Annotated in this window: 100 protein-coding genes, 5 tRNA genes and 1 riboswitch; of the genes, 71 read left to right on the top strand and 34 right to left on the bottom strand. The window is 63.4% G+C overall.

The features are described 5' to 3' along the window. Positions 1 to 142: 142 nt before the first annotated feature. From ACR30Z_RS00525 to ACR30Z_RS00500, 6 genes are all read left to right on the top strand, one after another. On the top strand, positions 143 to 616 hold the full coding sequence (locus ACR30Z_RS00525) for an Lrp/AsnC family transcriptional regulator (RefSeq protein WP_141282652.1): 474 nt from the start codon (positions 143 to 145) through the stop codon (positions 614 to 616). Positions 617 to 720: 104 nt separating this feature from the next. Then, positions 721 to 1440 (top strand): NUDIX hydrolase, encoded by a 720-nt coding sequence (locus tag ACR30Z_RS00520; protein ID WP_144649683.1) that lies wholly within the window; start codon positions 721 to 723, stop codon positions 1438 to 1440. After that, positions 1437 to 2744 carry a quinolinate synthase NadA gene (gene nadA / locus ACR30Z_RS00515; RefSeq protein WP_144649681.1) on the top strand — a complete coding sequence of 436 codons (1308 nt, stop codon included), beginning with the start codon at positions 1437 to 1439 and terminating at the stop codon, positions 2742 to 2744. Before ACR30Z_RS00520 ends, nadA begins: the two co-directional genes overlap by 4 nt. 56 nt (positions 2745 to 2800) lie before the next feature. Continuing rightward, a complete protein-coding gene (locus ACR30Z_RS00510) occupies positions 2801 to 4639 on the top strand; it encodes an L-aspartate oxidase (RefSeq protein ID WP_144649679.1) in 1839 nt (612 codons plus the stop codon). Further along, a complete protein-coding gene (gene nadC / locus ACR30Z_RS00505; RefSeq protein WP_144649677.1) occupies positions 4632 to 5510 on the top strand; it encodes a carboxylating nicotinate-nucleotide diphosphorylase in 879 nt (292 codons plus the stop codon). Before ACR30Z_RS00510 ends, nadC begins: the two co-directional genes overlap by 8 nt. A gap of 13 nt (positions 5511 to 5523) precedes the next feature. Continuing rightward, positions 5524 to 6690: a cysteine desulfurase family protein gene (locus ACR30Z_RS00500; protein ID WP_144649675.1), complete on the top strand. Its 1167-nt coding sequence runs from the start codon at positions 5524 to 5526 to the stop codon at positions 6688 to 6690. Here the strand turns inward: ACR30Z_RS00500 and ACR30Z_RS00495 are convergent, their stop codons facing one another. Genes ACR30Z_RS00495 through ACR30Z_RS00485 form a run of 3 tightly spaced genes read right to left on the bottom strand, consistent with a single transcriptional unit; the run spans position 6691 to position 8650 of the window. After that, entirely contained in the window at positions 6691 to 7176 is a 486-nt protein-coding gene (locus ACR30Z_RS00495) for a GtrA family protein (protein ID WP_144649673.1), read from the bottom strand. Positions 7177 to 7194: 18 nt separating this feature from the next. Next, positions 7195 to 8055, bottom strand: a complete 861-nt coding sequence (locus tag ACR30Z_RS00490) for a fumarylacetoacetate hydrolase family protein (RefSeq protein WP_434370927.1) — start codon at positions 8053 to 8055, stop codon at positions 7195 to 7197. 37 nt (positions 8056 to 8092) lie between these two features. Then, a complete protein-coding gene (locus ACR30Z_RS00485; protein ID WP_434370925.1) occupies positions 8093 to 8650 on the bottom strand; it encodes a DM13 domain-containing protein in 558 nt (185 codons plus the stop codon). 115 nt (positions 8651 to 8765) lie between these two features. Here ACR30Z_RS00485 and ACR30Z_RS00480 point away from each other — a divergent pair, with 115 nt between their 5' ends. Then, positions 8766 to 9962 (top strand): SLC13 family permease, encoded by a 1197-nt coding sequence (locus ACR30Z_RS00480; RefSeq protein WP_434370924.1) that lies wholly within the window; start codon positions 8766 to 8768, stop codon positions 9960 to 9962. Here ACR30Z_RS00480 and ACR30Z_RS00475 read toward each other — a convergent pair. Further along, positions 9959 to 10627, bottom strand: a complete 669-nt coding sequence (locus ACR30Z_RS00475; protein ID WP_434370922.1) for a DUF1684 domain-containing protein — start codon at positions 10625 to 10627, stop codon at positions 9959 to 9961. The two genes, ACR30Z_RS00480 and ACR30Z_RS00475, sit on opposite strands and share 4 nt — an antisense overlap. A 54-nt stretch (positions 10628 to 10681) precedes the next feature. Between ACR30Z_RS00475 and ACR30Z_RS00470 the strand changes: the two genes are divergently transcribed. Beyond that, positions 10682 to 11530 (top strand): hypothetical protein, encoded by an 849-nt coding sequence (locus ACR30Z_RS00470; RefSeq protein WP_434370920.1) that lies wholly within the window; start codon positions 10682 to 10684, stop codon positions 11528 to 11530. 68 nt (positions 11531 to 11598) lie between these two features. Next, complete coding sequence (locus ACR30Z_RS00465; RefSeq protein ID WP_434370918.1) at positions 11599 to 12405, top strand: transglutaminase-like domain-containing protein; 807 nt, start codon at positions 11599 to 11601, stop codon at positions 12403 to 12405. Here the strand turns inward: ACR30Z_RS00465 and ACR30Z_RS00460 are convergent. From ACR30Z_RS00460 to bcp, 7 genes are all read right to left on the bottom strand, one after another. Further along, positions 12402 to 12863 (bottom strand): MarR family winged helix-turn-helix transcriptional regulator, encoded by a 462-nt coding sequence (locus ACR30Z_RS00460; protein WP_144649659.1) that lies wholly within the window; start codon positions 12861 to 12863, stop codon positions 12402 to 12404. The two genes, ACR30Z_RS00465 and ACR30Z_RS00460, sit on opposite strands and share 4 nt — an antisense overlap. Beyond that, positions 12863 to 13987: an LLM class flavin-dependent oxidoreductase gene (locus ACR30Z_RS00455; RefSeq protein WP_144649657.1), complete on the bottom strand. Its 1125-nt coding sequence runs from the start codon at positions 13985 to 13987 to the stop codon at positions 12863 to 12865. Before ACR30Z_RS00455 ends, ACR30Z_RS00460 begins: the two co-directional genes overlap by 1 nt. Positions 13988 to 14135: 148 nt before the next feature. Then, a complete protein-coding gene (locus ACR30Z_RS00450) occupies positions 14136 to 17354 on the bottom strand; it encodes an efflux RND transporter permease subunit (protein ID WP_434370917.1) in 3219 nt (1072 codons plus the stop codon). A gap of 67 nt (positions 17355 to 17421) precedes the next feature. Then, complete coding sequence (locus ACR30Z_RS00445; protein WP_144649653.1) at positions 17422 to 18927, bottom strand: malate:quinone oxidoreductase; 1506 nt, start codon at positions 18925 to 18927, stop codon at positions 17422 to 17424. Between the two features lie 79 nt (positions 18928 to 19006). Then, entirely contained in the window at positions 19007 to 20659 is a 1653-nt protein-coding gene (locus ACR30Z_RS00440; RefSeq protein ID WP_208759984.1) for an ABC transporter substrate-binding protein, read from the bottom strand. 215 nt (positions 20660 to 20874) lie between these two features. Beyond that, positions 20875 to 20956, bottom strand: a tRNA-Leu gene (locus ACR30Z_RS00435). A gap of 61 nt (positions 20957 to 21017) precedes the next feature. Beyond that, positions 21018 to 21491: a thioredoxin-dependent thiol peroxidase gene (gene bcp, locus ACR30Z_RS00430; protein ID WP_434370915.1), complete on the bottom strand. Its 474-nt coding sequence runs from the start codon at positions 21489 to 21491 to the stop codon at positions 21018 to 21020. 85 nt (positions 21492 to 21576) lie between these two features. Between bcp and ACR30Z_RS00425 the strand changes: the two genes are divergently transcribed. Continuing rightward, positions 21577 to 22044 (top strand): MarR family winged helix-turn-helix transcriptional regulator, encoded by a 468-nt coding sequence (locus ACR30Z_RS00425; RefSeq protein WP_434370913.1) that lies wholly within the window; start codon positions 21577 to 21579, stop codon positions 22042 to 22044. 111 nt (positions 22045 to 22155) lie between these two features. Here ACR30Z_RS00425 and ACR30Z_RS00420 read toward each other — a convergent pair. From ACR30Z_RS00420 to ACR30Z_RS00405, 4 genes are all read right to left on the bottom strand, one after another. Further along, a tRNA-Lys gene (locus ACR30Z_RS00420) sits at positions 22156 to 22231 on the bottom strand. A 194-nt stretch (positions 22232 to 22425) separates the two neighbouring features. Further along, positions 22426 to 22501, bottom strand: a tRNA-Lys gene (locus tag ACR30Z_RS00415). 117 nt (positions 22502 to 22618) lie between these two features. Beyond that, positions 22619 to 23803, bottom strand: coding sequence for a PQQ-dependent sugar dehydrogenase (locus tag ACR30Z_RS00410; protein WP_434371370.1), 1185 nt, complete (start codon positions 23801 to 23803; stop codon positions 22619 to 22621). Between the two features lie 22 nt (positions 23804 to 23825). Beyond that, positions 23826 to 24671: a sunset domain-containing protein gene (locus tag ACR30Z_RS00405; protein ID WP_434370911.1), complete on the bottom strand. Its 846-nt coding sequence runs from the start codon at positions 24669 to 24671 to the stop codon at positions 23826 to 23828. Between ACR30Z_RS00405 and ACR30Z_RS00400 the strand changes: the two genes are divergently transcribed. The 10 genes from ACR30Z_RS00400 to metG all read left to right on the top strand — a co-directional run bounded on the left by ACR30Z_RS00400 (position 24652) and on the right by metG (position 38849). After that, on the top strand, positions 24652 to 24930 hold the full coding sequence (locus tag ACR30Z_RS00400) for a hypothetical protein (RefSeq protein WP_144649643.1): 279 nt from the start codon (positions 24652 to 24654) through the stop codon (positions 24928 to 24930). The genes ACR30Z_RS00405 and ACR30Z_RS00400 overlap by 20 nt on opposite strands. A 60-nt stretch (positions 24931 to 24990) precedes the next feature. Then, positions 24991 to 25923: a LysR family transcriptional regulator gene (locus ACR30Z_RS00395; RefSeq protein ID WP_144649641.1), complete on the top strand. Its 933-nt coding sequence runs from the start codon at positions 24991 to 24993 to the stop codon at positions 25921 to 25923. A gap of 109 nt (positions 25924 to 26032) precedes the next feature. Next, complete coding sequence (gene ilvD / locus ACR30Z_RS00390; protein WP_144649639.1) at positions 26033 to 27754, top strand: dihydroxy-acid dehydratase; 1722 nt, start codon at positions 26033 to 26035, stop codon at positions 27752 to 27754. 286 nt (positions 27755 to 28040) lie between these two features. Beyond that, positions 28041 to 29942, top strand: coding sequence for an acetolactate synthase large subunit (locus ACR30Z_RS00385; protein WP_144649637.1), 1902 nt, complete (start codon positions 28041 to 28043; stop codon positions 29940 to 29942). Positions 29943 to 29944: 2 nt separating this feature from the next. Continuing rightward, complete coding sequence (gene ilvN, locus ACR30Z_RS00380; protein ID WP_011775174.1) at positions 29945 to 30457, top strand: acetolactate synthase small subunit; 513 nt, start codon at positions 29945 to 29947, stop codon at positions 30455 to 30457. 112 nt (positions 30458 to 30569) lie between these two features. Then, a complete protein-coding gene (gene ilvC / locus ACR30Z_RS00375; RefSeq protein ID WP_144649635.1) occupies positions 30570 to 31595 on the top strand; it encodes a ketol-acid reductoisomerase in 1026 nt (341 codons plus the stop codon). A gap of 291 nt (positions 31596 to 31886) precedes the next feature. Next, entirely contained in the window at positions 31887 to 33482 is a 1596-nt protein-coding gene (gene serA / locus ACR30Z_RS00370) for a phosphoglycerate dehydrogenase (RefSeq protein ID WP_144649633.1), read from the top strand. 210 nt (positions 33483 to 33692) lie between these two features. Beyond that, positions 33693 to 36503, top strand: a complete 2811-nt coding sequence (locus ACR30Z_RS00365; RefSeq protein WP_434370909.1) for an ABC transporter permease — start codon at positions 33693 to 33695, stop codon at positions 36501 to 36503. Next, a complete protein-coding gene (locus ACR30Z_RS00360; protein WP_144649628.1) occupies positions 36500 to 37255 on the top strand; it encodes an ABC transporter ATP-binding protein in 756 nt (251 codons plus the stop codon). The genes ACR30Z_RS00365 and ACR30Z_RS00360 overlap by 4 nt, the downstream gene beginning before the upstream one ends. Before the next feature lie 34 nt (positions 37256 to 37289). Then, positions 37290 to 38849: a methionine--tRNA ligase gene (gene metG, locus ACR30Z_RS00355; RefSeq protein ID WP_434370908.1), complete on the top strand. Its 1560-nt coding sequence runs from the start codon at positions 37290 to 37292 to the stop codon at positions 38847 to 38849. A gap of 120 nt (positions 38850 to 38969) precedes the next feature. On the opposite strand, the gene ACR30Z_RS00350 is transcribed toward metG, so the two are convergent. The 4 genes from ACR30Z_RS00350 to ACR30Z_RS00335 all read right to left on the bottom strand — a co-directional run bounded on the left by ACR30Z_RS00350 (position 38970) and on the right by ACR30Z_RS00335 (position 44299). After that, a complete protein-coding gene (locus tag ACR30Z_RS00350; protein WP_434370907.1) occupies positions 38970 to 41420 on the bottom strand; it encodes an ABC transporter permease in 2451 nt (816 codons plus the stop codon). A gap of 27 nt (positions 41421 to 41447) precedes the next feature. Beyond that, on the bottom strand, positions 41448 to 42242 hold the full coding sequence (locus tag ACR30Z_RS00345; protein ID WP_434370906.1) for an ABC transporter ATP-binding protein: 795 nt from the start codon (positions 42240 to 42242) through the stop codon (positions 41448 to 41450). A 155-nt stretch (positions 42243 to 42397) separates the two neighbouring features. Continuing rightward, positions 42398 to 43111 carry a response regulator gene (locus tag ACR30Z_RS00340; protein WP_144649620.1) on the bottom strand — a complete coding sequence of 238 codons (714 nt, stop codon included), beginning with the start codon at positions 43109 to 43111 and terminating at the stop codon, positions 42398 to 42400. A gap of 3 nt (positions 43112 to 43114) precedes the next feature. Continuing rightward, positions 43115 to 44299: a sensor histidine kinase gene (locus ACR30Z_RS00335; protein ID WP_434370904.1), complete on the bottom strand. Its 1185-nt coding sequence runs from the start codon at positions 44297 to 44299 to the stop codon at positions 43115 to 43117. Between the two features lie 124 nt (positions 44300 to 44423). Between ACR30Z_RS00335 and ACR30Z_RS00330 the strand changes: the two genes are divergently transcribed. The 10 genes from ACR30Z_RS00330 (at position 44424) to ACR30Z_RS00285 (ending at position 54917) form a co-directional block, all read left to right on the top strand. Then, complete coding sequence (locus ACR30Z_RS00330; protein ID WP_434370902.1) at positions 44424 to 45476, top strand: 3-isopropylmalate dehydrogenase; 1053 nt, start codon at positions 44424 to 44426, stop codon at positions 45474 to 45476. A gap of 119 nt (positions 45477 to 45595) precedes the next feature. Next, positions 45596 to 46708: a branched-chain amino acid aminotransferase gene (locus ACR30Z_RS00325; protein ID WP_144649615.1), complete on the top strand. Its 1113-nt coding sequence runs from the start codon at positions 45596 to 45598 to the stop codon at positions 46706 to 46708. Between the two features lie 295 nt (positions 46709 to 47003). After that, positions 47004 to 47819, top strand: coding sequence for an MBL fold metallo-hydrolase (locus ACR30Z_RS00320; protein WP_244296640.1), 816 nt, complete (start codon positions 47004 to 47006; stop codon positions 47817 to 47819). 23 nt (positions 47820 to 47842) lie between these two features. After that, positions 47843 to 48619, top strand: a complete 777-nt coding sequence (locus tag ACR30Z_RS00315) for a fumarylacetoacetate hydrolase family protein (protein WP_434370900.1) — start codon at positions 47843 to 47845, stop codon at positions 48617 to 48619. Positions 48620 to 48744: 125 nt separating this feature from the next. Further along, positions 48745 to 50265: a glutamate--tRNA ligase gene (gene gltX, locus ACR30Z_RS00310; protein WP_144649611.1), complete on the top strand. Its 1521-nt coding sequence runs from the start codon at positions 48745 to 48747 to the stop codon at positions 50263 to 50265. 14 nt (positions 50266 to 50279) lie between these two features. After that, the gene (locus tag ACR30Z_RS00305) at positions 50280 to 51017 is read left to right on the top strand and encodes an HAD family hydrolase (RefSeq protein WP_144649609.1); all 738 of its coding nucleotides are present in this window, start codon (positions 50280 to 50282) and stop codon (positions 51015 to 51017) included. Positions 51018 to 51143: 126 nt separating this feature from the next. Then, a tRNA-Gln gene (locus tag ACR30Z_RS00300) sits at positions 51144 to 51215 on the top strand. 128 nt (positions 51216 to 51343) lie between these two features. Beyond that, a tRNA-Glu gene (locus tag ACR30Z_RS00295) sits at positions 51344 to 51416 on the top strand. 97 nt (positions 51417 to 51513) lie between these two features. Continuing rightward, entirely contained in the window at positions 51514 to 53307 is a 1794-nt protein-coding gene (locus tag ACR30Z_RS00290; protein WP_434370898.1) for a dynamin family protein, read from the top strand. Further along, a complete protein-coding gene (locus ACR30Z_RS00285) occupies positions 53304 to 54917 on the top strand; it encodes a GTPase (RefSeq protein ID WP_434370896.1) in 1614 nt (537 codons plus the stop codon). The genes ACR30Z_RS00290 and ACR30Z_RS00285 overlap by 4 nt, the downstream gene beginning before the upstream one ends. Here the strand turns inward: ACR30Z_RS00285 and ACR30Z_RS00280 are convergent. Both ACR30Z_RS00280 and ACR30Z_RS00275 read right to left on the bottom strand, forming a co-directional pair. Then, a complete protein-coding gene (locus ACR30Z_RS00280; RefSeq protein ID WP_434370894.1) occupies positions 54914 to 55456 on the bottom strand; it encodes a DUF1697 domain-containing protein in 543 nt (180 codons plus the stop codon). The genes ACR30Z_RS00285 and ACR30Z_RS00280 overlap by 4 nt on opposite strands. Before the next feature lie 2 nt (positions 55457 to 55458). After that, entirely contained in the window at positions 55459 to 56178 is a 720-nt protein-coding gene (locus ACR30Z_RS00275; RefSeq protein WP_014922101.1) for an IclR family transcriptional regulator, read from the bottom strand. A 133-nt stretch (positions 56179 to 56311) separates the two neighbouring features. Between ACR30Z_RS00275 and leuC the strand changes: the two genes are divergently transcribed. The 6 genes from leuC to ACR30Z_RS00245 all read left to right on the top strand — a co-directional run bounded on the left by leuC (position 56312) and on the right by ACR30Z_RS00245 (position 62877). Beyond that, positions 56312 to 57763, top strand: a complete 1452-nt coding sequence (leuC, locus tag ACR30Z_RS00270; protein WP_144649603.1) for a 3-isopropylmalate dehydratase large subunit — start codon at positions 56312 to 56314, stop codon at positions 57761 to 57763. 9 nt (positions 57764 to 57772) lie between these two features. Then, positions 57773 to 58381, top strand: a complete 609-nt coding sequence (gene leuD / locus ACR30Z_RS00265) for a 3-isopropylmalate dehydratase small subunit (protein ID WP_434370893.1) — start codon at positions 57773 to 57775, stop codon at positions 58379 to 58381. Positions 58382 to 58578: 197 nt separating this feature from the next. After that, a complete protein-coding gene (gene murA, locus ACR30Z_RS00260; RefSeq protein WP_144649599.1) occupies positions 58579 to 59904 on the top strand; it encodes a UDP-N-acetylglucosamine 1-carboxyvinyltransferase in 1326 nt (441 codons plus the stop codon). 11 nt (positions 59905 to 59915) lie between these two features. After that, positions 59916 to 60689 carry a lysophospholipid acyltransferase family protein gene (locus ACR30Z_RS00255; protein WP_144649597.1) on the top strand — a complete coding sequence of 258 codons (774 nt, stop codon included), beginning with the start codon at positions 59916 to 59918 and terminating at the stop codon, positions 60687 to 60689. Continuing rightward, positions 60686 to 61738 carry an NAD(P)H-dependent glycerol-3-phosphate dehydrogenase gene (locus ACR30Z_RS00250; RefSeq protein WP_434370891.1) on the top strand — a complete coding sequence of 351 codons (1053 nt, stop codon included), beginning with the start codon at positions 60686 to 60688 and terminating at the stop codon, positions 61736 to 61738. Before ACR30Z_RS00255 ends, ACR30Z_RS00250 begins: the two co-directional genes overlap by 4 nt. Beyond that, complete coding sequence (locus ACR30Z_RS00245) at positions 61738 to 62877, top strand: D-alanine--D-alanine ligase family protein (RefSeq protein ID WP_144649593.1); 1140 nt, start codon at positions 61738 to 61740, stop codon at positions 62875 to 62877. The genes ACR30Z_RS00250 and ACR30Z_RS00245 overlap by 1 nt, the downstream gene beginning before the upstream one ends. Positions 62878 to 62881: 4 nt before the next feature. Here ACR30Z_RS00245 and ACR30Z_RS00240 read toward each other — a convergent pair whose 3' ends face one another. Continuing rightward, positions 62882 to 63391, bottom strand: coding sequence for a DUF3515 family protein (locus tag ACR30Z_RS00240; protein ID WP_144649591.1), 510 nt, complete (start codon positions 63389 to 63391; stop codon positions 62882 to 62884). A gap of 122 nt (positions 63392 to 63513) precedes the next feature. Between ACR30Z_RS00240 and ACR30Z_RS00235 the strand changes: the two genes are divergently transcribed. From ACR30Z_RS00235 to rsmD, 4 genes are read left to right on the top strand one after another with little or no spacing between them, the layout of a single operon-like run. Further along, the gene (locus ACR30Z_RS00235) at positions 63514 to 64527 is read left to right on the top strand and encodes a thiamine-phosphate kinase (protein WP_434370889.1); all 1014 of its coding nucleotides are present in this window, start codon (positions 63514 to 63516) and stop codon (positions 64525 to 64527) included. A gap of 22 nt (positions 64528 to 64549) precedes the next feature. Further along, positions 64550 to 65596, top strand: a complete 1047-nt coding sequence (locus ACR30Z_RS00230) for a DAK2 domain-containing protein (protein WP_144650026.1) — start codon at positions 64550 to 64552, stop codon at positions 65594 to 65596. Beyond that, positions 65586 to 67841 carry an ATP-dependent DNA helicase RecG gene (locus ACR30Z_RS00225; protein ID WP_144649587.1) on the top strand — a complete coding sequence of 752 codons (2256 nt, stop codon included), beginning with the start codon at positions 65586 to 65588 and terminating at the stop codon, positions 67839 to 67841. Before ACR30Z_RS00230 ends, ACR30Z_RS00225 begins: the two co-directional genes overlap by 11 nt. Before the next feature lie 33 nt (positions 67842 to 67874). Continuing rightward, complete coding sequence (gene rsmD / locus ACR30Z_RS00220; protein ID WP_434370888.1) at positions 67875 to 68441, top strand: 16S rRNA (guanine(966)-N(2))-methyltransferase RsmD; 567 nt, start codon at positions 67875 to 67877, stop codon at positions 68439 to 68441. 13 nt (positions 68442 to 68454) lie between these two features. On the opposite strand, the gene ACR30Z_RS00215 is transcribed toward rsmD, so the two are convergent. Together ACR30Z_RS00215 and ACR30Z_RS00210 are read right to left on the bottom strand one after the other, a co-directional pair. Then, positions 68455 to 69114: a spermidine synthase gene (locus ACR30Z_RS00215; protein WP_434370886.1), complete on the bottom strand. Its 660-nt coding sequence runs from the start codon at positions 69112 to 69114 to the stop codon at positions 68455 to 68457. 128 nt (positions 69115 to 69242) lie between these two features. Beyond that, entirely contained in the window at positions 69243 to 70487 is a 1245-nt protein-coding gene (locus ACR30Z_RS00210; protein ID WP_144649582.1) for an aminotransferase class I/II-fold pyridoxal phosphate-dependent enzyme, read from the bottom strand. Positions 70488 to 70522: 35 nt separating this feature from the next. Here ACR30Z_RS00210 and coaD point away from each other — a divergent pair, with 35 nt between their 5' ends. The 8 genes from coaD to ACR30Z_RS00170 all read left to right on the top strand — a co-directional run bounded on the left by coaD (position 70523) and on the right by ACR30Z_RS00170 (position 76883). After that, a complete protein-coding gene (gene coaD / locus ACR30Z_RS00205; protein WP_144649580.1) occupies positions 70523 to 71023 on the top strand; it encodes a pantetheine-phosphate adenylyltransferase in 501 nt (166 codons plus the stop codon). A gap of 166 nt (positions 71024 to 71189) precedes the next feature. Then, positions 71190 to 71717: a YceD family protein gene (locus tag ACR30Z_RS00200; protein WP_144649578.1), complete on the top strand. Its 528-nt coding sequence runs from the start codon at positions 71190 to 71192 to the stop codon at positions 71715 to 71717. Positions 71718 to 71750: 33 nt separating this feature from the next. Continuing rightward, the gene (gene rpmF / locus ACR30Z_RS00195) at positions 71751 to 71954 is read left to right on the top strand and encodes a 50S ribosomal protein L32 (RefSeq protein WP_011775139.1); all 204 of its coding nucleotides are present in this window, start codon (positions 71751 to 71753) and stop codon (positions 71952 to 71954) included. Positions 71955 to 71977: 23 nt separating this feature from the next. Then, positions 71978 to 72688, top strand: a complete 711-nt coding sequence (rnc, locus tag ACR30Z_RS00190; RefSeq protein ID WP_144649576.1) for a ribonuclease III — start codon at positions 71978 to 71980, stop codon at positions 72686 to 72688. A 3-nt stretch (positions 72689 to 72691) separates the two neighbouring features. Next, on the top strand, positions 72692 to 73657 hold the full coding sequence (gene mutM / locus ACR30Z_RS00185) for a bifunctional DNA-formamidopyrimidine glycosylase/DNA-(apurinic or apyrimidinic site) lyase (RefSeq protein ID WP_434370882.1): 966 nt from the start codon (positions 72692 to 72694) through the stop codon (positions 73655 to 73657). Positions 73658 to 73831: 174 nt separating this feature from the next. Then, on the top strand, positions 73832 to 74548 hold the full coding sequence (locus ACR30Z_RS00180; protein ID WP_434370880.1) for a hypothetical protein: 717 nt from the start codon (positions 73832 to 73834) through the stop codon (positions 74546 to 74548). A gap of 8 nt (positions 74549 to 74556) precedes the next feature. Continuing rightward, positions 74557 to 75858: an MFS transporter gene (locus ACR30Z_RS00175; RefSeq protein ID WP_434370878.1), complete on the top strand. Its 1302-nt coding sequence runs from the start codon at positions 74557 to 74559 to the stop codon at positions 75856 to 75858. Then, on the top strand, positions 75855 to 76883 hold the full coding sequence (locus ACR30Z_RS00170) for a TolB family protein (protein ID WP_434370876.1): 1029 nt from the start codon (positions 75855 to 75857) through the stop codon (positions 76881 to 76883). The genes ACR30Z_RS00175 and ACR30Z_RS00170 overlap by 4 nt, the downstream gene beginning before the upstream one ends. 11 nt (positions 76884 to 76894) lie before the next feature. On the opposite strand, the gene ACR30Z_RS00165 is transcribed toward ACR30Z_RS00170, so the two are convergent. Next, positions 76895 to 81805: a DUF4082 domain-containing protein gene (locus tag ACR30Z_RS00165; protein WP_434370874.1), complete on the bottom strand. Its 4911-nt coding sequence runs from the start codon at positions 81803 to 81805 to the stop codon at positions 76895 to 76897. A gap of 353 nt (positions 81806 to 82158) precedes the next feature. Here ACR30Z_RS00165 and smc point away from each other — a divergent pair, with 353 nt between their 5' ends. Both smc and ftsY read left to right on the top strand, forming a co-directional pair. Continuing rightward, positions 82159 to 85737, top strand: a complete 3579-nt coding sequence (smc, locus tag ACR30Z_RS00160) for a chromosome segregation protein SMC (RefSeq protein WP_434370872.1) — start codon at positions 82159 to 82161, stop codon at positions 85735 to 85737. Positions 85738 to 85757: 20 nt separating this feature from the next. Next, positions 85758 to 86963 carry a signal recognition particle-docking protein FtsY gene (ftsY, locus tag ACR30Z_RS00155; RefSeq protein ID WP_434370870.1) on the top strand — a complete coding sequence of 402 codons (1206 nt, stop codon included), beginning with the start codon at positions 85758 to 85760 and terminating at the stop codon, positions 86961 to 86963. A 66-nt stretch (positions 86964 to 87029) separates the two neighbouring features. On the opposite strand, the gene ACR30Z_RS00150 is transcribed toward ftsY, so the two are convergent. Beyond that, positions 87030 to 88250: an MFS transporter gene (locus ACR30Z_RS00150; RefSeq protein ID WP_144649564.1), complete on the bottom strand. Its 1221-nt coding sequence runs from the start codon at positions 88248 to 88250 to the stop codon at positions 87030 to 87032. A gap of 261 nt (positions 88251 to 88511) precedes the next feature. On the opposite strand from ACR30Z_RS00150, the gene ACR30Z_RS00145 reads away from it, so the two are divergent. Beyond that, complete coding sequence (locus ACR30Z_RS00145; protein ID WP_144649562.1) at positions 88512 to 89831, top strand: ammonium transporter; 1320 nt, start codon at positions 88512 to 88514, stop codon at positions 89829 to 89831. Then, on the top strand, positions 89828 to 90166 hold the full coding sequence (locus ACR30Z_RS00140) for a P-II family nitrogen regulator (protein WP_011775128.1): 339 nt from the start codon (positions 89828 to 89830) through the stop codon (positions 90164 to 90166). The genes ACR30Z_RS00145 and ACR30Z_RS00140 overlap by 4 nt, the downstream gene beginning before the upstream one ends. 104 nt (positions 90167 to 90270) lie before the next feature. On the opposite strand, the gene ACR30Z_RS00135 is transcribed toward ACR30Z_RS00140, so the two are convergent. Further along, entirely contained in the window at positions 90271 to 91671 is a 1401-nt protein-coding gene (locus ACR30Z_RS00135; protein ID WP_434370869.1) for a glucose-6-phosphate dehydrogenase, read from the bottom strand. Positions 91672 to 91841: 170 nt separating this feature from the next. Between ACR30Z_RS00135 and ffh the strand changes: the two genes are divergently transcribed. Beyond that, the gene (gene ffh, locus ACR30Z_RS00130) at positions 91842 to 93422 is read left to right on the top strand and encodes a signal recognition particle protein (RefSeq protein WP_434370867.1); all 1581 of its coding nucleotides are present in this window, start codon (positions 91842 to 91844) and stop codon (positions 93420 to 93422) included. 67 nt (positions 93423 to 93489) lie between these two features. Continuing rightward, positions 93490 to 94212, top strand: a complete 723-nt coding sequence (locus ACR30Z_RS00125; protein ID WP_144649556.1) for an alpha/beta fold hydrolase — start codon at positions 93490 to 93492, stop codon at positions 94210 to 94212. On the opposite strand, the gene thiC is transcribed toward ACR30Z_RS00125, so the two are convergent. After that, positions 94195 to 96033 (bottom strand): phosphomethylpyrimidine synthase ThiC, encoded by a 1839-nt coding sequence (gene thiC, locus ACR30Z_RS00120; protein ID WP_434370865.1) that lies wholly within the window; start codon positions 96031 to 96033, stop codon positions 94195 to 94197. The two genes, ACR30Z_RS00125 and thiC, sit on opposite strands and share 18 nt — an antisense overlap. Continuing rightward, a riboswitch (TPP riboswitch) is annotated at positions 96028 to 96135 on the bottom strand. Its footprint overlaps the gene before it by 6 nt. 85 nt (positions 96136 to 96220) lie before the next feature. On the opposite strand from thiC, the gene ACR30Z_RS00115 reads away from it, so the two are divergent. From ACR30Z_RS00115 to ACR30Z_RS00035, 17 genes are all read left to right on the top strand, one after another. Beyond that, the gene (locus ACR30Z_RS00115; RefSeq protein ID WP_434370863.1) at positions 96221 to 97303 is read left to right on the top strand and encodes an amidohydrolase family protein; all 1083 of its coding nucleotides are present in this window, start codon (positions 96221 to 96223) and stop codon (positions 97301 to 97303) included. A 78-nt stretch (positions 97304 to 97381) separates the two neighbouring features. Then, entirely contained in the window at positions 97382 to 98254 is an 873-nt protein-coding gene (locus ACR30Z_RS00110; protein WP_144649550.1) for a VOC family protein, read from the top strand. A 120-nt stretch (positions 98255 to 98374) separates the two neighbouring features. Continuing rightward, positions 98375 to 98812, top strand: a complete 438-nt coding sequence (locus ACR30Z_RS00105) for a hypothetical protein (protein ID WP_434370862.1) — start codon at positions 98375 to 98377, stop codon at positions 98810 to 98812. Between the two features lie 236 nt (positions 98813 to 99048). Next, positions 99049 to 99471, top strand: a complete 423-nt coding sequence (rpsP, locus tag ACR30Z_RS00100) for a 30S ribosomal protein S16 (protein WP_018776208.1) — start codon at positions 99049 to 99051, stop codon at positions 99469 to 99471. A 1-nt stretch (position 99472) separates the two neighbouring features. Next, complete coding sequence (locus ACR30Z_RS00095; RefSeq protein WP_011775119.1) at positions 99473 to 99715, top strand: RNA-binding protein; 243 nt, start codon at positions 99473 to 99475, stop codon at positions 99713 to 99715. A gap of 129 nt (positions 99716 to 99844) precedes the next feature. Then, the gene (gene rimM, locus ACR30Z_RS00090; RefSeq protein WP_434370861.1) at positions 99845 to 100399 is read left to right on the top strand and encodes a ribosome maturation factor RimM; all 555 of its coding nucleotides are present in this window, start codon (positions 99845 to 99847) and stop codon (positions 100397 to 100399) included. Beyond that, a complete protein-coding gene (gene trmD / locus ACR30Z_RS00085; protein WP_434370859.1) occupies positions 100400 to 101200 on the top strand; it encodes a tRNA (guanosine(37)-N1)-methyltransferase TrmD in 801 nt (266 codons plus the stop codon). 264 nt (positions 101201 to 101464) lie between these two features. Then, on the top strand, positions 101465 to 101818 hold the full coding sequence (rplS, locus tag ACR30Z_RS00080) for a 50S ribosomal protein L19 (RefSeq protein ID WP_144649543.1): 354 nt from the start codon (positions 101465 to 101467) through the stop codon (positions 101816 to 101818). Positions 101819 to 101898: 80 nt separating this feature from the next. Next, the gene (lepB, locus tag ACR30Z_RS00075; protein WP_434370858.1) at positions 101899 to 102576 is read left to right on the top strand and encodes a signal peptidase I; all 678 of its coding nucleotides are present in this window, start codon (positions 101899 to 101901) and stop codon (positions 102574 to 102576) included. Next, positions 102577 to 103434: a signal peptidase I gene (lepB, locus tag ACR30Z_RS00070; RefSeq protein WP_434370856.1), complete on the top strand. Its 858-nt coding sequence runs from the start codon at positions 102577 to 102579 to the stop codon at positions 103432 to 103434. It begins immediately after the preceding gene. Further along, complete coding sequence (locus ACR30Z_RS00065; RefSeq protein ID WP_434370854.1) at positions 103434 to 104171, top strand: ribonuclease HII; 738 nt, start codon at positions 103434 to 103436, stop codon at positions 104169 to 104171. The genes lepB (ACR30Z_RS00070) and ACR30Z_RS00065 overlap by 1 nt, the downstream gene beginning before the upstream one ends. Before the next feature lie 102 nt (positions 104172 to 104273). Continuing rightward, positions 104274 to 104618 (top strand): DUF2469 domain-containing protein, encoded by a 345-nt coding sequence (locus tag ACR30Z_RS00060; protein WP_018776202.1) that lies wholly within the window; start codon positions 104274 to 104276, stop codon positions 104616 to 104618. Between the two features lie 110 nt (positions 104619 to 104728). Continuing rightward, the gene (locus tag ACR30Z_RS00055; protein WP_208759978.1) at positions 104729 to 105094 is read left to right on the top strand and encodes a YraN family protein; all 366 of its coding nucleotides are present in this window, start codon (positions 104729 to 104731) and stop codon (positions 105092 to 105094) included. Beyond that, on the top strand, positions 105095 to 106633 hold the full coding sequence (locus tag ACR30Z_RS00050; RefSeq protein WP_434370852.1) for a YifB family Mg chelatase-like AAA ATPase: 1539 nt from the start codon (positions 105095 to 105097) through the stop codon (positions 106631 to 106633). Positions 106634 to 106777: 144 nt separating this feature from the next. Then, positions 106778 to 107917: a DNA-processing protein DprA gene (dprA, locus tag ACR30Z_RS00045; protein ID WP_244296673.1), complete on the top strand. Its 1140-nt coding sequence runs from the start codon at positions 106778 to 106780 to the stop codon at positions 107915 to 107917. 65 nt (positions 107918 to 107982) lie between these two features. After that, positions 107983 to 108909, top strand: coding sequence for a tyrosine recombinase XerC (locus tag ACR30Z_RS00040; protein ID WP_144649527.1), 927 nt, complete (start codon positions 107983 to 107985; stop codon positions 108907 to 108909). 239 nt (positions 108910 to 109148) lie between these two features. Beyond that, positions 109149 to 109652 (top strand): DUF3145 domain-containing protein, encoded by a 504-nt coding sequence (locus ACR30Z_RS00035; protein ID WP_026005636.1) that lies wholly within the window; start codon positions 109149 to 109151, stop codon positions 109650 to 109652. A gap of 97 nt (positions 109653 to 109749) precedes the next feature. On the opposite strand, the gene ACR30Z_RS00030 is transcribed toward ACR30Z_RS00035, so the two are convergent. From ACR30Z_RS00030 to ACR30Z_RS00005, 6 genes are all read right to left on the bottom strand, one after another. After that, positions 109750 to 110985, bottom strand: coding sequence for a beta-ketoacyl-[acyl-carrier-protein] synthase family protein (locus tag ACR30Z_RS00030; RefSeq protein ID WP_434370849.1), 1236 nt, complete (start codon positions 110983 to 110985; stop codon positions 109750 to 109752). A 129-nt stretch (positions 110986 to 111114) separates the two neighbouring features. Continuing rightward, positions 111115 to 111360 carry an acyl carrier protein gene (locus ACR30Z_RS00025; RefSeq protein WP_011692310.1) on the bottom strand — a complete coding sequence of 82 codons (246 nt, stop codon included), beginning with the start codon at positions 111358 to 111360 and terminating at the stop codon, positions 111115 to 111117. A 116-nt stretch (positions 111361 to 111476) separates the two neighbouring features. Then, entirely contained in the window at positions 111477 to 112538 is a 1062-nt protein-coding gene (locus ACR30Z_RS00020) for a beta-ketoacyl-ACP synthase III (RefSeq protein ID WP_144649523.1), read from the bottom strand. Beyond that, a complete protein-coding gene (locus ACR30Z_RS00015) occupies positions 112535 to 113464 on the bottom strand; it encodes an ACP S-malonyltransferase (protein ID WP_208759977.1) in 930 nt (309 codons plus the stop codon). The genes ACR30Z_RS00020 and ACR30Z_RS00015 overlap by 4 nt, the downstream gene beginning before the upstream one ends. 88 nt (positions 113465 to 113552) lie before the next feature. Continuing rightward, positions 113553 to 114797 carry a PucR family transcriptional regulator gene (locus ACR30Z_RS00010; protein WP_144649519.1) on the bottom strand — a complete coding sequence of 415 codons (1245 nt, stop codon included), beginning with the start codon at positions 114795 to 114797 and terminating at the stop codon, positions 113553 to 113555. A gap of 183 nt (positions 114798 to 114980) precedes the next feature. After that, positions 114981 to 115343, bottom strand: a 363-nt coding sequence (locus ACR30Z_RS00005) for a transketolase-like TK C-terminal-containing protein (protein ID WP_434370844.1), incomplete at its 5' end; no start/stop codon positions are given.

Below are 115343 nucleotides of genomic sequence, written 5' to 3'. Positions count from 1 at the left end.
TTGGCGTGCCGGCCTCATGGGCTGGGCAAGCGGGCGTCGACGACGCAGCAAGAGCCGTGGAATAATTCTCGCAGTTTGTAAGATACATCACTTTTTGCTTTAGCGATGTGATGGGTACGGATCCCCGGGGACAGGAACTTTGATGCTGGTCGATGCGCTTGATGCAAAAATTGTACGTTTCTTCACTGATTCGCCGCGATCCTCAGTGTTGGAGGCTTCCCGCGTTCTGAGGGTGGCCCGGGCCACTGTGCAATCCCGAATCGACCGGATGATCGAAAACGGGGTCATCGGTTCCTGGGTCCCGCAGCCCGATCCTGCCAACTTCGGCTTCCCGGTAGTGGCGTTCTGTTCTGTCACCATCACCCAGGAAATCGGACACGACGCCATCATCGAAAGCTTGAGTGCCATTCCCGAGATCATCGAGGTCCACACGGTCACGGGAAACTCCGACCTCATGGTGCGGATCGCGGCACGATCCAACCCGGACATGCAGCGTGTGCTGGATGCCATGATCGCCACCAAGTCGGTGGTCCGTTGTTCTTCTGTGATTGTCCTCAACAGCCACATTCAGGGCCGCACCTTGCCCCTGATGGAAGCGGCAGCGAAGTCAGTGTGACGTAAGGCATTTTGCCAAGCGTCCGCAGAGTCGTACCATTAGTTCTAGTCAGTCTGACTTTAACTATTTCACCCGGTACCTGGACCGGACGGCGACGAAGCGAGGTGAACGCCGTGAACACCAACTCGGCAAATGTCGCCGAGCGGCGGCTCGCACCGCCGTCGTTGGCTATTTCCACAGTGATTTTCGCCCTCCGTCCCAGCGAAAAGTCCGGCCGCCCCACGCTCTGGCTGCCGCTGGTCCGCAGGATCCGGGAGCCGTACAAGGACCTGTGGGCGCTCCCAGGTGGCCCTTTGGCCCATGACGAATCGCTGCAGGACGCGGCCTCGCGAAACCTCCGCGAGACCACGGGACTCACGCCGCACTACCTTGAACAGCTCTACGCCTTCGGCGGCCTCCACCGTTCACCCACCCAGCGCGTGGTCTCGATCGTTTACTGGGCCCTGGTGCAACCCACCGAGGCGGCCCTCGCAGACGAATCCGAGAATGTGCGGTGGTTCCGCGCGGACAGGCTGGGCGAACTCGCTTTCGACCACAACGCAATCGTGGACTACGCACTGTGGCGGCTGCGCAACAAGATGGCCTACGGGTCCATCGCCTACCACCTGCTGGGGGAGTTCTTCACCCTCGCCCAGGTCCGCGAAGTCTACGAAGCCGTGTTGGACCGCCAGCTCGATCCCGCGAACTTCCGCCGACACGTCAAGGCCACACCGGAAATCGAAGAAACCGGTGAATACCTCCAAGGCGGAAAACACCGCCCACCACGCCTCTACCGCTTCACCGGCACGCCCGGCCTCGGGCCAGATAACAGGAGTACACCATGAGCAGCGTCAACACTGCCGTCCAGCTGATCACTCGCGAAGAAGCCGAGAAAGGCCTCTCCCTCGCAGGGTCCACGTGCAGCCCGGCCTTGGCCAGGGGCCCATGGGAATACGACCTTGCCGAAGCCCTCGCCGGCGAGCCCGCTTATGGCCCCGGTGCCTCGAGCAGCGACGTCGCGCCCCCCGCAACGCCGCGTCAAGGCCAGCTGCCGGAAGAGTACAAAAAAGCCAGCGACGCCGAACTTGACGCCCGCATCAAGGCCGCCAAAGCAACGCTCGGGGACCGCGCCGTCATCTTGGGCCACTTCTACCAGCGTGACGAAGTCATCCAGTACGCAGACTTCGTGGGCGACTCCTTCCAGCTTGCCAACGCGGCACTGACCAAGCCCGACGCAGAAGCAATCATCTTCTGCGGCGTGCACTTCATGGCAGAAACGGCGGATATCCTCTCCACCGCAGAGCAGGCCGTCATCCTGCCAAACCTTGCAGCGGGCTGCTCCATGGCGGATATGGCGGACGAAGACTCCGTGGAAGAATGCTGGGAGCAACTGGAGGAAATTTTCGGTACCGAGATGGACGAGCACGGACGCGTCCCCATCATTCCGGTGACCTACATGAACTCCTCCGCCGCTCTCAAAGCATTCTGTGGCCGCAACGGAGGCATCGTCTGCACCTCGTCCAACGCCAAAGTGGTCTTGGAATGGGCTTTCGAACGCGGGCAGCGGGTCCTGTTCTTCCCGGATCAGCACCTGGGCCGCAACACCGCCAAGGCACTGGGCGTCCCGCTGGAGCAGATGCCCATGTGGAATCCGCGCAAGGAACTGGGCGGCAATGACGAACATGTGTTGCTCGACTCCCGGGTAATCCTTTGGCACGGTTTCTGCTCGGTCCACAAGCGCTTCAACGTGGGCCAGATCGAGAAAGCCCGCCAGGACTTCCCGGGCGTCAACGTGATCGTCCACCCCGAATGCCCCATGGAGGTAGTGGACGCAGCGGACTCCGCCGGTTCCACGGACTTCATCAAGAAGGCAATCGCGGCCGCCACCGAACCCACCACGTTCGCCATCGGTACAGAGATCAACATGGTGAACCGCCTGGCTGCGGAATACCCGCAACACACCATCTTCTGCCTGGACCCCGTCATCTGCCCGTGCTCCACCATGTACCGCATCCACCCCGGCTACCTTGCCTGGGTCCTGGAGGAGCTCGTGGAAGGACGGGTCGTCAACCGCATCACCGTGGACGAATCCGTACAGGACAACGCCAAGATTGCGCTGGAGCGCATGCTGGCGGCCAAACCCGCCTAACCACCAGGCACACTCCACCGGGCATACTCCACCGGACCAGTCGAAGAGAGCGTCACATGACAACGGGAAGCCAAACCGGCCGCCTTCAGCCCCAGCGGCTGGTCGTCGTCGGAAGCGGTATTGCGGGACTGTACTCGGCACTGCTCGCCGCCGAAGCGGGAGCGGACGTCGTGCTGCTGACCAAAGGCGCGCTCGCGGACAGCAACACGTACTACGCCCAGGGCGGGATCTCCGCTGTGTTGGACGAGCCAGCCCCTGGTGACACGGTGGCTGCGCACATTGCGGACACTCTCAAAGCCGGAGCGGGACACTGCAACGAAGAAGCCGTGCGGGTGTTGTGCACCGAAGCGCGGCTGGATATCGCCGGATTGGGACGGTTTGGTGTCCGGTTTGACCTGGACGACGCCGGCGATCCCGCGTTGGGTCTTGAAGCCGCCCACTCAGCTCCGCGTATCCTGCACGCAGGCGGGGACGCCACCGGCGCCGGCGTGGCGGCCGCGCTCATCAGGACCGTCCTGGACTTCCAGGCCGAAGGCAGGATCCAAGTCATCGGCCACGCCCAAGTGACATCGCTCTCGCTGGGTGGAGAACAGGGTGGTCGTGTCGTGGGAGCGAATTTCCTCCACGACGGCCGCCACCTTGGGGTCCACGGTGACGCCGTGCTCCTCGCCACAGGGGGAGCCGGGCAGCTGTTCGCCCAAACCACCAACCCCGCAGTGGCAACAGCGGATGGCCTGGCGCTGGCATGGCGTGTCGGCGCGGCCGTGGCAGACCTTGAATTCTTCCAATTCCACCCAACGTGCATGGTGCTCCCGGCTGAGGCGCGGGAAGCAGAAGGCAACAACGACCCCCTGCTGATCTCCGAAGCGGTGCGGGGCGAAGGTGCCATCCTCCTGGACGCCAACGGGCACCGCTTCATGCCCGCATACCACCCTGACGCCGAACTCGCCCCCCGCGACGTCGTATCCCGCAGCATCGCCCTGCATCTCACAAAGCTCGGCGACCCCAATGGCCACGTGTTCCTGGACGCTACCGTGATTGAGGAAAGTCGAGGAAAAGGTTTCCTCGCCAAGCGCTTCCCCACCCTCAGCAAACGCACACGCCAAGCCGGAGTCGACTGGACCAGGGAACCCGTTCCCGTGGCACCCGCGGCCCACTACTGGATGGGTGGCGTGGTGACCGATCTCTACGGACGGACGTCTGTGCCTGGGTTGCTCGCTGCCGGTGAGGTGGCCTGTACCGGAGTCCAAGGAGCCAACCGGCTGGCCAGCAACTCCCTTCTCGAAGGCTTGGTGTTCGGAAGGCGGGCTGTCGAAGTGTTCCTGAGGAGCAGTTCCACAGGTCCCTTGGCGCCTGCGCTCGCGCCTCGTACCGTCGATTGTCTCGCAAGCTCGGCGGCCGGTTCGGGCGCTCGCGCGACAACGGCGCTGTCGGAACCTCTGGAACTGCCGGCTGGTGACTTCATCCCGATGCCGTGGGAAAAGGAGATGCCCAATGCTCCTGTTTCTTGGGAGTTTGAGTCTTTGCCGGGGCCCGGTGCTCGTGAGGCATCGTTTGCGCGGGTAGGCGTCTTTTCGCGGGGGGCTTTGCGGCGGTTGATGACTGCGAAGGCCGGGGTCCTGCGTACTGGCAGTCTGCTGCGGGAGGCCGGGACCGGCTTGGCTGCCTGGGCGGAGAACGTTCTGCCACAGAATGTCCCTGACTCCCTCAACGTGCGGGAGCATGAGGATTCCAACCTTCTGCTGGCGGCCCAGTTGCTCGTCCATGCGGCGCGGGAACGGCGGGAGTCTTTGGGGGCGCATTACCGCAGCGACAGCCTGAGCCAACCTGCCGCCGTCGACGATTTTGATAAGCGTTACACCATGAGCCGGAAAGCGAGCCTCGTCCATGACTAACCTGACCCTCCCCGCAGCCCCAGTCCGGGACATCCTGGAGCGGGCATTCGCGGAGGACGCACCCAGTGGGGACATCACCTCGCAGTTGCTGATCCCCGCTGACGCCCAGGCCACCGCCGTGCTCAACGCGCGTGTCCCTGGAGTGTTCAGCGGCGGCACCGTGTTCCGAGACGCCATGAGGATTGTGGACCCGGACACTGAGGTGGAGCTGATGCTCGCCGACGGACAAGCGTTCGACGCCGGAACGCACCTGGCCCGTGTCAGCGGCAGCGCCCGCTCGGTGCTGTTGGCTGAACGCGTGGGGCTCAACCTCGTGCAGCGCATGAGTGCCATCGCCACCAAGACCGCAGAATTTGTCAGGCTGGTGGAAGGAACGCGCGCCCGGATCACGGACACCCGCAAGACCACGCCCGGGCTCCGTGTCCTGGAACGCTACGCCGTGCGCTGCGGCGGGGGAGCCAACCACCGCTACAGCCTCTCCGACGCCGTGCTGGCCAAGGACAACCACCTGGCCGTCATGACCGGAGGAGACGCCAGCAAGTTGACCGAGCTGCTGATTGCAGCAAAAGCCCAGCTGGGCCACACCACGCATTTCGAGGTGGAGGTGGACAGCGCCGAGCAGATCGAGCCAGTGTTGGCTGCGGGCGTGGACACCATCATGCTGGACAACTTCTCCATCGAAGAGCTCCGGGCCGGCGTCAAGCAAGTCGACGGTCGTGCCATCGTCGAAGCCAGCGGCAACGTGAACATCAACACCGTCACGGACATTGCCGCAGCGGGCGTGGATGTCATTTCCATCGGCGGGCTCACGCACAGTGTCGCGGCCTTGGATCTTGGCCTCGACATCGAACTCACGTCGACGCGGAAGTGAAGCTGCGCACGCCATGATCTTCCTCGACGCTGCAGCCACCACGCCCGTACGCCGCGAGGTCCTTGAAGCCATGTGGCCTTACCTCAGCGGGGAGTTCGGCAACCCCTCCAGCCATCACAGTTTGGGTGAGGCGGCAGCGACAGCGCTCGCAGGGGCGCGTGCCGGCGTCGCGAAGGCCATCAACTGCCGGGCCGGTGAGGTGACCTTCACCTCCGGTGGTACAGAGGCGGACAACCTCGCCGTCAAGGGCATTGCCTTGGCGCGCAAAGCCGCAGATCCGTCGCTGAACCGAGTGGTGATCAGTGCGATTGAGCATCCGGCCGTGGAAGAGTCGGCCCGGTACCTGGAGCGCGTCCATGGCTTTGCCGTGGATGTTGTGCCGGTGGACGGAGAAGGCCTGGTCACGGTGGAAGCCCTCCGGAAGGTGCTGGGGCCCGCAACAGCGCTGGTCAGCATCATGTACGCGAACAATGAGATCGGAACGGTTCAACCAGTGACCGATCTTGCCTCCGCAGCGCACCAGCTGGGTGTTCCTTTCCACACGGACGCAGTGCAGGCGGCTGGGTGGTTGCCTTTGGACGTCAAGGCACTGAGCGTGGATGCCCTCAGCATCTCCGGGCACAAGCTGGGTGCGCCGAAGGGATCCGGGGTGCTCTTCACCAAGGGGCGCCTGAGGCTGGAGCCCTTGGTCCACGGCGGGGGACAGGAACGGGGCAGGCGTTCAGGAACCGAGAATGTGGCTGGTGCGGTGGCGTTGTCCACGGCCCTGACACTTGCCTACGCCGAGCAGCCGGAACAGGCTCCACGGGTATCGGGGCTGCGGGACCGATTCATCGGGCACGTCCTGGCCACCGTGCCGAACGCCATGCTCACGGGTCACCGGGCGAGCCGTTTGCCGTCGGTAGCCTCCTTCTGTTTCCCCGGCACCAGCGGTGAATCAGTATTGCTGGAGCTTGAGCGGCTGGGTGTGGTGTGCTCCAGTGGCTCCGCCTGCGCTGCCGGGTCCGATGCGCCGTCGCCGGTGCTGGTCGCTCTGGGCATAGCCCCGGAAACGGCCCAGACGGCCGTGCGGTTCAGCTTCACTTCAGCCGTTACCGACGCAGAACTTGAGCAAGCAGCCGCAGCCGTGGAAACCGCCGTCGGGCGTGTCCGAAACCTGGCGTCCCCGCAGGCTGGCTAGCTACACGTGCCGTGCGCGCCGAAAGATCCAGTGGCGCAGCAACGTGAACCGGACAGCCGTGGCCACGAAGCCGGAAAGAGTGGTGGTCCACAGCTCCTCGGCCACCGTGGCATCCGGGCGGAAAAGATGCAGCACACCCAGGCTTCCGCCCGTGATGATCAGGGCGATACCGATCACGATCACCCCGCTGAGGTGGTCCTGGGCGCGCTTCTTCCTGCCCGTGATTTTGAAGGTCAGCCGGCGGTTCAAGGCCGTGTTCATCAGCGACGTCAGGATCAAGGCCACAGCGTTCGCGAGCTGCGGATCGATCCAGGGACGCAGCAACGCATAGATCGCCAGCGAACTCGCGGTGCAGACAACGCCGACGCCGGTGAAGCGCAGCAACTGCCGCACCACCGGGTACTTGAGGGGGCCGCGATGCCGTGTGCGTTGGGGTTTCCGGGGAGGAAGCGGGCGCAGCTCAGTGGCGTCCGCGGCTGTCTCCATGCCCTTAAGCCTGACACACTAGGCGGGCTGTTCCTCCCATGAAGCGCCAGTAACGGGGTTGTGAAGCTCGCCGATGCCCTCCACGCGGCACACCACCGTGTCTCCGGGCTGGATGCGGGCGCATTCCGCAGGGAACCCCGTGAGTACCAGGTCGCCGGGCTGCAGGGTCATGAAGGAAGACAGGTACACCAGGATCTCATCCACCTTCCAACCGAGGTCGGCGGAACTCGCAGTTGCCAGCGCGTTGCCATTGTGGACGATCCCGATGGAGAGGTCCGCATCATCCAGTTCCGTGACCATCCATGGCCCCGCAGGAGTGAACGTGTCTTGGCTCTTCGCGCTGATCCACAGTTCGTCGGACTGTTGGAGGTCACGCGCTGAGACGTCATTGCCGATGGTGTAGCCCAGGATGGCCGACCGCGCCGTTTCGAGGGTCAAACCCCGTGCAGGACGGCCGACGACGACCGTCAGTTCGGCTTCCGGGTCTACGTAACCGACGGTGGAGCTGAGCTGGATCGCCTCTCCGGGGCCGATCACGCTGGACGCCGCCTTATGGAACGCCTGGGGTGGAAGGTCACGGCCCGGTTGGCCGGTGTTGTGGGCCATGCCGAACACATTGACCGGTACTGACGGCGCCAGGAAAGCAAACGCATCCTGGCCGACCACGGCGCCACGTTCCCATCCCTCCCTGGCCGGGCTGCTGGCGTTCGCCCTCGAAGCCGGGAACGGGGAGTCGATGACGGTCCACTGGGTGCCGGCGTCGGAATCGAAGTCCGGGGCGTCGTTGGCCACGAAGTATTGCTCGCCGGGCACCTGCGTTTGCGATGGGGGCGAGGTGGGCCGGACACGGGCGATGCGACGGGGGAGGGACGAAGTCATGATGACATCCTACGTCCTCCCATCCGCCGGCAACACCTCAGGCGAGTGGCGCCGACCCGAACGCAACACTGAACCGGTCGCACCAAAGGACCACGGAGGCCAAGCCCGCGATGTCGGTCCCGGCCGGGATGACGTAGTTGTGGTTTCCATGGGTTGCCTTGACGGCCCCGAGGTCCACATAGTGTCCCGAGCGGTACTTGAACCAATCACCGCCGGCTTCCTGGCTGCTCAGCCAGACTTTGACGTCAGGACCGTCGCTGCTGGCCAGGTTCTCCAGGCGGAGCAGGTGACTTCCATCCGGGAGTTTCAGCAACCGGGCCGTGCCGGTGGTCTCATGTTCCTGGGATTGGAAGGCGCCCGTGCCCAGAACCACCGGTCCACTGGCGGCAGGCGTTTCAACCACGGTCGCCTCAACCTCTGCTGAGACGCTCCCGGCCACTGGTGCGGCCGGCAGGGCTTCGTCCACGCTGCTGCTGGTGAAGAGCCGCCACGGCTGGAACAAGGCTGCACCGACCACCAGCAGGGAAATGACCGCCACCCCTGCCACAGCAGCGAAGGTCCTGTGGGTCCGGATCAGTCGCCGGAGTGTATTCATGGTTAAAGGCTAGGCTTCGACGCTACGCGGCGGGGGCTTCATTGCTTACAGTACGGTGACGCCTGTTGCCGTGCCGTGAAGGCAGTACGCAGGGACCGGGCTTAGAATCCGTTCCATGCGTCTGGCGATCATCGGCTTGGTCCTTCTCGTGGCAGGTGGGATTACCGTTGCCACGGGTGTCCTGCCATGGCAGGAAGTGGCGGTGCTCGTGGACCGGGTGGCGCCCATCCTGGGTTTCGTCGTTGCCATGACAGTGGTGACCGAGTTGGTCAGCGAAGCCGGCGCCTTTCAGTGGATCGCCCGCCATCTGCGTGGGTGGGGGCGTGGACGCAGTGTGGTGTTGTGGTTGCTTGTGGCGCTGTTCGCCACCCTCAGTACCGTTTTCCTGTCGCTGGATACGACGGCGGTTCTCCTCACCCCGGTGGTGGTCACCGTGGCCCGCCAAGCAGGCCTGCCCGTCCTGCCTTTCGCCCTGACCACTGTGTGGCTGGCCAACACAGCCAGCCTGCTGCTTCCCATTTCCAACCTGACCAACCTTTTGGCGCAGCACAATCTGGGAGGCATCAGTCCCGCCCAGTTCGCCCAACTCATGTGGGCACCTTCGTTGGCCGCCGTTCTGGTCCCCTTGGCGTTCATAGCCATCGTCTTTCGGCATGAACTGCGCAAGACGTATGCGCGCGATTCCACCCGGCCATTCGGGGTGCCCTCGTCCAGGGCATCCCAGGACAGGGTGCTGCTGTTGGTCAGCGCGGTGGTCTTGGTGTTGCTGTTGCCGGCGTTGGTATCCGGTGCCGCCATCTGGATTCCTGCCACGGTTGCTGCGGTCATCCTGGCGGTGATATTCGCCGTCCGTCGGCCCAAGGTCCTCACATTGACGTTGATTCCATGGTCGCTGCTGCTCTTTACGTGCGGGCTTTTCCTGGTAGTCGAGGCAACCCAGTACCTTGGAGCCTCCGTGCTGCTCGGTGAGGTGGCAGGTGCGGGGAATGGCTTCCTTGACTTGCTGAGGTTGGCCATGACAGGTGCCCTGGGGTCCAATGTCGTGAATAACTTGCCCGCCTACCTATTGGCCGAACCGCTGGCGGGAACCCCCCAGAGGATGGCCGCCCTGCTGATAGGCGTCAATGCGGGACCCCTGATCACGCCGTGGGCGTCGCTGGCCACGCTGTTGTGGCACGACAGGTTGGTGCGGATGAACGTGCTGGTCAAGTGGAAGGGGTACGCGGTGTTCGGTCTGATCGTGGCACCGCTGACAATACTCGCGGCCATTGCGGCGCTCGCCGCTGTTGGCCCCGGCGGCCTCTTTGGCTAGCCCAGGTAAAGCTCTCCCACAGGCACTTCCACGGCCAACCGGTTGGCCGGACCTGCAAGCGGGCACGCCCACGCCTCGTTGTAGGCGCAGGACGGGTTGTAGGCGAAGTTGAAGTCGAGGACGAACTCTTGCTCGTTCCCGGTTCCGCGGGTCCCATGGAACGACCCCTTGACCGTGTCCAACAGGTACCTGCCCGCTCCGTAGCTTCCGCCATCCTTGCCCGCCGTAGCGTCGCGGAAGGGTACAAAGATCCCGCCGCCATAGCTCCTGAGCCGCCAGGCGGCCAATGAGCCGAGCCCGGGCAGCTCAAACGTGCCGATCCGTGTGAAGGGTACGACGCCGTCGGTGCCCGTCTCGACGTTCATCTCCTGGCCGGCACCTTCCGGAGACAAAGCAACGTAGAGGCGGTAGGAGGGGTCGTAGTCCGCGGTGCGCAGCCCGGAAAATGAAGCCTTCATGTCCGTGGTGAGTGCCGAAGCAGGATGCGTGGCAAACATCAGGTCCCGCTCCTGACGCCAAAAGACATGGGCATCAAAGGGGTTGGTGGCTGCGAGTTGGCGCACCTTGTCGTAGAGCGCGAACGTCCGCAGTCGCCAGTCCGCTATGTCCACCGCTGACATGGTGGGGATGTTGTCCTCGGGTTCGTCGTTCTGGTCGGGAGCCATACCCTCAGCCTAGCCCTGTGCGTGTCGCGGCATCACCGCCGCTAGGCTGAGCCCATGAAGGGCATGATGATCGCGGTCCCTACCTCGACGAGGCTTGCTGCCGTGGTGCTGGCAGGTGGCATCCTCGTGGCCGGAGCGGCCTGTTCGGCCGAAAACAAGGGACCGCAGGTCAGTTCGACAACCAGCTCCCAGCCCAACAGTTCCGAATCGGGGACCGGAACTGCCGAAAGCACGACGGCGGCCACGGACGCCGCCTCCGGCTCGCCGTCCGCATCGGCTGGGCCAAGCGAAACAGCCAGTGCCGGACCGAGCCCTGCAGCCACGGCTGTGTCGTGGAAGACCTACACCGACTCTGCCAAGACTGTCAGCTTCGAGCTGCCTGCGGAGTGGATTGCCCAGTCGGTGAGCCCTGAGCCGGGCTCCTTGGCAGGCGCGGTGAAGGTGGAAGTCAAGGACGGTGAGGGCCGGTACATTGCCGCGCTGCAAACAGGCCTGCCTCCGGCTGACCCGGCCGCCTGCGCTGCGGGACAGGGCCGCCCCTATGTGGTGATCAGCAGTGTCCCCCTGGATGTTCCGCACTCCGATGGTCCGGACACTATCGACCCGAGGGTGGTCTTCCGGGTGGTCCAGGGCTACAAGTTCTTTGGCTCCTACGGCATCACCAACGTGGTGGCGGGGGTGGACGGCCACTCCTGCGAACTGCGGAACCGTGTGCTGGGGCCGGCCGGAAAGGGCGACTATTCGTTCGGGGACGTCCCGGCGATCCACGCCTTCGCCGCCGACGAGAAAGTGGCCCCGGCCAAGTCTTTCGACACGCTGGACCTGGCAGCGAAGTACGTGGCCCACGGTTCGGAATTCGCCAATGTCCAGCGGATGCTACTGTCTCTGAAGGTCAATCTGTAGTCCCGCGATTGACTGATCCACGCCACGGCGGCATTGGGGGCTGCCCGCCGCAACCATCCCGGAGATTAATGGAACGCAACGTTGCTGCCTCGCTCGTTTTCAAGACCGCAGCCAACACGAAGGTGGCCATGGCCATAGCCGTGGCCAACAACTCTGGTTACGACTCGGTGATTGAAGACCTGTCCATCACCGTCGCAGGCGTTGAGGTTCCCTTTGCTGAACTGCGCGACCATCATGGGGGCCGTTTCCACTACCTGGAGTTCAGCGAGCCGAGCGAGGTAACGGTGGATTACCGGGCAACGGTTCACGGCTTTGCCCGGCCGGATACGTCGAGTCCCATGGAACTGATCCGCTACGTCAGGCCCAGCCGCTATGCCGAGTCCGACAGGCTGCTGCCCACGTCCTACGCCGAGTTCAACAGCCTGCAGGGGGCCGACCTGCTGCACGCTGTCCGCAACTGGGTGCATGGGGAACTCCGCTACGTCAGCGGTTCCTCCCGCGGCACGGACGGCGCAGTGGAAACGCTGCTTCACCGTAAGGGGGTGTGCCGGGATTTCGCCCACCTTGCCATTGCGCTGTTGAGGGCCAAGGATGTTCCCGCGCGCCTTGCTGCTGTCTACGCCCCGGGCTTGAGTCCCATGGACTTCCACGCAGTGGCTGAGGCCTACGTTGACGGCGCCTGGCGCATCATTGACCCCACCGGGTTGGCGCCGCGTGAATCCATGCTCCGCATCACTGCCGGACGTGACTCCTCGGACACGGCTTTCTTGTCCACGGTGGGTGGGAGCTTGTCACTGAAGACCCTCAGGGTCAGTGCCTCGATCAACGGCGAGCTCCCGGTGGAAGATCCCCGGGAGCTCGTCAGCCTGCGCTAGTGTCCGGCCACTGAAGCGCGGAGCTTCTCCGTCAGACGCAACAGTTCGCGCTGTTCCTCAACCGTGAGTGCCGGTGCCACCAGATGCGCGATGTCGCGCACGTGTTCCCGGCCGATGGTCTTTTGAAGCTCGCGGCCCGCTTCGGTGAGTGACAGCAGGACTCCCCGGCCGTCGTCGGGCGCTGTTGTGCGCTCCACCAGGCCGCGCTTCTCCAAGCGGTCCACCAAGCGGCTCAAGCTGGACTGGCTCAGCAGCACTTTGTCGTTGATTTCATTCAGGCGGAGTTGGCCCGAGGGGCACCTGGAGAGCGTGAACAGGACGTCGTATTCCTTGACGGGAAGGGTCTTGAACGCCGGTCCGGACTGAAGCTTCCGCATCACCGCCACCTGGGAGCGGAACAACGACTCCCAAGTTTCGGCGGCGAGGCGGACGGCCGAGGACGCCGAGGGGCCGGACATCAGGCGTCCTGCCCCGCGGCGCCGGCTGCGGCGGATTCGCTGACCTTGGCCTCCAGTGCTGCAGCAACGCGCGATGCGTGGGTCGGAGCGTCCGGAACATGGGCGGGCTTCATGGCAGCGTATTCCTTGCGCAGGACCGGAAGGACTTCCTCGCCAAAGAGATCCAGTTGCTCCAGCACGGTCTTCAGGGGAAGGCCCGCGTGGTCGATCAAGAACAGTTGGCGCTGGTAGTCACCGAAGGCCTCACGGAAGGTCAGTGTCTTTTCGATGACTTCCTGCGGGCTGCCCACGGTCAGGGGGGTCTGCGACGTGAAGTCCTCAAGCGACGGCCCGTGCCCGTACACAGGTGCGTTATCGAAGTACGGGCGGAATTCCTTGACGGCATCCTGGGAGTTCTTCCTCATGAAGAACTGGCCTCCAAGGCCGACGATTGCCTGGTCTGCCTTGCCGTGTCCGTAGTGTTCGTAGCGCTCACGGTAGAGGCCGATGAGCTGCTGGTAGTGCTCCTTGGGCCAGAAGATGTTGTTGGCGAAGAAGCCGTCGCCGTAGTAAGCGGCCACTTCCGCGATCTGCGGCGTGCGGATGGAGCCGTGCCAGACGAAGGGGGCAACGTCGTCAAGGGGGCGCGGGGTGGACGTGAAATTCTGCAGGGGCGTGCGGAACTTGCCTGACCAGTTCACCGTGTCCTCGTCCCACAGCTTGCGGAGCAGGCTGTAGTTCTCGATCGCGAGCTCGATGCCGTCCTGGATGTTCTTGCCGAACCACGGGTACACCGGTGCCGTGTTACCGCGGCCGAGCACCAGGTCCACGCGCCCATCCGAAAGGTGCTGGAGCATGGCGAAGTCTTCGGCGATCTTGACCGGATCGTTGGTGGTGATCAGCGTGGTGGCCGTTGAGAGCGTGATGCGTTCGGTCTGGGCCGCGATGTAGGCCAGCGTGGTAGTGGGGGAGGAAGAGAAGAAGGGCCGGTTGTGGTGCTCGCCCAGGGCGTAGACATCCATGCCGATTTCCTCGACCTTCTTGGCGATGGCGACGGACGCCTTGATGCGTTCGTTTTCCGTGGGCGTGCGGCCCGTAGTGGGGTCAGTGGTGATGTCGCTGACGCTGAATACGCCGATCTGCATGATGTGCCTTTCTCCCTGCCCGTGGTTCCGGGCTCTGTGAACAGTGTACCTCAAACTAGATGCATTTGCATGTATCAGTGCCTGTAACAGGGCAGGGCCGGGAATTGTTCCCGGCCCTGCTTTCAGGGGTGAATCTGTGAGGAGTCCGCTATTCTCCGGGGTTATGTGCCGCCCTGCGGCCCTTTACCCGTGGAATCATGCCTGTGGTCCAGTCCTGGAACTCGTCGGCACCGTTGCCCGGCGGGGCGTTGACGCCGTCGTCAGGTGTCGGTTTCTCCTGCAAATCCTTCAGTAACTGCTTCTTCTCCCTGCGCCCTTCCACCAGCTTGTAGAGCACGGGGACAAGGACCAGGGTCAGGGCCGTGGAGGAGACCAGCCCGCCGATCACCACGATCGCGAGCGGCTGCGAGATGAATCCGCCGCCACCCGTGAGGCCCAACGCCATGGGCGTCAACGCGAACACCGTGGCCAACGCCGTCATCAGGATGGGACGGAGGCGCTGGCGTGCGCCGTGGGTAATGGCATCGGCAACGTTCATCCCGGGACTGCCGTCATGCGGTTTGCGGTACTGGTTGATGAGGTCGATCAGCACAATTGCGTTGGTGACAACGATGCCCACCAGCATGAGCATGCCGATCAGCGACGGCAAGCCCAGCGGAACGCCGGTCGCCAGCAGCAGGCCAACGGCGCCGGTTGCTGCGAACGGTACGGAGACCAGCAGGATCAGCGGCTGGATCAGCGACTTGAAGGCAGCCACCATGATCACGTAGACGATGGCGATAGCGGCCAGCAGCGCCAAGCCCAGCTGCCGGAAGGATTCGGCCTGCTGCGTAGTGGCGCCTCCAATGGTGGCCGTCACGCCGGCCGGCAGCTCCACGGATGTGAGGCGCTCCTGGACCGCGGTGCTGACGCTGCCCAAGTTGGAGCCCGACGGCGTCACGGTCACCCGCGCGGTCCGCTGACCGTTGCTGCTGGTGATGGACACCGGCGTGTCAACCTGTTCGACGGCGGCTACGCTTTCCAGCGTTACGGGGCCACGAGCAGTCGGGAGCTGGAGCGCGCGCACCGCAGCAATGCTGGTGAACCGTGTGCCTTCGCCAATCTGTACCGGGTAATCGTTGGTCTCGATTCTGACTGTGCCGGCCGGGATGGGGCTGACAGTGGATGCCAGGAAGGCCCCTACCTGTTCCTCCGTCAGTCCGGCGGCCACGGCCTTGGCCCGGTCCACGCGGACCTGGACCACCGCTTGGGTGGACGCCAGGTTGGTGGCCACCTCGGTGCTGCCGGGAACGCCCTCCATGGCTTTCACCATGGCATCGCTCGCCGTGCGGAGATCGGCGGAGTTTGCGGCCCTGATGGTGATGTCCACGGTGGACGACGTGCCGAAACCGCCCTGCTGAGAGCCCACCGTCACTTTCCCTGCTGCCCCCTCGAGCTTGGCGCGGACCTCGTCCTGAAGCTTTGCTTGGTTGACCTTCTCGTCCGTGACAATGGTGAACGTTGAGTTCGACGATCCTGTGGACGTCAGCGCAGCGAAACCTGTCTGCGCGTTTCCGGAGGTCACCTGTACGTCCTTGATGCCCTCGATGCCCTTGAGGGAGTCCTCGACCTTCATGGCCTCATCGCTGGTGGCCTGCAGGCTGGTTCCGGCCGGAAGTACCTGGCGCACTGTCATGCTGTTCTCGCCTGAGCGGCCCAGCAGGTCGGTGGCCAAGAGCGGAGACACCGCGATGGTTGCCACGAGGATCAGGGCTGCCGCGGACAACGTGATGACCGGGTGTTTTTGGGTCTTCTGGAGGATCGGAAGGTAGCCACGCTGGAGTCGGCTCCGTTGCTCGGCCTCGCGGGCCTTCGCGGCGGCTTCCTTGGCTGGTACCGCCGCTTCGGCCCCCGCATTGGGAGTGGACAGGAACCAGTAGGCAAGGACCGGGACGATGGTCAGCGACACCAACAGCGAAGACAGCAACGCAATGGTCACCGTCAACGCGAAGGGGCGGAACAACTCTCCGGCAAGGTCACCAACGAACGCGATGGGAAGGAACACGGCCACTGTGGTGAGCGTGGACGCTGTAATGGCGCCGGCGACTTCGCGGATGGACGTCAGGATGGCCGTCAGCTTGTGTTCCCCATAGCTAAGGTGCCGCTTGATGTTCTCTATCACCACGATGGAATCGTCAACCACCCGACCGATGGCGATGGTGAGCGCTCCCAAGGTCAGGATGTTCAACGAGTAGCCCGTGGCCGAGATGCCAATGAACGTGATCAGCAGGGACAACGGGATGGAGACCGCAGTCACAAGCGTGGACCGCACGGACATCAGGAACACCAGGATGACGGCCACGGCGAATCCCAAGCCGAGCAAGCCTTCGGTGATGAGGTCCTTGATGGATTTCTCAATGAAGGGCGCTTGGTCGAAGACCGGAGTGAAGGTCGCGTTGTTGCCCAGTTCGTCTTCCATGGGGCCGATTGCGTCCCGTACCGCGTGGGAGATGGCCACGGTGTCGCCCTCGGGCTTCTTGGTGACGGACAACGCCAGCGTCGGCTTGCCATTGGTACGCGTGATGGAGGTGGCGGCGTCGTCCTCGATGCTGACGTCGGCCACGGCTCCGATGGTTGCAGCACCCTTGGCGCCGGCCAGCGGAAGTCCCTTGATGATGTCGAGGGAATCCACAGGGCTGCCCAGCTGGAGCGACAGCGTCTTGCCCTGGTCCTCGATGGTGCCGACGGGAACCAGGGTGCCGTTGTTCTTCAGTGCATTGCCGATGGACTGGACGGACGCCCCCGTGGCCGCGAGGTCCGTGGGACGCGGCTGGATAAGGATGTGCTGGCTGGCACCGCCGGTCACATCGGCGCCGCGGACACCGTCGATCTTCTGGAGCCGGGGGACGCTGAGCCGCAGGAGGTCGGCGTTAAGTTCACTGAGCGGCTTGTCCGAGGACACCGCCAGGTAGACGATAGGGAAGTCGCTGATATTGCCGGCGATGGATTGGGGTTCGACGTCGGCCGGCAGCACGCGTTTGGCGTTGGAGATGGCCCGGTCGATCTGGTTTCGCGCCCTGTCCAGGTTGGAACCATAAGTGAACACCATGGTGATTTGCGAAACACCGTTGCGGGACGTCGACGTAGTGGACTCAAGTCCCTCAACGCTGTTCAGTGCCGTTTCGAGTGGCTGGCTCAGCTGCTTGTCCACAACCTCCGGAGAGGCACCCGGCATGGACGTGACAACCGTGATCTGCGGGAACTCGATGGACGGGATCAGTTCCTGCTTCAGCGACCCCATGGTGATCACGCCGAACACCGCCGCAAAGACGGTGATCAGCGCGATCAGGGCCCGGTTTCCCAGGGACAGCTTGGCCAGGCGGAACATTGCATTGACTCCTGAGGTCTACGAAACGATTCGTCTGACGGGAACCGGCCGCAGCCCCGGGTGTCGCCTAGCTTTGGACGGCGTTGGCCACTTCCAGCTGCAGGGACCGCGCGGTGCTTGCTTCCAGTTCGGCGGCGAGGTCGGGGTTCTCGTTGAGCTTGACCCCGTAGCCCGGCATCATGTCCTTGAGCTTGGACTGCCACCCCTTGAAGTTCTTGGGGAAGGACTTCTGCAGCAGTTCGATCATGATCGGCACGGCTGTGGAAGCACCCGGCGAAGCACCCAGCAGGGCGCCGATGGATCCGTCGCGGGAAGCAATGACCTCGGTGCCGAACTGCAGGACGCCGCCCTTCTGAGGGTGCTTCTTGATGATCTGCACACGCTGGCCGGCAGTGATCAATTCCCAATTACCGCCAGCTGCCTCGGGGTAGTACTCGCGCAGCGACTCCACCTTGGCCTCATGCCGCTTGGCAACCTCCTTGATGAGGTAGGCCGTGAGGTCCATGTTGTCCTTGGCCACTGCCAGCATGGGGATGATGTTTCCCGGACGGATGGACAGTGGAAGGTCCAGGTAGCTGGAGGTCTTTAGGAAGTTGGTTGAGAATCCGGCGTACGGGCCGAAGAGGAGGGAACGCTTGCCGTCCACGTACCGGGTATCGAGGTGGGGAACGGACATCGGAGGGGCGCCAACAGAGGCCTGGCCGTAGACCTTGGCACTGTGCTGGGACGTGATGGCGTCGTCAGTGCAGCGGAAGAACTGGCCGGATACAGGGAAGCCGCCGTAGCCCTTGCTTTCCGGAATGCCGGATGCCTGCAGGAGGTGGAGGGCGCCGCCGCCGGCGCCGACGAAGACAAAGTTCGCGTGGATACGGCCGTGCTCACCGGACTTGGGGTGCTTGATGGAGAGGTCCCAGCCGCCGCCTGCTGCGCGGTGGATGTTGGTGACGTCGTGGCCGTAGTTGACCTCGGCGCCGCTGCCCTGAAGGTAACCGGTCAGTTCACGCGTCAGCGCACCGAAGTCGACGTCGGTGCCCTCAGCCGCGCGGGTGGCGGCAACGCGCTGCTTGGGGTCGCGACCCTTGACGATCAGCGGAGCCCACTTGGCGATCTGGGCCTGGTCCTCGGTGTACTCCATGCTCCGGAACAGCGTATTCGGCTTGAGTGCCTCGTAGCGGGTCTTCAGGAAGTTCGCGTGGTCATCGCCAATGACGAAGCTCATGTGTGGAACGGTGTTGATGAAGCCCTTGGGGGATCCAATGACATTGCTGTCCACCAAGTGGGACCAGAACTGGCGTGAAAGCTGGAACTGTTCGTTGATGTGCAGCGCCTTGGACGGGTCAACGGAACCGTCCTTGGCTGCGGGGGAGTAGTTAAGCTCACACAGCGCAGCATGCCCCGTGCCGGCGTTGTTCCACGGACCGGAGCTCTCGAGCCCCGCTTCGTCGAGTCGTTCGAACAGGGAGATGGTCCAGGTGGGTTCAAGTTGCTTGATGAACGCACCGAGGGTGGCACTCATGATTCCGCCGCCAATCAGGACGACGTCGGCATGTTGAGTCTTGGAAATGAAGGTCACAATCAATCTCCGTTAGCGGCGGCACTGGCTGCTACAGAATATCCCCGTGCAGACTCAATACTGAAATTGCGGGGAATCGTCAAGGCTTTAAGCGGACGTTCGTGAAAACTTCGTTGAGGACAGGGGAAGCGGGGTAGCTTTCCACCTTGTCTGACAGGGCCAGGGCGGAGATGGGGAAGGCAATCGGGACAGCTGGTACCGATGCCGCGATCTCTGCGTTGATCGCCTGATACTGGGCGTTCCGGTCATCGCCGTCCGGCATGGCCCGGGCACGTTCGATCTTGTGGAAGACTTCCGAATCCGAATAGCCGAACTCTGCCCGGGTCTCTCCGAACAAGGGCCCCAGGAAGTTGTCGGCGTCGGCGTAGGAGCCGTTCCAACCGAGCAGGTGCAGGGCGCGATCACCCGGCGACTGAACTTTCTGCAGGTAGCCCTGCTCCCAGTCCACGGGCACAGGTTTGATGTTGAAGCCCACCGCTACCAGTTGGCGGCTGATCTCGGCGTAGATCTTTTCCGGAGTGGGCATGTAGGCCCTTGTGGCGTTGAGCGGATAGTAGAACTTCAGCTCTTCGCCCTTGTACCCGGCCTTTGCCAGCAGTTCTTTGGCTTTCTCCGGGTTGTACCCCAAGGAAGGAGCATTGTTGTTGAATCCGCTGAGCTTGGGGGGCACGAACTGGGAAGCCTGGGCAGTGTTGTCGATGAAGAACTTGCGGATCAGCGCTTCCTTGTCGATGGCCATCTCGATAGCCTGGCGGACCTCGGGCTTCTCCAACGGTGCAACGGCCTGGTTGATTCCCAGGTACATCACGGAGAAGGGGTCGCGCTGGATGATTTGGACACCCTTCTTGACCAGCTGGTCAAACGTTCCCGAGGTGACGAGGTCGTAGGCATCGATCTTTCCATCCAGCAGGGCCTGCTGGCGTGTCTCCGCACGGTCGTAAGGAATGAAGTTGATGGTTGCTATTTGGCCCCGGTTGCCCCAGTAGCCCTTGTAGCTGGACAGGGTGACTTTGTCAGCGTCCCAGGCGCTGAACTGATAGGGGCCGGTACCTACCGGATGGCCGGCGTAGGCAGAAACGGACTGGCCATTCCGGACCTGATCCAGGACATTGGCTTTCTGGGCTTCAAGTGCCGCCGGCGAAGAAATCGCGAAGGCCGGCAGCGTCAGCGCCTGGAGGAATCCGGTGAAGGGTCTGGTCAGGTTGATCTGGACGTCGCTGGCATTAATTACCTTGCAGTCCTTGAAGATGGAGAAAACCGGCTCGTCCGAGTAAGCCTTGAAAACGCTTTGGAATGAAATGCCCGGGGCTTGCTTGCGCAGGTCTGAAGGGAACGTGAACCAGCGGTTGAAGTTGGCGCAGACAGCCGTGGCATCCAGCGGAGTACCGTCGTGGAAGGTCACGTTGGACCGCAGCGTGAAATCGTAGCTGAGCCCGTTATTGCTGTCCTTCCACTCCGTAGCGAGGAGGGGAGTGGTCTGCCCTGTTTCGCCATCCACCCCCACCAGCCCCTCAAGGACTTGGCGGGTGACCCGGTAGGACTCCGAATCAGCGGTCATGGCGGGATCCAAGCCCAAGGGCATGGACGCCGTCCCAAAGTTGAAGGTGGCAGCAGGCTCGGCAGCAGCGGTTCCGCTGGCGGACGAGGACGGGGGAGGCCCCGGCGTTCCCGTGCACGCTGTCAGTCCCAAAGCCACAAAGACGGCTCCGAACTGTACGGTCAGGCGCCGCATCTTGCTGCTTGCCACTCTTGTCCCCTCAAGCCGGTTGGAAGTGCTGTGGCCGGCTTCGGCCAGACCGCATTCCAGTCTAATTGAACGTCCTGAGTGCACTTCCCAGCGCATCCACAGGAAGCTCTCCCCGCTGCTTGAGGAAATAAAATACCCCCGGTTCTTAAACCGGGGGTATTCACCTGGTTCCAAGCCACTCTGCTTGGGTACCAGTACTGTGCGCAAGGGGGGACTTGAACCCCCACGCCCGAAGGCACAGGAACCTAAATCCTGCGTGTCTGCCAATTTCACCACTCGCGCTGGCTGGCAATGGGACCACCGCGAGAGCGGACCTGCCATATACCGGCCTCCAGTGTACCCGCTACTTGTCCAGCTTGAGGTCCCGGCGAAGCTTTGCCACGTGCCCGGTGGCGCGGACGTTGTATTGCGCCAGGGACACCGTGCCATCCGGGTCAACGACAATCGTGGATCGGATCAGTCCCATGTAGGTCCGTCCGTAGTTCTTCTTCTCGCCCCACGCACCGTAGGTTTCGGCCACGGCGTGGTCCTCATCCGACAAGAGCGGGAACGTCAGGAGTTCCTCTTCTGCGAACTTGGCCAATGCCTTGACGGGATCGGGGGAGACGCCCACCACCTCGTAGCCGGCTGCCTGCAGGGGTCCGAGCGTGTCACGGAAATCGCAGGCTTCCTTGGTGCACCCTGGCGTGGAGGCCGCCGGGTAGAAATACACGATGGTCTTTCGCCCACTGAAGTCGGACAAGCTGACGTCATTGCCGCTTTGGTCCTTGAGGGTGAAGTTTGGGGCAACGTCGCCCGGGATAAGTCGTTCAGTCAAAATATGCTCCTTGCTTACGATCGCGATTTCCCAGTTTAGAGGGGAGAAGCCGCGTCATCACCCCTGACGCGCATATACTGTCGGCATGCCAGATATGGAGAGATGGCCCACTACCCGATTGCTTTCGACAGCTGCGCGCTTGGTTGAAATCTCGTGGAACGAAAAATTGAAGTCCATCGGCCTTACCCACGCCGGTGTCATTGCGATGCAGGTGCTTGCGGCCAAGGGTGCAATTACGCAGGCGGCCCTGGCCGAGGTTGCTCGAGTCAAGGCGCAGACGATGGGCACCACCCTCGCGAGGCTGGAGTTGCACGGCCACGTCACGCGCCACCGCAGTGACTCCGACCGCCGGAGCCACGTCGTGACCCTCACTGAGGCCGGCATTGCCGCCCTCGAGGAGGCCGTCAAGCTTGAGCAGGACGTCTTGGCTCCTGTTGCTGTTGACACGGCGCGGCTACGCGATGAGCTCAGGATCGTGGTCCGTGGGCTGGCGGGCCTGCCGGCGCCGGAGCAGGAAACCCGGGGTATTGACTCCGACTTGCCACAATCCTGACAGCGGCCTGTTGCCTGGAGGACTCTTAGGAGGCTGCGGGCAGGGAACAGAATTCGGCCAGAGAACAGAAAAGGCTCCGGATCGCAACAAGCGATTCGGAGCCTTTTCCTTTGGTGCACCCCCCGGGACTCGAACCCGGAACCCATTGATTAAGAGTCAATTGCTCTGCCAGTTGAGCTAGAGGTGCAGCACTTGTTTCGGCCTGTTCAAGGAATTCGCATTCCTCGCTGACCTCCGCAACGACAAATAACATTACACCACTTTTTGCCCACTTCCGACCACTGGGCAGGGGTCGTGATGAATGCCACGTGATGGTCAATCTCCGGAGTCTTTAAAGCAAAAAAGGACTTGGAGTGAATATCCACTCCAAGTCCTTCTCTTTGGTGCACCCCCCGGGACTCGAACCCGGAACCCATTGATTAAGAGTCAATTGCTCTGCCAGTTGAGCTAGAGGTGCAGCTGTTGAATTCAACCAACCGAAGGGCGTTTATTTCCTCGGCGATCTCCGCAACGACATGTAACTCTACACGACTTTTCCCGAAGTGTGAAATCCGCACCCCCGCCCATGGGTGACTCAGGATCCGGCCCGCAAAATCAGCGCAAAATCAGGGTTTCTGTTGTTGCTGAGGACCCAGATGGCCCCGTCGGGGGCTCGTGCCACGTCCCTCAGTCGCCCATATTGTCCTGTGAAGTAAGCCACAGGAGTGCCGGCGGATTCACCGTTGAGGGGGACCGCCCACAGCCGTTGACCTCGGAGGGCTCCGGTGTAGGCGACGCCGTCCACTATTTCCAGTCCGCTGGGCGACGCCTCGGACGTTGAAGGCCACACCACCTTGGCGTCGATCAGACCGTTCCTGCCCGGCGCGCCGGTCACGGTTGGCCATCCGTAGTTGCCTCCCGGCGTGATCAGGTTCAGTTCGTCGTCCACGTCCGGACCGAACTCGCTTGCCCAAAGTCGGCCTTCGCTGTCCCAAGCCAATCCTTGAACATTCCGGTGCCCATAGCTGTAAACGGGATTGTCGCCGAAGGGATTCCCCGGCGCGGGTCGTCCTTCCGGGGTCAGTCGGAGGATCTTTCCGCCCAGGGCAGTGGTGTCCTGGGGCTGTTCCCGGCGCTGTGAATCGCCGGTCCCAACGTACAGGAATCCGTCGGGGCCAAAGCGGATTCGGCCGCCGTTGTGTGTTGATGCCTTGGGCATCCCGGAGAAGATCACTTCGGCCTCGCCAAGGGTCAACGTGCCACCCGCATCCTCGGCCAGCTTCATCCTCGCAATCCGGTTGTCGCTCGCTGAAGTGAAGTAGGCATAGAGCCACTGGTCGGCCTGGAAGGCGGGTGACAATGCAAGTCCCAGCAAACCTCCCTCGCCGCCGGGGTCGACGTCGGGAACCTCGCCAATGGTGGTTGCTTGGCCGTCGCGGATGCTCTTGACCTGTGCGGAATCGCGCTCGGAAATTACCGCTGTGCCGTCGGGCAGGAACACTGCAGACCATGGCAGCTGCAGTCCGACGTCGAGCTTCTCGACGACCTCCGGCGTCCGCGCCGGAGTCCCGGCGCCAGCAGCAGGGCCGGCGCCAGCAGTAGGACCTGCGCCAGCAGTAGGACCAGCGCTGGAGGAGCCAGCCGTCCCGCCGGGCGTGGCCGCTGTCCCCGGGGAGGACGGACTGCCGGTACACGCGGCAAGCATCAGGATCATTGCCAACGCAGGGGCAGTCCCCAAGCGCGTGCGGTGGTTGCCGCGTTTCGCTGGGTGCCTGCCCATGGTGGTGGCCACTGCGTTCGAATCAGTGCCGACTGCGCCGTGGCGGCCGGAATCCGGCGGCTTCTGCGTGCGCGGCGGATTCGAACCAGACATCCGCCGCCACGTCGCCATAGCCGGCGCTGTCTTCGTCGTGATAGGTCATGTCCGTAGCGGAGGCCTTCACCGGATAGCCGTCTCCGGCTGCACTTGAAGAACCCGTGCCGTAAGGGTGGTCGACGGCCAGGTGCCCCGCAGGTCCTGTGTCCGCTGCAGTCCCGGAATCCTCGGCCGCGGCAGATTCGGCGCCTGGCAGGGCGGGAGCATGCGCGTCGGTGTACTCGTGGTGGTGGACTGGGGCACCGCTCTCATCTGTCCATGATGATTCCCACTCCGCTTTGTCCTCGGCTTTGTCTTTCTCCGCCGCCTCCTCGGCGCGGGTGACATCGTCGGCCGTGACCGCCGCAGCAGAACCCGCGCCCCAGTCGTCCACGTCGCCGGCATCGGCCGCGTGCAGTTTTGCATCGGTATCCACCACCGGCTCGTCAACCACGGGTTCTTCAACTACGGGCGTGGCAATGACCGGCTCCGCCACGGTCAGTCCCGGGGTGGCGGCCGGCTGGGTGTCGGAGGGGCCTTCATCCGGTGAATCGACGACGGCGGTATTTGTTTCGGTCCCGGCGACGCCGCTGGCGGGGGAGGAGCTGTGGGGTTCCTGGCGTGCAGGAGAGCCGTCCAGTACAGGCTCGTCCCCGGTGGGTTCATCGGCCGGTGATTCGCGAGTGCCTGATTCGTCGGTGGTCGGACCGCTGCCCTCGGCGGCCGCCTTCCCCAGGTTCGTTACTCCGGCCAAGCCGGCCACGCCTGCTGCCGTGGCGGCAGGATCAGGCATTGATGAAGTATTGCTGGGCTCCATCGCCGCAGGCGCCGCAGCTTGGGTTGTGGTGGAATTTTGTGCCTTGTTGCGACTCATGAGCCACCAAACAATCGCGACGACCAAAACAATGACAATGACCCAAATTAACCAATCCATGGCGGATGCCCTTCTGCTTGCAGGGGTGCAGCTCGTGGTATTTCCGACGTTACGTGCCTGCCAATGGGCTGTCCAGCGTTTGACCTGCTGGTTTGCACCAAGTGATCAGTTTGCTTAGTGATTGTGGGTATTGGTAATCCGCAGATCGGAATTACTCTGTGTCGCCTAGTCTGGCTCCATGGACTTCAAAAGGCTGCAGGTTCTGCGCGAATTGGCGGACAGGCAAAGCGTCGGTGCCACGGCCGACGCCATGAATGTCACGGCCTCGGCTGTTTCCCAGCAATTGAAGACGTTGCAGGCTGAGATCGGCGTTGTTTTGGTGGAGAAAGTTGGCAGGGGCGTTCAGCTGACGGAAGCCGGGCTGGCCATGGCCGCAGCAGCCTCGGACATCGCCACTGCCATGGCCCGTGCGGAGTCAACCATCGACACGTACCGGAAGGGCTGGCAGACCCGTGTTTCGGCGGCTTTCTTCCCCAGCGCTGCGGAAATGCTGCTGCCTGGGGTGCTCCACCGGGTTTCGGCCGTGGAAGGGCTCACTTTCGATGCCCATTTCGAGGACCCTGGAACAGCGCATTTTGCTCCCTTGGTGGCCGACTACGACATCGTCCTTGCGCACAGCGTGGATGGGCCGGAGGTTTTTGCCCGTCGCGGGCTTACGGTGGTGCCGTTGCTGGAGGAGGCCCTGGACGTCGCCATGCCGGTGGGGCATCCCCTGGCAGCCAAGGCGCGGCTGAGCCCCGAGGATGTTGTCGACTACCCCTGGATTGGTGTCCCGGAGGGATTTCCCTTCGACACGGTTCTTCGCCAGATCGAGCTCCACGCGGGCAGGCAGGCCCGCAGGGGCCAGCGGTATCCGGATCTGCGGGTATTGGAGGCTTTGGTGGGTGCGGGCCACGGGATCTGCCTCCTGCCGCGGTATACGGCCCGGGCGAGCTCCAGGCGCGGCCTGGTTCTGCGGCCGCTGACGGAAGTGAAAGCGAGCAGGAGCATTGTTGCGCTGGCGCGGCAGGAAGTTGCTGCGCGGGCCACGATCGCCAGTGTCCTGGAGATGCTCAAGGGCGAGGCTGCTGCGATTGCCCGGGAACTGCACGAGTCACGTCTCAACATTTGAGACCCAAGTCCATTGCCTGGTGGAGAAATCCACGCAATATTCGACTGTTCGTGCTTAACCCGGCTGGGAACAGCGTTCGCCGGCACCAGGTACACATAGACTTTGGACCATGAGTGACACCACCCACATCGCCACAGACAATAAGCCGGATATCAAACCCCGCAGCCGGGTCGTCACCGACGGCATCCACGCGGCGCCCGCACGCGGCATGTTCCGGGCGGTCGGCATGGGCGACGACGACTTTGCCAAGCCCCAGATTGGTGTCGCGAGTTCCTGGAATGAAATTACCCCCTGCAACCTCTCCCTGAACCGCCTGGCGCAGGGCGCCAAGGAGGGCGTCCATGCCGGGGGTGGATTCCCTATGCAGTTCGGCACCATCTCCGTTTCGGATGGAATCTCCATGGGTCATGAGGGCATGCACTTCTCCTTGGTTTCCCGCGAAGTCATCGCCGACTCCGTGGAGACCGTGATGCAGGCCGAGCGTATCGACGGCTCGGTTTTGCTGGCCGGGTGCGACAAATCCCTTCCGGGCATGCTCATGGCTGCTGCCCGCCTGGATCTCGCGTCCGTGTTCCTCTACGCCGGCTCGATCATGCCCGGCTGGGTCAAACTTGAGGATGGCTCGGAGAAGGAAGTCACCCTCATTGACGCTTTCGAAGCGGTGGGAGCCTGCGCCGCCGGCAAGATGAGCATGGAAGACCTGACTCGTATTGAAAAGGCCATTTGTCCCGGCGAAGGCGCCTGTGGCGGCATGTACACGGCCAACACCATGGCCTGCATTGGCGAGGCCCTGGGCATGTCCCTCCCGGGGTCGGCCGCCCCGCCGTCGGCAGACCGTCGTCGTGATGACTTCGCCCGCAAGTCGGGCGAGGCGGTAGTCAACCTGCTGCGCCTGGGCATCACTGCCCGCGACATCATGACCAAGAAGGCCTTTGAGAATGCCATTGCCGTGACCATGGCGTTCGGCGGTTCCACCAACGCCGTGCTGCACCTGCTCGCGATCGCACGCGAGGCCGAAGTTGAGCTCACGCTGGACGACTTCAACCGCATCGGCGACAAAATCCCGCACCTCGGGGACCTGAAGCCCTTTGGCCGCTACGTCATGACCGACGTAGATAAGATCGGCGGCGTGCCGGTGATTATGAAGGCACTGCTCGACGCCGGTCTGCTCCACGGCGATTGCCTCACCGTGACAGGCAAGACCCTTGCCGAAAACCTCGCCTCGATCAACCCGCCGGACCTCGACGGCAAGATCCTCCGTGCCTTGGACAACCCCATCCACAAGACGGGTGGCATCACCATCCTCCACGGTTCCATGGCACCTGAGGGCGCTGTGGTGAAGAGTGCAGGCTTTGATGCCGACGTCTTCGAAGGAACCGCCCGTGTGTTCGAGCGCGAGCAGGGCGCCCTGACGGCACTGGACAATGGCGAGATCCACAAGGGTGACGTTGTGGTCATTCGCTACGAGGGCCCCAAGGGTGGCCCGGGCATGCGCGAAATGCTTGCCATTACCGGCGCCATCAAGGGCGCGGGGTTGGGCAAGGACGTGCTGCTGCTCACCGATGGCCGCTTCTCGGGCGGTACCACCGGCCTGTGCATCGGGCACGTTGCGCCCGAGGCCGTCGACGGCGGACCCATCGCCTTTGTCAGGGATGGCGACCGCATTCGAGTGGACATCGCTGCGCGTTCCTTCGATCTGTTGGTAGACGAGGCTGAGCTCGAGGCCCGCAAGGAGGGCTGGGAGCCGCTCCCGGCAAAGTTCACCAAGGGTGTCCTGGCTAAGTACGCCAAGCTGGTGCACAGCGCGTCCACCGGCGCCTACTGCGGTTGATTCCTGCTGCGGACTCCGCTCGTCTTTGATGGGTGGAGTCCGGTAGGCGGACACCGTTGTCCAAATAGTGAGATACGATGGTGCTCAATTGACACGTATCTCCCTTAGAGGGAACACTGAACGCATGATCACATTCGTTACCGTCGGCATCGTCGTCCTTACCAAGCGCGTGGCTTAGCCCGACTGGTAACGAACCGTCACGCGCAAACCCCTCGAAGAGCCGGAAGGCTGAGGGGTTTTTTTATTCCCAAGACCCACTAATGAAGATCCACAAAGGAAGAGTCCGATGAGCAAAGGATCGCCGATCAGCCCCTCGCTGATGGCTTCAAAGTCCACTGGAGCCCACAAGGCTCCGGAAAAGATCGACCGAACGGCCGAGGCCGTCGTCGACGCTGCTGCACCTCTCTCTCCTGTACTTGGGCCGAACAACGTCGTACCCCCGACGGTGATGACCGGCTCGCAAGCAATTGTCCGTTCGCTCGAAGAACTCGGCGTGGACGATATTTTCGGTTTGCCCGGTGGCGCGATCCTGCCCACCTATGACCCCTTGATGGCCTCCAGCATGAATCACATCCTGGTCCGTCACGAACAGGGAGCCGGCCACGCCGCGCAAGGCTACGCCATGGTTACCGGACGGGTTGGCGTTTGCATCGCCACCTCGGGCCCCGGTGCCACCAACCTCGTTACCGCCATCATGGATGCCCACATGGACTCCGTGCCGATGGTAGCAATCACCGGGCAGGTAGCCAGTGGTGTCATTGGCACCGATGCCTTCCAGGAAGCGGACATCGTGGGAATCACGATGCCCATCACCAAGCACTCGTTCCTGGTGACCGACCCCAACGACATCCCGCATGTCATGGCGGAGGCCTTCCACCTCGCTTCCACGGGCCGTCCCGGTCCGGTGCTGGTGGACATTGCCAAGGACGCCCAGGTGGGCCAAATGACGTTCTCCTGGCCGCCCAAGGTGGACCTGCCGGGCTACCGCCCCGTTGTCCGGGGCCATAACAAGCAGGTCCGCGAAGCTGCCAAGCTGATCGCGGCAGCCAGCAAGCCGGTCCTGTATGTGGGCGGTGGTGTGGTCAAGGGCCACGCTTCGGCGGAACTCATGGAGCTGGCCCTGGCCACAGGCGCCCCAGTGGTCACCACTTTGATGGCGCGCGGCGCCTTCCCTGATTCGCACCCGCAGCACGTGGGCATGCCCGGCATGCACGGTTCCGTTTCCGCTGTGACTGCGCTTCAGCAGGCCGACCTGCTGATCACGTTGGGCGCCAGGTTCGATGACCGCGTTACCGGTGTGCTGAAAACCTTCGCTCCCTTTGCCAAGGTCATCCACGCCGATATCGACCCCGCCGAAATCTCCAAGAACCGGACTGCCGATGTCCCCATCGTTGGCTCGGTCAAGGAAATCATCCCGGAGCTCACCGAGGCCGTAAAGACGCAGTTCGAACTGAGCGGTACCCCGGACCTGGATGCCTGGTGGGCTTTCCTGGGCAACCTGCGGGACACCTACCCCCTGGGTTGGACCGAGCCGGAAGACGGCCTCACTGCGCCGCAGCGCGTAATCAAGCGCATTGGTGAACTCACGGGTCCCGAAGGCATCTACGTCGCAGGCGTTGGCCAGCATCAGATGTGGGCCGCGCAGTTCATCAACTACGAACGCCCCCACGCCTGGCTGAACTCCGGCGGTGCAGGAACCATGGGATACTCGGTTCCGGCAGCGATGGGTGCCAAAGTCGGTGAACCGGACCGTGTTGTCTGGGCCATCGACGGCGACGGCTGCTTCCAGATGACCAATCAGGAGTTGGCCACCTGCGCCATCAACAACATCCCGATCAAGGTGGCCATCATCAACAACTCCTCGCTGGGCATGGTCCGCCAATGGCAAACCCTGTTCTACGAGGGCCGCTACTCGAACACGGATCTGAACACAGGCCACGACACCATCCGGATTCCGGACTTCGTCAAGCTGGCCGATGCCTACGGCTGTGCGGCACTGCGCTGTGAGCGTGACGAAGACATCGACGCCACCATCCAGAAGGCACTCGAGATCAACGACCGTCCGGTGGTCATTGACTTCGTCGTGAGCCCCAACTCGATGGTGTGGCCCATGGTGCCCTCGGGCGTCAGCAATGACCAGATCCAAGTTGCCCGAAACATGACCCCGGAATGGGAAGAGGAGGACTAGGCATGAGCCGCCACACACTGTCCGTTCTGGTCGAAGACAAGCCCGGCGTGCTGACCCGCGTGGCCAGCCTCTTCGCCCGGCGCGCCTTCAACATCAACTCCCTCGCTGTGGGACCCACCGAGGTTCCAGGCATGTCCCGCATGACGGTTGTCGTCGACGCCGACGGCGACCTCATCGAGCAAGTCACCAAGCAGCTCAACAAGTTGGTCAACGTGATCAAGATTGTGGAGCTGACTTCAGAATCTTCCGTACAACGAGACCACATCCTGGTCAAGGTACGTGCGGATGCCGCGACACGTCTGCAGGTTACCCAGGCTGCAGACCTGTTCCGTGCCGCCGTCGTCGACGTGTCCACAGACTCGTTGGTGATTGAGGCAACCGGTACCCCCGAGAAGCTCGCTGCACTGCTTTCAGTGCTCGAGCCGTTCGGCATCCGTGAAATCGTGCAGTCCGGCACCTTGGCCGTTGGACGGGGATCCCGCTCCATGAGTGACAGGGCGCTCCGCTCCGCGTGAAACCAGGCAGGCGCAGTCAGCGGTTTCGTTGACCCGCTATGCCGAGCGTTGCGTCCAGTACCGCAGCACCACAATCAATATCTAAGAAAACCACTCAAGAGGAGTTACGCAAGTGACTGAAATGTTCTACGACGACGACGCAGACCTGTCGATCATCCAGGGCCGCAAGGTAGCCATTGTCGGCTACGGCTCCCAGGGCCACGCCCACGCGCTCAACCTGCGCGATTCCGGCGTCGAGGTTGTCATCGCGCTCAAGGAAGGCTCGAAGTCGACCGCCAAGGCCGAGGACGCAGGCTTCACTGTCAAGAACGTTGCGGACGCCGCCGAATGGGCCGACGTCATCATGATCCTGGCGCCGGACCAGCACCAGCGCTCGATCTACAACGACTCCATCAAGGACAAGCTGACCGAGGGCAAGGCACTTGCCTTCGCCCATGGCTTCAACATCCGCTTCGGCTACATCGAGGCTCCGGCCGGCGTTGACGTCATCCTCATCGCTCCGAAGGCTCCGGGCCACACCGTCCGCCGCGAATTCGAAGCCGGCCGTGGCATCCCGGACATCATTGCTGTTGAGCAGGACGCCTCCGGTTCCGCATGGGACCTGGCAAAGTCCTACGCCAAGGCCATCGGCGGCACCCGCGCCGGCGTCATCAAGACCACCTTCACCGAAGAGACCGAGACCGACCTCTTCGGTGAGCAGTCCGTTCTTTGTGGCGGCGTATCCCAGCTCGTCCAGTACGGCTTCGAAACGTTGACCGAAGCCGGTTACCAGCCGCAGATCGCCTACTTCGAGGTTCTCCACGAGCTCAAGCTCATCGTTGACCTCATGTGGGAAGGCGGCATCGCCAAGCAGCGCTGGAGCGTTTCCGATACCGCTGAGTACGGCGACTACGTCTCCGGCCCGCGCGTGATCACCCCCGAGGTGAAGGAAAACATGAAGGCTGTCCTCGCGGACATCCAGAGCGGTGCTTTCGCAAAGCGCTTCATCGATGACCAGGACAACGGTGGCACCGAGTTCAAGGAACTCCGCGCCAAGGCCGAGCAGCACCCGATCGAAGAAGTTGGCCGCGAGTTGCGTTCACTCTTCTCCTGGCAGCAGCAGGACGCCGACTACGTCGAGGGTTCCGCAGCCCGCTGATTGTTCCGCGTGGCAGCAGCACTGCACCAGCACTAAGCAGCGACGCCCGTCCGGCGAGTTTCAGCCGGGCGGGCGTCGCCGTTTCCAGCACCGTTTCTCCACCGAATTGCACTCCCGGTGGTGCTGTGAACTTCTTCACATCGCTTCCGGTCCGGCCGTAACATCCCTCGCCGGCACCGGAAACGCGGCCCGGATTCGATATTCTGGGCTGGTCCCGGCGCCGTGCCCCGGGCCACGCATCCGCTCCTTGTCCAGTTCTGTCCCAAGTTGTCCAAAGTAAGGTGCCACCCCGTGTCAGCCAGCAAACCCGTCGTCCTCCTCGCCGAGGAACTCTCGCCCGCCACAGTCGAGGCATTGGGCCCGGACTTTGAAATCCGCCAGACCGACGGTGCCGACCGTTCCCAGCTGCTGTCCGCCATCGCCGACGTCGACGCCATCCTGGTTCGCTCTGCCACCCAAGTAGACGCCGAGGCAATCGCCGCAGCCAAGAACCTCAAGGTCATTGCCCGCGCAGGCGTGGGCTTGGACAACGTGGATATCAAGTCCGCCACCCAGGCCGGCGTCATGGTGGTCAACGCCCCGACGTCCAACATTGTCTCGGCCGCGGAACTCACGGTAGGCCACATCCTGAGCCTTGCCCGCCACATTCCGCAGGCCAGCTCCGCGCTGAAGAACGGCGAGTGGAAGCGTTCCAAGTACACCGGAATCGAGCTTTTCGAGAAGAAGATCGGCATTATCGGCCTGGGCCGCATCGGTGCCTTGGTGGCAGCCCGCCTGCAGGGATTCGAAACTGAAATCCTCGCCTACGACCCCTACATCACAGCCGCCCGCGCCGCGCAGCTGGGCGTCAAATTGGTCACCTTGGATGAACTCCTGGAGAATTCCGACTTCATCACCATCCATATGCCCAAGACGCCGGAGACTGTGGGCATGCTGGGCGCTGACGCCTTCCGGAAGATGAAGGAAACGGCGTACGTCATCAACGTCGCCCGTGGTGGACTGGTGGACGAAGAAGCACTCCACATTGCCTTGAAGGAAGGCCAGATTGCCGGCGCAGGCGTGGACGTCTTCGTCAAGGAGCCCAGCACCGATCTGCCGTTCTTCGAGTTCGACAACGTCGTAGTCACCCCGCACCTCGGTGCATCCACCGATGAGGCCCAGGAGAAGGCCGGCGTTTCCGTCGCAAAGTCTGTTCGCTTGGCCCTTGCCGGCGAGCTGGTTCCGGATGCCGTGAACGTGGCCGGAGGCGTTATCGCTCCCGACGTTCGTCCGGGCATTCCGCTCATCGAAAAGTTGGGCCGTATCTTCACGGCGCTGACCCATGCATCCCTCACCCAGATCGACGTCGAAGTTGCGGGTGAAATAGCGGCACTGGACGTCAAGGTGCTTGAATTGGCTGCCTTGAAGGGCGTGTTCGCGGACGTGGTGACGGAGCAGGTCTCCTACGTCAACGCTCCAGTCATCGCAGAGCAGCGTGGCATCAATACCCGCCTCATTACGACGGCGGAGGCTGAGGACTACCGCAACGTCCTGACCATCCGTGGTGCGCTCAGCGACGGTTCGCAGATCTCCGTAGCCGGCACCCTGACGGGTCCCAAGCAGGTGGAGAAGCTTGTTGGCGTCAATGGGTACGACGTCGAAATCCCCATCAGCGAGCACCTGGTGGTGGTGGCCTACGCCGACCGTCCCGGTGTGATTGGCACCATCGGGCACATCCTGGGCATGAACAACATCAACATCGGCGGAATGCAGGTGGCGCGCCAGACTGAAGGCGGCCAGGTTCTTGCGCTCCTGACCATCGACAGTTCCGTTCCACAGCAGGTGCTCGAGGCCATCAAGGCCGGTATCGGCGCAGACATGGTCCGCGAAGTGGATCTGGAGGACTAGCACTGATCCCCATCAGCTGAGTTCGCGTGCCGGCGACACACCTTTGGCACGCAGGAGTGGCCGGTCTGCTTACAATGGCTGGGTCCGGGATTCGGACCCGGCAGCAGGCCGGCCACAACTTTTTGCACATACAGCCCGGTATTCCCCTGTGTCTTTTGGGGAATTACGGACTACGTGTGCGCGCCCGCAATCAAGGTCTCAGGGAGCCCAATGAACGCCGTCCAAAGGTTCATCAGAAGCCGTGTGCTGCTGCTGACCGCGGCCATTTTGATCGTCGCGATGTGCTTGTCCGTCCTCGTCCAGAGCCAGTCGCAGGCTGCTCTGAACCGGACTGTGGACGAGAACTCGCGGGGACTCTACGACATCCTGGTCCAGGCCAAGCCGGACCAGTCACAAGATGGCGACGGCGGTGCCTTGATCCAGCCGGAAATCGCCAACGGCCAAGGTGGCATCAGCTTTGAGCAGCTGGAAAAGATCAGGACCATGGGCCAGACGGCCGTGGCAGCCCCGATCAGCCTGGTCTCGCGTGTCTCGCAAAACCTCGAAGCGCCGCGCCTCAACGCCATGGACTACTTGGGCTACAACGCCGGGCTTGCCGGGGCGGTGACCGCGGGGGATCCTTCCGCAATGGATTCCAGCAAGTGGCCTGCCGCGGAATCCGTGTTGCCGGATTCCCCCAAGAAGTACCGCCTGACGGCCTCCGCCACGAGTTCTGACGGCGTCAACCAACAAACCCTTTTCAAGACCAGTGCTGAAGGCACCCTGGGCAAGGGTCGCCTGATCCAGGAACAGGCCGCCGGCGGCAGCAACGTCCGGATCGCCGGGCCGGACGGCGAGACCGGCATCAAGTTCCCGGCCCCTGCCCTGGGTTCGGAGCACAACCTCTTCAATCTCTCCGTGGCACTTCCCTTGGCCCCTGAGGTGACGGAATCCGTCGTCGCAGTCGACCCTGCCGCCGAAAGGGCGCTGCTGGGTTCCGCCGGCGACTTCCTGGCACCGCTGGAGAAGGCTCCGCCGGCCGATGCCCGCGACGCTGGCGCCATCGGACGCCACTTCGAGAGCCTCTTCACCACCGGCCTGAGTATGGACCAGCTGGAGGAAGGACCGGATTTCCTCGGCGTCAAGCTCAAGTACTGGGCTCCGCTGATGACGCAGTACCAGCAGGCCAAGCGCGATGGTTTGCTGACCGATGACTCGCAGGCGATTCCGCTGATCGTCCGCACGGGAACCTCTTTGGACCTCCAGTACTCGGTGAAGATCGAGGAACTGGACTCGAGCGGCAAGGTCGTCAAGGAGGTTGGCACCGTCACGCGGTCCCTGGACAAGGATTACCTCCCCTTCGTCTCCAAGTCGCCGTTCTCGCTTGAATGGCCGGGGTCCACCGACCACAGCAAGTTGCTTGGCAGCACCGCTTCCTTCAGCCAGGGCCTGTACAACCCCGCAGCCTGGAGCACGGCATTTGCCGCTGCGCCGCAGTACAAAGACGGCGATGAAGCCGCCAATGGCGCGACGGACAAGAGCGCGACGCCGGGGGACTGGGTAACGGTCAACCGCCTGCCCGAGAAGTCGTCCTTCGGTGCAGCCGTGGACCAGACGCAGCGCAAGCCTGTTGACGAGCGTTCCTACCGGGAAGACTTGGAAACCGGCAAGAAGCCTGCAGCTCCTCTGCCCATGGTGTACGGCACGTTTGACCCCGCCGATGTCCAGGCCGCAGCCGGAGACGTCAACAAGCTTCCCTTGGGCGGTTACGATCCCGCGCCGATGACACTGAGCAAGGACGCCGAAGGCAAAGACGTTGAGGGTACAGAGCTGAAGCCGTCACTGAGCGCCACGGGCTTGGTAAGCCAGTCCGCCGGTGCCATAACCGACTACTACGGACTCGCGGCTGCCCGTGGCTACGATTCCAACGCCAACGTCATCGACGCCATCCGTGTTCGCGCGTCCGCGACCGGTAACTGGAAGACGGCACAGCCCGAGGTGGAGAAGCTCGCAACCCAGATCCGCGAACTCGGCCTTGAGGCCACTGTCGTCGCCGGTTCGGCTCGCGAAGACGCCAACATCTTTGTTCCCGGCTACAGCAAAGACGACGCCGGCAAGGAATCACCGCTGGGCACCGTCCAGCAGTCGTGGGTCCGCCAGGATGCGGCGGACGCCGTGTCCGGCTCGCTGACCGGAACCAACATCACCCTCCTCTTCCTGACGCTTCTGGGTGCGACCCTGCTGACCGGGGCGTCGACGGTGAGCTACATCCGCCAGCGCCGGAGCGAGGCCGGTATCCTCCGCGCGATGGGGTGGACCCAGAAACGGATCCGGTCCTGGGTCCTGGAAGAATTCGCCGTGGGGGCCGCGGCCTTGGCCGCGGCCGGAATCATCCTGAGCCTGCTGAGTTGGAACGTCGCTACGGTGATTGTCTCGGTCACCATGCTGGTGATCTACGTTGGCGCCGCCTTGCTGGCTGCCCAGCAGTTGCGGCACCGCGTGGTGGTTGACCAGGAACCCCAGCATGATGAGCGCCTGGTGACAGTGGATTCGCCACTGACGTTCGCCAACAGGCAGCTCACCACCAACCGCTTCAACTCGATCTCGCTGGCCGTGGCCGTAGGTGTGTTCGGTGCCGCAGTGGGAGCGTTGATCGCGCTGCTGATCGATATCCCGCGTGCCGCCGGCGCCAGTGCTTTGAGTGGCCTGGCCGCGGCAAGCATTGCCCTCCCTAGCGTGATCCTCGCGGTCTTCGGCGTCGTGGTTGGCCTGCTGCTGACACTGGTCACCGGCCGATTTGAGCTTCATGCCAAGCGGGAGTACCTCGGTACCCTGCGGGCCATGGGCTGGAACCCGGACATGTTGGGGCAGGTTCGCTTCTTCGAAAACGCACTTGTGGGCACTGTGGCACTTCCCTTGGGTGTCCTGGGCGCCCTGGGGCTGGGACTGCTCCTGGCTCCGTACGCGGCTCTCTGGGCCGGACTGGCCGGTTTGCTGGCCGTAATTTGCTGGATTCCGATTGCAACGAAAGTAGTCAAATGACTGACAACCTCAACCCCGAGCTGGCGGCCACCCCGGAATCCACGGACGAGTCGCTGCAAACCCGCGCCAACACCATCGTGAAGGCTGCTGACCACGCCACTCCCTTGGAACTCAGCCGCGTCACCATCCACTATGGCGGCGACAAGGGCGGAGCCGAGGAAGTCGACGTCGTTGACGACTTCAACCTCACGCTGCACGCCGGCGAGATGCACTGCATCGCCGGCCGAAGCGGCTCCGGCAAGACCAGCATCCTGACCGTCAGTGCTGGTCTCACTCTGCCCACCTCAGGCAAGGTCTTCTGGGAGGGCCACTCCCTGGAATCCATGGGTGATGACGAGATTGCCGACCGTCGTCGCGCCCTGATCGGCTACGTGGACCAGGGCGGTGCCTTGATCGACGGGATGAGCGCCCTGGAAAACGTGCTGCTGCCCGCCGTGCCCGATGGCGAAGTGGAACAGCGTACGGAAATGGCCAAGGACCTCCTGGACCTGGTGGGCCTTGGCCGGCGAATGCGTCACCGTCCGGCCCAGCTCTCCGGTGGTGAGCGCCAGCGTGTGGCCATCGCCCGTGCACTGATCCTGGGCACCCGTGTGTTGGTAGTGGACGAGCCGACAGCCAGCCTCGACCGTGCCGCTGCCAACCGGATTATCGGCATTCTGAAGGACACCACCAGCGATGGCATCGCTGTGCTGGTGGCGTCCCACGACCATGAGCTGGTCCGGCTCAGCGATACGCTGACCGAACTTAACTAAGCTATTTCATCCGAAAAAAAGGTAACTTCTTAGAGTGACGTCTCCAGAGAAATCCCCGTTCTACATCACTACCGCGATCAGCTACCCCAATGGTGTGCCGCACATCGGCCACGCCTACGAGGTCATTGCGACTGATGCCATGGCGCGTTTCAAGCGCCTTGACGGCCATGAGGTGTTCTTCATGACCGGAACGGACGAGCACGGCCTCAAGATGCAGCAGTCCGCCGAGAAGGAAGGCATCTCTGCCAAAGAACTCGCGGACCGCAACTCGGCAGCGTTCAAGCAGATGAGCCAGGATCTGGGCATCTCCCATGATCGCTTCATCCGCACCACGGACAAGGACCACTACGCCGCGTCGCAGGCCATCTGGAAGAAGATGGAAGCCAACGGCGATATCTATCTGTCCAAGTACGAGGGCTGGTACTCGGTTCGTGATGAGGCGTACTACGTCGAGGACGACACCGTAGTGAAGGACGACGGACTCCGTTACTCCAAGGAGACGGACACCCTGGTGACCTGGACGGCTGAGGAAAGCTACTTCTTCCGGCTGTCCAACTACCAGGACAAGCTTCTGGCGCTCTACGAGGAACAGCCTGAGTTTGGCGCGCCGCAGTCCCGTTTCAATGAGGTCATCAGCTTCGTGAAGCGCGGCCTGGAGGACCTTTCCATCAGCCGTACCACCTTCGACTGGGGTGTCCCGGTTCCGGGCGACGAGAAGCACGTCATGTACGTGTGGGTTGACGCCCTGACCAATTACCTGACGGGCGTCGGGTACCCGGATATCGAATCGGACGCCTTCCAGAAGTTCTGGCCGGCCGATGTCCATGTCATTGGCAAGGACATTTCCCGCTTCCACGCCATCTACTGGCCTGCTTTCCTGCTGAGCGCCGGACTGGAACTTCCCAAGCGCGTCATGATTCACGGTTTCCTCACCAACAACGGTGTGAAGATGTCCAAGTCCTTGGGCAACGTGGTTGCTCCGCAGGATTTCGTGGCCCAGTACGGACTGGATCAGTGCCGCTATTTCTTCCTCCGCGAAGTTCCGTTTGGTGCGGATGGCAACTACAACCACGAGGCGATCGTGGGCCGGATGAATTCGGACCTTGCCAACAACTTCGGCAACCTTGCGCAGCGTTCGCTGTCCATGGTCGCGAAGAACTGCGACGGCAAAGTGCCCGTTCCCGGCGAGTTCACGGCAGAGGACACCGCTTTGCTGGCGCAGGCCGGAGAACTGCTGGAAACCGCCCGTGCCGCCTTCGACAAGCAGGAGTTCAGCCGCGCCTTGGAGGCAATCTGGACGGTTTTGGGCGATACCAATGCGTACTTTGCCGAGCAGGCTCCGTGGGTGCTCCGGAAGACCGACGTCGACCGCATGAACACGGTCCTTTACGTCACCTTGGAGGTCGTCAGGATCGTGGCGATTCTCGCGCAGCCGGTCATGCCGTCGTCGTCCGCAAAGCTGCTTGAGGTTCTGGGCCAGCCGGAAGGCGAGGCGCGGCGGTTCGCTGCCGTCGCCACGCCGATCGTCGCAGGTACGGAGTTGCCCGCCCCGGCGCCGGTGTTCCCGCGCTACGAGGAGCCCGCCGAGGCATAGACCCTCTCTCACAAAACAGCCTTAAACACTGAACGCTCTCTCACATCCTGCCGGTCTGCCGGCGGGAAGTGAGAGAGCGTTTCGCGCTTATGGGTGGTTATCTGAGAGAGCGACGGAGCTCTACGCCGTGGCCAGTCCCTCAACAGGGGACAAACGTGCAGCGCGGCCGGCCGGTATCACTGACGCCAGGAGCCCTGCCACCACCGCGACACCGAACACAGCAGCCAGCTGAAGCCACGGCACCGCTGGAACAACTGTCGCCACGCCGCCGAGGGTTGCCTGTGCACCGAGCCACCCGTAAACGATGCCCATGCCGGCACCCATGATGGCGGCCACGCCCGCCACGAGCACGGCCTCGATGGCCAGCATCCCGCGGAGCTGGCCCTTGGTCAGGCCAAGGGCGCGGAGGAGCGAGTTCTCCCGGGTCCGTTCAAGGACAGACAGGGACAACGTGTTGGCCACACCGATCAACGCAATGACCACCGCGACGCCGAGCAGCCCGGTGACCACCAGCAGGAGGACGTCAATGATGCTGTTGAACGTCACGCGTTCGATTGCAGCGCCGCTAACGGTTCGTTCGTGGACTCCCAGGGCAGCCGCGATCTCCTTTTGCAGGGCCTGAACCCGATCCCCGGACACGGAATCATCCAGTTTCACCCACACCATTCCGGGAGTTTCAGGGAGCGCTGAAGCGGAGATGCTGGAGCTTTCCACGAAGGCGGGGACATGGCGGGTGCGCAGGACCTTGGAGTCGAGCGTAACGCTGCCTGCCGCCGTCGAAATGCTGGCCGGCCCCTGCGCTGAGTCTTCGGGGAGGTAAACCGTGCCGGGGCTCGGCTTCAGTTTGTTGTCCCGCAGGACGGAAGCGGCATCTGCGGCAGAGAGCGAGTAGATGGTGGTGCCGCCGTCGGCCGTGGACGAATCGCTGAGCGTCCCCACAGGCTGCAGCAGGACCGCTGCGCTGACGCCGTCCAGCGCCTGGATGCGGGAGAGAGCCTGTGCGGGATCGGTGGAACTCGTGACCTCCAGCGCGGTCTGCGCGGAAAGGTCCACCGGATAGTTCTCCGCCAACGTGTCGTTGAAGGCACTGCGGGACGTGGCTGCTCCGGTCATCATGAGCGATACCAGCGTGACACCAATCAGCAGCGCCGCAGCAGTTGCCGAGGTCCGGGCTGGGTTGCGGGTGGCGTTGACGGCGGCCAGCCTGCCGGGAACGCCTGCCGGTGCGGCCAGGCGTCCGGCCAAGGCAACCACCGTGGGGATAAACAGCGTGGAGCAGAGCAGGATGCCCACGAAGGAGGCCGCGCCGCCCACCAGGGCGATGGGGAGGGACACATTCAGGCTGCCGTACACCAGCAGGGCCGCGCCACCCACCAGAGCTGCCACGCCAAGGACCAGGCGTACTTTGCCGCGGCGGTTCTTTACGGATGCGTCATCCGCCAGCCGCAAGGCGGCAAGGGGTGCGACGGCGGTGGCCGCCTTCGCCGGGACCAGGGCCGCGACGACGGTCAGCAACGTACCGGCCACCAGGCCGGCAATGATGGCCGACGGCGGCACAGCCAAGGTTGCGAACGCCTGCTCGGGCTGGGACTTGGCCCAGGCAATCAAGCCGGTCATGAGGCCGGTAGCGGCGAGGACGCCGAGGACAGAGGAGATGAAGCCGACCACGAGTGCCTCGAGCATGACCGATCCTCGGATCTGCGAGCGACCGGCGCCGAGGCAGCGCAGCAGCGCAAGCTCCCGGGTACGTTGGGCTACCAGGACGGAGAACGTGTTGGCCACCACCAGGGTTGAAACCAGGATAGCGACGCCTGCGAAGGCCAACAGGACCACCGTGAGCTGGTCCTGCCCCGCGCTAAGCATGGCAACAGTAGAGGTGACCTTCTCTTGAGCCGTTTCCAGCACGGGGTCAACGGCGCCGGCGGCTTCCATCCTGTGGGTGATGTATTCCTTGGCCTCGGACACGTTTTCCCCGGGCTTGAGCGCGAACTGCAGTCCCGAGAACCCGGCTCCCGCATCCTGAACGGCATTCAGAACGGATTCGGAGGCAACCAGTTGGGCAGCCGAGGACGAGAAGGGATCATTCGTGGCCTGGATCAAGCCCGTAATGGTCACCTTGGCATTCTTTACCGGGCCCGCTCCGTGCAGCTCCAGCGTGCTGCCGACAGAGAGGCCAAGATGCTGGGCCGTCTTGACGTCGATGACAACGTCCAAAGCATGGGAGGGCAGAGTCCCGGAGGAGAGGATGGCGCCTTCCAATGATGCCGGGGCAGCGTTTCGCAGGCGCCCGTATTGCTCGCCGCCACCAGCTTCAAACGTTACATACGTGGACCGCTCGGCATAGCTGTCCTCCACTGCCGGGGAGGAAGCGGCCGCCTCCACCGCGGACTGGGTGAACGCTTCGCCGTTCTTGGAGGTGGCAACGAGGTCCGCGTTACGGTAAGCCTCGCCGATGCTCGCGCCCAGTGACGCATTGGTGCTTGCGCCCACCATGAGTGTGGAAGAGAGGAACATGACCGACAGCATCACGGCAAGGCCGATCGCGATGAACCGCCGGAAATGCGTCGTCAATTGGGAAAGGGCAACACGCAACATGCCTTAGGCCCCCAGCTTGCCGAGGGCGTTCAGGACGGAGTCTGCCGTTGGATCGTGGACCTCGCCCACCAGGCCACCGTCGCTCATCAGCACCACGCGGTCTGCATAACTGGCTGCCACGGGATCGTGGGTGACCATGATGATGGTCTGGCCCATTTCCTGGCTGCTCCGGCGCAGCAGCGCCAGCACCTCACCGCCGGCTTTAGAGTCCAGGTTGCCTGTGGGTTCGTCGCCGAAGACGACGTCGGGACGCGTCAGCAGGGCGCGGGCCACGGCCACGCGCTGCTGCTGACCGCCGGACAACTCGTGCGGGCGGTGCTTCAACCGGTCCTTCAACCCCAGCGTGCTGACCACGGTATCCAGCCACCCGGCGTCGGCCGTGGTTCCTGCCAGGGCGAGCGGAAGCGTGATGTTCTGCTCTGCAGTCAAGGTGGGCACCAGGTTGAAGGCCTGGAACACGAAGCCGATCCGCTCGCGCCGGAGTGCGGTGAGCTGGCGGTCATTGAGTCCAGTCAGTTCCGTGCCACCGAGGACGATGCGCCCGGAGTCTGCGGTGTCCAGGCCGGCCAGGCAGTGCATGAGCGTGGACTTGCCGGACCCGGACGGTCCCATGATGGCTGTGAACTTCCCGGCGTCGAAGCTTACTGACACCTCGTTCAAGGCTGTCACGCTGGTGTCTGCCCGGCCGTAACTCTTGGTCAGCTTGAAAGCCTCGACGGCGGGACGGGACTGGGCGCCGTCCGATCCTGCGGGGCGGTCGGTTCCAGACGGGTGGGGGAGAGGCGTGAATGTTGTCATGTTTCCACGCTAGGCAGTGGGGCACTCCTGCCGGATCGGGCCGCAGGTCCATTCTTCGGAGCCCTTGCTCATACCGTGGTCTGAGTCCGGCTCCCATTTGGTCGGAGGACGCTGCTGCTCGGAGGACGATGCGGGTGGGGGGACGCTGCGTACGTCTAGGTCCCGGGGGCAACAACGCCCGTCTCGTAGGCGATGACAACCACCTGCACACGGTCCCGGGCCCCAAGCTTTGCCAGGATGTGGCCTACGTGGGTCTTCACCGTCGCCTCGGACAGGAACAGGCCCGCCGCGATCTCCGGATTGGATTGGCCCTGCGCGATCAGTTGGAACACCTCGCGCTCACGGGCGGTGAGGCGCTCCACGGCAGCAGCGTGCTCGCTCTGCTCCGGCGTCTGCGTCCTTAGCAGTGGTGCCACGTGGTCCAGCAACCTTCGCGTCGTGGAGGGGGCAATGACGGCGTCGCCACGGTAAACGGTGCGGATGGCGTCCAGGAGTTCCTCGGGCGGCGCATCCTTCAAGAGGAACCCACTGGCGCCTGCCTGAATGGCGGCCAGGGCGTACTCATCGAGGTCGAAGGTTGTCAGGACCACGATCTTGACCTCCGCACGTTGTGAGCCCGACGGCTGGGCTGCTGCCTGCTCCAGGATGCGGCGGGTTGCTTCGATGCCGTCCATCCCGGGCATGCGCACATCCATGAGGACCACATCAGCGGCGGTGGCATTGAGGGCCTGCACGGCTTCAATTCCGTTGCCGGCCTCGGCAACTACTTCGAGGTCGGGTTGCGAATTGATCAGCATGCCAAAGCCCGAGCGGACCAGGTTTTGGTCGTCAACGAGGGCAACCCGGATGGGCGCGGGAAGTTCAGGCATGGCTCAGGCCTCCGAATAGGGGATGAAAGCGGACACGCGGAAACCGCCACCCTGTTCCGGGCCTGCGGTCAAGGAACCATCGTAGAGGGAGACGCGTTCGCCCATACCCCGGAGGCCATTACCGCCACCGGCCGCAGGGGGATCAGCGGCGGCGCCACGGCCGTCGTCCACGATGTCCAGTTGCAGGCCGCGGGCCTGCCAGGTCAGGGTGACCCCCGCGGTTGCGTTCGGCCCGGCATGCTTCATGACGTTGGTGAGGGCTTCCTGGATGATGCGGTAAGCGGTGAGCTCCGCTCCGGCCGGGAGGGCCCTGCGAGGTACGCCCACCTGTTCGAAGGCGACCTGAAGGGTAGCGGCGCGGAAACCGAGGAGAAGCTCGTCCAAGTCCGAGAGCCGGGGTTGTGGACGTGTGGGTGAATCGTCGTCGGAACGGAGGACGCCGAGCAACCTCCGCATTTCGCCCAGGGAGTCCCTGCCCGTGGCGGCAATGGTGGCCAGCGCTTCGGTAGCCAGTTCCGGCTTGGCGGCAGCGGCGTACCGCGCGCCGTCGGCTTGGGTAATGATGACGGACAGCGAATGCGCCACGATGTCGTGCATTTCCCGCGCGATGTGGGAGCGTTCGTCGGCAGCGGCCAGTTTTCGCTCCTGCAGTTGTTCCACTTCCATCCGACGGGTACGGTCCTCGAGCGCCTGAAGTTGGAGCCTGCGGACGCGAGTGAGGTCGCCCAGGGTCCAGCTCACCAGCACCAGCATCCAGATCAACACTGTGTAGAGCGCGCCGATGGTGAGCCCCATGATGCCCGACTCGGCGGTGCTGGAGTATTCGCGGGTGGTCAGCATGACGCCACCGAGCAAACCAGCCACCAGCACCGTGCGGCTTGCCCACGCTGGCCCGTAGGCCGCGGTGGCATAGATGACCAGGGGGACTGCCACCTGGCCCGCCACGGGCTCGGCGCCCGCCGCCCATTGGACCAGGCATACAAGGACTACGACGCCGGCCGCCACGGCGGGGCGCGTGCGTCGCCACGCCAGCGGAAGCAGGAGGCTGCAGGACAAGAGGAAAAGCCAGGGGCGGTCAGCGAGCAGATAGACCGGACCGAAGAGCAGGATCAGGAGGCACGTGGCCGTCATGTCCACTGCGAAGCGGTTGATCCGGAACCATTCATAAACTGCGTGCCTTCTGTCCACGCTAAGACTCTATGCGCTGGGTCGGGGCCCGGGCATCATGCCGTGGTTTGAGTTCCCCCTCCCGAGGTGTTCGTAGAATGAGACGATTTTGACCAGCATGTGGATTGCTTGGCTAGATAGACGTATGAGTGCATCGTCCATCAATCTCGCTGTCATCCCCGGCGACGGCATTGGCCCGGAGGTCATCGCCGAAGCTGTCAAGGTCCTTGAAAAGGCCGTCGCCGCAGAAGGCGTCGACCTCAAGCAGACCCACTACAAGCTCGGTGCCCAGCACTGGCTTGAGACAGGCGAGACCCTCCCGGACGAGGTCCTTGCCGACCTTCGCACCCGCGATGCCATCCTCTTTGGCGCGGTGGGCGCCGCCCCCGGCGATACCCGCATCCCCTCCGGCATCATCGAGCGCGAGATGTTGCTGAAGCTCCGCTTCAGCCTGGACCACTTCGTCAACCTGCGCCCGTCGCGGCTGTACGGAACCGTCGGCAGCCCTCTGGCCAACCCCGGCGTGATCGATTTCATCGTGGTACGCGAAGGAACCGAAGGCCCCTACGTGGGCAACGGTGGAACCTTGCGTGGCGGCACTCCCCACGAGGTAGCCACGGAAGTCTCCCTTAACACCGCCCACGGCGTGGAGCGGGTAGTCCGCGATGCTTTCCGCCGTGCCAGCGAGCGTCCCCGCAAGCACGTTACGCTCGTCCACAAGCACAACGTGCTGGTTTACGCCGGACACCTGTGGAAGCGGACGGTCGAGGCCGTGGCACGGGAATTCCCCGAGGTTACCCACGACTACCTGCACATCGACGCCGCCACCATCTTCATGGTGACGGACCCCTCGCGGTTTGACGTCATCGTCACCGACAACCTCTTCGGCGACATCCTTACCGACCTCGCAGCTGCCATCACCGGTGGCATTGGCTTGGCGGCATCGGGAAACATCAACATGGATCGTACAGCGCCGTCCATGTTTGAACCCGTCCACGGCTCGGCTCCGGACATCGCCGGACAGCAGAAAGCCGATCCCACCGCGGCCATCCTCTCCGCAGTGCTCCTCCTGGACCACCTTGGCTACACCACGGCGGCCCGTAAGATCGAAGCGGCAGTAGTCGCCGACGTCGAGAGCCGCACCGGCGAGCCGCGCAGCACAGCTGCCATCGGCGACGCCATTGCGGCCGCACTTTAGGCCCAATACTCAGGCGTAAGCTTGTCTTGAATTATTTACCTGCTTCCCTGGTCCATCGCTGAACCACACCCTTTTGGGGACCCGGTTCGCCCTGCCAGGTAGCTGACTGTGGAGGAAACATGACTCAGACTGCCCATGGCGTCGAATTCAGCCAGCAGCTTTCGGAAACCCCGAAATCTGCTGAGGAGCGTGCAGCCGTCCTGGCGAACCCAGGCTTCGGCGACTACTTCACCGACCACACCGCCGTCGTCGACTACAAAGTTGACGCCGATGGCAATGGCGGTTGGCAGAATGCCCGGATCGAGCCGTACGGACCCATTTCCCTGGACCCCTCGGCCGCTGTCCTGCATTACGGCCAGGAAATCTTCGAAGGACTCAAGGCCTACCGCCACGCTGATGGTTCCGTGTGGACCTTCCGCCCCGAGGCCAACGCCGCCCGCCTGAACAAGTCGGCCCGTCGCCTTGCCCTCCCGGAACTCCCGGAGGAGTACTTCCTTGGTGCCATCCGCGAACTTGTGCAGGCAGACAAGGAATGGGTTCCGTCCGGCGACGGCGAAGCCCTTTACCTTCGCCCGTTCATGATCGCCACGGAGGCGTTCCTCGGCGTTCGCGCCGCCCGCGAGGTGTCCTTCCGCGTCATCGCGTCCCCGGCCGGAAACTACTTCGGTGGCGAGCTCAAGCCGGTCTCCATCTGGATCTCGCGCGAATACGCCCGTGCCGGCCGCGGCGGAACCGGTGCGGCCAAGTGCGGTGGCAACTACGCCGCGTCCCTGATCGCACAGCAGGAAGCAGAGGCCAACGGTTGCAAGCAGGTCCTCTTCCTGGACCACTTCAATGACGACGCCGTGGAAGAACTCGGCGGCATGAACGTGTTCTTCGTCATGAAGGACGGTTCGTTGGTAACGCCCGCCCTCAGTGGCACCATCCTTGAGGGCGTTACACGGATGTCCGTCATTCAGGTGGCTAAGGACATGGGCCGCGAAGTCACCGAACGCAAGATCACCCTCGACGAGTGGCGCGACGGCGTGGCGTCCGGCGAGATCACCGAAGTCTTTGCGTGCGGTACGGCAGCCGTCATCACGCCGATCGGTGTGCTCAAGGACGCCACAGAGTTCATTGGCGCTGAGGACGCGAAGGCCGGGGAAACCACCATGGCCATCCGCGAACAGCTCCTGGGTATCCAGACCGGAACGGTCGAGGATCGCCACGGCTGGCTGACCCGCCTGGTCTAACCCAGGAATTTCCTGAAACAACTGAAACGCACGACGGCGGTCCTGCCCTTGGTTTCCAAGCGGCAGGGCCGCCGTTCTGCTTCCCGCACGCTCTCTCACATCCCGTCGCTTTTTTGGCGGCGCTCTTTCACATCCCGTCGCTTTTTTGACGGCGCTCTCTCACATCCCGTCGCTGGGGCCGGACGGTGGGTGAATGTCATCGGTTGGATTCGGTGGGAGGGGTGGGATGTGGGAGAAGGTTGGTGGTTTGGGGGTGGGATGTGAGAGAGCGTCGGTTCGGTGCCAAGATGGGACAGTGACTTCTGAATCAAGGGCGACTTCCGACAACGCACCCACCGAAAGCGACACCTCCTTGCAGCGCAGCAGCGGGCTCACGCGCTTCCGGCTGGCCCCCAACCCGGGCCCCATGAGCCTGGACGGCACCAACTCCTATGTCATCGGCGCGCCTGGCTCCGGCCACGTTGCCGTGGTGGACCCGGGCCCGGAAGACGAACAGCATTTGACCGAGTTGGCGGCAGCCGGTGTGGTGGATGTCGTGCTCATTACCCACCGACACGCAGACCATACAGAGGCATCAAAGCGCTTCCAGGAATTGACAGGGGCGCCGGTCCGGGCTGCGTCCCCAGAGTATTGCCATGGCGGCGCGCCCCTGCAGGACAACGAGGTCCTCCACGTTGGCGGCGTCGAAATCCGCGTCGTGGCAACCCCCGGTCACACCTCCGATTCTGTTTGCTTCCACCTTCCCGGCGACGGGCCCAACGGCTCGGTCCTCACGGGCGACACCATCCTGGGCCGCGGCACCACGGTGTTGGACTACCCGGATGGCCGTCTGGGGGACTACCTGGCAAGCCTGGACCGGCTGGAAGCACTTGGCCCTGCCACCCTCCTGCCCGCCCATGGTCCCGTGCTCCCTGCCTTGGACGAGAAGTGCCGCGAGTATCGGGACCACCGCGAGCAGCGGCTCGACCAGATCAGGGCAGCTCTGCAAAGCCTGGGACTGGACGCCTCGATCGCTGCCGTTACTGATGCCGTGTATCCCGACGTCGACCCGTCGGTCCGGTGGGCGGCCGAGACTTCCGTGGCAGCGCAGTTGGATTACCTTCGCGGCTAGGCCGGGACGGTAGGCTTGAGCCCATGCGTATCGCCCGGTTTGTAGTTGATTCTGATCCCCTTTATGGCGTTGTGGAAGGCGAGCCCGGCAGTGAGGAGATCACTGTCATCAATGGCGACCCGTTCTTCAACGGCGTCGAACGTACCCATGTCAAGCACAAGCTTGAGGACGTCCGGCTCCTCGCTCCGATCATTCCGCGCAGCAAGGTGATCGGCGTGGGCCGGAACTTCGCCGAGCACGCCGCGGAACTGGGCAACGAAGTTCCCCAGCAGCCCCTGCTGTTCCTTAAGCCCAACACCTCGGTGATCGGGCCGAATGATCCCATCATCCTCCCCGAGTTCTCCGAGGAGGTCTCCTTCGAAGCCGAGCTGTGCGTGGTGATCGGACGCATCTGCAAGGACGTTCCGGAGGAGCGCGCGGACGATGTCATCTTCGGCTACACCTGCGGTAACGACCTCACGGCCCGCGATGTCCAGAAAACGGACCTCCAGTGGGCGCGCGCCAAGGGCTTCGATACTTCTGCGCCGTTGGGCCCGTGGATTGAAACCGAGCTCGACCACGAAGACCTGTCCATCCAGGGCCGCCTGAACGGTGAACTCCGCCAGGACGGCAGCACCAACCAGATGATCCGCGGCGTGCGAGAGCTCGTCTCGATCGTCTCCCACGCGTTCACCCTGCTGCCGGGCGACGTCATCATGACCGGCACCCCTGCCGGCGTTGGCCTTGTCAGCGAAGGCGATCGCTTCGACGTCGACATCGAAGGCATCGGACGCCTGTCCAATCCGGTGGTTCGCCGCTAGGCAACCAGCTACAGGCAGAAACCTCGACGGCGGCACTGACCTTTTAGTCCGAAAGGTAAGTGCCGCCGTCGAGCGCTTTCCGCCGGGAAACCGAGGCGGCGCCAAGCGGTAAAGTTGGAACCACTATGACTACTGCTTCTGCGTCGAACGCTGCCTCCAGCGCCATCCCTGCCGTTAACGCCGAGACTCCGGTCCGCGTCCGTTTCTGCCCGTCGCCCACGGGAACGCCGCACGTTGGCCTGATCCGCACCGCCCTGTTCAACTGGGCCTATGCACGCCACACGGGTGGCAAGTTGATCTTCCGCATCGAGGACACCGACTCTGCCCGCGACAGCGAGGAAAGCTACCACCAGTTGCTCGATGCCCTGAAGTGGCTCGGCATCAACTGGGATGAGGGTGTAGAGGTCGGTGGGCCGCACGAGCCGTACCGCCAGTCGCAGCGCGGTGACATCTACCAGGATGTCATCGCCAAGCTCAAGGCCGGGGGACACGTCTACGAGTCCTACTCCACGCCGGATGAGATCGAAGCCCGCCACAAGGCCGCCGGCCGCGACCCGAAGCTGGGCTACGACGGCTTCGACCGGCACCTTACGGACGAACAGCTCGCACAGTTCAAAGCCGAGGGCAGGGAGGCTGTCCTGCGGCTCCGCATGCCGGACGAGGACCTGACCTTCACCGACCTCGTCCGCGGGGAGATCACCTTCAAGGCCGGTTCCGTTCCCGACTTCGCTGTTGTCCGTGCCAATGGCGCACCGCTGTACACCTTGGTGAACCCGGTGGATGACGCTCTGATGGGGATCACCCACGTCCTGCGCGGCGAGGACCTGCTGAGCTCCACCCCGCGCCAGATCGCACTGTACCGTGCGCTCTACGCCATCGGTGTTGCCGAATACATGCCGGAGTTCGGCCACCTGCCGTACGTTATGGGCCAGGGCAACAAGAAGCTCTCCAAGCGTGACCCCGAATCCAGCCTGTTCCTGCACCGCGAGCGTGGCTTCATCCCCGAAGGCCTGCTCAACTACCTGTCCCTGCTCGGCTGGTCCCTGAGCGCGGACGAGGATATCTTCACGGTGGAGCAGTTGGTGGCCAACTTCGACATCCATGACGTCCTGGGCAACCCGGCGCGTTTCGACATCAAGAAAGCCGAAGCCATCAACGGAACCCACGTCCGGATGCTTGCTGCCGAGGACTTCAAGGAGCGGCTGGTTCCCTACCTCCGCGCCGCCGGATTCGTAGGAGAGATCCTCACCCCGCGACAGGAGGAGATCCTCGCCGAGGCAGCCCCGCTGGTTCAGGAACGAATCACCCTTCTGGGTGAAGCTCCGGAGATGCTGGCCTTCCTCTTCAAGGCCGATGACGCCATTGACGTTGCGGACGATGCTCGCAAGGGACTTCCCGCCAACTTGGAGGAAGTCCTTGACGCTGCCCTGGCGGCGCTGGCGCCCATTGAAGAGTGGACCGCCGAGAACATCCAGAGCGCGCTGAAGCAGGCGCTCGTCGAGGATCTGGGCATCAAGCCGCGCGCGGCGTTCGGGCCAGTGCGCACGGCCATCTCAGGGCGCCGCATTTCTCCGCCGTTGTTCGAGTCGATGGTGATCCTGGGCAAGGATTCCTCGTTGGCCCGCGTTCGCGCTTTCCGCGGCTAGGAGCGGGACCAGTCATGGCGATCGCAAGCTCCTTCGGCACTATCCGCGGTGTCCTGTTCGATATTGACGACACTTTGGTGGACCTCGAGTACGCCATGACAACAGCACTCCGCGATGTCAGTGAACATCTCCTGCCCGGCCTGGACCAGGCCGGGTGGGTGAAGTTTGGCCGGATCTTCACCCACGAGACCACGCACTTCTACGACCGCTACCTGGCCGGGGAACTGACCTTCAACGAGCAGCGGCTGCTGCGCGGCAGGGCCGCTTTGGGCCATTTTGGCGTGGAGCTCGACGACGGTGAGGATGCGCAGGCGTGGGTGGCTGAGTACCACCAGCGCCAGACGGCATATGTGAGGGCTTTCGACGACGTGGCAGGGGTGCTGGATGCGCTTGACGCCGCAGGCGTCCCGTACGGAGCTGTCAGCAACAACGTGCATGACTACCAAAGGGCCAAACTCGATGGTGCCGGCCTTTCCAGGATCAGGGTCCTCGTGGGAACGGACACGGTAGGCGTGCCCAAACCGGATCCCGCTATCTATCTCGAAGGCGTTCGGCTCCTTGGCACCCATCCGGGGGAGACGCTCTACGTTGGCGATAACAGGCTTCTCGACGCCGACGGCGCAACGGCAGCCGGGCTGGTGGGCGTGTGGCTCAACCGGACCGGAGAAGCAGTGGAGGAATTCACTGGGCGCCAGGTGGATTCCCTCTCACGCCTGCTGCTGGCGGCTCCCAGCAGCGCTAGATCCATGTGATGCAGGTAACGGGTTCTCGATTTGTGCAGGTGACAAGACTCCGGTAGAGTCATTACTCGTGCTGAGGGGCACGGAGGGAAAAGCTGAGGGAAACCGAGGCAAGGAACTCCGGTCCAAAAGTCACTTTGGGATATGGTGTAATTGGCAACACTACGGTTTCTGGTACCGTCATTCTAGGTTCGAGTCCTGGTATCCCAGCTCTGATATTCCGCGTGAACACGCTGGAAATTCGGAAATTCCAAGCCGCTGAAGCGATTTGGAGTGAAGCTGAAAGTATGAAATACTCATTCAGCTTGATCGCCGGAAACGGTGACAAAAAAGTGCAAGGCCCCATCGTATAGCGGCCTAGTACGCCGCCCTCTCACGGCGGTAACGCGGGTTCGAATCCCGCTGGGGTCACAGATAAATCCCCCGGAACCCAGGTTCCGGGGGATTTCTTTTTGCCCTTTGCACCTCCCGACACTCGAGACCGGGAACCGGCTGGCATGATGATGCTGTGACTGCAAACAATGACCGGACAGCTGACGGGTCAAATCCCGTAAAGCCTCCCGTGCCACCGGCCGCGGCAGCCGCCGTCGAAACCTTGGAAGCTGCCCGTCTGGAACTTGCGGCCACCACGCTTCCGCTCGCCGTACCGGACGTCCAGGAAGCCCGCCAGTGGATCCGCGATTCCCTCGCGCAGCTGGACGATTACGTAATACCCCGGTATCGCAGCCTGGACGCTCCGCTGCTTGCCGTCGTCGGCGGTTCAACCGGAGCCGGTAAGTCGACGCTGGTCAACGCGCTGGTCGGCTATCCGGTGACTCGAGCGGGTGCCATCAGGCCCACGACGCGCCAACCGATCCTCCTGCACCATCCCCAGGACGCGGGGTGGTTCGCGGGCAATCGCATCCTGCCAAGCCTGGAGCGGATTCGCGGGACCGTATCAGCGACCCCTGTGCCCGCCAACCAGGCAGGTGCCGCCCCGGATGCCCAGGCGATCACCTCCTTGGTGTTGGTGGGGCATGAGCGCGTACCCCAGGGCATCGCCCTTCTTGATGCCCCCGACGTCGACTCGATTTCCGACGACAACCGCAGGCTCGCCGGACAACTTCTGGCCGCTGCGGACTTGTGGATATTCGTCACCACCGCAAATCGGTACGCCGACGCCGTTCCCTGGCGCTTGCTCCTGGACGCGGCTTCGCGGGATATCACTGTTGCCGTGGTGCTGGACCGCGTGCCGCCCGCCGCCGAGGACGAGGTGCGAACCGACCTGCAGGCGATGCTTGACCGGCAGGGCCTCGGGGAAGCGAAGCTCTTCGTGGTGCCGGAGAGCGCTCTGGACGGCCTGGGAATGCTGCCGGCAGAATCCGCGGACCCTTTGCGTCAGTGGCTGGCAGCCTTGGCTGAGAACGCAGCGGGGCGGGCAGAGGTCGCACGTCGGACGCTCAATGGCGCCGTCAACGCTGTCAGCGTCCGTCTGGAGGGCATCGCCGCTGCAGCGGAGGCGCAGGACGCCGCGGCGCTGGATCTCCAGTCAGTCTGCGTTGCCGAGTACGAACACGCGCTCTCGCGTATCCTCGAGGCCACCAAGGACGGAGCGTTGCTTCGAGGAGAGGTCCTGGCGCGGTGGCAGGATTTCGTGGGAACGGGGGAGTTCTTCCGGGCCGTGGAGCAGAACATTGGCCGCATGCGGGACCGGGTGGGTGCCTTCTTCCGCGGTGAGCCTGCTCCGGCGGTGAAGGTCGAGACAGCCATAGAGACCGGCCTGCAAGCTGTGATCCTGGACGAAGCCGCCAACGCAGCGGAGAACGTGGACAGGCGCTGGCGCTCGGACACTGCGGGCCGCCATCTCCTTGGCCCCGATGACCTCTCCGGGACAAGCGAAGGTTTCGATGCCAAGGCCGCTTCGGCCATCCGCTCCTGGCAGGAAGGGCTTATGGAGATGATCCGCACGCAGGGTCAGGGTAAACGGACCCAAGCCCGATGGCTCTCCTTCGGCGTTAACGGGCTTGGTGCTGCGCTCATGGTGGTGGTGTTCTCCATGACGGCCGGTCTGAGCGGCTTGGAGATCGGGATCGCGGGCGGAACAGCCGTGGTCGGCCAGAAGCTGTTGGAGGCGGTGTTTGGCGAGGATGCTGTCCGCCGCCTCGCCCAGCAAGCCAGGGATGACCTGCACACGCAGTGCCAACGGCTCCTGGATGACGAGGGGCAACGATTCCTCAGCCGCCTTGAAGCAGCCTATCCAGGCTCCGGCAATGATCTTTCCCGGCACGCCAAGGCCCTCCGCCGTCTGGCGGGGGCCGCATGAGCCGCCACAGCCAGGTGCGTGAGTCGTCCCAGTTGCAGCGCCGGCTCGAAGCACTCAACACCGCCCGAGAGCTCGCCGAGGGCGTTCTTCCGGACCAGGAACTGCAATCCGTCTATGACGTTCTCGAACGAGCGGCGTCCCGGCGTTCGTTGTCGGCCGGCCACACCGTAGTGGGCTTCTTTGGGGCTACGGGCAGTGGCAAGTCTTCCTTGTTCAACGCGGTATCCGGCAGCGAGCTGGCCACGGTTGCTGCCCGCCGCCCCACCACCTCGCAGCCTTTGGCGGGCATCTGGGGCGAAGACGGCAGCGGGCCGCTGCTCGACTGGTTGGACGTGAAGGAGCGGCACATATTGCCGCCGGTCCAAGGAATGGCCGATGATGCCACCGGACTGGTGCTCCTTGACCTTCCGGACTTCGATTCCACCAGGGTCGAAAACCGGGAGATCGTGCAACGAATGGTGGGCATGGTGGATGTCTTGGTGTGGGTTTTGGATCCTCAGAAGTATGCCGACGCCGCGGTGCACAATGAGTTCCTGCGGCCCATGGCCTCCCATGGTGCGGTCACCTTGGTGGTCCTGAACCAGGTGGATAAGCTCACCGCCGCCGATGCCTCGGCGGTCATGGAGTCATTGGAAGCGATCCTGGCGCGCGACGGCCTGGGCAAGGTTCGGGTGCTCAGTGCATCAGCACTAACAGGCGACGGCGTTCCAACCGTCCGCGGGGCCATCAGGAACGTCGTGGTCCAGCGGGAGGCAACAACACAGCGGCTGGCCGCAGACGTTGCGAAAGCGGCCGCTGAACTCGCCCAGGTCTCCGGCGAAGGGGAGGCCAGGGGCATCAAAGGAAGTGCCAAAGCCCGCCTCGCGTCCGAGTTGGCGACGGCGGCGAACGTACCCGTGGTGGTGGACGCGGTCGAGCGGTCCTTCAAAAGGGAGTCGGCCCGCAGGACGGGCTGGCCCGTTACCCGTTGGTTGTTGCGCTTCCGGCCGGACCCGCTGCGTCGACTCAACTTGGGCAGGGACGACACCAGGCCCGAGCTGAGCCGGACCTCCTTGCCTCCTGCGGGCGCGCCTGAGCGTGCTCGGACGGATGCCGCTGTCCGGGATTTTGCGGACGACGCATCCGCAGGTGCTCCTGGTCCGTGGCGGGCAGCCATCCGTGGAGCCGCAAGGGACGGCCGCGAACAGCTGCCTGATGCGCTGGATCAGGCCATTGCCGGAACCGACCTGAAGGCAAGTAAGCGACCCCTGTGGTGGGTGCTCTTCAATACCGTGCAGTGGCTCGCTCTTTTGCTGGCCGTGGGTGGGCTTGGCTGGCTGGGAGTCCTGGCCGCGCTGGGCTATTTCCAGATGCCCGTTCCGGAGGTTCCGCGGACGGAGGGGTGGCCTTGGCCTACGTTGATGGTAGCCGGGGGAGTGTTGTTGGGGATCGTCCTGGCCATCACGGGGCGCATCCTCGGAAGCTGGGCAGCCCGCGTTCGCGCGTCAGGGGCAGGGAAGCGGTTGAAAGCGGCCGTGGCCGTGGTTGCAGAGCAGAGGATCGTGGAGCCCGTTGACGTGGAAGTTATGCGATTGAAGGCATTCAACGCCGCCTTGAAAGCCGCGCGCTAAACCTCGAGAGCCGCTGCAGCGTCCCTGACCTTGATGAGCGTGCGCAGGTTCCTGGTGGTGGTGTGGGCCTTGTAGCGTGCCTTGGCCGAGAGCTTGCTGAACGGGCTGTCCAGGGTTCCTCCGGCGGGGGCCAGCCACGCAGAGGCTTCCGGGCCAAGCCGCACCTGCTCCACGCCACCCAGGGCTTCGCCTGCTTCAAAAAGCTCATCAAGCATGGCGGTATCGGAGGCCAAAGTAATGTAACTGTGGGTGGATGTGTCATCGGCGGGGTACGGGCAGGCTTCGACGAGTTCGGCCACCCTGGATGCCGACAGCACCACCACCCAGGCGTCATATCCAAACGTGTCCCGCAGGCACTTCTCGAACTGTGCTTTGACGTCCTTGGCGCTGAGATCGCTTTGCAGCACCACGTTTCCGCTGGCCAGCAGGGTCTTGACCTTGGCAAACGGGTAGTCCCCGAGCGCGGTCCTGAGGTCGGCCATCTTGATGTTGATGCCGCCCACGTTGATGCCGCGCAGGAAGACGGCGTAGCTTTCCATGGCTAGTCGTTGTTCTTCCGGAGTGCCTCGGTCAGTACCCGGGCGGCGTTACAGACCACTTCGGCGTGCAGCCTGCCCGGCTGGCGGGTGAGTCGTTCAATAGGACCGGAAATCGATACCGCGGCAATGACCCTTCCGGAGGGTCCACGCACGGGGGCCGAAACCGAGGCGACCCCGGGTTCGCGTTCGCCGAGGCTCTGACCCCAGCCCCGGCGTCGTACTCCTGCCAGGACGGTGGGGGTAAAGCGGGCGTTTTGCAGCCCCTCAAGGAGGCGGTCATGGTCTTCCCATGCCAGCAGTACTTGGGCGGCGGAGCCGGCCTTCATGGACAGCTGGGTGCCGACGGGAATGGTGTCCCGAAGGCCGATGGGGCGCTCAGCGGAGGCAACGCACACGCGCCAGTCACCCTGGCGCCGGAAAATCTGGGCGCTTTCGCCGGTGGCGTCGCGCAGTTGGATCAGGACCGGACCGGCCGAAGCGATGAGTCGGTCCTCTCCGGCGGCCGAAGCCAGTTCCACCAGGCGGCTGCCCAGGACGAAACGTCCTTGGATGTCGCGGCTTACCAGGCGGTGGTGAACCAGTGCCAGCGCGAGCCGGTGAACCGTAGGCCGGGCAAGGCCCGTGGCCGCTACGAGTTGCGCGAGCGTGGTGGGCCCGGCCTCAAGTGCATCGAGTACTTGAGCCGCTTTATCAATGACACCGACTCCACTAGAATTGTCCATGTAATGATATTGCCGTCTCAATATCTGAGATGCAAGTTGTTTCACTGGCCTATTTCGCAGCCGTGCTGGTTCAGTGGAAGAAGAACAGTTCAGTGGATGAAGAACATCCAACCGCAGTGAAGGGAGCAAGGCCGTGGGAAAGACACTGGCCGAGAAAGTCTGGGACGCGCACGTAGTGCGCAAGGGTGAAGGCGAAGGAGCCAATGCCCAGCCAGACCTTCTCTTCATCGACCTGCACCTCGTCCACGAAGTGACGTCTCCGCAGGCATTCGAAGGCCTGCGCCTGGCCGGCCGGCCATTGCGCCGTGTGGACCTCACCATCGCGACGGAGGACCACAACACTCCTACGCTGGACATCGACAAGCCCATTGCCGATCTCACCAGCCGCACCCAGATTGAAACCCTGCGCGCCAACTGCAAGGAATTCGGTGTCCGCCTGCACTCGCTCGGCGACAAGGAACAAGGCATCGTACACGTCGTGGGCCCGCAGTTGGGCCTCACCCAACCGGGCATGACCGTGGTCTGCGGCGACTCGCACACTTCCACTCACGGCGCCTTTGGTGCCTTGGCCATGGGCATCGGTACCTCGGAAGTGGAACATGTCATGGCCACCCAGACCTTGTCCCTGAAACCGTTCAAGACCATGGCCATCAACGTCGAAGGCACCCTGCGTCCCGGCGTCACAGCCAAGGACATCATCCTGGCAGTCATCGCCAAGATCGGCACCGGTGGTGGCCAAGGTTACGTCCTGGAGTACCGCGGCTCTGCCATCCGAGCTTTGTCCATGGACGCCCGCATGACCATCTGCAACATGTCCATCGAGGCCGGCGCCCGTGCCGGCATGGTGGCTCCGGACCAGATCACCTACGACTACATGGAGGGCCGCCCGCACGCGCCGGAAGGCGCCGACTGGGATGCCGCCGTCGAGTACTGGAACACCCTCCACACGGACGCCGACGCAACTTTCGATGTCGAGGTGGACCTGGACGCTGACGCGCTGGAACCCTTCGTGACCTGGGGTACCAACCCCGGCCAGGGTGTTTCCCTCTCTGCCAAGGTTCCTTCCCCCGAGGACTTCGGTGACGAGAACGCCAAGGCTGCCGCAGAGCGTGCCCTGCAGTACATGGGGCTCGAGGCCGGCACGCCCATGAAGGACATCCGCGTGGACACCGTGTTCCTGGGGTCCTGCACCAACTCCCGCATCGAGGACCTCCGCGCCGCTGCCGACATCATTCGCGGACGTGCCAAGGATCCAAACGTGCGCATGCTGGTAGTTCCGGGCTCGGCGCGCGTCCGCCTGGAGGCCGAGGCAGAGGGCCTGGACAAGGTCTTTAAGGAATTCGGTGCCGAATGGCGCTTTGCCGGGTGCTCCATGTGCTTGGGCATGAACCCGGACCAGTTGGAACCGGGGGAGCGCTGCGCTTCGACGTCCAACCGCAACTTTGAGGGTCGCCAGGGCAAAGGCGGCCGCACGCACCTGGTCTCACCCGTGGTGGCAGCAGCCACAGCCGTCCGCGGCACGCTGAGCTCGCCGTCGGACCTTGAGTCCGCGCCTGCAGGCACACTGACCGGAATCGCAGTCTAGGAGGATCCCATGGAAGCATTCACTACCCACACCGGCATCGGCGTCCCGCTGCGCCAAAGCAATGTGGACACGGACCAGATCATCCCCGCGGTCTACCTCAAGCGCATTACGCGCACCGGCTTCGAAGACGCCCTGTTCGCAGCGTGGCGCAAGGACGAGTCGTTCATCCTCAACCAGGCACCGTTCAATGCAGGCTCCGTGCTGGTTGCCGGCCCTGACTTCGGCACGGGATCATCCCGCGAGCACGCCGTTTGGGCCCTGAAGGACTACGGATTCAAAGCCGTTCTCTCTTCCCGGTTCGCCGATATCTTTCGTGGCAACTCAGGCAAGCAGGGACTCCTCGCCGCCCAAGTGGCACAGGATGACATTGAACTGATCTGGAAGGTCCTGGAAAACGCTCCGGGCACCGAGGTGAAGGTTGACCTGGTCAGCAAGACCGTGGAATGCGGCAATGTCGTGGCGCCCTTCGATATCGACGACTACACGCGCTGGCGCCTGCTGGAGGGCCTCGATGACATCGGACTGACCCTCCAGCATGAGGAAGACATCACCGCTTACGAAGCCACCCGTCCGTCCTTCAAACCGAAGACTCTCCCGGCGAAAGTAGATGCCCGGTAGCTCCTCCGGACTTGCGCTGACAGAGGACCGTCGGACCCCCTGAAAGGGTCCGGCGGTCCTTTTTCGCAGGAGTTTGGTGGGGGCCGGATCCGTGCGGCGCGGGGCGGGTCCATTTCGGTTCGGTAACACGAGCTTCTATGCTTAGCTGGAGCCTTTGTAAGTTTGGGGGGCGAGTAGTCGTGAGGAAACCGGTATAGATGAGTAGTGTTCTGACAATCCGCGGTGGCGTCCCGTTGACGGGACGAGTGACCGTTCGCGGTGCCAAGAACCTGGTGCCCAAAGCCATGGTGGCGGCGTTGCTGGGCAGCGAACCATCGGTGCTGAGGAACGTGCCGGAAATCAAGGATGTAGAGGTTGTCACCAGCCTTCTGCAGCTCCATGGTGTGACTGTCGCGAAAGACCCTGTCACAGGTGACCTCACCTTGGACCCCAAGGATGCGAAGACCGCCTCCAGCACGGCAATTGATGCGCATGCAGGCGATTCGCGGATTCCCATCCTGCTGTGTGGACCCCTGATTCACGCCATCGGCGAGGCCTTCATCCCCGATCTCGGCGGCTGCAAGATCGGTGACAGGCCCATTGACTACCACCTGAATGTCCTTCGCCAGTTTGGCGCAGTGGTGGAGAAGCGCCCTGGTGGCATTCACATCTCCGCACCGCACGGCCTGCATGGCGCCAAGATCTCCCTTCCATACCCGTCGGTTGGTGCCACCGAGCAGGTCCTGCTCAGCGCAACCCGCGCCGAGGGCATCACGGAACTCATTGGGGCAGCAACCGAGCCCGAGATCATTGACCTCATCGCGGTCCTGCAGAAAATGGGCGCCATCATCAGCGTCCAAACCGACCGCACCATCCGGATCGAGGGCGTCAAGGACCTTCGCGGATACAACCACCGCGCGCTTCCGGACCGCAACGAGTCCGCCTCCTGGGCATCTGCTGCGCTGGTTACCCGTGGCGATATCTTTGTTGAAGGCGCTTCCCAGCGCGACATGATGACGTTCCTGAATACCTACCGCAAGGTGGGCGGCGGCATGGACATCGGCGACGACGGCATCCGTTTCTACCACCAGGGCGGCAAGCTTTCCCCGTTGGTTCTGGAGACGGACGTGCACCCGGGCTTCATGACGGACTGGCAGCAGCCCCTGGTGGTCGCCCTGACCCAGGCCGAAGGCGTGTCGATCGTCCACGAGACCGTGTACGAGAACCGCTTTGGATTTACCGAGGCCCTGGCACGGATGGGCGCGAACATCCAGGTCCACCGCGAGTGCTTGGGCAGCGTGCCTTGCCGTTTCGGGCAGCGGAACTTCCTGCACTCCGCCGTGATTTCGGGGCCAACTCCGCTCCGGGGTACCGACATCGATATCCCTGATCTCCGCGGTGGTTTCAGCCACCTCATCGCGGCGCTGGCAGCCACTGGTACGTCGCGTGTCACCGGCATCGACATCATTAACCGCGGCTATGAGCGCTTTACCGAGAAGCTGGCCGGCCTGGGCGCCGACTTCGACATCACCACCACCAAGTAGCGGGGGATCCTTTGAAGGAATCGGCCAAGAGCCGTGCCACGTTCGTGCTGTTGGCGGGCCTCGCGCGCCCACTCATGAACCTCCTGATGAACAAGAAATGGGAGGGCATCGAGAAGCTTCCAGCCGGTGGCTTCATCGCAGTGCCCAACCACTGCACAGAGATCGATCCTGTGGTGGTAGGCCACATGGTGTACAACCAGAAGCGGCCACCGCACTTCCTCGCGAAGGCGGGTCTTTTCAAGGTCCCCGTCCTGGGAGCCCTGCTGCGCGCAACCAAGCAGATTCCGGTGGAACGCTCGACGGCGGGAGCGAACCGCTCGCTGCAAGTGGCCAAGGAGGTGGTGGACGCCGGTGGCGCCATCATCATCTACCCGGAGGGAACCCTCACCAGGGATCCCGACCTCTGGCCCATGAAAGGCCACACGGGAGCTGCCCGCCTGGCCCTGCAGACGGGCGCGCCAGTGGTCCCTGTGGCCCATTGGGGCGCGCATGAAGTCTTCCCGCGGTATGCCAAGCGCTTCCATGTGTTTCCGCGTAAGACGGTCCGGGTCCTTGTCGGGGAGCCCGTGGACCTGAGTGCCTTCGCTGACCGACCCCTGGACCGGGCGACGTTGACTGAGGCCACGGACGTGATCATGGACGCCATCACAGACCTCTTGGCGACACTTCGCGGTGAAGCTGCACCGGCTGAGCGCTGGGACCCGGCCGTGCACAAACAGTCCAAGCACGGCCGCTTCGTTGACGGGACATCCCCTGATGCGCAGCAACCGGAGGACGGCAAGTGACGGTGCTCGAAAACCCAGGCTTTGTTCCTGCGACCGTAGCTGTCCTCGGAGCAGGATCGTGGGGCACTACTTTTGCCAAGATCCTCGCCGACGCGGCGGCAGCTTCCGGCGCCGAACGCAGCATCCGGATCTGGGGACGGCGCGCAGAAGTCGTGGAGCAGATCAACTCCATGCACCGCAATGAGCAATATTTGAAAGACATCGAACTTCCGGTATCCGTTACGGCATCGATGGACGTGGCGGAGGTGCTGAGGGACGCCGGCTTGGTGGTCCTCGCCGTGCCGGCCCAATCCTTGAGGCCGCAGCTGGGTGAATGGAAAACCTTGCTCGCACCCGATGCTGTGGTGGTGTCCCTGATGAAGGGCCTTGAGTTGGGCACCGACGCCAGGATGAGCGAAGTCATCGCCCAGGAACTGGGTCTTCCTGAATCACGTGTGGCCGTTGTGTCCGGGCCCAACCTCGCGATGGAAATTGCGCGGGAGCAACCGACGGCGTCGGTGGTAGCCTGCAGCGATGCAGACACGGCGGCTGCCATAGCCCTGTGCTGCACTGCCCCCTATTTCCGTCCTTACACCAGCACCGACGTTGTGGGGGTGGAGATCGGTGGGATCGTCAAGAACGTGATCGCGCTTGCCGTGGGTATCTGTGAAGGCCGCCAGATGGGGGACAACACCAAGGCCTCAGTGATTACCCGTGGGCTCGCCGAGACCTCGCGCCTGGCCTTGGCACTCGGCGGGGAGGCCCACACCATGGCCGGCCTGGCTGGCCTCGGCGACCTCGTGGCCACCTGCTCCTCCGCCCTCTCGCGAAACCACACTGCGGGCCGGTTGCTCGGCGAGGGACTCACCCTGGAACAAGTGGCCGAAAACATGACCCAGACCGCCGAGGGCATCAAGTCCGGCCCTGCCGTGCATGAGCTCGCTGGCAAGTTGAATGTTGAAATGCCCATCACAGCAGCCGTTGTTGCGGTGCTTGAAGGCAGAATGTCCGTTGATGACCTGGGGCCACGACTACTGGCCCGGGCACTGAAGTCCGAAGGCGACTACTGATAGTGACTGAAGAAACTACTCCTGTTGCAGGCAGCCGTCCCCGGGTTGCGATCCTCTTTGGCGGGCGTTCCAGTGAACACGCCGTCAGCTGTGTCACCGCGGCCGGCGTCATGGGGGCCATCGACAAGAACAAGTACGAGGTGATTCCCATTGGCATCGCCAAGTCGGGGCAGTGGGTTTTGGCCTCGGGCGACACCAGCCAGTGGTCCTTGAGCTCTGCGGCGCTTCCTGAAGTTGCGCCGTCGGGCAGGACCGTCACCCTGGCGGAGGTGGGTGGCGAACACCAATTGATCGTCACCGAGCCCAACGCCGTTCCCCAGGAACTCGGTTCCGTGGACGTGGTCTTCCCGCTGCTGCATGGGCCGTGGGGCGAGGACGGAACCATTCAGGGCCTCCTCGAATTGTCCGACACCCGATATGTGGGCGCCGGAGTGCTGGCCTCTGCAGTCGGCATGGACAAGCACTTCATGAAGGTAGTCTTCGAATCCGCTGGACTGAGCGTTGGCCCGTACATCGCTGTGACGGACCGCGAATGGGTTACTGACGCCGAGGCCGTCCGGAAGCGTGTGGACAAGCTTGGCTTTCCGGTGTTCGTCAAGCCGGCCCGTGCCGGTTCATCCATGGGAATTTCCAAGGTGGACTCGCTGGAAGGGCTGGACGCTGCCATCGAGGAAGCCCGGCGCCATGACCTCAAGCTGGTCATCGAGGCGGGCATCGTGGGCCGCGAGATTGAGTGTGCCGTCCTTCAGGGGCGTGGCACAGACGCACCACGCACCTCAATGCCCGGTGAAATCGCGGTAGCGGCCGGTGAGCACCAGTTCTATGATTTCGCCGCCAAGTACGTGGAAGATGGTGCCGCAGCATTGAGCTGTCCGGCTGACATGCCGGATGAAGCAATAGCCCGGGTGCGGGAACTGGCTGCTGTGGCCTTCGACGCCGTGGGAGCAGAAGGCCTGAGCCGCGTGGACTTCTTCTACACGCCTGCCGGCGACCTGGTGATCAACGAAATCAACACCATGCCTGGCTTCACGCCCAAGAGCATGTACCCGCAGATGTGGGCGGCCTCGGGACTGGCTTACGGTGATCTGATCGATGAACTGATCCACTTGGCGCTGACCCGAAAAACGGGCCTGCGCTAACGCACTATTGCGTGGTTGGCAGGTTTTGCAGGTCTTCTTGGCCTACACACTTGCCGGTCGCCTTGATCTTGCCCACCGCGGCTGCAAGCTCGGTGAGGACCGTCGCCGAGCTGATGTTGGCCGCCTCCAGCTTGACCGGATCGATCAGGATTTCCGTCGCCGGCTCGCGGCCGAACGTCGTCAAGGTGTAGACGGGGTCGCCTTCCTTGATGACCCAGTCGATGTCATTGACGCTCACGCAGCGGTCAGTGGTGGGTCCGGGAACATTAACGCCGCAACGGAGGATGACCTGGGATGGATCGCCCCAGGCGGCTGTCGCCTGGCTGTTGGTCTTGCGGAGGGCGGCGTCGCCGATCTGATCCGGCAGGGCCACCATCATGGGGGCACAGGCAGGATTCGCGGCGTCCGCCGCGGCCGTGACGTCTACAGCTGGGGAGCAAGCCGACAATACGAGGACGGATGCGGCAGCCATGGAAACGGCCAGAGCAGTCCGGCGGAGGGTCTTTCGGTGCATCCATCCAGCCTATCCCGCATGCGCTCCCGGGCAGATTCGCGTAGCCCCGGTCACATTCCCGCCAAGGCCCAGCCGATGGAACGCGGCATTATCCTGTCGGTGGATCGCGATAGCGTAGAGCCGTGCCCGCAGAACAGTTGACTGTCCAAGACCTTTCGGAGTCCGAGCTCCTCGCCCGGATCTTTCCGCGCCTGAACCACAGCCCCGGCGTCCTGCTGGGGCCCGGCGATGACGCGGCCCTGATCGCAGCGCCCGATGGCCGGACGCTGATCTCCATCGACACCCAGACCCAGGACCAGGACTTCAGGTTGGACTGGAACAACGGCTACCAGACCAGTGGCTATGACGTTGGCTGGAAAGCCGCTGCTCAGAACCTCAGTGACATCAATGCCATGGGCGGCAGCGCTACGTCCCTTGTCGTCAGCCTGACCATGCCGCCCGTTACACCTGTGGAGTGGGTCGAAGCGTTCGCTGACGGCCTCACAGCGGCCATCATTGCCCTGGGCGCCCCGGACTGTTCAGTAGCCGGGGGAGATCTCGGCAGGGGTCGTGAGCTCGCGGTGACGGTCGCCGTCGTCGGAACCCTTGACGGGTTGGCACCTGTGCTGCGTTCCGGGGCGAAACCCGGCGACACCATAGCGGTGGCAGGGACGCTGGGCCGGGCGGCGGCCGGCTGGGCCCTGTTGGAAAGCGATATTCAGATGGACAGCCTCAGCAGCGAGCTGAGGGGCTTGGTGGAAAGCCAATGCCGCCCTGTTCCTCCACTGGCGGCGGGCCCTGCGGCCGCGCGTGTGGGTGCCACTGCGATGCTGGATATTTCCGATGGCCTGCTTCGCGATGCCGGCCGACTTGCCGGGGCAAGCGATGTGGTCCTGGATTTCGATCCCGTGGCACTGAAGGTTCACGCTCTTCCGCTGGAACCGGCGGCCGCACGGCTGGGCGTGGACGCCATGCCGTGGGTGCTTGGTGGGGGAGAGGACCACGGACTGCTTGCCACCTTCCCAGCAGGAATTCAGCTGCCGCAGGGCTTCACTGCGATAGGCTCAGTTCAAGCCGTTGTCGAGCCGCCAGGCAGCGGCGTCCGGATTGCCGGGCAAGCTGCTGACACCGTTGGATGGGATCACTTTGCAGACTAAGATCGCCGCGAATGCGCACGCCATGAAGCGTTGGCTCGGCAAGGCAGAGGTGGTCCTCGGGAACCATAGCGACCGCCTCAACGCGATCAACATTTTCCCCGTCGCTGACGGCGATACCGGCACCAACCTGTACCTCACCGTTCGGGCAGCGGTTGCCGCCCTGGGCGGGGCTTCGCCCGAGACTGCCGAAACCGGCAATGACGTAGGCGGCCTGCTGTCCCGCGCCGGGCAAGCGGCCATGGAGCAAGCACGAGGTAACTCGGGCACCCTGTTCGCCGTTTTTCTGTGTGCTGCCGCGGAGCCGTTGGCCGGCAAGTCCCGCCTGAGTGCCCCACTGCTTGCCACCGCACTGAACAGGGCCCAGATCCGGGCTTGGTCTGCGCTGAGTGAACCAGTAGCCGGAACCATGCTCTCCGTCCTGGAAGCGGCTGCGCACGCGGCCCAGGCTGTGGACGCAGCCCAGAGCGGAGACGACAGCAACCATGCGCTGGGCCTCTCGCTGGACGCCGTGGTGGAAGCGGCCTACCAAGCCGTGGTACGCACAGAGGATGAACTCGCCCAACTTCATGAAGCGCACGTTGTGGATGCAGGTGGCGTGGGCATGCTGCTGGTGCTTGACTGCCTTCGCTCGGCCGTCCTGGGAGAGGAACTCCAAGACGAACTCCTGGATGGCCTGCACGGCTACAAGCTGCAGGATCCCCATATTCATGAGCACATGCCTGCCGACGACGGAGTGGAAGTCATGTGCACCATCAGCCTGTCGCCCTTGAACGCGGCCATCCTCCGCCAACGGCTGGACGAGATGGGCGATTCCGTGATCATGAGCCAAGTGGGTGGCGCCCAAAGCCAGGATGACGATGACGAATCCACAGTGGAAGCCAGCTACCGTTGGCGTGTCCATGTCCACGTCCCGGACCCGGAGCCGGCCGTCGCGCTGATACGTTCGCTGGGAGAACCCACGGATATCGCCGTCAGCCAATTGGCCGTACCCAGCGGCGCTTCCACGGAAAGAACTTCCCCTGGTATCGACGATCCCAGCGTTACAGGCCAGTCACGGCATGAATACTGAGCTGGAACTGCCCCTCGAGCGCAGGATCGGCAAGCGGTCGGCAGCTGTCATCGAAAAGCATCTGGGCCTCAAAACGGCCGGAGCTTTGCTGAATTATTTCCCACGCCGATATTTGAGCCGCGGTGAACTGACACCCATCAGCAACCTCCCGTTGGATGAAGAAGTCACGCTGATTGCACGCGTCCTGTCCAACAGCACGCGCCAAATGCGGGCCCGGCGGGGTTCCATCACGGATGTCGTGGTGACCGACGAGGCCGGCGGAAGCGGCGTTCCCGGCACTTTGAAGGTGAGCTTCTTCAACGGGTTCCGGGCCAAAGCAGAACTCCTCGCTGGTCGCAGGGCCATGTTCTCGGGCAAAGTGACCCGCTACGGAGGAGCCCTCGGCCTGACCAATCCGGATTTCCTGCTGCTGGACGAGGACCCTGAGGCTGAGGGCTCAGTGGATCCCGAAAAGCTCGCCGCCATGCCCATTCCCGTTTATCCGGCAACGGCCAAGCTCACCAGTTGGTCCATCCATAAAGTCATCACAGCCTTGCTCCAAACCCTGGACTTGGATGCCTTGGAGGATCCTCTACCAGCCAGCATTGTCCGCCGGGACGGGCTGCTCAGCGTCGCCGAAGCTTACAGGCTGATCCACTCACCGGAGGTTGCCAAGGATTGGCAGCAGGCCCAGCAGCGCTTCCGCTACCAGGAAGCCCTGGTCCTGCAAACTGCCCTGGCTCGCCGTCGTGCCCAGCTTGCGGCCGAGGAAGCTACTGCCCGCCGGCCGCGCAACGGGGGGTTACTCAGCAAGTTCGATCAAAACCTGCCGTTCACTCTGACTGCCGGCCAATCCGCCGTCGGAAAGACCCTCGCTGAGGAACTGGGCCGGGACAATCCCATGAACAGGCTGCTCCAGGGAGAAGTAGGTTCCGGAAAGACCATTGTTGCCCTCCGCGCCATGTTGCAGGTAGTGGATGCCGGTGGACAAGCCGCCCTCCTGGCACCCACCGAAGTCCTGGCCGCCCAGCATTTCGATTCGATCCGCCGGACCCTTGGGCCGCTCGCTCGGGACCACATGTTCGGTGGTGCGGGCATGCTTGGCGGTGACGGCGCACAGGAAGCCGTGCAGGTGACGCTGCTGACGGGTTCCATGCCCACCGCGGCGCGCAAGCAGGCGATGCTGGATGCAGCCTCCGGAAATGCCGGAATCGTCATAGGCACGCATGCTTTGCTCAGCGACAAAACGAGTTTCCAGGATCTTGGCCTGATTGTGGTGGACGAGCAGCACCGTTTTGGCGTGGAACAGCGTGACGCCCTCCGGGCCAAGGCCCAGCGGCCGCCTCATTTGCTGGTGATGACAGCCACCCCTATCCCGCGCACGGTGGCAATGACAGTCTTCGGCGACCTTGAGACCTCCATCCTTGACGAGCTTCCCGCCGGACGGGCACCCATCTCCACGCATGTGGTGGGGCTCGCTGAAAATCCCGGCTGGGTGGACCGTATCTGGAAGCGGTCCCGCGAAGAAGTCGAGTCGGGCCATCAGGTCTATGTGGTGTGCCCCAAGATCGGATCGGACGACGACGGTGACTTCAGTCCGGGGGAAGCGGAACCAACCGACGCCGACCTCGCTGACGAAGGTGGGGCGCGGGAGCTCGCATCGGTGACTGCCGTCGTCGAGAACCTCCTCCAGGAGCCGTCCCTGTCGGGTGTCCCCGTGGCGCCGCTTCATGGCCGTCAGGACCCGCAACTAAAGTCCGACACCATGGCCTCGTTCGCGTCCAATCAGACCAAGGTGCTGGTTTCCACCACCGTGATCGAGGTGGGAGTGGATGTCCACAACGCCACCTTGATGGTGATCCTGGACGCCGACCGCTTTGGAATCTCGCAGCTCCATCAGTTGCGTGGCCGGGTGGGGCGTGGTGGATTGCCGGGCACCTGCCTGCTGGTAACAACGCTGGAGCCGGGGCACCCCAGCCGGCGGCGGCTCGAGGCTGTCGCTTCAACCACCGACGGTTTTGAGCTGTCCCAGGAAGACTTGAAGCTCCGCAGGGAAGGCGACATTCTGGGTGCTTCCCAGTCCGGCGGACGCTCGACGCTCAAGTTGCTTCGCGTTCTGGAGCACGAGGACATCATCGCGCGCGCACGTACTGACGCCCAAGGCCTGGTGTCCCAGGATCCTGCCCTGGAGCACCAGCCGGCCCTGGCTGCCGCAATAGACGAATACTTGAACCCTGAAAAGGAGGCGTTCCTTGAACGCGGATAGAGATCTACGGTTGCACACAAAGGACGACTACCTGTGAGCCGTATCATCGCCGGAGTGGCTGGCGGTAACCCGCTGACCAGCGTCCCCGGAACAGCTACACGGCCCACTACCGATCGGGTCAAAGAAGCGCTTTTTTCCCGTCTGGAATCCTTGGCAGTCATCGCAGACGCGCGGGTCCTGGACCTTTACGCGGGATCGGGCTCCCTGGGAGTCGAGAGCGCCAGCCGGGGTGCCCGGAGTGTGGACCTGGTGGAGTTCGATGCCAAGGCCAGCGATATCTGCCAGCGAAATGCCGACATGGTGAACCAAATCCTCTCAGCTAAGAAGGTGTCGGTTCATCGCTCCAAAGTGGAGTCCTTCCTGGAGCGGGCGGGCAACCAGGACATGTGGGACCTGGTCTTCCTGGATCCGCCTTATCCCCTGGATGAGCCAGCGCTCAGTGCCGTCCTCGCCAAGTTGGCGCCGCACCTGGACGAGGCCGCCGTGGTGGTCGTGGAGCGGAGTTCCCGCAGCCCCGAACCTGAATGGCCTGAGGCCTTGGAGTGTTTCGCTGACAAAAAGTACGGCGAGACCAAGCTGTGGTTCGCGGAACCGGCGTAGTCTTTGATGCTGCCTAACCGGTGATCGGGTCCAGGTCCACGCCGGTCAGCACCGCCGCCGGATGCGGGCCGCGGGCCAGTAGTTCAGCCGTCCACTCCGAGGGCCACGCAGTGCGGGTGCCCACCAGGATGATGTTGCCCGGGTAGCGTCCCGCGAACATTCCCGTTTCCGCGAAGGCCGCGACATCCGGCATCGCCTGACGCAACGCAGCAACCTGGCTGCGTACGAGCGTCAGCGCAGGTTCATCGCCCACGTTGACGATCAGGACTCCATCAGGACCCAGCCTCGCTGCCGCCTCCTCGTAGAACTCCCTGCACGCGATGTGGGCCGGAGCCTCCGGCCCGGAGAAGATATCGAGGATCACGACGTCGAACATCACTTGTGCCGGTAGGTCGGTCAAGGCGTCGCGGGCGTCGCCGATGTGCGTGGTCAATGTGGTGCCCGTCGGCATGGGCAGATTGTGGAGGACGAAGTCCAGGAGCTCGCGTTCAAGTTCAACGGCGTATTGTTCCGATCCCGGACGTGTGGCTTGGATGTAACGCGCAAGCGTCAGTGCCCCGGCCCCGAGGTGCAGGGCCCTCAGGGGTTTGCCCGGTTCTGCCGCAAGGTCCACTACATGCCCGATCCTTCGCAAGTACTCATAGAAGATCTCCGCAGGATCAGCCAGGTTCACGTGCGACTGCTCGGCTCCGCCAATACTGAGGATGAAGCTCCCCTCGATGAGCGAGTCCGCGTCGATGCTGGCGTGCTGCCCGGTAGTCCGGAGGAAACGGGTGGCATGGTGGCCGGAGCCTGGGGGGTTCAGAGTCGGTCCTTGAGTGTAGCGAGGCGTGCGGCGGCTTCTTCCAGGACATCAATCTTTTTGCAGAAGGCAAAACGCAGCAAGCTGCGCGTCCGTTCGGCTCCCTCAGGGTGGCAGAAGACGGGCACGGGGATGGCTGCCACTCCAACGAGTCCCGGCAGCCGCCGGGCGAGGTCGACTGAGTCGCGGATGCCCAGGGGCGCGGTGTCGACGTTGATGAAGTAGGTGCCCCTCGGGTTATAGACCCCGAAACCGGCAGCACGCAGGCCTTCGGCAAGGATATCGCGCTTGTGGCGGAGGGTTTGGGCGATGCCGGTATAGAACTCATCGGGAAGTGCGAGCCCCACCGCAATGGCGCTCTGGAAGGGCGTGCCCGAACTGTACGTCAGGAATTGCTTCACGGTGCGTACGGCGGCAACCAAGTGTTCAGGCCCGCTGAGCCAGCCGATTTTCCAGCCCGTGAAGGAAAACGTCTTTCCGGCGGAAGAGATCGTGATGGTGCGTTCGGCAGCGCCCGGTAAGGAAGTGATCGGGATGTGCGGTACGCCGAATGTCAGGTGCTCATACACTTCGTCGCTGACGATCACGGCGCCGTACTTTGCAGCGAGTTCCACGATCTTCGCCAGGACGTGCTCCGGGAACACGGCGCCGGTGGGATTGTGCGGATTGTTCAGGAGGACAACCTTGGTGCGGTTGCTGAAGGCGTCCTCCAATGCTGCAAGGTCCGGCAGGAAATCCGGGGCGAGCAGGGGAGCAGTAACGTGCCTGGCTCCGGCCATGCCAATGATGGCTCCATAGGAGTCATAGAAGGGCTCAAAGGTCAGGACTTCGTCTCCGGGTTGGACCAAGGCGAGCAGCGTGGCTGCGATGGCTTCTGTTGCGCCCGTGGTGATCAGGATTTCAGTGTCCGGGTGAGGAGCCAGTCCATAGAATCGCTGCTGGTGTGCGGCCACCGCTTCCCTCAGCGCGGGGATTCCCTTGCCGGGGGCGTATTGGTTGGCCCCTGCCGCGATGGCGTCCTGGGCGGCCGCCTTGATCTCGGCGGGGCCGTCTTCATCCGGAAACCCTTGACCCAGGTTGATGGCACCCGTGGAGATCGCCAGGGTGGTCATCTCCTCGAAGATGGTCACACCCAATTCGCCGTCGGGCGACAACAGATTGGCTCCGAGGGCCGCCCGTTGCCATGGTGCGGCGATGCTGGTTTCAGTGGAGGGGCTGCGGCCTGCGGATGACATGTGAGCCATGGTATCCCGGCAAAGCTATGGGGTAGGTTCGACTCATGAGACGCGCGGTATGCCCTGGATCCTTTGACCCCATCCACAACGGACATCTCGAAGTCATCGCCCGGGCCGCCGGCCTGTTCGACGAAGTCATCGTGGCCGTGTCCACCAATTACGCCAAGAAGTACCGGTTCAGCCTCGAGGACCGTATGGAGATGGCTCGCGAAACCTTGGCCTCCCTGCGCGGCATCATCGTGGAGCCTATGGGTGAAGGGCTGCTTGCCGAGTACTGCCGCCACCGCGGCGTCTCGGCGATCGTCAAGGGCCTCCGCTCGTCGTCGGACTTTGACTACGAACTGCCAATGGCCACCATGAACCGTCAGTTGACCGGCGTCGAAACCGTGTTCCTTCCGGCGGAAGCGCACTACGTGCACCTTTCCTCCACCTTGATCAAAGAGGTCAATGTCCTGGGCGGAGATATCTCCGATTTCGTCCCCAAATCGGTCCTGAAGAGGCTCCTCGCGGGCGAGCCGCCAACCGAAGGGTCCCGTAAGGGGTAGGCTTGACAGGTACCTTGCGCCTTTATGCAGAGTTCCAAGCCGAAACCCCACCGTGTATCTACGCGCGCCCGGCGTCGGTTTGAGTCCTCAAGCGTGATCAGGCTAAGATGGTACGTCGGTCATATGTTCTACAGGAGTTCTCATTAAGCGAGATGCAAGTTCGCCCTTGGCGCTGGTAGTCAAGGACCTTGGACGTAGTCCAGGGACCATGCGGACACTCAACGAGCATGTACCTGCGCCAAGTGACCTTGGTGTGGCGCTCATTGGCGTAAAGGAAGGCTCGGACATCGAGCTGGATCTTCGTCTTGAGGCCGTACACGAAGGAATTCTGGTATCCGGATCCGCAATCGTCGAAGTAACAGGCGAATGCGGGCGATGCCTGGATCCCCTTGCGTATGACCTTGAGGTCAATGTGCAAGAACTTTTCTTCTACGAAGGCGTTGAGCTTTCGGGCGAAGAAGACGATGAAGAGCAACGTCGAGTCGAGTACGATCTAATCGATCTTGAGCCGGTGTTGCGGGACGCAGTTGTCACTATGCTGCCGTTCCAGCCGGTGTGCCGGGAAGACTGCCAGGGTCTGTGCTCCGAATGCGGAGCGCGCCTGGAAGACGAGCCGGGGCACCACCACGAGGTCATTGACCCTCGCTGGGCTGCCCTAGCTGATCTGGCTAAGACTGACCGGCAAACCGATTAGTAAGTGTTCGTCTAAGAGAGAAATGAGATAGCCGTGGCTGTTCCCAAGCGGAAAATGTCTCGCGCAAATACACGCGCCCGCCGTGCCCAGTGGAAGGCAACTGCCCCCAACTTGGTCAAGACCATCGAAAACGGTCAGGTTACCTACAGCCTGCCGCACCAGGCAAAGGTCGTCACTGACTCTGCCGGCACCGCGCTGTTCCTTGAATACAAGGGCCGCAAGGTCGCAGACGCCTAATCTGCCGTACAGGCTGACTAAGGATGTCTTCAACTGAAGAGCTTCTGAAGCGTCTCGGTGTCTCCATTGACACCGAGACGCTTCGTCTTGCTCTCACACATCGCTCATACGCGTATGAGAACGGCGGGATTCCCACCAACGAGCGCCTTGAGTTCCTCGGCGACTCCATCCTGGGATTCTCCGTCACCGATTCTCTTTACCGTGAGAACCCCTCGCTGCCTGAAGGTGAACTCGCCAAGCGGCGTTCCGCCGTCGTCAGTACGCGCGCCCTGGCCGGAATCGGACGCGAGATCGGCGTCGGCGAGTTCATTTACCTCGGGCAAGGCGAGAAGCTCACCGACGGCAAGAACAAAGCCTCCATTTTGGCTGACACCATGGAAGCGCTGATTGGTGCCACTTATCTGTCAAACGACATCGAGACCGCACGCCAACTGGTCATGCGCCTGGTGGGCCCGCTCCTGAAGGACGCAGGCGCCCTCGGAGCCGGGACTGACTGGAAGACGAGCATCCAGGAACTGACGGCCAGCCGCCAGCTGGGAGCCATCCACTATGCAGTGGAAGGCTCAGGGCCGGACCATGCCCGCACTTTCGAAGCAGTGCTGAACATCGGCGGCACCCCTTACGGCCGCGGCTCGGGACACTCCAAGAAGGAAGCGGAACAGGAAGCTGCCGCTGATGCCTGGCGTGCCCTGACTGCGTTGGATACCACCCCGACTGGTCCGGCATCCGCTTGATCCATGCCTGAGCTTCCCGAGGTAGAAGTGGTCCGCCGTGGCCTGGCGCGTTGGGTCCGTGGCCGGACCATCACCGGCGTGGACGTCCTGGACCCGCGCTCCATCCGACGCCATGTCCTCGGAACAGAAGACTTCGTTGGGAACCTCGAGCACGCCACAGTGCTGGACGTTGTCCGTCGAGGCAAGTTCCTGTGGATGCCACTGGCCATGGCCGCTCCCTTCGAGACCACAACCCGTGCCGGGGAATTACCCAAGGTTGCACTCATGGCACATTTGGGCATGAGCGGCCAGCTGCTGCTGCAAGACCCCGCAGTGCCGGACGAGAAGCACCTGAAGGTCAGAATCACCCTCAGCCCCGCGGACGGTATGCCGGAGCAGCTGCGGTTCGTGGACCAACGCATCTTCGGTGGTCTCTTTGTCACGTCCTTGGTGCCCACTGCCGACGGCGGCCCTGGCGGCTTGGGCGAAACGCCCCTGCCGGAGATCGCAGAAGAGGCCTCCCATATTGCCCGGGATCCGCTGGACCCCTTCTTCTCCTTCGAAGCGTTTTACCGGAAAGTCAAGAACCGGAAAACAGGCCTTAAGCGGGCTCTCCTGGACCAAGGGGTCATTTCCGGCATCGGCAACATCTATGCTGACGAGGCCTTGTGGAGGGCACGCCTCCACTATGCCAGGGCGACAGACACCTTGCGCCGTGCCGATGCAGAGCGGCTCGTGGAGTCCGCGAAGGATGTCATGAATGCTGCGCTGGCTGCCGGGGGGACCAGTTTCGATTCCCTCTACGTGAACGTCAACGGCGACTCCGGGTACTTCGCCCGCTCGCTTAATGCCTATGGACGAGCAGGCGAACTCTGCGGACGCTGCGAAGCGGTGGGCCTGCACAGCATCATTAAACGGGAACAGTTCATGAACCGTTCCTCCTATACCTGCCCGGTGTGCCAGCCACGGCCGCGGAATGGACGTTGGTAGCGCCAAAACTGTTCCGGATTCCGGATCGCAATGGCAGACTGTCCCCATGAAACGCTCGGCGCTTCGAATCGCCATCGGAAGGGCTAACGCCACCACATCGTGGGGGGCGTCAGTTCTCACTGTGGTCCTTCCGGAAGCGACCGCTTGCCAGCCGGTCGCCGGTCCAGGACTGACATGATGGCGCGGCGGCTGGTCATTGCAGGCATCTGCCTCGCCGTGCTCATCGTCGCCGCGGCAATAGTCCTTGACCAGATGGCGGGAAGACCAGGCAACACCTCCGCCCAGAGTTCGTCGTCCTCCGGGCCCAGCAGTTCCTCGAGCGCTCCCGCGTCGGGCAGTGCTACCCCCAACGGCGCCGGTGCTCCAACGCCCGGCAGTCCGTCGTCGGGCCTTGAAGGCGGCAGCGGAGATGGCGGCAGCGGCGAGAGCGGAAACGGCGGCCCGTCTACCGCCAAACCGCTCGAAGTCCTCCCGCCCGTAACAGCTACCCCTACAGGCCTGCCGGAACCCGCACCGCCTGCGCCGCTCATCACCGGCGACCTGCCCCAGGCCGGTACGGCCTCCGGAGAGATGGTGGACGGCTGGCCTGCCGACATTGTGTCCTTACCGCCCGGGGCCACCATTGGCTCAACGTCGGTGTCCACCTCCGGCAACGTCCTCCAGGTATCTGCGGACGGAATCATCGCCAAGCCGCAGTCCGAGGTGTTGGGGTCCTTCCGGCAATCCCTGGTATCCCACGGATTTTGGTCCGAGACCGCCCCCGCCGCGGAAGGCGCAGTAGCTGAAAGGTTCGTTCGTGGTACGGACACTGTGACTGTTTCCGTCTCGACGACAGGGACCGGGGCCTCGCGCTTCCAGCTTTTGGGCAGCCTGCACACGACGGCGGACTAGGGGCAACGGTGTACATCTCACTCTCAGACCGCGGCGGCGGAAAACGGGACAAGTCCCTGGCGGCGCAAACGGCACTATCAAGCGAAGTGCCGTTCCGTTTGTCGCCCGTCATCCTGTGGCTGGGAATCGTGAGCATGGTGACGGATGTTTCCTCTGAATCGGTCACGGCGATTCTTCCGCTGTACGTGACAGGTTTCCTGGGACTGTCCACCATCGCCTTTGGGTTCATTGACGGCATCAACCAGGGCGCCAGTGCGATCGTCAGGATTGCTGCCGGCTGGGCTGCCGACCGCACCGGCCACCCTAAGCGGATTGCGCTGGCGGGCTACGGTCTGTCCATGCTTGCCAGGATCGGTTTCCTGTTCGCGGGAGGATTTTGGGCTATCGCGGCCATCGTGACCGGTGACAGGATCGGCAAGGGCATCCGCACAGCACCACGGGACGCCCTCATCTCGGTTTCTGCCCAGCCCGAACATTTGGCCCGATCATTTGGCGTCCACAGAATGTTGGACAACATTGGGGCTGCGGCAGGGCCGTTGATTGCCTTCTTCGTCCTGTTGATGATTCCCAACGGGTTCAGCACAGTGTTTGTGGTTTCGCTCGCCTTCGCGGTGATCGGTGTGGCTGTCCTGGCCTTGGTGGTGCCGGACATTCGTGCCCACGGCTTGAAAAGTTCCGAGGCCGGTGGGAACCGACGACTTTTCGCTTTCTCCTGGAGCCACTTGAAGGAACCGGGCCTGGGTAAGCTGCTGATCGCCGCCGGCCTCTTGGGCTTGGTGACCATAGGCGACGGCTTCATCTACCTGGTGCTGCAGGCGAGGGATTCTTTCGCCGTTCAGTGGTTTCCCTTGCTGTTCGTGGGCACCAATGTGGTGTTCCTGGCGCTGGCGATTCCTCTGGGTCGTTTGGCTGACCGGGTGGGCAAGGTCCCGGTGTTCGTGGGTGGCCACATCGCGCTGCTCGCCACCTACCTCCTGGCCGCTGCACCATTTGGGGGCCTGTGGGCGACCACGGGCTGCCTCATCCTGCTGGGTGCTTTCTACGCTGCCACTGATGGCGTCCTGGCCGCCTTGGCCAGCCAACTGACACCGCCGGGGAAGCTTGCCACCGGAATTGCTTCGGCCCAGACGGTGGTGGCGCTGAGCAGGATGACCGCCTCTGCGGGCTTTGGCGTCCTGTGGTACGCCGTGGGCGCGCCGACGGCCATGCTCGTGGCGGCCGCGTTGTTGGCGTGCGCCGTGGTGGCTGTCGCCTTCATCCTGCGGGCAGCCAAGGTTGCGGCCGGCCAGGATACGAATGGCGGGGCATGAGCGGAACGTTGATTGCGGGAAAGGCCCGGTGGGGCATCCTGCTCGCCGTCACCGCCCTCGTCCTGGTGGCAGCCGGGATCTACGCGGTTGGCGCCTACCAGCGTTTCGAGGAGAGCCGGACCTCTGCGTCTTCCGTAGGTGTCTCCGCTGGCCAGGGGCTTCCGACGGTGCCGTTCGTGCTTTTCCGGAACACGGCGTCGGGCCAAGGCTATGGCAACGCGGCAACAGTGCCTCTGTCCGCTCCCGGGGGGACTCGGGCGGTCAGTGAACAAGAGTGCGACCGCGTGTACGGGACTCCGGAAACGGTGGTGTGCCTCAAGACAAACCGGGGCCTGGTGACGGCTTTCGAAGCGGCTGTGTTGAACAGCGACTGGCAACCCCAGCGGTCATGGCCCGTCCCGGGCATACCCAGCCGGACTCGGATCAGTCCGGACGGTTCCATGATTGCCACCACGGTGTTCGTGTCAGGGCACTCGTACGCCACGGCAGGGTTCTCCACGGCTACCGAGATCAGCCTTCCGGGTGGGACTTCCGGGAACCTGGAGGATTTCGCTTTGATGGTGAACGGCGAGCGGTTGATGGCAACGGACCGGAATATTTGGGGAGTAACATTCGTGCCGGGCAACAGTGACGCCTTCTATGCCACCGCCGCGTCCTCAGGGCGCATTTGGCTGGTGAAAGGGAGCCTGTCAAACAAGACTCTGACAGCTGTCCACGACAATGTGGAGTGCCCGTCCATCTCGCCGGACGGCACCCGCATCGCCTACAAGAAGAACGACGGCGGCGCGCTGGCTGCCCATTGGAAGGTCGCTGTGCTTGACCTCGCCACGGGACAGGAAACGGTCTTGTCAGAGAAGCGCAGCGTGGACGACCAGATCGAATGGCTGGACAACCAGAACCTGCTCTACGGCCTGGCAGATGACGCTGCGGCGGGGGACAGCAACATCTGGAAGCTCGGAACCGATCCCGGATCGCAGCCGGGCCTGTTCATCGCCCATGCGTGGTCACCCAGCGTCGTGCGCTGAGCCCGGCTGTGTCAGCAGAGCCCGAGCAACCCGCAGAGCAACCCACCGGACGATGACGGGCTCGGGGATGGGCTCGGCGACGGGCTCGGGGTTGGCGTTGCAGTGGCGGTTGCCGTCGCTGTTGGGGTCGGTGTTGGCGTAGGCGTAACTGTGGGAGATGGAGCCGGCGCAGCCTGTTGTTGGGCCGCGACGGTGGTGGAGTACACCACGTCCACGAAGTAATTCGTGGCGTTCCAGGAGTTGGCTGGCATGACCCCGCCGGAGCCGTACCGATAGCGGCCGTTGTTCGGGCCGGAGGCCGTGAACACCCCGCTGGTCCACGTTTGGTTGAAGAAGCCCGACGTGTAGGAATAGCGGCCGTTGGGGGCCCTGTACGAGACAACGTAGGTTTGGCCCGTTACCAGGGCCACCGGAGAGGACAAGGTTGCCGTCTGCCAGCCCGTGGCTGTTTCGTTGGTGAAGGTGACTTGGGCGAGGCGGGTGCCCGCCGAATTCCAGAGCGAACCCACATGGGTACCGGTATTTCCGGCCCCTTTGTAGAAACGGATTCCGGTCACATTCCCTGCCTGCGACACAGTGAAGGCAGTCCCAAGTTCCACGGGCATGAAGTCGGACGCGGAAACTATCTGGGGAGTCAGCGATCCGAAGATCGTGGACAGTTGCACTTTGGGGGCGGCTGTGGTGAATTGCCAGGTGGTGGTGGGAAGGGTCTGTCCTTGCTGGGACACAACATTCGTCACGTTGGCCGTTACCACCGTGCTGGCGGGCAGCGCCGCTGTTGGGGTGAAAGTGATGGAGCGGTTGTCCGCAGACAGTGCGGCAGTGCCGGCCACAGCGCTGCCGTTGGCCGTCAACGTGAACGAGGCACCGGATTGGATGGGGGAAGAGAACGTGATGGATGGCTTCACGTCCGCGGGGATACCCGTGGCGCCGGGGGCCGGAACCTGCTCCGAGACCGTCAACGGTGGTGTGGCCGTAGCGAAGACCACATCCACCAGGTAGCTGGCGGTGGACGCGGAATTCGGGAAGTCACTGTTGTAGGCGAAAGCTCCGGAGTCCGCCGCAGTACGCAGCGGCCCGCTGGTGAAGCCCTCGCCGAATCCGCCGGCAGTGTAGGAGTATTTGCCGGTGGGCGCCTTATAGGCCATCACGTACTCGGTGTCGGCCTCGATGGTCACGGGCTGGCTGAACGATGCCGTCTGCCAGCCGACGCTTGACTCGTTGGTGAAGGTCACGGTGGCCAGGAGTTGTCCGGTCGACGTGAACAGGGAACCGGTGTGCGTTCCTGTGTTGCCGGCCGCCTTGTAGAAGCGGACGCCGGTAACTTGCCCGGCGGTATCACTGGCGAACCGGACACCAAGGGCCAGCGGGACGCCGTCGTTGGCGTCGGGCGTCGTGGGGGTCACGGTGTCCTGGTACAAGGTGCAGGGGCACACGCCCGGAGTCCTCGGCGCCGGAACCGTGGTGAACGTCCACGTGCTGCCTCCCGACATCGGCTGTCCGGACACCGAATTCGCAGTGACCGTGGCCGTGTAGGAAGTTCCCGCCGCGAGCGGAGCAGCAGGTGTGAAGGTCACCTTGCGCGTTGCCTGGTCGTAAGTGGTGGACCCTGCCACTGCCGCGCCATTGGTTATCTTTACTCCCAGGGTGACGCTGGATGCCACTGCGGCCTCCGACAGAACGCCACTCACAGCGGTGCTGAGGGGAACGCTGGACGCATTCGGCAGCGGTGACTGGGAACCTACAGTGAACGGCGTGTTGGGAACTGTGACCACAACATCCACGAGGTAGCTTGCCGTAGACCGGGAGGCGGCAAAGTCTCCGCTGTAGGTATAAGCACCGGCATCCGACGCAGCCCGCAACGGACCAACGCTCATGCCTGAACCGAATCCATTGGCCGTGGCTGAGTAAGTCCCGGTCAGTGTCTTGTAGGACACGATGTACTCGGTGTTCGCAGCCATCTGGACCGGCTGGCTGAACATTGCCGTCTGCCATCCGGAGGCGCTCTCATTGGTGAACGCCACGGTTGCCAGTTGCTGCCCGGAAGCCGTGTACAGGGCGCCGTTGTGGGTGCCCGTATTTCCTGCCGACTTGTAGAAGCGCATGCCAATCACTTCACCCGCCGAGACACTGGAGAACCTCACCCCGAGGGTCACAGGAACGCCCTCACGAAGCTCGGCAATGCCGGGTGTCACGGAGTCGTCGAACAGGCTGCACGGGCAGGCGCCGGGTACAGGCAGCGTTGCAGCCGTCGTGAAGGACCAGGTCCCGCCGGCAGTCACGGGTCCGCCGATCGAATCGGTCCCGGACAGCGTGGCCGTGAATTGGGTACTGAACGCAAGAGCGTTCGACGGCGTGAACGTCGCCCGCCGCGTGGCGGCATCGTAAGCTGTCGTGCCTGCAACGGGACCCGACGGCGACTGCAACGTCAGCTGGACGCTGGCCGCAGTGACGGGCTTGGAGAAGACAGCGCTCACCTTGGTATTGACGGACACGCTGGACGACGACGGGAACGGCGTGTGGCCGGACACGGTCATCGGCGTGCTGTCCACCGTGCTGAAGAGTGCGTCCGCGAAGTAATTGCCACCGTTGTAGCTGGTGGTGGGGAAGCTTTGGGATGTCGCATAGACACCGGCTGGCTCAGCCCCGAAACCTCCAGCCACTTTCAGGGGCGCATCGGTCGAACCAAAGCTGGCCCACTGGTGGTCCTTGCTGGCGTAGTGCCCGTTGGGCGCCCAGTAGGAAACCGTGTATTTCTGTCCTGCCGCTACGGGCACGGCCTGGCTGAACAAGGCCGTCTGCCACCCGGATGCGGTCTCGTTGGTGAACGTGGTGGTGGCAAGGCGCTCGCCGGTGGAGCTCCACAAGGAGCCGGTGTGGGTTCCTGTGTTTGCCGTGCTCTTGTAGAAGCGGACGCCTGTGATGAAACCGTCCACTGAAGGTGTAAAGCGTAAGCCCATTTCGTAAGCGCCGCCGTCACCGGAGTCCTTGACCACCGGCACCGTTTGGCCGAAGACGCTGTAGGGGCCGCTGAGGGTCAGGTTCCTGGTCACGGCGGTTCCGATGTTGGCGCTGTCATCAATGGCGCGCGCCTGGATGGTCGCCGTGGCGAGGCCCTTCTGGATATAGGTGTAGGTCCAGCTCGACTTACCTTGCGCGGGGTGCCATGTGGCCCCGCCATCGGTAGACACTTCCACGCCGGCCACAACGCCGCCCACGTCGGTGGCCGTCCCGGTCACGGTGACGCTGCTGCCGTGGGCCACGGTGGCTCCGTTGGCAGGAGCGGAGATGGCCGCAGTGGGCTTGGTCGTGTCGGTGCTTGCGACGGCTGCCACCAGTCCTGCGGCCCTGGTGGCAGGCTGCGCACCCATATCGGCGAGGATGTTGACCTGCGCTTGCCGCATGCGGGCGTCGGCCGGTGCGCCATCGCCGTCGTGCTCCTGGTCCAGGCCCCATGTCCACTGAACGCTGCCCGCGGAGAAGACCAGCGCACCACTTGCGGCCCGGTAGAGGGTCACATTGTGGGTGGTGCTTCCCGGGGCCACTGTATTACCGAAATCCTGCAGGTACTCCGGGACGTTGCCCACCGTGGTGGACAGCCGGATGAGCCCTGCCGGCCGGAAGCCGTTGTCCAGGTCCTCGTTGGACTCGTACCCCACGGTATGCGGCGCCAAGGCTGCCGACGAACCGGCCGGCAACGATGCCAGGGAAGTATTGCGCCATAGCCTTGTCTTCCCTTCGTCCGCCTTCACCGTCACGGGAAGGTCCGAGTGGTTGGACATATAAAGGGTCCCCGTCAGGCCGTTCTCGGGCAGGCCTCCGCCGTTGGCTTGGGAGGCGAATCGGGGATCACGCCAGGTGCCCGTCCACTGCGTGCTGGGATCGATCTTGGCGTTTCCCCAGGTTTCCTTGTAGCAGGTCAGCGTCCGATTGGCGGCCCCGTCCACTGTGGAGGGCTCGAACCGGGTCCGCCAGTACATCTCGTTGCCCGAAAGGAACTGGAGGTTTACGCCTGCGTCCCGGGCGGCCGTGACATTTGCCCGTTGAGGGCCCGACCAGTACTCATCGTGCCCCACGGACAGAAACACCTTATGGTTCAGCAGCTCCGCACCGTTGCGGTCGGTATCAAGGCCGCTGATGTAGCTGACGTCGTAGCCGTTCTGCTCAAGGAACCGCACCATGGGGTACTCGTTGGAGAAGTAGAAGTCCCTGCCCCCCGGACCATCCCGGGTTGCCATTGGGCGGTTGTAGCTGACCTTGTAGGACCGGCCGTTCGCGGCTCCCTGGTAAAAGTCCGAGCCGCCATAGGTGTTGTACGCCTGCCAGGTCTGGTCCGCAGTCTGGAAGACGACGGCGGAACGGTTTCCGTCGTTGCGCACGATAAACGTGATGTGGCTCTTGGCCCCGGTGTCGGGGCGCCTGAGCAAGGCAATGTACACCCCTGACACAGCAGTGGCCGGCACCTGCCACGTTGCAGACACCGCCCAGGTACCGCAGTCATAAAGTTCCGTGGTCAGGTCACTCCGGCACGCCGGTTGGTTCTGGCGCAGGACCGACGGCGTGACGTCCGCGATCTTCCGGGCTCCGTTGCCCGCGTACCAACCGGTGCGATAGATCGCTATGGTGTAGCTCGGCGCGGTGGTGTCCACCTTGAAACGGATGGGCTGACCGGCATTGACGCTGATCTCGGTGGAGAAGCCTTGGATACTGTCGTCGCCCGCCCCGTTGATGTCCCATTCGGAAGGGGGACTTCCGGTCTTGGAGTTCTCGCAGGCGACAAGGTTCACCACAGGATCGCAGGGACCCGCCGCGACCGCCGCTGGTGCGGTGAGGGGCAAAAGCGCTGCCACTGTTGCGATCACCAGGGGCACAAGGAAGCCCTTGAGGGTTCGCTGGGGTTGGGTAGCTGAAGGACCGGGCATCAGAACTCCTGGAGTGGTACGCCAATTGCTTAGACGAGACCGCCCTTTAAGAGCACGGTCCCTGCTTGCCGCTCCCCAGCCAGGGTCAAACCAAGATCTTCAGTTATGCATCACAGGGTTGTGCACTTGGATTCTCGTTCCGAAGATCGGGACCGGATCCGGCAGCGACTGAACAAAAATTCCCGTCGTCGCCGGATCACCAGAACGAATAGGCCAAGTAGCCCTTGGCAGGAGTGTAGGGGTGCGGCCTGCCACCCGCAAGGCGTTCCGGCCCCGGATCCGAAGATTTCACACAAACGGCAGTAGATTTAGGTGATACGAACACCCGGGCCATCCAGGAGAACCGAAGCGCCTTGCACCTGAAAAGTCTGACTGTCCGAGGATTCAAGTCGTTCGCGTCGGCCACGACGTTCGACTTCGAACCCGGCGTCACTGCCGTCGTGGGACCCAACGGATCGGGCAAATCCAATGTGGTGGATGCCCTGGCCTGGGTCATGGGGGAACAGGGCGCCAAAACCCTGCGCGGCGGCAAAATGGAAGACGTCATCTTCGCAGGCACGTCGGGTCGGCCACCCCTGGGGCGGGCCCATGTGTCCCTGACCATAGACAACGCAGACAACGCGCTTCCCATCGAGTACAGCGAAGTCACGATTTCCCGGACACTCTTCCGCACAGGCGGGTCCGAATACGCCATCAACGGCGCCCCGTGCCGGCTCCTCGATATCCAGGAACTGCTGTCCGATTCCGGCCTCGGGCGCGAAATGCACGTCATCGTGGGACAAGGCCAACTGGACCGGGTCCTGCACGCCACACCAGAAGACCGCCGGGGTTTCATCGAAGAAGCAGCCGGGATCCTCAAACATCGGCGCCGCAAGGAAAAGACTTTTCGAAAGCTTGAGGCGATGCAGGCCAACCTTGCCCGGCTCGGCGACCTCACCGCGGAGATCCGGCGCCAGCTCACTCCGCTGGGCAAGCAGGCAGAAATAGCCCGTCGCGCCCAGACAGTGCAGTTCGACGTCCGGGATGCCCGCGCCCGCCTCTTGGCGGACGACCTTGTGCAACTGACAACTTCCCTCGAAAAGGACGTCGCGGACGAAGCGGCCCTCAAGGAGCGCCGCCAGGTTGTTGAGGCTGGACTGGGGTTGGGTCGTCGGCGCCAGGCCGCGCTCGAGCAGCAGGCCGCCGAAGCGACGCCTCGCCTGAACGCCGCCCGGGACCATTGGTATCAGCTCTCCGCTGCGAGGGAGCGCCTGCGCTCCCTCGGTTCCCTGGCCACGGAGCGCCGTCGGCTCCTGGGCTCATCTGAAGCCACCGTGGACTCCGGGCGCGACCCCGAACAGCTTGAGCGCCAGGCCGCCCGGGTCCGCGAAGAGCAGGCCGCCTTGGAACACGACATCCTTGCCAAGCAAGCTGCGCTCCTCGAAGCGACAGTGGCCAAGGATGGAGCAGAGGCGCTCGCATCCGCCGAAGACAAGCGACTGACCGCCATGCTCAGGGCAGCGGCTGATCGGCGGGAGGGGTTGGCCAGGTTGGCGGGCCAGGTTGCAGCCGCGCGATCCCGTGCCGAGGCGGCGGAGGCCGAACGCGGTCGCCTGAGGGAATCCCTCGGAGCCGGCGACGAGCGGCGCCGCAAGGCCCAGAGCGAGTTCACCGCCCTTGAGTCGCAGGTGGCTGGCGTTGAAGATGGCGAAGAGAGCCTCGACGCCGAATATGAGGAAGCCAGCGACCTCCTGGATGCTGTCATCGCCGAAATCGAAGAACTCAAGGCCTCCGAGCGGGAAGCCGTCCGGGAGAGGGATGCCCTGGTGGCGCGGCGGGATGCCCTTCAGCTGGGGCTCAACCGTAAGGACGGGTCCGCCAGCCTCCTCACCGCCGACGGCATTTTGGGTCCGCTTGCCGCACTGGTAACCATCGAGCCGGGATACGAGGCCGCGATTGCTGCTGCCCTGGGCAGTGCCTCGGACGCCTTGGTGGTGGCCGATACGAAGAGTGCCCTGGCCGCCATCCGGACATTGAAAGACGACGACGCCGGCCGGGCTGCGTTGCTCCTGGCGGACAGTTCCGGCGCGGGTGACGAAACCCGCGCCACGGTGGAGCTCCCCGCTGGTTGCCGCTGGGCCGCCGACGTCGTGAAGATCGCTGACCCAACTGCCCAAGGCGCCCTGGCGCTCCTGGACGCTACCGTCGTCGTCGATGATGTGCGGGCGGCCGCGGCCCTGGTCGCTGAACAGCCGACGCTCACGGCAGTCACCCGCGATGGTGACATCTTCACGGCCCTGACCATCCTGGGTGGGTCAGCCACCGCGCCGTCGCTGTTGGAGGTCCAGGCAGCAGTGGACGACGCCGTCGCGCGCCTTCAGGAGGTAACTGCCCGCCTGGAGCGTGGCCGCTTCGCCCTGGCTGGCGCCCAGTCCCGCCGCACCGAGGCGCAGGAGCGGGCCGATACCGCCCTGGAGCGGCTTCACGAATCGGATGCCCGGCTTGCCGCGGTGGCCGAGCGCCTGGGCCATCTCAATTCGGTTCTCCGCAGTGCCGTAGGAGAAAGTGACAGGCTCGCTGCGTCCATGGCCAAGGCGGAAGCCAACATCGCGGAGGCCCAGCTGGACCTGGAAGTCGCGGCAGAACGGCTTGCTGCGGCGCAGGAAGCCCCGGACGAAGAACCGTCCACGGATCAGCGCGACGAACTCGCGGCGCAAGCCAGGACTGCCCGTTCCCTTGAAACAGAAGCCCGGCTTGCCCTGAGGACTGCGGAAGAGCAGCTGGGGGCCATCAGCAACAGGGCCGCTTCTCTGGAGCGGGCTGCCGCCACCGAACGACGGGCCCGGGAAGAAGCGGCGCGTCGGGCCCAGCGTCGGCGGGCCCAGGCCCAACGTGCGTCGGCTGTCGCGGCGGCGGTGGAGCAAACGCTCCGTTTCATCGACATCTCGGTGGATCTGGCCGGCAATGAACGCGACCTGGCTGAGCAGACGCGGGAGCAGCTTGAGAAAGAACTGTCCGAGGTCCGTACCGGCAACGACGCCCTGGCCCGGGAGCTGGCCGAGCTCACAGATTCCGTACACCGTGACGAGATGGCGCGGACCCAACAGCGGCTGCGTATCGAGGCCTTGGAAACACGGTCCATCGAAGAGCTGGGACTTTCCTCGGAGCAGCTGGTAGCGGACTATGGCCCGGACCGGCCCGTTCCGCTGCCGGCAGGGGCTACCACCGACAAGTGGGCCGAGCTTAGGGCGCCGGTGGACGAGAACGGGGAACCAGTAGTTGAAGGGATTCCTTTCGTCCGTGCGGAGCAGGAGAAGCGGCTTAAGAAGGCGGAACGGGAACTGGCAGCGCTGGGAAAGGTCAACCCGCTCGCGCTGGAGGAGTTTGCTGCGCTGGAAGAACGCCACCAGTTCCTGAGCTCGCAACTGGAGGACCTCAAGTCCAGCCGCAAGGACCTTTTGGACATCATCAAAGAGGTGGACAACCGGGTCCAGCAGGTCTTCACCGAGGCGTTTGCGGACACTTCGGCGCAATTCGACCACGTCTTTGCGAGGCTCTTTCCAGGCGGAGAAGGCCGGTTGGTGCTCACGGATCCCGACGACATGCTGACTACCGGGATAGAGGTGGAGGCCCGGCCTGCGGGTAAGAAGATCAAGCGGCTCTCGCTTCTCTCCGGCGGTGAGCGCTCCCTGACGGCAGTGGCGCTCCTGGTGGCCATCTTCAAAGCCCGGCCATCGCCGTTCTATGTCATGGACGAAGTGGAAGCTGCGTTGGATGACACCAACCTGGGCCGGCTCATCACTATTTTCGAAGAGCTGCGCGAGTCCAGCCAGCTGATCGTGATCACCCACCAGAAGCGCACCATGGAAGTTGCCGACGCCCTTTATGGCGTCACGATGAGGGGCGACGGCGTCTCGACCGTCATCAGCCAGCGGCTCGGTGCCGGGGCATAGCTTTATGAGAAGGTAGGGGAGTGAACGATTTCCTACCCATAATTCTGTCCATTCTCGCTGCGCTCGTCGTGGTCGGCGGACTCGTGCCGGTATTGATGAAAGCCCGGAAGTCAGGGGCGAAGTACCCCGGAACGCGAGATACGAACGACCCCGTCCAGTCGTCGGCGGCTGGCGGCGGAACCCTTGTGGAGGACCGCCCGGATGAGGTGAAAGCACCGGCCCCCACCTTCGATGGATCCGTGGAAGGCACGGATGTGCCCGATGATGCGGCCGGGCTCGAAACCATTGCCGTTGACACCCCGGCGCCGGTGGAAGGACGACTCACCCGCCTCCGCGCCCGCCTGATCAAGTCCAACAACATCCTGGGCAAGGGCCTCCTGGCATTGCTGTCCGGCGACAAGATCGACGAAAACGTCTGGGACGAGGTTGAAGAGACCCTCCTGCTGGCGGACCTCGGCACCGAACCCACCATGCAGCTGGTTGATGCCCTGCGTGAGCGCGTCAAGGTCTTGGGCACCCGCAGCCCCGAGGACGTCAAGGCCATGCTGCGCGAAGAGCTCATCAAGCTCGTTGACCCCACCATGGACCGCTCCCTGAACGTCGAGCGCAAGGCGGACCGGCCCGCCGTCGTGCTTGTTGTTGGTGTGAACGGCGTCGGCAAGACCACCACCGTTGGCAAGCTGGCACGGGTGCTTGTGGCTGAAGACAAGGATGTCCTGCTGGGTGCCGCTGATACCTTCCGTGCGGCGGCGGCGGAGCAGTTGGCCACGTGGGGACAGCGCGTGGGTGTGCCCACGGTCAAGTCCGACATTGATGGTGCCGACCCCGCATCGGTTGCCTACGAGGCCGTTAAGGCCGGCATCGACCAGGAAGTCGATGTTGTCATGGTGGACACTGCAGGACGCCTCCAGAACAAGACCGGCCTGATGGATGAGCTCGGCAAGGTCAAGCGTGTCATCGAGAAGCTGGCCGACGTGGATGAGGTCCTGCTGGTCCTTGACGCCACCACGGGCCAGAACGGCCTCAACCAAGCTCGCGTTTTCGCGGAGGTTGTGAACATCACTGGCATCGTGCTGACCAAGCTGGACGGAACCGCCAAGGGCGGCATCGTGGTGGCCATCCAGAAGTCGCTGGGCGTTCCCGTCAAGCTCATTGGCCTGGGTGAAGGCCCTGACGACCTCGCGCCTTTCGATGCCGAAAGCTTCGTTGACGCGCTGCTTAACTAGCGCTGCCTGCCCAACTGGCTGGCAATTGTGGTTGTTCTGAGCCCTCGGAACAACCACAACTGCCAGTCAGTTTTTGGGTTTAAGGGGTTCGCGTGCCAGCGACCAGCCTGCGGCGGTCAGCAGGAGCACGCCCCCGGTGATGCCGAATGCCCAGCCATAGCCAAGGCGGTCGGCCAGGAGACCTGCCACGATGGGGCCGATAATGGCGCCCGTGTCCGCCGCCATTTGGAAGACGGCCAGCACTTTGCCTCCGGAGCGTCCCCGGCCAATGACATCGGCGACGGCGGCCTGCTGCGCCGGGCCCAGCAAACCGGAACCGAAACCCGCCACCGCGGATGCAGCGAGGAAGGCCGGCAAATCAGTCGTGAAGCCAATGACCCCTGTGGCCAAGCCGGTGATGGCCAAACCGGGGATCAGCAGGGGCTTCCGTCCCCAGGCGTCGGCCAAGCGCCCGCTGAACGTCAGGGCAACGGCGTTGCCCACCGCAAAGATGGCCAGCGCCCAAGCGGCAGTCTCAGGCGCGGACTGCAAAACCGCCACCGCGAACAGCGGGATGGTGGCCATCCGGACACCGAACGTCACCCAACCGTTGCCGAAGCTCGAGAAGACCGCGGCTCGGTAGGCGGAGTCGGTCAGTGCTTCCTTCAAGGTCATGGCCGGGACAGGCGTGGCGTCCTCCGCTGCGTTGCCCTCGCCGCTGAGCATGGTGCGGACCACCACGGCGGCCACCAATAAGGCCCCGGCGTAGGCCAGGAACGGGACCCGAAGGCCGAATCCCGCCAGCAGCCCGCCCACTACGGGACCCAGCACGCTTCCGATCAGGAAAGCCGATGCATAGGCCCCGGACACGCGTCCGCGGCGTTCAGGCGGCGCGAGCCGGATCAGCAAACCCATGGCGGCAACCGTAAACATCACGGAGCCGGCACCTCCGAGTCCACGAAAAATCAACAGCTGCCAGTAGTCCTGGGCAAAGGCGCATGCGGCAGTGGACACCGCGACGATCAGCAGGCCGGATACGTACACGTTCCGTTCCCCGAACCGCCCGATCAGGGCACCGCCTGCGGGTGCGAAGACCAAGCGCATGAAGGCGAAGATACTCACGATCACGGCGGCCGCAGTGGCGCCGACGTCGAACGTCGTGGCGAACTGCGGGAGCACCGGAGCCACCAAGCCGAAGCCAAGCGCGATCAGGAACGCTGCAGCCAACATCACCTTGATATCGCGAGGCAAGGGAGCCTTCTCCGGCCGGATCCTTGGAGCTTTGACGGATCGTGGCGACTGGGTCATACGGTGCTGGTCCTTCGAATGGGGTTTGTTGGCTTTGGCCCCAAGGGCGCGAAAGCTGGGTAATTCCGGTGAAGTCTGACGCCTGAAACATATCCGTAACACCGGGGATATGCACCATTTACGTTGGGGAGGTTGTTGTAACGAGCCCGCAATGTAAAACCTGCGCAGGTGAAACACGGCGGCACAAAACTCTTAAGCAGGACGCAAAGGGCGTCAGGACAGCGGTTGAACCGCAGATCTAGCAAGAGAGGAACGTGCACCATGGAACTTACCGCAGGTCACGTATGGGTCATGGTGGCGGCGGCGCTTGTGCTGTTCATGACACCTGGTCTGGCATTTTTCTACGGCGGCATGACACGCGCCAAAGCAGCCCTGAACATGATGATGATGAGCTTCATCTCCATCGGCATCGTAGGCGTTGTATGGGTGCTGTGGGGCGCATCAATGAGCTCCGGCGAAGGCTTCATGGAGATCGTGGGCAACCCGTTCGCCACCTTCGGCCTCGAAGGCATCAACACCCCTGACGGCCTGATCAAGGTTGGCTACGCCTCAACGTTCGCCATCATCACCGTCGCACTGATCAGCGGCGCGATCGCTGACCGCGCCAAATTCGGCGCCTGGAGCATTTTCGTTCCGGTTTGGGTCACGTTGGTTTACTGCCCGCTGGCTTACATGGTCTGGGGCGGTGGCCTGTTCGGCCCAGAAGGCGCCATTGGTAAGGCCCTCGGTCCGGCCATCGACTTTGCCGGCGGCACAGTGGTGCACATCAATGCTGGTGTGGCGGCGCTCGTCCTGGTCCTCATCATTGGTAACCGCCGTGGCTTCGGCAAGGACCCGAACCACCGCCCGCACAACATTCCGTTCGTCATGCTTGGCGCTGCCATCCTGTGGTTTGGTTGGTTCGGCTTCAACGGCGGCGCAGCAACCACCGCCGAACAGGGCGGCCTGATCTGGATCAACACCCTCGCAGCTCCGGCGGCAGCCATGATCGGCTGGCTCATCACTGAGCGCATCCGCGACGGCCACCCCACCTCCCTCGGTGCAGCCTCCGGTGTAGTTGCCGGCTTGGTCGCGATCACCCCGGCCTGTGCAAACGTCAGCCCTGTGGGTGCCCTGGGCCTCGGTGTGGTTGCCGGTGTGGCTTCCGCCCTGGCTGTCGGCCTCAAGTTCCGCTGGGGCTTTGACGACTCCCTGGACGTTGTTGGTGTCCACCTCGTCTCCGGCATCATCGGCACCGTGGCCCTGGGCTTCATTGCCCTTCCCACCGACGGTGTTGGCGGCGGCCTCTTCTACGGTGGCGGAATGACCCAGATGTGGGCCCAGCTCGCAGCGGCCGGCATCGCCATCGCATTCTCGGCCATCATGACGGCCATCATCGCCTTCGCCATCCACAAGACCATGGGCTTCCGGGTCTCCACGGAACAGGAAAACGTGGGCGTGGACCTCAGCCTGCACGCTGAAACGGCTTACGAGTTTGGTGTCAACGGCCACGGCGGCAGCTTCCAGCCGCTGCACGAGGCGATGACCGGGAAATCCGAAGAGAAGGTTCCCGCAGAAGGCAAGGAGAGTGTCCAGGCATGAAGCTCATCACAGCGATCGTCCGACCCGAAAAGCTTGAAGCAGTCCGGGAGGGCCTCGAATCATATGGGGTCCAGGGCCTGACGGTCAGCGCGGCCAGCGGCTACGGCCGTCAGCGCGGCTACACCGAGGTGTACCGCGGAGCCGAGTACAACGTGGATCTGCTGCCGAAGATCCGCATCGAGGTCCTTGCCACCGACGAGCAGGCAGACGACATCCTGGATGTCCTCATCGCCAGCTCCAACACAGGCCGAGCCGGCGACGGCAAGGTATGGACCGTGGATGTTTACGAAGCAGTCCGGGTCCGGACAGGTGAGCGCGGCGCTGCCGCGATCTAAGTTCCAGGCCGCGGCCTAAGTTCCGGACAGCACAGCGGGCCGGGTACCGATACAGGTACCCGGCCCGCTGGTGCGTTACCGCTGCCGTGGGTCCGCGGCCGCCGTTAGTCCACGACGTCGGTGGGCCAGCCCGCGGGCCCGGCGGTGCCGGCGTCGTACTCTTCCAACGGGACGGAACCGCCCTCCCAGGCGCGGAGGACCGGCTCGATGATCCGCCAGCAGTCCTCGGCTGTGTCACCCCGGACGGACAGGAGCGGGTCACCGTTGAGGATGCCTTCCAGCACTTCACCGTACGGCAGCATTCCGGGCGCATTGAGTTCGGCCACCAGGCTGGCACGGTCCAGCGTAAAGATATCGCCGGGTCCGTTGACATCGACGTCGAGCTGGAGCACATCCGGACCGAAGCCGATCCGCAGCTGGTTGGGGGAGTCCACGCCCGAGAAGCCCCTGGGCAGGTGGGGGACAGGACGGAAGGTAATCACGGCTTCCTTGCGTCGACGCCCCAGGGCCTTGCCCGAGCGAAGGATGAACGGGACGCCCTTCCAGCGCCAGTTGTCGATGTCCACGCGCACTTCCGCGAGGGTCTCGGTATTTCGGGACGGGTCCACGCCTTCCTCGGCGGCGTAGTCCGGCACGGTCCTTTCGCCGAGGGTCCCCGCTGTGTAGCGGGCGCGCCGCGTGGAGTCGCCGTAGGGGGCCTTGATGCTGCTGGCCCGTAGGACGGTGGCCACGGCGTCCCGAAGGTCCCGTTCTTCGATGGTGGCAGGGGCGTCAATGGCGAGGAACGCCATGATGTGGAGGAGGTGGCTCTGGATCATGTCCCGGAGCGCCCCGGCAGTGTCGTAGTAGCGGGCCCTGCCCTCAAGGGCGAGGTCCTCGTCGAAAATGACCTCCACCTTTTCGATGTGTTCGCGGTTCCACACCGGCTCCAGGAACCTGTTGGCGAAGCGAAGGCCAAGGATGTTCAGCACCGTGGCTTTGCCCAGGAAATGGTCCACACGGTGAATGTGGTCCTCGGGCACCAAGGCTGCCAGCGTCTTGTTCAGCTCATGCGCTGACTCTGTTCCGGAACCGAACGGCTTCTCCATCACCAGGCGTGTCCCGGGGGGCAGTTGATCCTTGTGCAGGACTTCGCAGGCCTTTTGGCTCACATGCGGTGGCAGCGCGAAGTAGATGGCTGTGGGCCCCTCCAGCTGGGCAAGCAGCTCGGCCAGTGGTCCGTCCGCTGTGACGTCAACCTGGTGGTAGCTGGTGTTTTCCGCGACAGCTGCCATGGCGGCGAGCCCGGAGGCATCCGCCGTGCCCGACGCCGTTTCAAAGGCGGCGTCGACTCGTTGCTTCCATTGTTCGGGAGACCAAGGATCGGACCCTGCGCCCACCAACCGGAGCCCGGGAGCCCGGCCGGAAGCCAACAACCCGGCAAGTCCAGGAAGGAGCAGTCTGCCTGTGAGGTCCCCGGACGCGCCGAGGATGAGCAACGTTCTTACAGTTGTTTTGCTGGTCACTGTGCCAGCATGCCATCTTGCAGGTGCGACTTGGTACCCTAGATAGTCGAGTCCCCTAGTCGACGCTTAGTAGTTGGGGTTGAGACACCTTTGTGGGGGCAGGAATCGTCAAGACTCTGGCGTGCCGCATTGGCCGCCATTCGTAGACCATCGAAAGAAGTGCACGGCGCGTGTTCAATTCACTCTCTGACCGGTTGACAGCAACCTTCAAGAACCTCCGTGGCAAGGGCCGCCTCACCGAGGCTGATGTCGATGCCACCGTCCGGGAGATTCGCCGCGCCCTCTTGGACGCGGATGTTGCCGTCTCCGTGGTCCGCGAGTTCACCGGCCGTGTCCGCGAACGTGCCTTGGGCGCCGAGGTCTCGGGAGCATTGAACCCGAGCCAGCAGATCGTCAAGATCGTCAACGAGGAACTCAAGGAGATCCTTGGCGGCGAGACCCGTCGAATTCGCCTGGCCAAGACCGGCCGCACCATCATCATGCTGGCGGGCCTCCAAGGTGCGGGTAAGACCACCCTCGCCGGCAAGCTGTCCAAGTGGCTCAAAGCCCAGGGACACAGCCCCATGCTGGTGGCGTGTGATCTTCAGCGCCCCAACGCAGTGACCCAGCTCCAGGTTGTTGGCCAGCGTGCCGGTGTCCCGGTTTTCGCCCCGCACCCCGGCGCTACTTCCGAGCTCGAGCATCCCGCCGGAGACCCGGTGGCCGTTGCCAAGGCCGGCGTCGAGGAAGCCCGTCAGAAGCTCCACGACGTCGTGATCGTTGATACCGCCGGCCGTCTCGGTGTCGACGCAGAAATGATGGACCAGGCCCGCCGCATCCGTCAGGCGATCATCCCCAACGAAGTCCTCTTCGTGATCGACTCCATGATTGGCCAGGATGCCGTCAACACGGCGATGGCCTTCGATGAGGGCGTCAACTTCACGGGCATCGTTCTGTCCAAGCTCGACGGCGACGCCCGCGGTGGTGCCGCGCTGTCCGTTGCATCGGTCACCGGTAAGCCGGTCATGTTTGCGTCCACCGGTGAAGGTTTGGACGACTTTGAGCTCTTCCACCCTGACCGCATGGCTTCGCGCATCCTGGACATGGGCGACGTCCTCACCCTGATCGAACAGGCTGAGAAGGCGTGGGACAAGGACGAAGCAGCCCGGATGGCGAAGAAGTTTGCCGACCAGGAAGACTTCACCCTGGACGACTTCCTGGCCCAGATGCAGCAGATCCGCAACATGGGCTCCATGAAGAAGATGCTCATGATGATGCCGGGTGCGCAGAACATCCGTCAGCAGTTGGAGAACTTCGACGAAAAAGAGATCGACCGCGTCGAGGCAATCGTCCGCTCCATGACGCCCCATGAGCGTGTGGCTCCCAAGATCATCAACGGTTCACGCCGAGCCCGTATCGCCAAGGGTTCAGGTGTCCATGTTTCCGAGGTCAACGGCCTGCTGGAGCGCTTCGCCCAGGCCCAGAAGATGATGAAGAAGCTTGCCCAAGGCGGCGGCATGCCAGGTATGCCGGGAATGCCCGGTCTTGGTGGCCCCGGCGGCGGACGCAAGAACGGTAAGAACGCTCCCAAGAAGAAGGCGCGTTCCGGCAACCCGGCCAAGGCGGCTCAGGAGCTGCGCGACGCGGAAACCAAGCGCGCCAACGCGGCCTCGGCAGCACCTACGGGTGCGGCGTTTGGCCAGGGCGCAGCGGACTTCGACCCGTCCTCCCTGAACCTTCCCAAGGGCTTCGACAAGTTCCTCGGAAAGTAGAACTTGCCTCCCGAGGGGTTGGAGTTCCGCCCCTTGGGATGTCAGAGCCGTGGAATAGGCTGAACCAATGCATAAGCAGCGCGTAGTCTTCGTTCACGGCCTGGGCAGTTTCGGTGCTGCGGCATGGCCGAAGCAGCATGGCATGGCCCTGGCTTATGACGCCCTGTTCCTCCGCCGGCACGGCTTTGATGCCGTTGCCGAACCACGGGAATCCAATGTGACGGCGGACGTCGCCATCCTGACCAATGCGTTGGTCGATTCCGGCGGCGGCCACATTGTCGCCCATGAACAAGGCGCCATTTCGGCCATGCTGGCCGCAATCGAGCGCCCCGACCTCGTGCACTCGCTGTCTTTGGTTGAACCGGCTTGCCTGTCATTGACGGCGGAGCTTCCTGCGACGAGTTCCCATCGGGCCCTCATGGAACCGCTGTTTGACGTTCGGAACCAACTCAACGATGCCGATTACCAACGCGAGTACTTCCGCCGGGCTTATTCGGCCGAAACGGGAGGGCTGGACACTCCGGAGGCGCGTCGTTCTGCTCGCAGGCTCAGGCTCCAAGAACCTCCGTGGGAGGCTCCGCTTCACATTGTTCCCGGTGTTCCCACCTTGGTGCTCACCGGCGGCTGGGAACCGCTGTACGAAGAGATTGCAGGGTACCTCCAGGAGACCGGCGCCCTCCGCCGTGTGGCGGCGGGCGGACACCGGCCCCAGGATTCAGTCGACGGCGATCACATCATCCGTTCGTTCGTCGCGGATGTGGGACGGGCAAGGTCAGTTCAGGCGTCCTGAAATATTGGCCGCCGGGGCCTTGGTGCTCTCCGGGCCCGAGGGGATTTCAAGTTCAGGCAGGTACACCTTCCCGCCTGATTCCAGGAACTCCCTGCTCTTTTCCCGCATACCGCTGTACATCCCGGCGATTGCCGCCTGCGATTCGGCCGAACCATACTCGTCGCGGATGTCCTGGCTAATGCGCATGGAACAGAATTTCGGCCCGCACATCGAGCAGAAGTGGGCGGTCTTCGCAGGCTCGGCGGGCAAGGTCTCGTCATGGAATCCCTCAGCTGTCACCGGATCCAGGGACAACGCGAACTGATCGCGCCAGCGGAACTCAAAACGTGCTTTGGACAGGGCATCATCACGCTCGCTGGCCCCTTGATGTCCCTTGGCGAGGTCGGCTGCGTGGGCGGCGATCTTGTAGGTAATCACGCCCGTTTTGACGTCATCCCTGTTCGGCAGCCCGAGGTGTTCCTTGGGTGTCACGTAGCAGAGCATGGCCGTGCCATAGCGGGCAATCTCGGTGGCACCGATGGCCGAGGTGATGTGGTCGTAGCCCGGGGCGATATCGGTGACCAGCGGACCCAGGGTATAAAACGGCGCACCCTTGCAGAGTTCCTGCTGGCGTTCCACATTTTCGCGGACCAGGTGGAAGGGGATATGCCCGGGGCCCTCCACCATGACCTGGACGTCGAATTCCCAGGCCCGCTGTGTCAGCTCCGCCAGGGTGTCCAGCTCGGCGAATTGCGCGGCGTCGTTGGCATCGGCAATGGAGCCGGGGCGCAGCCCGTCGCCCAGCGAGAACGAGACGTCGTACTGGGCGAAAATCCGGCACAGCTCATCGAAGTGTGTGTATAGGAAATTCTCCTGGTGGTGCGCCAGGCACCAGCCGGCCATGATCGAGCCGCCGCGGGACACGATGCCCGTGACGCGGTTGGCGGTCAGGGGGACGTACCGCAGCAGCACGCCGGCGTGGATGGTCATGTAATCCACGCCCTGTTCACACTGCTCGATCACGGTGTCGCGGAAGATTTCCCACGTCAGCTTGTTGGCTTCACCGTTGACCTTCTCCAATGCCTGGTAGATGGGCACCGTTCCGATGGGGACGGGTGAGTTGCGGATGAGCCATTCACGGGTTGTGTGGATGTCGTCGCCAGTGGAGAGGTCCATGACGGTGTCTGCGCCCCACTGGGTGGCCCACTGAAGCTTGTCCACTTCTTCGGCGATGGAACTGGTGACCGCCGAGTTTCCGATGTTGGCGTTGATCTTCACCAGGAAGGCCTTGCCAATAATCATGGGCTCGGACTCCGGGTGGTTGATGTTGTTGGGGATGATGGCCCGGCCGGCGGCCAGTTCGCTTCTGACCAGCTCCACATCGCAGTTCTCCCGCAGCGCAACGAAACGCATTTCCGGCGTCACGACGCCCTGCTTCGCGTAATGCATCTGCGTGACGGTTTTACCCTCGACGGCGCGGCGGGGCACCGGTTGTGCACCCTTCCACTCCGCCGATGCGGCTCCGCGCCGCACGGCCGACTTGCCGTCGTCGAGCAGGTTCCGGCCGCGGCCGGAATAGATCTCCGTATCGCCGCGCGCTGCGATCCACGGTGCCCGGAAAGGCTCCAACCCCACCACTGGATTGCTGCCCGGCCCGGCGGTGCGATACACCCGCAGCGGCGTGTTGGCCTGGCCGTTGGGGGAGGGTTCCAGGGCGATTTCCGTGACGGGGACGCGGATTCCGGCGTCATGGTCTTCAATCCATGCCAGCGAATGGGACCTGAGGGACTGCGTAACAGGCTCGTTTTGGGCAGGGGTGTGCTGTGTTTCTGTGGTGCTCAAGGATTACTCACTTCCTTCGCCGGCATTACCCGGACAGGTTCAACGGTCGCAGACTGCGTCAGTCCGATCTCAGCCCCTGCAGGGGCCCCCGTGTGGTCGTAGACGAAGCTACCACAGCGCCGAACGAGTACGCAGTCACATGGGCGCAGCAGGTTTCCGGTGATGACGGGCGGACTAGGCTTTTGCCATGGCCAGCATCATTGAATTCAGCGGACCTGTGCTCGTGGCTCGGGATAACGAGCGGCGCGGCATGTGGTCCGTGGACGGAGTCCTGACCTTCGAGCGCCCAGTGGCCACACCGGACAGGGTTGTGGATGGTTGGGTGCTGCCAGGCTTTGTTGACGCCCACTGCCACATCGGGCTCGGCGTCGGAGGGGCGGTTGACGAGGCGACCACGCTTGCCCAGGCCCAGGCGGACCTTGCCGCCGGAACGCTGCTGATCCGGGACGCGGGATCGCCCAGCGACACGCGCTGGGTCCAGCAGCGGACGGACTTGCCCCGCTTGATCCGATCCGGCCGGCACATCGCCAGGAGTCGGCGCTACCTCCGCGGACTGGGCCATGAAATTGAAGCGGACCAGCTCGTGGAGACGGTCCGAAAGGAAGCCCGGGACGGTGATGGCTGGGTGAAACTGGTAGGCGATTGGATTGATCGTGGCGTTGGCGACCTCGCTGCGTCGTTCCCGGCAGAGCTGGTCAAGGACGCCATTGCTGCCGCCCACGATGAAGGTGCCAGGGTCACGGCGCACTGCTTCGCGGAGGACACCATCGACGACATGCTCGATGCCAACATCGACTGCATCGAACATGCCACTGGCCTTCTGCCCCGGCACATTCCACGGCTGGTGGAGCAGTCGGTGCCGATCGTTCCCACGTTGGTCAACATTGCGACCTTTCCGGAGATCGCTGCCCAGGCAGCGCCGAAGTTTCCGGAGTACGCGGGCCACATGGTGCGCCTTTGGGAGCGTCGGCGTGAGCGGGTGCTTGAGGCATTCGAGGCCGGGGTCGCGATCTACGCGGGAACGGACGCGGGCAGCGTGATCAAGCATGGTCGGATCGCGGACGAGATGAGGGAACTGCACGACGCCGGCCTGCCGCCGTGGGCGGTGCTCGAGGCCGCCTGTTGGGGCGCCCGATCATGGCTGGGAGCTGAGGGCATCAGCGAAGGGGCGAGTGCCGACGTCGTGCTGTGCGCTGACGACCCGAGGCTTGAGGTGGCCACTGTCTGCGACCCCAAACACATCGTCCTTCGCGGAAGAATCATCCGTTAGGAATAAATTGAAGCTTCAAGTAATTTACGAGGGTAGGAAGGTGCCGATGCGCGGCCACCTCAGAACCGGGAGCTTCACATGACCACTTCATTCAGCCAGGATCTTCTGCCTGCCGAACTCACCATGGGCACCGTCATGCTCAAGGTTGGCGACATGAAGGTGATGAGCGACTACTACCAGCGGGCCTTGGGCCTGGATGTGGTGGCCGAGCAGGATGGCGGCCTGTATCTGGGGCGCGTCGGAAAGCCGGTTGTTCATCTTGCTCCCGCGGCTGGCCTCCAGGTTCCGGGGCGTGGCGAAGCGGGCTTGTTCCACACGGCCATCCTGTTCAAGGACCAGCCTTCCCTTGCCGCCACCATTGCTACCGCCGCCGAGTTTGAACCCCGCGCCTTCGCCGGCAGCGCAGACCACCTCGTCAGCGAAGCGTTCTACTTCACCGATCCCGAGGGCAACGGCATCGAGCTCTACTACGACAAGCCCCGTGAGCTGTGGCAGTGGGATGGCGCGAACGTGGTTATGGACAACGTTGCACTCCCGCCACAGCGGTTCCTGCAGGAGCACTTGAGTGAAGCTGCCGTGACCGGACAGCGCGAGGCGGCCGCCGGCGTCGGGCATGTGCACCTGCAGGTGGGTGATGTCGAGACTGCGCAAAAGTTCTATGTGGAAACCTTGGGTTTTGAGCGGACCGCAGGCTGGCATGGTCAGGCGCTGTTCGTCTCCGCCGGCGGCTACCACCACCATATGGCGATGAATGTCTGGAACAGCCGCGGTGCCGGACCCCGTCGGGACACGCTCGGGCTGGGTGAAGTGCTGATTGAAGTCCCTGGCGCTGATGATGTGTCGGCGCTGGCGGATCGGCTGAAGGTTGCCGGCGTGCACAACCATCACACCGGCGCTGAGCTGCGGTTCGAGGATCCTTGGCGCAACAAGCTTCGGGTCGCCGTTCGCTAGGCCGCCATGGCGACTGCGTTCCTGCGGCCTTTCGCTGCATTAGGCTGGGCAGTGACGGCACGGAACCCCAGGGTCCTGTGCCGCCGCCCCGTCAGCACGAAGGAATGAGAGTACTTTCCCATGGGCTTTGCCGAAATTTTTATAGCCACCCACGATGAAGCACTCAAGCGGGCCGCAGCCCTGGACAGGGGCGCTGAAGTAGCCGGTCCCGCCGTCAGGATCGAGGGAATCACGGACTTCGAAGTCGAACAGCTGGGCGACCTCGCGGGCCAGGCTGTTCACGCGTCCGGCGCTGACTATGAACTGGCCCTCGTGGATGTCACCAGCGATGCACTCCTTGGCGTTCCCGAGGCAATGGTGCGGGCTCTTGCCGAACTGCTCACGTATGAAAGCGAGGGCGAGGAAAACGTCCTCGACGACGTTGCCGCGGCATGGGCTGCCCAGGACGACATGCCTTTCGATGCAACCGCGTCGCGCCAGTACGTCCAGCAGTTGGCTGCGCTGGCCACTGACGTTGAGAAGGTGGAGCGTTCCGGGCTCTACGTCTGGTCCGTCTGACGAATCGCACGTCCCGCGGCGCTGCGTTGGATGCCTTCCGGTGACCAACAACACACCGCCCCACGTGGTGTAAGTCGTAATTGCACCCGGCATCTGGCACAATAGACAGGTACTCGATCGGTGCGGCCCCTCTCTCCGTGCTCGTATCTTGTCCTTCGAACCGTCAAGTATGGCCCGCCCCACGGGTGCAGAACGTCGGGTTCAACCTCGTTTCAGAAACAGGAGTGACCACAAAAGTGGCCGTAAAGATTCGCCTTAAGCGCTTCGGTAAGATGCGCGCACCGTACTACCGCATCGTCGTCATGGATGCCCGCGCCAAGCGCGATGGCCGTGCCATTGAAGAAATCGGCAAGTACCACCCCACCGAAGAGCCGTCGTACATCGAGGTCGCTTCCGAGCGCGCTCAGTACTGGCTTTCCGTTGGTGCCCAGCCCACCGAACAGGTTGCTGCGATCCTCAAGATCACCGGTGACTGGCAGAAGTTCAAGGGCCTCCCGGGCCAGGAAGGCACCCTGAAGACCAAAGCTCCGAAGGAAGCTTTCGTAGCTCCGGAGAAGGGTTCCGTCATCATCCCGGAAGCCATCACCAAGAAGGCCAAGAAGGACGACGCTGCTGAGGCTCCGGCCGAGGCTGAAGCAGAGACCACCGAGGCTGAGTAAGTTGCTGGCAGAAGCGCTCGAGCACTTGGTCCGTGGGATCGTTGACAGCCCTGAGGATGTCAAGGTCAGTGCCAAGAACAACCGCCGCGGGGAATCCCTTGAGGTGCGCGTTCACCAGGAGGACCTCGGACGGGTGATCGGCCGTCAAGGACGCACTGCACGTGCTTTGCGCACTGTGGTTGCAGCTTTGGCTGGTGGCGAGCAGGTCAGGGTCGACGTCGTCGACACCGACCGTCGCCGGTAACGCGCTCAGCACTACTTGTCTTAGATCCGGCCCCTTCACCGAATATGGTGGAGGGGCCGGATTGCTTTATCCACCAAATCATCACCGTGGCTGCCCGGCGGCGCGGTCCACAAGAATTCAGAGGAATCCATGCAGCTCCAGGTGGCCCGGATCGGCAAGCCCCACGGCATTCGCGGCGAGGTAACGGTGCAGGTGCTTACCGACGCACCGTCCGAGCGGTTCGTCGCCGGAACCGAGTTCGTTGTGGAGCCGGCTTCTGCCGGACCGCTGACCATCCGCAGTGCCCGGTGGAACAAGGACATCCTCCTGTTGGGTTTCGAGGAAATTACCGACCGCAACGCGGCCGAGGTCATCCGTGGCGCCAAGCTCTTTATTGAAACCGAAGAACTCGACGACGAAGACGACGACGAAGGTTGGTACGAGCACGAGCTGGTCGGCTTGGAAGTTCGGGTCGGTTCGCAGGTTGTCGGCAAGGTTGCCGCCCTCACCACGCTGCCGGTCCAGGATCTGTTGACGGTCACAACAGAGGACGGCAAAGAAATCCTCATTCCCTTCGTCGATGAGATCGTGCCCGAGGTCAACGTTGAGGCAGGGTACATCCTGGTCACTCCGCCTGATGGCCTCTTCGAGATTAATGACGGTGCCTCGGAGGAGCCTCAGGACGGCGCCGGGGTTGATGCCTGAATGAGGATCGATGTCGTCAGCATTTTCCCGGAGTACCTTGCTCCGCTGGAGCTGTCCCTCATAGGCAAGGCCCGGCAGGACGGGTTGTTGGAACTCAATGTCCACGATCTCCGCACCTTCACCACCGACAAGCATCGGACAGTGGACGACACCCCTTATGGTGGAGGTGCAGGAATGGTCATGAAACCCGAACCATGGGCGCAGGCCCTTGAGTCCGTTGCGAAGCCAAGCGAGGGTGCAAAGCCTGTATTGATTGTTCCGTCGCCTGCGGGGGAGCGGTTCAATCAAGCCCTGGCCTACGAGCTCGCCGAGGAAGAGCAGTTGGTCTTTGCCTGCGGACGCTACGAGGGTATTGACGAACGCGTGATCGAGTGGGCGCAGCAGCATTTCACTGTTCGGCCCATGAGCCTGGGTGACTACGTGCTCAACGGTGGCGAAGTGGCTGTGCTGGCCATGGTCGAGGCCATCGGGCGCCTGCTGCCCGGGGTCGTAGGCAACCCCGAATCCCTGGTTGAGGAGTCCCACTCCGATGGCCTGTTGGAGTACCCGGTGTACACCAAGCCGTCCGCGTGGCGAGACTACGACGTCCCTGCTGTCCTGCTCAGTGGCAACCACGGCAAGATCGCACAATGGCGGCGCCACGAGCAGTTTCGACGCACTGCGGAGCGCCGGCCGGACCTCCTGGCGGAGTTCGACGCCGGTTCCCTGAGTCGCGCTGACCGCAACGCCCTGGCGGATCTCGGCTATGACGTGGTGGATGGTCGACTGCAGGCCAGGCACGGCGGCGACGCCGCCAGCTAGCGCCGCCCGCCGCCGTCGGGAGTTCTGGTCCCGCCAGTTGGCCGGATGGTCGCGCTTGTGGCAGAATTAACCCTTGTGTCTACTGGGCTGACACCTGCCACAGGGGGAGATCAGCCAACAGTCGGGCAACCCGGTGGCGCCAATCAGTGGCGAAACCGGACACCAAGAAAACTTCGGCGGAAATTTCCGGCTGGCCTTCGCGCCGCGGGCTTGTCCGTCGTAACCCAAAGTGAATGACCTGTGGCGTTCACCAGGAGTGGATTAATGCATATCCTCGATAGCGTAGATGCAGCCTCGCTGCGTAACGATGTTCCGGAGTTCCGCGCGGGCGATACCCTCAAGGTTCACGTCAACATCATCGAAGGCAAGAACTCCCGTGTCCAGGTCTTCCAGGGCTTCGTCCTTGGCCGCCAGGGTGACGGCGTTCGCGAAACCTTCACCGTACGCAAGGTTTCCTTCGGTGTCGGCGTAGAGCGTACCTTCCCGGTACACTCCCCGATCATCGAGAAGATCGAGGTCGTCACCAAGGGTGACGTCCGCCGCGCCAAGCTTTACTACATGCGCGCACTGCGCGGTAAGGCTGCGAAGATCAAGGAAAAGCGCGACTTCGCCAAGTAAGTCCTCCGACTTACGTAACGGGTCCAGGATTCGTGCCCGGTTGTTCCGGAGCAATCCGCAACGCAACAGGGATACGAATCATGGAAACATCAGAACGCCGGCCCCGGAAACAGGGCTGGCGTTTTGTTTTGCTCGCACTGGTCCTCGCCATCGCGATCAGCGGGCTTGTGCGGTCGCTGTGGCTTGATGTGTATTACATTCCCTCGGAGTCCATGGAACCGCTCCTGGGAGCGGGGGACAGGATCCTGGTCTCGCGCACTGCCTACAGTTCCGAACCGATCCGTCGGGGCGATGTGGTGGTTTTCGATGGCCGCGGTTCCTTCGCCCCGCTGAGCAGCGGCAAGGGCCCATTCGTCGACGCCGTATCGGCCGCCAGCCAATGGTTTGGACTGACGGGGAGCGACACGACATACGTGAAGCGGGTCATTGGGGTCGCGGGGGATCGCGTCCAATGCTGCGACACCAACGGCCTTCTCACAGTCAACGGTCAGCCGCTTGAGGAACCCTATGTGTACCAAGGGGACGAACCCAGCAAGCAGAAATTCGATGTCGTGGTGCCTGAGGGCCGCCTTTGGCTGATGGGCGATCACCGCTCACGTTCAGCAGATTCGCGTGGACTGCTGGGAGCGCCGGGCGGCGGCATGGTTCCCACGGAACGCGTTATCGGGCGGCCGGTCCAAATCATCTGGCCCCTTGATAGATTTGCAGAGATGCCTCGCTCGACGCAGGCCGAGACACCCTTGAAGAACGGACAGTAAATGCCGGACAAAGCTCCTGAGAATCCCGAGCGGTACGACGACGACGCCCGGCTCTCGGACGGAACGGCCGGCGTTGCTGGTGTGGCTGAGTCCAACCCGGCGGACACTGGCGTGTCCCGCGAAGGCAACGGCGGTCCGCGTGATTCCGAGGGAGGGGCTCACGCTGCGGAAAAACCACGTAAGAATCCCGTGCTGGTGTGGGTCAAGGAGATTGTCACTGTGGTGGCTATCGCGTTGGTGTTGTCCTTCCTACTTAAGACTTTCTTGTTCAGGGCGTTCTACATACCTTCTGAGTCCATGGAAAGCACATTGGACGTCAATGACCGAATTTTTATCAACCTCCTGGTCCCTGAACCCTTCGCGCTGCAGCATGGCGATGTGGTGGTCTTCAAAGACTCCCAAGGCTGGCTGCCTGCCGTGGAGAAAAAGCCTGCCGGTCCGATGGACTGGGTAGGGGATGCACTCGAATTCGTAGGCTTGGCCGCAGATGACAATGAGCAGCACCTCGTCAAGCGCGTCATTGGGCTCCCCGGTGATCGGGTTTCCTGCTGTGATGCGGAGGGTCGCATCAGTATCAACGGCGTGCCCGTGGACGAAACCTACATCAACCCGGCCGAAATACCCCAGCCGAACCCCTTCGACATCGTGGTTCCCGACGGCAAGGTCTGGGTCATGGGGGACAACCGCAACCACTCTGCGGACTCCCGGGCCCACCAGGAAGCCAACGGAGGCTTCATCAACATGGCTGACATCGAAGGCAAGGCCACTGTCATCGCCTGGCCTGTGAGCCGGTGGACCATCCTCGACAACTACCAGGATGTTTTCCGTAACGTCCCTGAAGGCACCCCGGCGAAGTAATGGCTACGACGACCACCCGGAAGAAGACCCGGCCCGCCGCTAAGGCCAAGGCCCCGGTGAAATTCCCTACCCTTGATGTCGAACGATCTTTCCTGTCGTCCGGCGTGCGATTGCTGGCCGGCGTGGACGAGGTTGGGCGGGGAGCTCTGGCGGGCCCGGTCAGCGTTGGCATTGCCGTGGTGAACCTCCAGGACCACGGTCTGTTGGCTGATGTGCGGGACAGCAAGCTGCTCAAACCCGAGGACCGCGACAGACTGGAACCGCTCGTACGAGACTGGGCAGTTTCCTCCGCAGTGGGGCACGCGTCCTCGCGGGAAATTGATGAGGTTGGCATCATTGCGGCATTGCGCCTGGCAGGTACTCGCGCTTGGTTTGACGTCCTGGCGTCCGGCGTTTGCCCCGACATGGTGCTGCTGGACGGTAGCCACAACTGGCTTTCCCCGGAAGTTCAGGCCTCGCTTTTCGACACCTCCGACTCCGGTCCTTGGTGCGAAGCTCCTGTCCACACCAGGGTAAAGGCAGACATGAGCTGCCTCAGCGTTGCGGCGGCCAGTGTTCTGGCCAAAGTAGCGCGGGACCGCATCATGGTGGACCTGCATTCCGAACTACCCGCTTATGGCTGGAACGAGAATAAGGGCTACGCCACCGCCGCGCACAGGGATGTGATCCGCCTGCAGGGTCCCAGTGCTTATCACCGGACCAGTTGGCACCTCACCGGACCCGAGCTGCTGGAGTGATCGGGGCCCGGTAGCGACCGCTGAACAACGGCGTTTGCTGCGCTACGGCGTTTGCTGCACGGGGTGGCGCTGGCTGCCCGGCAGATAGTGCAAGATGGAAGTATGAGCGCCGAGGACCTTGAGAACTATGAAACCGACATGGAGCTGCAGCTCTACCGCGAGTACAGGGACGTAGTCGGTCTGTTCAGCTACGTTGTTGAAACGGAGCGACGGTTCTACTTGGCCAACCATGTTGATCTTCAGGCCCGCAGTGCGGACGGGGAAGTCTACTTTGACCTGACCCTGCAGGATGCCTGGGTCTGGGACGTCTATCGCTCGGCCCGCTTCGTGAAGAACGTCCGGGTGATCACGTTCAAGGACGTCAACGTCGAAGAACTGCCCCGGAGTGAGGACCTCGCCTTGCCCAAGGACGGCGGCCTGGGCGATCTGGGGGATCTCGGCAACTAGCCTGTTCGCGGGCGACTTTTCCTCCACAACCCTGATTCTTGAGGGTTTACGCACATAGCTATTTGACGCCCTGCCGCCAACCGCTACCAGCCTGAAAGCTGGTATCGGAGGTGATGGTCATGAGAGCAAAAGACCTGCTGGGCCGTAACGGCGAGGCGTTGGCGGCCGATTTCCTGGAGAACCAGGGAATGCGGATCGTAGACCGCAATTGGCGGTGCGCCGACGGTGAAATAGACATCGTGGCGTTGGAAGGCGACACCCTTGTAGTGGCGGAAGTGAAGACCCGTCGGAGCCTTGACTACGGGCATCCATTTGAAGCGGTAGGTGCGGCCAAGCTGGCCCGCCTCCACCGGCTGGCTTCGTCGTGGTGCCGCGCGCACCAGCTCAACGCGCCACGACGACGCGTCGACGTCGTATCGGTGATAGACAGCGGTGTGGGGCATCCGCAGCTGGAACACTTGCGGGGTGTTGTCTAGGTGGGCGTTGGTCGCAGTTACTGCGTCGCCCTGGTTGGCCTGAACGGCTACATCGTGGAGGTGGAAGCCGATATCGGCCAGACCCTCCCCAATTTCGTCATTCTGGGGTTACCGGACGCGGCCCTCAACGAGGCCAAGGAGCGTATCCGGTCTGCCGCCCAGAACTCGGGCATACCCCTCAGTCGTCGGAAAATCACGGCCAACCTGATCCCGGCCTCCCTCCCTAAGCGGGGTTCCGGCTTCGACCTTGCCATCACCATGGCTGTGCTTCGTGCAGCGGACGACATCCAATCCATTGGTGGGACTGTCTTCATCGCCGAGCTTGGCCTGGACGGAAGGCTGAGGCCCGTCCGGGGCATCCTGCCGGCGGTCATGGCTTCCGTACAGGCCGGCTATCCGGACATCGTGGTGGCTGAGGCGAATGCCGCTGAGGCCGCGTTGGTTCCCGGAGCAAACGTTCGTGGCTATAAGACACTTGCCCGGCTTGCCTTCGACTTCGGGGCAGATCCCAAGGACCTGGCACTGGACTACGATCCCCCCGGTGAGGATGTACCGGATGAGGCCGATACAGCTACCCTTGTGCCGGATCTTTGCGACGTTTCGGGACAGGGAGAGGCCCGCCGGGCTTTGGAAGTGGCCGCCGCCGGCGGACACCATATGCTGCTCACCGGTCCGCCTGGGGCTGGAAAAACCATGCTGGCGGAGCGGTTGCCGGGGCTTCTCCCCGATCTTGCGGATACGGCCGCCATGGAGGTTACGGCGATCCACTCCCTGGCAGCTGTCCAGTCGTCCGCGGTGCGGTTGCTTCGCCGGCCGCCCTTCGAAAATCCCCATCACAGTGCCACGGCCGCAGCCATCATCGGTGGTGGTTCCGGGCTCCCCAGGCCTGGGGCCGCCTCGCGGGCACATAGAGGTGTCTTGTTTTTGGACGAAGCTCCTGAGTATGAACGCCGCGTGCTGGATGCCCTCCGTCAGCCCCTGGAGAGCGGCGAACTGGTGATCCACCGCTCGGCCGGAACGGCGGCCTATCCCGCACGATTCCAACTCATACTGGCAGCCAACCCCTGTCCCTGCGGTAAGGCCGCGGGTAAGGGCACGGAATGTACCTGCACGGCCATGATGCGGCGAAGGTACTTCGGACGAATATCCGGACCGCTTTTGGACCGGGTAGATATTCAACTTCACGTGGAACGGGTGTCCTTGGCCGACTTCGGCAACTCAGGCAGGGAAGAGGACACCGCCACGGTGGCTGGACGGGTGCTTGCGGCCCGGCTGCGGCAGTTCCAGCGCTTGCGGACCTTCGGGCTCGAAACCAATTCGCAGGTCCCCGGGCGGACGCTGCGGGGCCAACTTCGTTTGCCTCCCGGAACTACCCGGATTCTGGATACGGCGCTCGAACGGGGGACCCTCACTGCCCGTGGATATGACCGTGTCCTGCGGCTGGCGTGGACCCTTGCCGACCTGGGACGCAGCGACAGCCCGGATATCGACCATATCGGGCAAGCACTCGGGCTCCGCCAGGCGGCGGCCGCAACATGAGTCACAGCAGCGGGGAATATGCAGCAACGGGCAGAAAACACGGCAACGGGAAGAAAACACAGCACAGTGAAGGGAAGTTCAGGAGTGGCCGTAGTGGGCAGGCAGGACAGGGAACGGATTGCACGGGCTGCCCTGGCGCGCCTCATGGAACCCCAGGACTCAGTAGGTCTGGCCTTGGTGCGTGCTGTCGGGGCAGTCGACGCCCTGGGTGTGGCCACCGGAGAAGTAGCCACGGGGCTTGACCTGGAACGGGAGATCTCCGCCCTGCTCGTCGAGGGCGGTGGGCCGGCTGCGTGGGCCGGGCTTTCGGCCAGCCTGAGACGATGGGCGCCCCGCGTCCCGGACCTTGCGCCGGAGCGTGACTTGGAGACCATGCGCCGGCTGGGCGGCAGGTTGATCATCCCGGGGGATACCTCGTGGCCGGAGCAACTGGAGGATCTGGGCCTCCAGGAGCCCCTGTGCTTGTGGTGGCGCGGACACGAACAGCCGCTGCCGAGCGCGCGGCAAGCCGTTGCCCTGGTGGGATCGAGGGACAGTACAAGTTACGGAGGGTCTGTGACCGGGGACTTCGCCTATGGCTTGGCCCAACGAGGTTACACGGTGGTCTCCGGTGGAGCCTATGGCATTGACGCCCATGCGCACCGCGGAGCACTCAATGGCGGTGTAGCCAGCGTGCCCACCATCGCGGTCATGGCAGGGGGCGTAGACCGCTTCTACCCCTCCGGCAACGAAGACCTCCTCCGAGCGGTGTCCACCCAAGGGGCGGTCATTTCCGAGGTACCCCCGGGGTCAGCACCAACCCGCTACAGGTTCCTGCAGAGGAATCGGATCATCGCAGCGCTGGCATCCGTCACCGTGGTGGTGGAAGCCCGATGGCGTTCGGGTGCCCTCAACACCGCCCACCACGCCGAGACCATAGGCAGGGCAGTGGCTACTGTCCCTGGCTCCATCCACAGTGCCAACTCCGCAGGCTGCCACCGGCTGCTCAGGGATGGGGGAGCCGTCTGCGTCACCGACGTTGGCGAGATCGTGGAGTTGGCAGGCGCTATCGGCGTAACGGGCAGCGTGGACAAGGCAGCGGGCTCCGCACCACACGACGACCTTTCCATGGAGGACCTCATACTTCTGGACGCCTTACCGCTCCGGTCAACCAGTTCCGTAGAGAAATTGTCGGTGGTGGCAGGACTGAGCCCGGAGTCCGTACGGGCGGGGTTGGGACGCCTCGGATTGTTGGGGCTGGCGTGTTCGGAAAGGGGTGGCTGGAAGCGGGCCAAGGGCGGGTAGCCCCCGCACAAGAACACGCATGTTGCTGCACTCCCTTGCTCGCTGTTGCTGGCACAGTTGGAAGCGTGGACGGACAATCACTACCAACATCCCTGCAAGCTGCAGTCGAAGGCTTTCGACGCTATCTGGAGGGTGAACGCGCGAGGTCGGCACACACCTTACGCGCCTATCTGGCAGATGTTGAGAGCCTCCTCGGTTTTGCCGTCCAGGAGGGGATCAGTGAACTCGGGCAATTGGAATTGGGATCCCTCCGACGCTGGCTTGGCGCGCAAAGTGAGGCTGGAATGGCGAGGGCCACTTTAGCGCGCCGCGCGGCAACCGCCAGGGCATTTACGGGATGGGCCCTGCGCGAGGAGCTCATCACCACGGATCCCGCGATTCGCCTGCAGGCACCTAAGCGGGACAAGTCCCTGCCCGGTGTCCTGCAACAGCAGCAGGTCACGCGAATGGTGGACGACCTGAACACGGCGGCCGGCGACGGAGGCCCCCTGGCTGTCCGCAATCGGGCGATGGTTGAACTGCTCTACGCCACGGGAGTCCGTGTCGGCGAACTGGCCGGCCTGGATATCGACGACCTTGATCCCGACCGAAGGACGCTACGGGTCGTGGGCAAGGGAAACAAAGAACGCACTGTGCCGTATGGTGTTCCGGCAGCACTTGCAGTAGATGATTGGCTGAGGCGGGGAAGGCCGGCGCTGGCGACCCCCACCAGTGGACCGGCCTTGTTCCTCGGCGTTCGGGGCAAGCGCGTGGATCCCCGGCAAATCCGCGCGGTGGTGAACGAACTCCTGCAAGCGCTGGGCGACACGTCGGCGACAGGTCCCCACGCGCTTAGGCACAGCGCTGCAACGCACTTGCTGGATGGGGGAGCCGACCTGCGCGCCGTCCAGGAGATCCTGGGCCACAGCAGCCTGGCGACCACTCAGATCTACACCCATGTCTCAGTGGATCGGCTCCGCAGGAGCTATCAGCAGGCTCACCCGCGGGCGTGAACATGACCTCCCACGAGCTGCACTGGCGGAAACAGGTAGCGTACGGCAAAATGAAAGCACCACGGGGAAACCTTCAATGAACGGTCGAGGGTTACTTCTGTGCCAATATCGTCAGTAGTACTTCATACAAGTAAATAGCCTGTCAGGGCCCACATGGATTTCATGGCATCCGGCAGCAACAGCAACACATCCAGGCAGAGGTCGTTGGGGAAGACGTACCTACAGCTATGGAGGATGGAATGTCTGTTGCAACAACCCGCGGTGTCCTGTTCGTGCACTCGGCCCCGACGGCACTTTGCCCGCACGTTGAGTGGGCCATCGGATCGGTCGTTGACAAGAGGACCGATCTTGAGTGGACCCCTCAGCCAGCTGCGCCTGGAATGTTCCGCGCCGAGTTGTCCTGGACTGGGACGCCCGGTACAGGGGCTCAGTTGGCGTCGGCACTGCGGGGCTGGGCGCACCTGCGCTATGAGGTCACCGAGGAACCGAGCCAAGGCGTAGATGGAGCGCGTTGGTCGCACACACCGGAGCTTGGGATCTTCCATGCCGTCACGGATGTGCACGGCAACATCATGGTGACCGAAGACCGAATCCGCTATGCATACGAGTCCGGTGCCGGGGACCCTTCAGCCGTCTACCACGAATTGTCATTGGCCCTGGGTGAAGCCTGGGACGAAGAGCTGGAGCCGTTCCGCCACGCGGCTGAAGGCGCACCCGTGCGTTGGCTGCATCAGGTCGGCTAGCAGTCTCGGGCAAGCAACACCCCATAGCTACGAAGAGGGCCCCACCAATTGGTGGGGCCCTCTTCATGTCACCTGGAGACGAGTCGTCGAGTCCGACTTAGACGTTCCGGACGGCGATCACGGCGTTGTGTCCGCCAAAGCCGAACGAGTTGCTCAATGCGACGATATCGCCGGCGGGCAAGTCCCGGACCGACGTCACGACGTCGAGGGGGATCTCGGGATCCTGGTTCTCGAGGTTGATGGTGACCGGTGCCTTGCGCTCGTAGACGGCCAAGACCGTCAGCACGGCTTCAACGGCGCCTGAAGCGCCCAAGAGGTGTCCCATCTGGGACTTGGTGGCGGAGACCGCCACGTTGTCCACATGGGTGCCCAGGGCGGCACGCAGGGCCGTGTATTCAGGCTTGTCGCCAACGGGAGTGGACGTGGCGTGGGCGTTGACATGCACAACGTCCTCGGCCTGGATGCGGCCGTCGAACATTGCGGCCTTGAGGGCTCGGGTTGCCCCCAGGCCTTCGGGGTCCGGTGCGGTGATGTGGTAGGCATCCGCGGTCACCGACGTTCCTGCGAGTTCGGCGTAGATGCGTGCGCCACGTGCGATTGCGTGTTCCTCGGCCTCAAGGACCAGGGCGCCGGCACCTTCGCCCATGACAAAACCGTCACGGTCGATGTCGTACGGGCGGGAGGCACGTTCCGGGTCGTCGTTGCGGCGGGAGAGCGCCTGCATCGAGGAGAACGCGGCCAAGGGCATGGGGTGGATGGCTGCTTCGGCGCCGCCGCATACCACTACGTCCGCCTTGCCGGACCGGATCAGGTCCAATCCGAGGTGGAGGGCTTCGGTGCCTGATGCGCAGGCAGAAACCGGAGTATGTGCTCCGGCGCGGGCACCAAGGTCAAGACTGACCGCGGCAGCAACACCATTGGGCATCAGCATGGGAACGGTCATGGGAAGGACTCGGCGGGGGCCCTTGTCCCGGAGGGTGTCCCAGGCATCCAGGAGCGTCCAGACGCCGCCGATGCCGGTGGCGAAAGCTACAGCCAAACGGTCGTGGTCGATCTCTTCAATCCCGGCGTCGGACCAAGCTTCACGGGCCGCGATGACGCCAAACTGCGTGGACGGGTCCATGCGCTTGGCCTCAACCCGGCTCAGTACTTCAAGGGCCGGCGTAGAGCACCTGGCAGCAAAGTGGACGGGGAGGTCGTACTTGGCCACCCACTCATCTTCGAGCGTGCGGGCGCCGGAGACCCCTTTCAGCGCGTTCTGCCACATTGTGGGTACGTCGCCGCCGATGGGAGTGGTGGCCCCCAGACCGGTTATGACTACTTTGCGTGCCATGCGATCACTCTCTGTCGGATAAGCCATCCCCTGCAGGTTGCACAGGAGGAGGCACTAAAAACTTTGGGCTTACTGCGGCTGTGCCGGGCACAGGGACAGGGTCCCGGCCCGGCACAGCTGGTGTCAGGACTAGGCCTGTGCGTTGGCGATGAAGCTGACGGCGTCGCCGACGGTCTTGAGGTTCTTGACCTCTTCGTCGGGGATGCGAACGCCGAACTTCTCTTCAGCGTTGACAACGATGGTCATCATGGAGATGGAGTCGATGTCCAGGTCCTCGGTGAAGGACTTGTCCAGCTCTACGGCTTCAGTGGCGAGGCCGGTCTCTTCGTTGACGATTTCAGCCAGGCCGGCCAGGATTTCTTCGTTGCTAGCCATTGTTGGCTCCTTTTCTTGTTGTACCGGCTGCTGCCGGAAAGGGGGCAAACCGCGGTTACGGTTTGGGTTTGTAAGTCGTATTCAGTTGGCTGGAGGCCACCGGGGCCAGTCCAGGTCTACGGCAGAACCACGACCTGGGCGCCAAAGACCAATCCGGCGCCGAAGCCGATCTGCAAGGCAAGGCCGCCGCTCAACTCAGGGTTTTCCTGAAGCAAACGGTGGGTTGCAAGCGGGATGGAGGCCGCAGACGTGTTCCCGGCTTCAGCGATATCGCGGCCGATCACAACGGACTCCGGAAGCTTCAGCTTCTTCACCATTTCGTCGATGATGCGCATGTTCGCCTGGTGGGGAACGAACGCAGCGAGATCCGAGGCTTCGATGCCGGCGGCATCCAAGGCCTGCTGGGCTACCTTCGCCATTTCCCACACGGCCCAACGGAAGACGGTCTGGCCGTCCTGGCGCAGGGTCGGCCACACATCCTGTGTTGCGGAAAGGATGGCGGGATCGTCAATTTCGTCGGAGTGCCTGGCGGATTCGCCAAGCTTCTTGACGTCTTCGAGCGAGTGGGTCATGCCGATGGCATCCCATTTGCTGCCATCGGATCCCCAGACGGAAGGACCGATGCCAGGGGTCTCGGAGGGGCCCACCACAACGGCGCCGGCGCCGTCACCGAGGAGGAAGGAAATTGTGCGTTCATGGTTGTCGATGACATCCGAGAGCTTCTCTGCACCGACCACGAGGACGTACTCTGCCGCGCCGGACCGGACCAAGGCATCAGCCTGGGCCACGCCGTAGCAGTACCCCGCACAGGCGGCCGAGATGTCGAAGGCGGGTGCCGGCGTCGCGCCCAAACGATCGGTGAGCGCAGCGGCAGCCGAAGGCGTCGCGTAGGGGTGCGTCACGGTGGAGACGATGACCGCTCCCAGCTGCGACGGTTCGATCCCCGCTTGCTGGAGGGCTTCACGTGCGGCGCCTTCGGCCATGTCGATGACGCTGACGTCGGCGGCGGCCCGGTGACGGGTAATGATGCCGGTCCGCTGGCGGATCCATTCGTCAGAGGAGTCGATCCACTGGCAGACGTCGTCGTTGGTGACGATGACGTCCGGGCGGTAGGCGCCGATTCCCAGAATGCGGGCATTCTCGTTGACAGCGGCCTTCTTGAGTACGGGGGTGCTCATGCCTGTCCCTCCAATTCAGCGAAAAGTGCCAGAGCCGCGGACAGGTCATCCGGGGTCTTGACGGCCACGGTCTTCACGCCCGGCATGCCACGCTTGGCCAGGCCGGCGAGCGTCCCCGCAGGGGCGAGCTCGATAACACCGGTGACGCCGCGTTCAACGAGCGTCTCCATGCACTGATCCCAGCGAACAGGCCGGGACACCTGGGCGATCAGGCTCTCGACGGCGGCAGGTCCTGCCGTGACTTCCTGGCCGTCGTAGTTCGACAACAGCGGAACGGTTGGGCTCTGCGGAGACAGCGAGGGCTTGAGTGACTCAAGCGCGCTGACGGCCGGAGCCATGTGGGAAGTGTGGAACGCGCCTGCAACCTTGAGCGGAATGACGCGCGCTTTCGCCGGCGGGTTCTCTGCCAGGGCCTTGAGCTGTTCGAACGTGCCCGCAGCGACAGTCTGGCCTGCGCCGTTGACGTTGGCCGGTGTGGCGCCAGAAGCTTCAATGGCTGCCAGGACCTCGGCGGGGTCGCCTCCCACTACTGCGCTCATGCCGGTGGGGGTCACCGCAGCTGCTGCCGCCATGCTGTTGGCCCTCTCGCGGACAAAGGTCATGGCCTCGGACTCTGTGAGGACTCCAGCCAGCGCTGAGGCCGTGATCTCGCCAACAGAGTGTCCGGCAAGGATGACGGGGAGCGTGTTGAGTTCGACGTCGAACAAGGACTTTGCGGCCACCAGGCCGGCAGCGACAATCAGTGGCTGCGCTACCGCAGTGTCCTTGATGGTCTCTTCGTCCGAGGTGGTGCCGTGGGCCTTGAGGTCAATGCCTGCGATCTCGCTCAGGGAGGCCAGCTGGCCTTCGACGGAGGGGAGTTCCAGCCAAGGGGCCAAAAATCCAGGGGTCTGGGAGCCCTGTCCAGGGCAGACGATTGCAAGCACGTATCCAGCTTTCCAAATTGCCACGTGATCCACTGGTGTTTTGGTACACCAAGCTCACTGGGTCAGTTTGTAGGAAGTCTACAACGGTTCAGTTCTGTGAACGTGACGCGTGACGTTCGGGAGAGGCTTTCGGTTGTGCCGAAAGCCGGCCCACCACCAACGCCGTTTGCAGGACGAACGCCTCTCTCGGGAGGAGCGGATCCCAGCCAGTCACGTCGCAGACACGCTTCAAACGGTAGCGCACGGTGTTGGCATGGACGAACAGCTCCCGGGCCGTGGCCTCCAATGAATGCCCCAGTTCAAGGTAGGTCCCGAGGGTTTCCACCAGGCCATTTGAGGCCGCCAACAGTGGTCGGTAGATGTTCTTGATCAATGACCGGCGTGCGGCGTCATCTCCGGAAACTACGCGTTCGGGGAGCAGGTCGTCGGCGGCTACGGGGCGCGGCGCTGAAGGCCACGCTCGGGCAGCTGTGAGGCCTGCAAAGGCAGCCTGGGCGGAGCTGCTGGCCTCCAACAACGAACCCGCCTCCGGACCATAAACCACGGCCCCCGGGGCGAATAGTTCACTGAGCTTCAGGTAGGCGGTGTCACGATCTTGGAGTCCACCAAGAATCAGGATGAGCCGGTCGCCTTGGATTCCCACCAGCGCGTCTTCGGCGAAACGCCCAGCGGTCCGGCGCAGTTCGCTGACGTAGCTCGCACTGGGTTCCGACGGCGAATTGCCCACCATGACTGTGAACCGCTCCTGTGCCTTCCAGCCGAGGGCGGCGATCCTGGACCTCAAGGCGTCAGTATTTTCACCACGCAGGATGGCGTCCACGATCAGCGCTTCGAGTCGGGTGTCCCACGATCCGCGGGACTCGGCCGCCCGGGCGTAGACATCGGCTGCTGCGAAGGCCACTTCGCGCGAGTAGCGCAGGACGGCCTCGCGCAATGATGGCTGATCCGATTCCGGAGCAATCACGGGAACCTGGTCCTCGACGACTTCCACCACGATACGGATCAATTGCAGGGCTTTCTGCAGGCTGATGGAGCGGGTCAGTTCCGTCGGCGCGTTCCCAAAGACGTCGGTGAGGATCCACGACGGCGAACTAGGACGCTCGTACCACGTCACAAACGCGGCGATACCGTTCTGGGCCACCAAGCCCAACGCCGAGCGCTCATCGGAACTCAAACGGCTGTACCAAGGCAGTGACTTTTCCAGCTTGCGCATGGTGCTGGTGGACAATTGCCCCACATTGGCGCGGAGCTGCCGCAGAGTCTCGGCCTTTTCCGGCGACAATGCCTGGGTTGCTGCCTTGCGCTTGGTAGGTGTTTTGGTGGGCTCTGCCATGGAACGAGCATACGGCCCATCCCGGGCAAGCTCCATTTGTGAGAAGGCTACAACTGACGTTGTTGCCGGTCACGTGCCTTGGGAGCCTCTTCCGGCCTGATTAAAGCCCGACGGCGGCCCCCACCTTTCGGTGAAAGCCGCCGTTGCGGATACTGCTGTTCCGTGGGACTTGCCCGTGGGGTGTTAGGCGTCGCCGCCTGCTCCGCCGGTGGTGCCGGCATTCACATCAAGGAGCCGGTACTTTTCGATGGCCTTCTCCAGGGCGCCTTCTTCAACTTCTCCCTTGGCGGCGAGGAGTTGGAGGGTTTTGGCGACGATGGAGTGGGTGTCGTTTTTGAAGTAGCGGCGGGCGGCTTGGCGGGTGTCGGAGAAGCCGAAGCCGTCTGCTCCGAGGGAGGCGAAGTCGTTGGGGATGAATTGTCGGATTTGGTCGGGGACGGCTTTCATGTAGTCGGACACGGCGATGACCGGTCCGGTGGTGCCGGCGAGTTGTTCGGTGATGAACGGGGTGCGGGCGGGTTGGCCGGGGTTGAGGAAGGCGTGTTC

This window comes from Paenarthrobacter sp. FR1, from assembly GCF_051106045.1.
Classification (GTDB): Bacteria; Actinomycetota; Actinomycetes; order Actinomycetales; family Micrococcaceae; genus Arthrobacter; species Arthrobacter nitroguajacolicus_A.
Note: the sequence above shows the minus strand (reverse complement) of the source record. Positions and strands in the feature narration are given on the sequence as shown.

What these genes read in the sequence shown, in the direction of transcription:
- ACR30Z_RS00065 (WP_434370854.1), top strand. Translation starts at nt 103,434, where the DNA reads ATGGCTACGACGACCACCCGGAAGAAGACCCGGCCCGCCGCTAAGGCC.
- ACR30Z_RS00330 (WP_434370902.1), top strand. Translation starts at nt 44,424, where the DNA reads ATGAGTGCATCGTCCATCAATCTCGCTGTCATCCCCGGCGACGGCATT.
- ACR30Z_RS00180 (WP_434370880.1), top strand. Translation starts at nt 73,832, where the DNA reads ATGATGGCGCGGCGGCTGGTCATTGCAGGCATCTGCCTCGCCGTGCTC.
- dprA (WP_244296673.1), top strand. Translation starts at nt 106,778, where the DNA reads ATGGAACCCCAGGACTCAGTAGGTCTGGCCTTGGTGCGTGCTGTCGGG.
- ACR30Z_RS00280 (WP_434370894.1), bottom strand. Translation starts at nt 55,456, where the DNA reads ATGGAAAGCTACGCCGTCTTCCTGCGCGGCATCAACGTGGGCGGCATC.
- ACR30Z_RS00410 (WP_434371370.1), bottom strand. Translation starts at nt 23,803, where the DNA reads ATGGGCAGGCACCCAGCGAAACGCGGCAACCACCGCACGCGCTTGGGG.
- lepB (WP_434370858.1), top strand. Translation starts at nt 101,899, where the DNA reads ATGGAAACATCAGAACGCCGGCCCCGGAAACAGGGCTGGCGTTTTGTT.
- ACR30Z_RS00145 (WP_144649562.1), top strand. Translation starts at nt 88,512, where the DNA reads ATGGAACTTACCGCAGGTCACGTATGGGTCATGGTGGCGGCGGCGCTT.
- ACR30Z_RS00345 (WP_434370906.1), bottom strand. Translation starts at nt 42,242, where the DNA reads ATGACAACATTCACGCCTCTCCCCCACCCGTCTGGAACCGACCGCCCC.
- ACR30Z_RS00450 (WP_434370917.1), bottom strand. Translation starts at nt 17,354, where the DNA reads ATGTTCCGCCTGGCCAAGCTGTCCCTGGGAAACCGGGCCCTGATCGCG.
- ACR30Z_RS00140 (WP_011775128.1), top strand. Translation starts at nt 89,828, where the DNA reads ATGAAGCTCATCACAGCGATCGTCCGACCCGAAAAGCTTGAAGCAGTC.
- leuD (WP_434370893.1), top strand. Translation starts at nt 57,773, where the DNA reads ATGGAAGCATTCACTACCCACACCGGCATCGGCGTCCCGCTGCGCCAA.
- ACR30Z_RS00035 (WP_026005636.1), top strand. Translation starts at nt 109,149, where the DNA reads ATGTCTGTTGCAACAACCCGCGGTGTCCTGTTCGTGCACTCGGCCCCG.
- coaD (WP_144649580.1), top strand. Translation starts at nt 70,523, where the DNA reads ATGAGACGCGCGGTATGCCCTGGATCCTTTGACCCCATCCACAACGGA.
- ACR30Z_RS00210 (WP_144649582.1), bottom strand. Translation starts at nt 70,487, where the DNA reads ATGGCTCACATGTCATCCGCAGGCCGCAGCCCCTCCACTGAAACCAGC.
- ACR30Z_RS00340 (WP_144649620.1), bottom strand. Translation starts at nt 43,111, where the DNA reads ATGCCTGAACTTCCCGCGCCCATCCGGGTTGCCCTCGTTGACGACCAA.
- ACR30Z_RS00125 (WP_144649556.1), top strand. Translation starts at nt 93,490, where the DNA reads ATGCATAAGCAGCGCGTAGTCTTCGTTCACGGCCTGGGCAGTTTCGGT.
- ACR30Z_RS00240 (WP_144649591.1), bottom strand. Translation starts at nt 63,391, where the DNA reads ATGCACCGAAAGACCCTCCGCCGGACTGCTCTGGCCGTTTCCATGGCT.
- rnc (WP_144649576.1), top strand. Translation starts at nt 71,978, where the DNA reads ATGTCTTCAACTGAAGAGCTTCTGAAGCGTCTCGGTGTCTCCATTGAC.
- ACR30Z_RS00495 (WP_144649673.1), bottom strand. Translation starts at nt 7,176, where the DNA reads ATGGAGACAGCCGCGGACGCCACTGAGCTGCGCCCGCTTCCTCCCCGG.
- ACR30Z_RS00510 (WP_144649679.1), top strand. Translation starts at nt 2,801, where the DNA reads ATGACAACGGGAAGCCAAACCGGCCGCCTTCAGCCCCAGCGGCTGGTC.
- ACR30Z_RS00275 (WP_014922101.1), bottom strand. Translation starts at nt 56,178, where the DNA reads ATGGACAATTCTAGTGGAGTCGGTGTCATTGATAAAGCGGCTCAAGTA.
- ACR30Z_RS00485 (WP_434370925.1), bottom strand. Translation starts at nt 8,650, where the DNA reads ATGAATACACTCCGGCGACTGATCCGGACCCACAGGACCTTCGCTGCT.
- ACR30Z_RS00165 (WP_434370874.1), bottom strand. Translation starts at nt 81,805, where the DNA reads ATGCCCGGTCCTTCAGCTACCCAACCCCAGCGAACCCTCAAGGGCTTC.
- ACR30Z_RS00225 (WP_144649587.1), top strand. Translation starts at nt 65,586, where the DNA reads ATGAATACTGAGCTGGAACTGCCCCTCGAGCGCAGGATCGGCAAGCGG.
- ACR30Z_RS00440 (WP_208759984.1), bottom strand. Translation starts at nt 20,659, where the DNA reads ATGCGGCGCCTGACCGTACAGTTCGGAGCCGTCTTTGTGGCTTTGGGA.
- ACR30Z_RS00325 (WP_144649615.1), top strand. Translation starts at nt 45,596, where the DNA reads ATGACTCAGACTGCCCATGGCGTCGAATTCAGCCAGCAGCTTTCGGAA.
- ACR30Z_RS00480 (WP_434370924.1), top strand. Translation starts at nt 8,766, where the DNA reads ATGCGTCTGGCGATCATCGGCTTGGTCCTTCTCGTGGCAGGTGGGATT.
- ACR30Z_RS00475 (WP_434370922.1), bottom strand. Translation starts at nt 10,627, where the DNA reads ATGGCTCCCGACCAGAACGACGAACCCGAGGACAACATCCCCACCATG.
- ACR30Z_RS00395 (WP_144649641.1), top strand. Translation starts at nt 24,991, where the DNA reads ATGGACTTCAAAAGGCTGCAGGTTCTGCGCGAATTGGCGGACAGGCAA.
- lepB (WP_434370856.1), top strand. Translation starts at nt 102,577, where the DNA reads ATGCCGGACAAAGCTCCTGAGAATCCCGAGCGGTACGACGACGACGCC.
- rimM (WP_434370861.1), top strand. Translation starts at nt 99,845, where the DNA reads ATGCAGCTCCAGGTGGCCCGGATCGGCAAGCCCCACGGCATTCGCGGC.
- ACR30Z_RS00110 (WP_144649550.1), top strand. Translation starts at nt 97,382, where the DNA reads ATGACCACTTCATTCAGCCAGGATCTTCTGCCTGCCGAACTCACCATG.
- trmD (WP_434370859.1), top strand. Translation starts at nt 100,400, where the DNA reads ATGAGGATCGATGTCGTCAGCATTTTCCCGGAGTACCTTGCTCCGCTG.
- ACR30Z_RS00470 (WP_434370920.1), top strand. Translation starts at nt 10,682, where the DNA reads ATGAAGGGCATGATGATCGCGGTCCCTACCTCGACGAGGCTTGCTGCC.
- ACR30Z_RS00525 (WP_141282652.1), top strand. Translation starts at nt 143, where the DNA reads ATGCTGGTCGATGCGCTTGATGCAAAAATTGTACGTTTCTTCACTGAT.
- ACR30Z_RS00020 (WP_144649523.1), bottom strand. Translation starts at nt 112,538, where the DNA reads ATGAGCACCCCCGTACTCAAGAAGGCCGCTGTCAACGAGAATGCCCGC.
- ilvN (WP_011775174.1), top strand. Translation starts at nt 29,945, where the DNA reads ATGAGCCGCCACACACTGTCCGTTCTGGTCGAAGACAAGCCCGGCGTG.
- ACR30Z_RS00405 (WP_434370911.1), bottom strand. Translation starts at nt 24,671, where the DNA reads ATGCCTGATCCTGCCGCCACGGCAGCAGGCGTGGCCGGCTTGGCCGGA.
- ACR30Z_RS00105 (WP_434370862.1), top strand. Translation starts at nt 98,375, where the DNA reads ATGGGCTTTGCCGAAATTTTTATAGCCACCCACGATGAAGCACTCAAG.
- ACR30Z_RS00360 (WP_144649628.1), top strand. Translation starts at nt 36,500, where the DNA reads ATGACTGACAACCTCAACCCCGAGCTGGCGGCCACCCCGGAATCCACG.
- ACR30Z_RS00285 (WP_434370896.1), top strand. Translation starts at nt 53,304, where the DNA reads ATGAGCCGCCACAGCCAGGTGCGTGAGTCGTCCCAGTTGCAGCGCCGG.
- ACR30Z_RS00315 (WP_434370900.1), top strand. Translation starts at nt 47,843, where the DNA reads ATGCGTATCGCCCGGTTTGTAGTTGATTCTGATCCCCTTTATGGCGTT.
- ACR30Z_RS00460 (WP_144649659.1), bottom strand. Translation starts at nt 12,863, where the DNA reads ATGTCCGGCCCCTCGGCGTCCTCGGCCGTCCGCCTCGCCGCCGAAACT.
- ACR30Z_RS00425 (WP_434370913.1), top strand. Translation starts at nt 21,577, where the DNA reads ATGCCAGATATGGAGAGATGGCCCACTACCCGATTGCTTTCGACAGCT.
- ACR30Z_RS00465 (WP_434370918.1), top strand. Translation starts at nt 11,599, where the DNA reads ATGGAACGCAACGTTGCTGCCTCGCTCGTTTTCAAGACCGCAGCCAAC.
- ACR30Z_RS00365 (WP_434370909.1), top strand. Translation starts at nt 33,693, where the DNA reads ATGAACGCCGTCCAAAGGTTCATCAGAAGCCGTGTGCTGCTGCTGACC.
- ACR30Z_RS00230 (WP_144650026.1), top strand. Translation starts at nt 64,550, where the DNA reads ATGAAGCGTTGGCTCGGCAAGGCAGAGGTGGTCCTCGGGAACCATAGC.
- ACR30Z_RS00385 (WP_144649637.1), top strand. Translation starts at nt 28,041, where the DNA reads ATGAGCAAAGGATCGCCGATCAGCCCCTCGCTGATGGCTTCAAAGTCC.
- ACR30Z_RS00030 (WP_434370849.1), bottom strand. Translation starts at nt 110,985, where the DNA reads ATGGCACGCAAAGTAGTCATAACCGGTCTGGGGGCCACCACTCCCATC.
- ACR30Z_RS00500 (WP_144649675.1), top strand. Translation starts at nt 5,524, where the DNA reads ATGATCTTCCTCGACGCTGCAGCCACCACGCCCGTACGCCGCGAGGTC.
- ACR30Z_RS00150 (WP_144649564.1), bottom strand. Translation starts at nt 88,250, where the DNA reads ATGACCCAGTCGCCACGATCCGTCAAAGCTCCAAGGATCCGGCCGGAG.
- ACR30Z_RS00025 (WP_011692310.1), bottom strand. Translation starts at nt 111,360, where the DNA reads ATGGCTAGCAACGAAGAAATCCTGGCCGGCCTGGCTGAAATCGTCAAC.
- mutM (WP_434370882.1), top strand. Translation starts at nt 72,692, where the DNA reads ATGCCTGAGCTTCCCGAGGTAGAAGTGGTCCGCCGTGGCCTGGCGCGT.
- rplS (WP_144649543.1), top strand. Translation starts at nt 101,465, where the DNA reads ATGCATATCCTCGATAGCGTAGATGCAGCCTCGCTGCGTAACGATGTT.
- ACR30Z_RS00060 (WP_018776202.1), top strand. Translation starts at nt 104,274, where the DNA reads ATGAGCGCCGAGGACCTTGAGAACTATGAAACCGACATGGAGCTGCAG.
- nadA (WP_144649681.1), top strand. Translation starts at nt 1,437, where the DNA reads ATGAGCAGCGTCAACACTGCCGTCCAGCTGATCACTCGCGAAGAAGCC.
- gltX (WP_144649611.1), top strand. Translation starts at nt 48,745, where the DNA reads ATGACTACTGCTTCTGCGTCGAACGCTGCCTCCAGCGCCATCCCTGCC.
- ACR30Z_RS00490 (WP_434370927.1), bottom strand. Translation starts at nt 8,055, where the DNA reads ATGACTTCGTCCCTCCCCCGTCGCATCGCCCGTGTCCGGCCCACCTCG.
- ACR30Z_RS00115 (WP_434370863.1), top strand. Translation starts at nt 96,221, where the DNA reads ATGGCCAGCATCATTGAATTCAGCGGACCTGTGCTCGTGGCTCGGGAT.
- ilvD (WP_144649639.1), top strand. Translation starts at nt 26,033, where the DNA reads ATGAGTGACACCACCCACATCGCCACAGACAATAAGCCGGATATCAAA.
- murA (WP_144649599.1), top strand. Translation starts at nt 58,579, where the DNA reads ATGAGTAGTGTTCTGACAATCCGCGGTGGCGTCCCGTTGACGGGACGA.
- ACR30Z_RS00455 (WP_144649657.1), bottom strand. Translation starts at nt 13,987, where the DNA reads ATGCAGATCGGCGTATTCAGCGTCAGCGACATCACCACTGACCCCACT.
- ACR30Z_RS00010 (WP_144649519.1), bottom strand. Translation starts at nt 114,797, where the DNA reads ATGGCAGAGCCCACCAAAACACCTACCAAGCGCAAGGCAGCAACCCAG.
- nadC (WP_144649677.1), top strand. Translation starts at nt 4,632, where the DNA reads ATGACTAACCTGACCCTCCCCGCAGCCCCAGTCCGGGACATCCTGGAG.
- ACR30Z_RS00170 (WP_434370876.1), top strand. Translation starts at nt 75,855, where the DNA reads ATGAGCGGAACGTTGATTGCGGGAAAGGCCCGGTGGGGCATCCTGCTC.
- ACR30Z_RS00305 (WP_144649609.1), top strand. Translation starts at nt 50,280, where the DNA reads ATGGCGATCGCAAGCTCCTTCGGCACTATCCGCGGTGTCCTGTTCGAT.